Consider the following 84,573-nt stretch of genomic DNA (forward strand, 5'->3'; position numbering starts at 1 on the left):
GGTAGTACCAGGCCTTTTGGTGATTTTGATATGGCTTATGGTGGTTGGGAATTAGAAGGTGAACCCTATACCCAAAATAATAACACCGAATTTTCATGGTTTCGCTCCAGGATGCTAGGGGGAAGAACCAACCATTGGGGACGTATTTCCTTGCGTTTTGGTCCTTTAGACTTTAAAAGAAAGGATTTTGATGGCAAAGGCGATAATTGGCCCATAGGTTATGAAGATGTGAAACCTTATTATGATAAAGTTGATAAGTTAATAGGAGTATTTGGTACTAAAGAAAACCTTCCAAACGAACCAGACGGGTTCTTTTTACCTCCTCCAAAACCAAGACTTCACGAGTTGTATATTAAAAAAGGTGCTACAAAAGCCGGTATCCCTATGATTCCCTCACGTTTGTCTATACTTACCAAGCCTGTTAATAAGGAAAGAGGAGCCTGTTTTTTTTGTAACCAATGCTCAAGATCCTGTATGGCATACGCCGATTTTTCATCATCATCAGTGCTTGTAAAACCGGCTACAGAGACAGGAAATGTAGATTTGTATGTTAATGCTATGGTTCGAGAAGTATTGACCAACGGTGAGGGGGAAGCTACCGGGGTTTCTTATATAAATAAAGAAAATTTAAAAGATTACGAAATTAAAGCTAAAGTGGTAATATTAGCTGCCAGTGCTTGTAGCTCTGCCCGAATTCTACTTAATTCCAAATCTTCTCAACATCCTAATGGTCTTGCTAACTCCAGTGAAGTAGTAGGGAAATATTTGCATGATTCTACAGGTTCTTCACGAGGAGGTTTTATTCCTAAATTAATGGACCGGGAGCGCTATAACGAAGATGGAGTGGGGGGTATGCACCTTTATACTCCCTGGTGGCTTAATGACAGTAAACATCTTGGTTTTACTCGTGGATATCATATAGAATACTGGGGAGGAATGAGTATGCCGGCATATGGTTTCGGTTTTAATACACAAGCTTTAAAAGAAGCAATTGGAGATACTTCACGTAATGCTTATGGTACGGGTCTTAAAAAGGATGTGAAAAAGTTTTACGGTGCTACGTTCGGGATGGCTGGCCGGGGAGAAAGTATCCCTAGAAAAGATAATTATTGTGAAATAGATGTGAATACGGTAGATAAATTTGGAATTCCTGTTTTAAAATTCAACTACAACTGGTCTGATGAAGAAGTGAAACAGGCAGCACATATGCAGGATACTTTTGAAGAAGTGATGCATAATATGGGCGCAATTCCGTTAGGAGATAAACCAGGGAAAGAATCTAATTATGGCCTTGAGAAGCCCGGAAAAATCATCCACGAAGTAGGGACTACAAGAATGGGGACAGATCCTGGAAGTTCAGTTGTAAATCAATATAATCAGGCTCATGATGTCCCTAACCTATTTGTGATGGATGGTGGCCCTTTTGTATCCCAGGCAGATAAAAATCCTACCTGGACTATTTTAGCACTGGCCTGGCGCGCTACAGATTATTTAATTGAAGAACTTAAAAAAGGAAATGTTTAAAGACGTGAATTATGGATAGAAGAGAATCGTTAAGAACATTGGTAATGGGAGGAATGGCTTCCAGTTTTTTTCTTAGTAGTTGTGTAAACGATAAAGAATCGCCTATTGAGGAAGGTGATATCATTGAAGAAAAGCAAGGTTATGGAAGAACTCCGGCAGAAATAGAAAGGGATGAAGACTTGATGTCTGAAACCTTTTTTACCGAAGAAGAAATGGCAATGATTACAAGCCTTTCAGATATTATTATTCCGGAGGATGAAGAATCTGTTTCTGCCACTGAAGCTGGAGTGCCAGAATTTATAGAATTTATTGTAAAAGACATACCCGAACATCAGCTCCCAATGCGAGGAGGTCTAATGTGGCTTAACCGGGAAAGCAGTAAACAATTTAATACGCTTTTTGTTGAGGCTTCAAAAGAGAACCAGTTAATAATCATCGATCAAATTGCATACCCGCAGGATTTCGAGAAAACATCACCGGGGCCAACTTTTTTTAGAAGAATTAAAAACTTGGTAGTTACAGGGTATTTTACCAGTGAGCCAGGTATTGAATATCTTGATTATCGCGGAAACATTCCAAATGTTTGGGATGGTGTTCCGCAGCAGGTTCTAGAAAAACACGGGATGGAATATGACAAAAACAAAGTCTCTTTATATATGAAGCCCGAAGAGCGTGGTAAAATTATGAAGTGGGACAAATAGAAAAGTAATTTACATTTTTTTAAAATCAGACAACTAAAGCGGTTTAGTTAAAGCTTAAAATAGAATTATATTAATTTTAAAAACTATATATGAATTCAAAAAGATTCAAAATGTTTTTGTTTTTAGCAGTGTTTTTTTGCGCTGCAAATGCAAATTCACAAGCAACAGTTTCGGGCACTGTCTCAGATGAAAATGGTCCTATTCCCGGAGTAAACGTAATGGTAAAAGGAACTAGTCAAGGGACTCAAACTGATTTTGACGGAAACTATAGCCTTGAAAATCTTAAAGAAGATGCAGTTCTTATCTTCAGTTTTATTGGTTATAGTAAACAAGAGGTAACCGTGAATGGAAAAACTATCATTAATATGAGTCTGCAGGAAGACACTGAATCCCTGGAGACAGTAGTTGTGGTTGGGTACGGTACCCAAAAGAAATCAGATCTTACAGGCTCGGTATCTACTATAGATAGCAAGTCTATACAGGAATCGCCGGTAACTAACCCTGAACAGGCCCTGGCAGGTAAGGCAACAGGGGTTAATGTTTCCAGTAATTCTGGTCGACCAGGAGGGAATACCAATGTTCGAATTAGGGGGAGTAGCTCCATTAATGCGAGTAATGGTCCTCTTTATGTAGTGGACGGGGTCATAGGTGCAGGACCTATCAATTATTTAAATCCTAACGATATCGATTCTATAGAGGTGCTTAAAGATGCTTCAGCCACAGCTATTTATGGAGCCCGTGGCGCTAACGGGGTTATTATTGTATCCACAAAAAGAGGTGGTAAGAGTGAGGGTACAATATCCTATAGCGGTTATACGAGTATAGGAACCATTGCAAGAAAATTAGGTGTGCTCACTTCTTCAGAATTTTTGCAAACCGAGCTTAATTCTTATAACAATGCCCAAAAATATGATCCTACCGGGTGGGAGCAAGGGAAGTATAATGACCCCATGAGCTTTCGTGACGATAGGAGGTTGTTTGATGAAAGCGGTAATCCACTATATGATACCGACTGGCAGGAAGAAGCCACCAGAATTGCAATTACCCAAAATCATAATCTTTCTTTTACCGGAGGAGATAATAAACAATCCTATGGACTTTTTTTAAATTATGCCAATCAGGAAGGGATTATGTTAGAGTCATATTTAAAACGATATTCTGCAAGGTTTGTGATGGACAATCAAATAAAAGATTGGTTGAAAGTGGGAGGGGGTATGACCTTTAATCACGTTGAAGAAAACAGGGTTGATGGTGGTACAGGAGCACTTACCCCTTTGCGGATGATGATTGAAACCTTGCCCATTATTCCGGTCAAATACCCAGATGGTACTTACGGTACTAATGCCGATTATCCCAATATGGAAGGAGGTGAAAACCCGGTAAACCTCTTGAAAAATAGATCTAGCCTTTATAAAACACAAACTGTGCTTGGCAATGTGTATGCTAATTTCATTTTGGCCGATGGTTTAGAACTGCGAAGTAGTATTGGAGCAAACATAGTGAATGAACAGAATAATTTTTATTCCGGGAGGTCCTTAAGGCAACTAAGTGCTGATTACGACGGGGAGGCTTCTGTTAATAATACCCGCACAAATTATTGGCAATTTGAAAATTATCTAACCTATAAAAAGGAATTTAATGAAGACCATTCAATTGAGGCTTTGGCTGGGATTGGGTGGCAACAGTTTGATTATTTCAACAGTTTTGCCGGTGCAAGGGGCTTTTCAGATGATTTTTACCAATATAATAATTTGGGAGTTGGTTCAAGCCCATTAACACCGCGATCTGATACCTACAAATGGTCCATGAATTCCTATTTTGGTAGGCTGAACTATAACATGATGGGGAAATATCTATTCACCATTACAGGTCGTTTAGACGGTTCTTCTAGATTTGGAAGCGATAAGAAAAACTCATTTTTTCCTTCTGGGGCCTTTGCTTGGCGGGTGTCTGAAGAAGACTTTCTTAAAGATAGTAATGTGATTAACAACCTTAAGTTCCGTACCAGTTATGGTGAAACGGGGAATACAGAAATAGGCGTATATCAATCTCTAGCCAGTTTAAGTACAAGTACGGCAATTCTATCTGGGCGGCGCGCTACAGGAGTTGGAATAGGTACTTTGGCCAATCCAGATCTAAAATGGGAAAAGACCGCTCAGTTTGATGCTGGGCTGGAATTAGGAATATTTAAAAACAGGATAAGCTTAGATGCCGATGTGTATTACAAAAAAACGACGGACATGTTACTTAGTGCACCTGTACCTACTTCTAGCGGCTATTCTAGTATTTACAAAAATGTGGGAAGTATGGAAAATAAAGGGCTTGAAATTGCTTTGGAAACCCGCAATATAAGTAGCGATAATTTTAGTTGGAGTACTACTTTCAATATTTCTTTTAACAAGAATGAGGTTGTCGAACTTGGCCAAGCCAATGACGATATTTTTCCCGGTCCTTATTTTGTATCAAACACCAATATTTTAAGAGTAGGCGAACCAGTTGGTTCCTTCTATGGTTTAATTAGAGAAGGTACTTGGGGAAGCGAGGAAGCCAGTGAAGCGTCAACTTATGGCTTATTACCTGGTGATATAAAACATAAAGACATAAATGGGGATGGTGAAATAAATGCTGCTGACCGGGTGATTATGGGCAACGGATTTCCTAAAGGTTTCGGTGCACTTTTTAATACCTTTAGCTATAAAAATTTCGATCTAACGTTAGACTTACAGTTTAGTTATGGTAATGATATTCTAAATATGTCCCGAAGTACTGCTGAAGACCGGATCGGGCAAGCAAGTAGTTTCTCATCAATACTTGACGGATGGACTCCTGGCAATCAAGCCACCAATATTGCTCAAAATAGACCGGCAAAATCATATTATACCTTAAATGTTGATAGTAGATGGGTTGAAGACGGTTCTTTTATTAGAGGGAGAAATCTTATCTTAGGGTATAATTTTGATCAGGATATCCTTGATAAAATAGGGTTTAATCAATTACGGATTTATGCTTCTTTGCAAAATTTCTTTTTGTTGACAGATTATTCTGGGTACGATCCCGAAGTAGCTACTTATGGTGATGCTTTTGCGCAGGGAATCACCTTTTTTGATTATCCAAAACCACGAACTCTTACCTTGGGACTAAACCTTAATTTTTAAAATATAACGTTATGAAATTAGTAAACAGAACATATATTTTTGCCTTCGGTTTCTCTATTTTGATGTTGGGAAGCAGTTGCTCTGATTTTTTAGAAGAAAAGAATGAATCAAACTATACACAAGATAATTATTTTCAAACTGCTGCACAAGCAGAAACAGTTATCAATGAGCTATATGCTGAACTAAGATTTGTTCTTGATAATGTTGGGACGTATGGGGAAGGACCATTTATGATGCTTGAATTCCCAACCGGTCTATTAAATACCGAAGTTGGTCAAGCCGAATTTAACCGTAACCTTCGTACATTAAACGCCAATGCCGAAAACAACTATTTCAATGTCTGGTGGGAACAATCTTTCGAGGCAATAGCTAATGCAAACTTGGCGATTTCTAATATTCCAGGAATAGATATGAATGATGCCAACAAAAAGAAACTTATTGCTCAGGCTAAATTCATGAGGGCTTTTCATTATTTTAATTTGGTCCGCATATTTGGGGATGTGCCGCTAATATTAGAGCCGGTAGATGCCACCTCAGAATTGCTTTATCCTGAACGTACCCCAAAGGCAGAGGTCTATAATGCTATTGTGAGTGATCTTATCGATGCTGAAGCAGCTGGTTTGTCTTTTAAGGATACAACCGGAAAGGTTAGCACAGGCGCAATAAAATCCTTATTGTCTAGTGTTTATCTCACTATGGCTGGTTACCCCTTGCAGGCCGGAGATGAATACTATAAAATGTCTGCAGACAAAGCTAAAGAAGTAATTGAAAATAGTAGCTATAACTTATTTAACGATTACGATGAACTTCATGATCCGGAAACTCAAAACTCAGGTGAGTTTATTTTTCAAAATAACTATTTGGCAGGGGCCAACCTAACAAATTATTTAACGCAATGGTTATTACCACGGGCATTAAATATTTCAAAATTCTCTGATGAATTTGGGGTAATGTACCCAACAGAAGCTTTTATATCATCGCATGAACCAGGTGATAAACGTATAGAGGAAAAAGAATTTTACTTTACGGAATATCCTTCTATAGACGATCAAGATCAAATAGTAAATTTCAATGCGCATTACATCTATAAATATTTTGATGAAAATGCTGTGTTAGAAACTGCACAAAGTGATTTGAATTGGACATTTTTCCGCTACGCCGAGGTTTTATTAACCTATGCTGAAGCTGGATATGAAGCCTATGGCCCTACTACTGACGTGCTAGAAGCAATAAATAAAGTGAGAAGAAGAGCTCAACTTCCGGAATTCGATTCGAATATAACTAAGGAAGATATCTGGAGAGAACGTTTCCATGAATTAGCTTTCGAGAACAAATATTGGTTTGATATGGTGAGGAGAAGAAAAGTATTGAATGTTGAATCTGGAAACTGGGATGACTTTATAGGACATCAATTTACTTATGGTCCATCTCTAACTGAGAAATACCTGCTATTTGGAATACCTCAAAGAGAAATTGATAATAACAAAAAATTGACCCAAAATCCAGGATGGTAATTTAATAAAAAGGCAGGCTACCTATTGATATGGCCCTGCCTATTAAAACTAAATTTATTAGTAATTTTCATATCTTTTTATAATGAAAAAATTCATTTTTAGAATTGCACTTATAAGTCTTTTTACGATACTTATTCCCAAAAATTTGATTGGACAACAAATAGTTGATGAAGAAGCCTACAATTTATTAAAGGACTTATCTAAGTCAAAACTCGCGGAAGGAGAAATACTATTATTTACCACAACCCATGAAGACATAGGATGGCTAAATGAACCGGAAATTATGAAGATAGAGCGTGACAGATTATGGTTGACCCCATATATAGAACGTTTGAAAACGGAGCCTGATTTTAAGATGGATATTGAGCAATCGTCTATTGTAATGGAGTATCTGCATAGACATCCAGAGGAAAAAGAAATTTTTATAAATTTTGTAAAGGAAGGAAGGGTTTCTATCGGTGGTGCATATGTGCAAACGTATGAGGGAATGTATTCTGGAGAATCCTTAGCCAGACAATTTTACTTCGGTAAAAAGTGGATGAAGGATAATTTAGATGGATATGAAACTAATGTCTATTTTAATAATGATGTTCCAGCCAGAACTATGCAAATGCCACAATTGGCGAGTAAAGCAGGAGTTAACAATTTCGTATTTGCCAGACATATAAAAGGTCTGTTTCATTGGGAGTCCCCTGATGGTTCTAAGGTACAGTGTTATAGTCCGGGAAATCACTATATGGAATTTTACAATCTACTGGGGCAAAAAGATAAGGCTGCAATAAAAACAATGGCACAGGATGCGGTAGACTGGTATACCAATTATAACAACAAATCCTCAAAGAATACAGTAATGCCAGCGATGTTGAATTATGAATTTATTTGGCCCCAAGAACCGGTGGAGAATACCGTTCCCTTTATGAAAAAATGGAATACTATATCTACTATAAAAACAGAAGATAAAAGACGGATTAGGGTAGACCTACCAAAATTCAGATATGCAACGGCTGAGGAATTTTTTGAGAAAGCAGCCGAGACTACAACGATAGAGAAAACCATTAAAGGAGAGCGCCCGAACACTTGGGTGTATATTCATGGAGCTGGGCATCAAAAAGCATTAAACGCAAGTAGAGAAGGAGATATATTAATGACTCAGGCTGAAAAGTTTGCGACGGCAAATGCTTTAATTGATGATTCTTTTAAGAAGTATCCAGAAAGGCAACTTTACAAAGCTTGGGAATCTAAAATTTATCCAGATCATGGTTGGGGAGGAAAAGGCGGTGATGTTACTGACAATTTATTTCTTCAAAAATTTCTTTTTGCCAAATCAGAAGCTGAAAAGGTACTTGATGAATCGTTAAAAGCTATTGCAAGTAAAATTGCTTTTAACCCAGAAAAAGGTATTCCAATTGTTGTTTTTAACAGCTTGAGTTGGGACCGGTCTGATCCTGTAAGTTTTAGTATTAATTTTGGGGAGAATAAAACCAAGAATATAAAGTTGGTTACCGAGATAGGTAAAAATGTACCTGCACAGTTATCCAATATGGAATATTATTCAAATGGATACTTAAAATCGATTGAGGTGAATTTTGTTGCTGAAAAACTTCCTTCCATTGGATACAGAACATTCTATTTAAAATCTACTAAGGAAGAAAAGTCAAATATAATTGCAAGTAATACGAAAAATGTATTTGAAAACTCTTTTTACAAAGTCAAATTTGGCAACGGCGGTTTAGAAAGTATATATGATAAAGCCCTGAATAAAGAGCTGATTAAATCAAATCAGTTTAAAGCCGGAGAAATTTTTGCCCTGAATTCCGAAGGTAATGGTGCCGGAGAATTTTCTGAGGTACAACAGCCTGATACAAGTTTCTTTGATAAATTGGGGACTGGAACTACTAACTGGAAAATTATTGAGGAAGGTGATGTCTACACATCCTATAGTATGCGTCAAAAAATGAAAGAAGCCGTAGTTGAGATGAGAATCAAATTTTACAACACTACAAAAAAAATAGATTTTGATGTAGATTTGCTCAATTGGGACGGCGTGATGTATAGGGAATTCCGAATGGCACTTCCATTAAATATGAACAATGGTGAGGTAACCTATGAAGTTCCCTTCGGCGCGGTTACAGTAGGTAAAGATGAATTGAGGGGTACAGGTGGAGAATTTTATAACACCCCAGTACGCGAAATTCATCCTAGAGCCATAGAAAATTGGGTTTCTGCCAGTAATGAAGATTTTGGGGTGACCCTAAGTTCAAGTGTCGTTACCGCAGATTGGATGAACCCTACCGATTCCTTGGATACCCAAACCATTTTACAGCCCATTCTTTTAGCCTCAAGAAAAAGTTGTCATTGGGAAGGCAATGATTATCATCAAACCGGTGATCATCATTTTTCATTTAGTTTAACATCACACTCAAGTGGCTGGAAAAACGGTCAACGTTTTGGTAAACAGGCTAATGAAAAATTAAAAGTTGTGGTAGCACCGGCTTCATATAAATCAACGACTTTACCCGAACAGCTTAGTTTCTTTAGTACCGATAAAGATAATGTAGTAATTTCGACGGTAAAGAAAGCGGAAGATGATCAAAGCACTATTATTCGACTTTATGAAACCGATGGTAGGGATGTTAATGCAGAAATTTCAATTTTTAAACCTATTGGGAAGGCGCAATTAACCAACTTAATAGAAGAACCTATTGAGAATATATCATTAAATGAACAAAAAATTGAACTCAAAGTAGGACATAATGCTATTGAGACTATAAAAATAGAGTAATTTAATTTATTATGATACAATTATGAAAAGGCGAAATTTTATTAGAATTGTTGGAAGTACTGGATTATTAATAGGTGCCACCGGTACGATGTTTGCCTACAACCCTTTAACCAGAGCAGATAGTGAAGAGAAGTTAAAACAACTTTGTTTTAAGGCTTTTGAACGTTTTGAAAGTGTCTGGGATTTTAATGATTTTTGGAAACGTGGTAACACCTTTGATGCCTGCCTTATTTTTGTGGATGCCTTAAAAGATCAATGGCCAGATGATCCAGAAGTTGAGATTATTCAAAAAAAGGTAGGCAAAATGCTGGAAAAAAATCTTGTTTTTTTTAATAGCTTTGATCCAGGCGATCTTTGGGCAGACGACTTTGGGTGGTGGGGTATTATGGCGCTAAATGCTCGTAAACATCTTTTACAATTAGACAATAAAGAACTCGGTGAGCAATACTTAAAATTGTCAACAGACCTCTGTTGGGAATATAAAAAGAAGACAGCCTATGATCATACAGAAACCGGAGTCCCAGTTTTACACGGATGTAGGAATGGCGATGCAAATGGAGATAGCTTAGGGGTTAAGAACACAGTAACAAATGTACTACTCTTTTTACTTTCTTCACGAATTTATCGGTTATCCTTAACTGAAGCGATCCCCGATAATGATAAATATCTTGATATGGCCTACCGTCAATGGCTATGGTTCAATGAGTGGTTTGAATTAGATAGATATCAATATTTAAAGAAAATACCTGATACTGGTGCTTTGGTTCAAGAACGCCCAATGGCATTTTTTGAAGGATCTACATATCAGGAAAAAATACATCCACCATGGGCAGAAGGCTGGGTTTGGTCAGGGGATCAAGGTATGATAATAGCTGCCTTAACCGATATGTTAGCAATCAAAGATGAGTTAGCTCAATATCTTATTTCAAATGAAATTGATGCTGACTTCGATGTAAATAATTACGAATTAAGATTAAGAAACTTAATAAAACAAATTGGACTTGGAGTGAAGAAAGCTATGATTTCTGATGTAGATGGAATTATTCGGGAAGCACCTTGTTTTTCTAGTTTTGGTCCAGAACATGGCAGGGACTATGTAGCTGGTCGTGGAATTTTAATGCGTTATTTAAGTAGTGATGAAGAAAGAAACCTTTTAGGCGTAGATCTAACCGAGAATATTAGGAATACAGTGAAAGCCATTTGGAATACGCGCAATAAAGTCACTAATCAGATGCAACCTGAATTTACCAGCGTTGAAAATGATAAGTTATATGTTGAGCAGTTTAGAAAACTTTGGGGCTTAGCAGACGATGTACATAAATGGGATATTGAGACCATGAAAGAGAAAAACAAAAATGGGGTTTGTCAAGCAGTAGGTCTAGATATCCTTGGAGCAGCTATAAAGACACTTTGATATGAGTTGAGTTATAATGATCCGTTACGAGAAGAATGATTAGAAGTATAGCATCCTGAGCACTTTGAAAAAACATTTATTATAGAACTTGGTCTTACAAATAGAAGGTGTGATCAATTTAAAAAGCTCCACTAAAATAAACTTTTAGATTAAATAGATGGCGAATTAAGTAGGAGATAATTTGAGATAGAATATCACGTCCGTAGAATACATTATCTTTGAAATAGATTAGAAGAATTAAAGGTTATATAATTAGGTGGGAGGAACTGCACTATACCGTAGTTATAATTTTCAACACGTTTAAAACTATTTTTCTCTTAGAAGGTAGTTTGTGATTATATGTAATAATTATGAAAAAAATTTATTTAAAGGATATAGCAAAACATCTAAATGTGTCTAAAACTGCCGTTTCACTAGTATTAAATAATAAGGGCGATGAGAATAAAATTAGTTTGGCAACTCAAAAACGTATTAAAGAATATGCAAAAAAACATAATTATGAGCCAAATCAATTGGCTCGCAGTTTAAGTACGGGTAAAAGTAAAAACATCGGCCTTATTATACCTGATATTTCTGATACATTTTATGCTAAAATAGCAAGCAGAGTAGAGAATATGTCCGAGAAGTTGGGTTATACTGTTCTTTTTAGTAGTTCGAACGAGAACCCCAATAAAGAAACAAAACTTATTCAATCATTGTTAAATCGTCAGGTGGAAGGTTTAATCATTGCTTCGACCCAGCAAAACCAAAAGGATATACAAATATTAAAAACTAAAAATATGCCCTTCGTATTAATTGATAGGTATTATCCTAATTACGATACGAACTATGTGATTGTTGACAATTATGGTGGAGTGAATGACGCAGTTAAACATCTTTGGGATTTGGGAAGGCGTAAAATCGGTTTCATATCATTAAAGCCGGGATTAGAGGCAATGAGACAGCGATTAATGGGGTATCGCGATGCAATGAAAGATTTTGGTGTGGATACCGATGATGTTATTAAAGAGCTTTCATATAATAATTATGAAAATGAAATAAAAAACGCAATCGAAGAACTGGTGAGACACCCTAATAACGTAGATTCCATAATGTTTTCAACTCATTATCTGGCAGCTTTGGGTTTAAGGGAGCTGCGTAGTTTAAATATTAAAGTGCCCGATGATGTTGCTATAATCAGTTTTGATGAAATGGGTGCTTTTGATCTAGTAGATCCCCCTATTACATCAGTATTACAGCCTGTATCAGATATAGGTGGTTTTGCGGTTAAAATTTTAATGCAGGAAATTGAAGGTAAAAGTGTAGAGATAGAAAAAAGAATGGTTTTGGATACCGAGCTTATTGTGCGAAGATCCTGTGGAGCAAGTTAAATTTTTTAAAACAGTATACCTAAACCGGTTAAGTTTTAATAGTTTCATTGACTTCTAAGCTTGTAATTGTGCCTAATTTTAATAAGAAATGTAAACAATATAAATATAGTGTAGTAAAAATCTAAATGAAATTCAAAATGAAAAAAAAGAAAATTCTTCTTGTACTTATCTTAATGTTTAATCTAGGTTTTTCTCAACAAGTCGAAATTAATTCAGAAATATTAATAGATTACGTAAAACCTTATGAATACAAAAGGACAGACAATAACTTCCTTACCAAAGCCACTTTATCCGTTGAGAACCCCATGATTTTCAAAAAAATCAAATTGGAAAATGGATATGTAACTAAAATAGAACATAAGGATGGAAAAGCTTGGGTTTGGTTGCCTGTAATTGGCCAGCCAGAAATGATGAAAATTGTTGGCTCTAAAAAAGGAAGTAGTCAAAAACAATTATTTACTCCTTTAGTGACTTCGGACTGGGATCATTTTAAAAATGGAACTTTTCATATTATCTCCTCCACTCATCAGGACATCGGCTGGGAAGATACGCCCGAAGTAATGCGAAATGAAAGGATCGAGGACATTATCGGTCCCGCCCTAGATATCATGAAGACCGATGAAGATTTTTATTTCGGGATGGAGCAGGCCTTGAATCTAAAAGAATTTATAGAAGCCCATCCCGAAAGAAAGAAAGAGATAATGAAGCGGAGTAAAGAAGGTAGATTTACTTGGGGGGCAACCTATAATCAACCTTATGAAGGAATGCAAACAAGTGAACAACTAGTAAGAGAAATGTATTTTGGAAGGCGTTGGATCAAAAAGAACTTTGAAGGTCTTGATGTTGAAACAGCATTCAATACAGACGTGCCCGGTAGAACCCTACAATTTCCCCAAATATTGGCTAAATCTGGAGTCAAAAACTTATATGTCTCCAGAATGAAGGAAGGTTTTTATGATTGGTATTCGCCTGATGGATCTTCTGTTTTTACCTACACTCCAGGGAACTACGGCTGGGCACTAATGTTTTATAAATTATTCGAAGAAGACGCCATAGAGGCCATGCACAAAATACAGAATAGGGTAAAGATGTGGAGTGATTATTATCGTGAGAATGATTTGCCACCCCATTTTGCTATTGTTATTAGCAACGATGCCTCTGGTCCCATGAATTATGGAAATCTGGTAACGGAATGGAATAAAATAGTCTCAAAAACTGGGGCCGAAATACCGAAGTTAAGACATTCCTCTATGAGAGGGTTTATGAATGAAATAAACAACCCTGGTGCCAATTTTAAAAAAATTAAAGGTGATCGTCCCAATCTTTGGGCCTATATTCATGGTCCAGGCCATCATAAGGCGATAACAGCTTCGAGGCATGCCGGCAGAATGTTGCCTACAGCAGAAATTTTCTCTACTATAAATGCAATGATCCATAACTCTTTCGCAAATTATCCTACAGAAGATCTTTCGTATGCCTTTGAGGAGTCTATTTACCCTGATCATGGTTGGGGTGGTAAAAATGGAGCGATAACGGACAGTGTTTTTAGGTCTAAACTAGAATTTGCTGCTGGTGAATCAGATAGGATTATTAAAAACGCGCTTCAATCTATATCTAAGGAAATCAAGACCGAAGAACCAAATGCATTAATCGTTTACAATGATCTTTCGTGGAATAGAAGCGGATTGGCCTCGGTTAAAATTGAGGATTCTCGGGACTATTATGTTGTCGATCGAAATGGAATCATTGTGCCCTCTCAAGAGGTAAAGGTTGATGATAAAAAGATGATACAATTTTTCGCCAAGAACATTCCTTCTTTAGGGTACAGTACGTATTATTTGAGAAAAGGTAAAAAGAAGGTTAAGGTCAACAAAACGGTTGTACCAAACGCACTGAATAATAAATTTTATTCCCTGCGGCTTGGTGATGGTGGAATCACCTATTTATATGACAAAGAGTTAGAGAGAGAGGTTATCAAAAGCACTCGTTTTGCAGGAGGAGATGTACTTACGCTTGGTTATGATGGTAACGGTGCAGGTGAGTTTACTCAAATGACAGAACCTAATATGCATGGTTATGATAAAACGAGTTTTCATCGAGCACAGTGGTCATTAAAAGAGGATGGGCCACTTTTTACCGAGTATGAGAACAAAGCTAAGTTTAAGCATGCTAATATAGTTCAAAAAATACGTGTTTATCATCAGGAGAAAAAAATAGATTTTTTTGTCGATATGTTAAACTGGGATGGAACACATAACCGTGAGTTTCGTTTTGCCATTCCATTGAATATGGAGGATGCGAAAATTAAGTATGAAGTTCCAATGGCAATTGCTGAAGTAGGTGAAACAGAAATGAAACAAGCTCCGGGTGGTTGGGCTTGGGGAGGCACTTATGACCAAGAACTGGTTGAGACGCATCCTCGAGAGGTGATGAATTATATATCGGCAGAAACGGATGAGTTTGGGATTACCATGGCCGTTGATGTCGCTTTGGCCGATTGGATTGACCCAACTAGAGAGGCTGTAGACTATCCTGTTTTGCAGGGATTAATGTTGGCCTCCAATAAAAGCGTCCATCACGAAGGGAATTGGTACGAGCAGAAAGGAGATCATCATTTTCGATTTTCTTTGGCATCTCATAAACCAAGTGATAAAATTGCCTATCAGTTTGGTGTTTCTAGTAATCATTCGCTCAGAACGGTCTTAAAAAAGAAAAAAGAACCGAATGGCAACCTTCCATATAAGAAAAGCTTTTTTACTGTATCAAACCCTATGGTACGGATTAGCACTATAAAAAAAGCTGAAGATGATAACGAGGTTATTTTAAGGTTAGTAGAGATGGCAGGAGTAGCTAAGAATGTTGGTATTGAAGTATCAAAGCCAGTTAAAAGACTAATAAAAACAAATTTGATAGAAGAAGAAAAAAAGAATATGGATCAGTCTGGCAATAGCTTTAATATTAATATAGGCAAAAATTCTATTGATACTTATAAACTAGAATTTTAAAAATAGAAAAGTGTCAATGCAATTACTAAATTGAGATAAACAACAAAATATAGAATTATGGAATTATGGAAAAATGACGACGAACTTTTTAAAATAGCAAAACAAGAACTTTTTGTAGCCTTAGTCGGTGACATATTAGATGAAATGGGATTTCAACATCAATTTCTACCACCTACATTAAAACCATTAGAGAATCAGTTTCAACTTATTGGACGAGCAATGCCTGTTTTAGAAGCGGATGTGTTTTCGGAAAGCCCTGAAGCGACTAAAAATCCAATGATGAAAAAACCATTTGGAATTATGTTCGAGGCATTGGATAGCCTAAAAAAGAACGAGGTATATATCTGTTCAGGATCATCACCTAGGTATGCTCTATGGGGTGGACTTATGAGTACTCGCGCAATCAAACTTGGTGCTGCAGGAGCGGTTTTAAATGGATGGTCTCGGGATACTGATGAAATTATAAATCTAGGATTTCCCACGTTTTCTCTTGGTGGATATGCTCAAGATCAGGGGCCACGCGGAAAAGTAATTGATTATAGAGTGCCTATTGAAATAGAGGGTGTTCGAATCAATCCAGGAGATATAATATATGGGGATCGAGATGGAGTGCTAGTTGTGCCTAAAGATGTTGTAAAGGAAGCTTTTGCCGGTGCGATTGAAAAAGCCAGAGGAGAGCAAACGGTTAAAAAAGCTTTAGAAAATGGAATGAGTACAGTCGATGCCTTCGAGAAATTTGGAATAATGTAAAAACTGCTAGTAAAGTGAAATAATTAAATATAAAATGTACATGAAGCAAAAAACTTCTTTTTATCTCATTGGAATAAGTCTAGTTTCGACCATAGGAGGATTCCTTTTTGGTTATGATACCGCGGTAATTTCGGGCAGTAATTCTTTTCTCGAAAAGCAATTTGATTTAACGCCTAGTATGTTAGGTTGGGTTGTATCATCTGCGCTATTAGGCACCCTATTAGGTTGTATAATTTCCGGAAGTATTACGGATAGGTATGGAAGGAAAAAAACCTTGATTGTTGCAGCTTTGTGTTTAACGATTTCCGCTTTGGGTTCCATGTTTCCGCCACAATTTCTGGGAGATATGGAAACTCATCATTGGTTTTCAGCTGATAGTGGTTTTGCGTTTAAGTTTCTTATTGTAGCCCGTATTATTGGCGGAATAGGTGTAGGAGTAACTTCTGTAGTAGCCCCAATTTATATTTCAGAACTGACGTTGCCTGAAAAAAGAGGGAAAATGGTTTCGCTTTACCAACTATCCATAACCTTAGGTATTTTGTTGGCATTTTTAGTCGATTGGTTAATTTTGAATAATGCAGGGGATGCTGCAGGTGTGGTTAGTGGTGAAAAAATTAGTTTATGGAATTGGCTTTTTGTAGAAGAACTTTGGCGAGGAATGTTTGGAACAGAAATTCCTATAGCCCTTCTTTTCTTAGTTTTACTCTTTTTCGTACCGGAAAGTCCCCGATGGGCCTTTAATAAAGGAGAAAAAGATAAAGCCATGAGAACCATGATAATGATTGGCGGAAAAATCCAAGCGGAAGCTCAGATGAATGAAATGTTGAAAGTAGAAAATACCGAGACCGGTGGAATAAGGAACTTATTTCGACCCTCCTTAAGAAGACCCCTTCTAATTGGTATTTTTCTTCCAATGTTTTCACATTTAAGTGGTATTGCGGCTATTATGTATTTTGCTCCAAATATTATTAATGAATCAATTGCTAGTGTACAAAGTTCTTTTTTAGGGGCTGTTCTTGTCGGTTTAGTAAACTCAATATTCACTTTTGTAGCTATTGTGAATATTGAAAAATATGGAAGAAGAAAATTACTTTTAATTGGTGTTACAGGAGCATTTATCTCTTTGGCCACGGTAGGAGTTCTTTTTGCTGTAGGATCAAATTTAGTGATTATTGCACTTTTATTTTATGTAGCTTGTTTTGCATTTTCTTATGGTCCAATTGTTTGGGTTATTATAAGTGAAATTTTTCCTACAAATGTTCGAGGCTTTGCAGTGTCCATAGGGAGCTTTTCATTAATGCTAACCGGTTTTGTGGTTACCCTGACCAACCCTATTCTTATAGAGAAAATTGAAGCATCCGGCACATTCTTTCTCTATGCCGCTCTAACCTTACCAGCCATATTATTTATTTGGAAATTCGTGCCTGAAACTAAGGGAAAAACCTTGGAAGAAATAGAAAGGTTTTGGAACGAAAATGAAAAGTAATATAGTTGGTTTCGAAAATATTAAGCCAGTTGGAGCTAAAGCTAAAATAAAAAATTTAAAAAGGGAGTGTTATCCTATTATAAGAACAAATTAAAATGAAGAATATAGAAAAATATAATATTGGAAAGAATGGAGGGTTTAAACCTTTTTTCATTAGTGAAGGTTGGCAAATCGCTCAATTGGACTACACCCCTGAACAAAATATTGAAAAATTGAATAAATTAGATCGCCACCAACATACTGATGAAGCTTTCTTCTTACTTAAAGGAAAGGTTGTTCTTATTAGTGCCCATTATATTGATGAAATTTTTGAGTTTGAAGTAGAATTAATTGAAAATGGAAATGTTTACAATATACCACAAAATACGTGGCATAACATTGCAATGGAAGAAGGTAGTGAAGTATTGATTGTGGAGAAAGCAAATACTCACATTTCAGACGTTCAATTTTTATTCTTGAAAGAAAATAAAATAAAAGAAATGAAGAGTCTTGTAAAACAAGCTTTTTGTAAAAAAAAATAATAAAAGTCTTAAAATCAAATTCCAACGAGAAAATGACAATAAGGAACAAAGAACAAAAAATAGAAAACATATGTTAGGAATAGACTTAGTGGGAAAAAAAGTTTTGGTTACAGGTGGAAGTCAAGGAATAGGATCTGGAATCTGTAGAGTATTAGCATCCTGTGGAGCCGATGTTTTTATTAATTATTTCAAAAACAAGGATAAAGCTGAAACATTGGCCAAGGAAATTCGGAATGAATATAAAGTTGATGCGGTTGCAGGGAAAGCCGATGTCTCAAAAGCTAAACAAGTGGAAGCAATGTTTTTACAAATGGATAAAAGTTTTGGAAGCTTGGATATTTTGGTCAATAATGCAGGAACCGAAAGTATAGCTCATTTTTTAGATATAGAAGAAGAAGAATGGGATCGGGTGCTCAATACTAATTTGAAAGGCTCATTTCTGTGCGCCCAGGAAGCTGGTAAGAGAATGGCTCAAAAGAAGTATGGAACAATTATCAACATATCTTCTATTCACGATACTGTACCGCGGAAAGGTTTGGTTCATTATTGTGCGGCTAAAGCCGGATTAAAAATGCTTTCCAAATGCTTATCTTTAGAGTTGGCCGATAGTAATATTCGGGTGGTTACCATTTCACCTGGAGCCATCGAGACAGAGATGAATCGTAAGGAAATCGCCGAGTTTGGAGAAGATAAATTTACAGAATGGATCCCACAAGGGAGGATTGGTAATATCCCTGATGTAGCTCATGCCGTTGCTTTTTTGGTTAGCGATTTGGCTAATTATATTAATGGCACCGAACTCTATATTGATGGCTCGTATATGAATCATACTATTAAGTATGATCCTCGCCCTCCAAGAACAAGTGAAACATAGATTAAGTTATAATTTTTTAAATAGATATTTAAGGGAAGAATGTAGTGAAAACCATCTGTTTCTAAACTTGTCTCTAACCCCCCCCGAGAAAGAGAATTATAGATTTTAAATGTTCAATTGGTGTTTTAAATGTAATTTCTAAGTAATTCATGAGAGACTCCATATTATCACTATATAGGAAACACGAACTTTAGATGTTTAGCCATTAAAGTTATATGATTTATCGTTATGGGAAGCGAAATGGATCTTTCAAAAGGTTATTTAAAAATAAAATGGAATTGTTAACTTTTTTTATTGGAAGCTATACAGAATATTTAATTCCTGAATTTGGGGGAATTGGTAAGGGCATTTATACAGTTCAACTTAACAATACAACTGGGGAACTGAAACTATTACATACTAAGAAAACTCGTAATCCTAGTTACTTATCTCTAAGCCAAAATAAGAGATATTTGTACTCCTGTACGGAATTGGATGAAAAGAAGAGTCCGAGGATAGAAGCGTATAAGATTGAGCAAAATTTTTCGTTACAAATTTTAAATACGCAGTCTATACAGGGGGGGTACCCCTGTCATATAAATGTAAATAACAGTAATATTCTAATTGCATGCTATGCAAGTGGAAATATTCAACAATTCCCATTGGATCAATCAGGTAAAATTTTTTCTTGTAGAAAAAACCTTTGGCATACTGGATCAAGTACTAATAAAAAAAGACAAGAAGGACCTCATCCTCATCAAGTATCTATACATCCAAATGGACGAGATATATATGTCTGTGATTTAGGTATTGATAAAGTCAAAGCCTATTACTTAAAAAAAGGTGTTTTATTTTCTAATGAAGAGAAGGATTGCTCTATATCCCGGGGAGGCGGACCACGTCATCTAGTTTTTAATCAGTTAGGTAATATTGCATATGTAAACAATGAGTTAACTAGTGATATTTCAGTATTAAAATATAATGGAAATAAATTTGAAGAGGTAAGTGCGTATAGTTCTTTACCAAAGCAATATAATAGAGAGCCTAGTGGATCTGCAATAAGAATTCATCCTAATGGAAAATTTATCTATGCAGCCAATAGAAAACTTGATGCTATTACTATTTTTAGTATTAATGAAACCAAATTAAATTTAATAGGATATCAATATACCAATGGTGAAGAGTTGAGAGAATTCAATATAACCCCAAATGGTAAGTGGTTAATAGCTTGTCATCAGAATTCGCATGATATTGTAGTTTTTTATATACGAAATGACGGGAAGTTAAATGAGAAATTTCGAACAAAAAAGATATTCTCACCTGTTTGTATCACATTTTTTTAAAACTTTTATAACCTTAATCTGATACTTAAGAACTATATCACCAACGGTTATTTAACCCTATAGTTTCTATCAATTTATGATTTGAAGATAGGATTGAGGAGTAAGATATAAAGGAGCTAATTTTTAAATTTTAAAGGCAAGGAATCAAATTCGTTTTGAATTTGAAGATTTTCGATCAAAAGTCAGTAGTATCAGGATGGAAATCATATTAAAAGATGAGAATTGGAGGTTCCAATTGTAAGAAGAAAGACATAATAATTAAATAAAATATTTTAATGAAATTAGGATTTGGATTATATAAGCATATGCTAAACGCCAAGCATTACAAATTTGCTAAACAATGTGGAGCTACCCATTTAGTGATACATCTAGTTGATTATTTTGGTCATAATGATAAGATTGCGGATCAACCAATAGGCGGTATAAATGGCTGGGGGAAAGCAGGGATTTCTAGTGAAATATGGAGTTTAGAAGAATTGTTGACTATAAAAAAAGAAATTAATGATCACGGACTCGAATTGGAAGCCATAGAAAACTTCGACCCGGCTCATTGGTACGACGTGCTATTAGATGGCCCTAAAAAGGAGGAGCAAATGCAGAACTTAAAACAGATCGTCCGTAATGTTGGGGAAGCCGGTATCCCGGTTATTGGTTATAATTTTTCTTTAGCAGGAGTAGCTGCAAGAACAAAAGGTGCCTATGCACGAGGAGGTGCAATTTCAGTTGGTATGGAAGGAGATGTGGATAATACTCCTATCCCTAACGGGATGGTATGGAATATGGTTTATGATGAAAATGCTCCTCAAGGGAATTTGCCGAATATTGAGCACACGGAGTTGTGGGATCGGTTAAAGTATTTTTTGGATGAAATTCTTCCTGTAGCTGAGGAGGCTGGGGTGAAAATGGCAGCCCATCCTGACGATCCGCCAATGCCTTACGTTAGAAGTACTCCTAGATTGGTGTATCAGCCAGATATGTATCAAAAACTGATTGATATGCGAGCTAGTCCTTCTAACAATCTTGAATTTTGTTTGGGTTCTATTGCAGAAATGTCCGAAGGCAATGTATATGAGGCAACAGATAATTACAGTATCCAAAAGAAGATCTCCTACATTCACTTTAGAAACATTGTTGGCAAAGTACCCAATTATAAAGAGGTATTCGTCGATGAAGGAGATATCGATATGTTTAAAATATTGCAAATTTTAAAAAAGAACGAATTTAATGGAGTATTGATACCGGACCATACCCCTCAAATGACTTGCGAGGCTCCATGGTTTGCGGGGATGGCATATGCAATGGGATACATGAAAGCTGCTTTAAAAATATTAAACGAGAGTGAAGATTAGACGAAAACTATATTATTTATTTCAAGTTGCTTTTATAACAATAAGGTTTAAGTAAAATAATTTCTTATTAAGGTATTAAACTTGATACTAGGTTTTCTGAAATATTTCTAGCTTTAAATGAAAAATTATGAGTAAAGTAGTAACTTTCGGAGAGGTTATGATGCGTTTATCTCCTCCCGAGAATAGGAGGGTAAGACAATCACATCAGTTAGAAATCTTCTTTGGTGGGACAGAGTTAAATGTAGCCAGTTCTTTGGCCAATTTTGAAATGCAAGTAGAACAAGTAAGTGTGGTTTCAAATGATTTTATTGGGGAATCTGCCATCGCGGCTATGAGACACCTCGGGGTAGGGGTAGCTGCGGTTACAAAAGTAGATTACCCATTAGGACTTTATTTTTTGGAAAACGGGGCGGGAATGCGCCCCAGCCAGATTTCATATAACCGACTTAATGCGGCTTTTGCCAATATTGATCCAGAGTCCATTAATTGGGTAGAAATATTGGATGGTTGTACCTATCTCCATTGGACAGGTATAACTCCTGGGATTTCAGAGTCAGCATACAAAACCTTAAAAGATGGTTTAGAAATTGCCCAAAATAAAGAAATAACAGTTACTACAGATCCTTCCTATCGTAGTAATTTATGGAAATATGGGAAAAATGGTCAAGAAGTATTGGCTGAACTAACGGGATTTTCCAATATTTTTATTGGCGGTGCTAATGAGATTAACGAAATCTTAAAAACTGATTTTGAAAATAATCCAGATGGATTTATTGAAGCCAGCAAAGAACTTATTGTAACCTTCCCTAGTATAAAAAAGGTTTTCAATAAAGTAAGGACGAGTTTTAGTGCCTCCTGGCAAAAAATTTATGGACAAGCCTGGACTGGAACCGAGTATATCACGACTGATGAGTTGGAAATATCCAATGTGATAGATAGAATTGGAACGGGAGATGCGTTTGCGGCAGGAATTATCTATGGACTTGAACATTATGATAGTCAAAAAACTTTAGAATTCGCGAATGCGTCTTGCGCTTTAAAACATACTATTTTGGGGGATAATAGTCTGGTATGTTTGGAGGAAATTTTGGACGTTATGCAAGGAAGTAGAAATGGAAGAATTAAACGATAAAAAGAAATGGCAAAATTTACAAGAATAGCAGTAGTAGAGAATATGAAAAAGACTGGAATTGTTCCAGTTTTTTATCATAATGAATTGGAGGTCTGTAAGAAAATATTAAAAGCCAGTTACGAGGGAGGAGCTCGAGTTTTTGAATTTACGAATCGAGGCGATTTTGCCCATGAAGTATTTGGAGCTTTAAATAAATATGCCACTTTAAATTTTAAAGATATTATTTTGGGAGTAGGTTCTGTAATAGACCCAGGCACTACTTCATTATACCTGCAGTTGGGTGCAAATTTTGTTGTATCTCCGCTAATAAATACTGAGATGGCTAAAGTCTGTAATCGCAGAAAAGTGGCCTGGATACCTGGTTGTGGTTCGGTTTCAGAAATTTCTTATGCTGAAGAATTAGGCGCCGAAGTAGTAAAAATTTTTCCAGGAAGTCAGGTAGGAGGTCCTTCTTTTGTAAAGGCGGTAAAAGGCCCAATGCCGTGGTCAAGTATAATGCCGACAGGGGGCGTTAGTATAACTACAGAAAACCTCAAAGATTGGTTTGAAGCGGGAGTATGCTGCGTGGGTATAGGATCTAAACTTTTTGTTAAAAAGGACGATGGCTCTTTTGATTATGATGATGTTGTTAAAAAGATTTCTTCAACTTTACAAATTATAAAAAGTATCAAAAGATGAATCGTATAGAAATAATAAATATTTCAATAGACTCTGGTATTCCGTTAATAATATTTCGATATTGAGCTGCTAGTTTGTTATCTCTCTTAAGTATAGTTTTAATTTAAAATTGCTTAACAAAGCTTTTTCTGAGAAAAACACAAAAAAGCAATAACAATTTCTAATATAAATTTATTCACTAATTTTTCGGAAGAAGTATGAAAATTTTCAGTAACTCAATTTGGGTCGTTAAATTTCTGGATTTATTGAAAAGTTGAAAACTTTATATTAGAAGCTTGAGGAATTTTGTTTTACCATTTCGCAAACAACCTTAATCGTCCTAAATAGCGATTGAAATTTTTAAAAAGCTATACGTTTCTCAGACTAATCCAATGCTGGGAAAAATTAAAAATGGCGATTTTTTGGAAAAGTTAACTATATTTAAATTGAATGATACTTCAAGAGCGGTATTTTTAGTTTTACTCTTAATTTGTTTTCATAATTTTCAGGTAAATATCAAGCTAGTAGTCAAAAAGAATATATTTCGAAACAAAATTTGAAAAAGTTTAGATTGCCTCCCATTTCTAATGGGAGTTAATTAGGAGCTTTAATTAAATTCTTTATCTACAGAATACTTGAATTAGCGAAAATTTTTAATCTAATAAAAAAGGCCTAATTTAATAGGTGAGCCTTGTAAAACTTTTTTTAACTTATTTGAAATTTTTGTATTTTTATTTAAAAGAAGTCAAAATATCACAAATTAGTTCAAATTTAAAGATACCTAAAAGGTTACCTTGAAGTTATAATTCATTGTAATGCTTTATAGTTCTAAGATGCGCAAGTTAGGTTTGAATCCTGGCAAGGTCACAGAATAAAATCCTAACAGCCTCATTTATAGGTTGTTAGGATTTTTTTATTTTCAATTGTGACAGTTTTCGTGTCACTTTACCTTTTTTACGAGAAATTTTCCGTGTTTCTTTAGTCGTGTTTGAGCACCACACAATATAAATTTAAGATTTTTATGGAAAAACCTGCAAATATTGTCTTCTCACCCCTTATGCTCACCTGTCACTAATCGACACTAAGAACCCTTAAAGCGAAGCTATCAAAAAATTTTTGAAATTTTTTTGTGGTATGATGTAGAAAAAAAAAGGTTTTTATTTATTACCTAATATAAGAACGGTTACGGAAGTTCAAAATTTGAATTAGGTAAATGAATTTTTTAGAAGGTAGGGGGGAGGATAGGGGGTACTTACGACAATTAATCCAACGGTAGTGGCATAAAATTTCTATATTTAGCTTCTATAATACAATAAAATAAAATTTAATTTATTGACAATTGTGTGATGTTTTGTGAAAATCACACCTTAACTAATGGGAAAGGTCATTAATGAATCTTTATAACAATAAAATGTATACACAACTAAAAATGGACCAAATTGAAGCAAAATACCGAAGAATATTATTTGATTTTTAAATTTTGGAGTTTGGACTCAAACCAGTGGTCAATTCTAATTGGTGGTGTGGGTGTACTACTAACTTTTATTGGATTTTTAATAGCATTCGCGTTATATAAAAAACAACGAAAAGACAATTCGAGAGATGCGTTTATTTTTTTTCAGTCTTCGTTACCTGAATTAAAAAAATCAATAGAAAAAACTATAGAGAATCTTAAAAAATTTACTGAAAATATCGAATCGGACAATTTCTCAACTCCGATATTATCTGCGGCCTTAAATGATAAGTTTTTAAGCAAAGTTAATTTAGTCGACTTGAATAGATATTACTCTGAAAACAGAAAAAATAAAATACAAATTTTCCAAAATTTTTTAATAGATTCTAACTTTTTTGGAGATTACCACTCATATTTCACAAACGAAATAAATTATCTCAGAAATACCTACTTGGAAAAAGAGAATATTTATTCTCAATGGCAACTTTTACGTTCTAATAAATTCTTTTCTTCCATGGCTGATACCGATGAAAATGAAGATTATAAATTGTTCTATGCTAATTGGGTGAAAGAATTAAACGAGAATCGAAAAATTTTTGAGTTTAATCAACAAGGACAACCTACAAAAGTTAAAAATAGAAAGGAGCTTGTGGAGAATCAAATTGAAACATTAGCGCGAGATATTTTTCCTTACATCCAGTTTAGCGAAAAGGCCAATGACATAAATTTAATTGCCAATAAAGTTGTAGCAGCTTATGCTGATATTTCAGAAATAAAAACCAAAATAAAATATACATTTGAAAAGGATATTGAAAAGTTCGAAAATGTACTGATTAATCTGAATAAACTAACTGAATAAATATACGTAAGCCTATCATAGGAATAAGGAATTGTGTTTTAACCGTAAATAAAATTCTAAATTAAAGGTCAGTGATAAACCGAAAAGTTAGGCGGGAAACCCCTAGCTGTTTTTAGCTAAAAACGTTAGGTGTAATTAAATCACCAATTTTCAATGGAAAGTAACAAGGAAACGAATAGAAAATTAGATAAAATAATAGAGCTGTTAGCAAAGAGTGAAGTTAGAAACCAATCCAACGAGATGATTTCTGATAGCGAGCGCTTAATTAAAAAGGCAGAAAAAGAAGGTGATGAAGCATCGATAAAAATCCAGACTAGTTTTGATAGAATTCACGATAAATTATTTGCAATCAATAGTATTCTTATAGTGCTATTCGTTGGATTAAGTAAATTTCCAATTAATAATCCTATTTTTCAATTATGGATATTCATACTTCCCATTTTGAATATATTCTATTTAGTGTTTTTAGAAAAATCCCAGATGGAAATTTTTCGACACGCATCTCAAAGAATGAACTGGAATTTCTCGACCGATGTAGAGAAATATGGGAGAATGATAAATAGCCAAAATCTTAAATCCTTGCTTAGCATTTTAACAACGATTGGATTAACTGTTTTTGCGGCTTTTAAAATTATTTTATACTAAATAGCAAAAATTTAAATTAGGTGCCAATGCGTAAAAACAAACTAGTCTCAACGCGAAATTTTGTATTCGCATGCTTACCGGCTTGTCCTACGGACAATCCCGTTCGCTCTTTCGTATTGTTTTTATACGAAAACGTTTCCTTGTAATTAAATGAAAAATAAATGGGAATATTTGATATTTTTAAAGCCAAGCCAGAACCTAATGAGAAAAACGACCCAGAACGTTTAAAAAATTTAGTTCTACTAACAGAATTAAATATAAATCCTTATGATTATAACCACGATGATTTGGAAAGGTTTGAAATTGGTTTATCCGAAGAGTTAGATGGTGATATTAAAACATCTGAAAAAACATACTTTGAGGGCGAAAACGAGTTCGACTACATTAGTTTGACCGATAGAACTTTGGACCGTAAATCCCTCTTTAAGTCTAAGCTAAATCCAGATGAAAGGAAAATTCAGGAAATAGTAGATAATTATTATGAGGTATTAGGAAAGGATTTTGTTAAGGAAAAACAATTTTCATCCACGGACTTATATAATTATCAAGAACAAGAAAGTGGACATTTGAGGACTTGGTATCCTTTCAATTTTGAAGTGATTCTTGGATTTAACTCCAACAAAATGGGTAAATCTTTGTTCGTTTTAGTGCAAGAAAGATAACCTTTTTTCATCTTAGTGCTCATAGCAACTCTTTTATATCAACCGTTGAGGTTTGGGGCATTCTATCGGTTACCTACTGAAGCTGAATGGGAATATGCGGCACGTGCCGGTACCAATACAGCATATTATTTTGGAGATAATAATAAAGAGCTGGATAAATATGCCTGGTACTATGCCAATAGTAACGGTACTTACCATAAGGTTGGTCAAAAAGAGCCAAACCCCTGGGGGCTTTATGATATGTACGGTAATGTGGCAGAATGGACTTTAGATCAATATTTGCCGAAAGCTTATCAAAATAGAAATTCTATCACTAAAAATCCAATCGAATTCCCCATAGAGGAATATCCTAGATCGGTGAGGGGTGGTTCTTATTTAGACGACAATCAGGATTTGAGAAGTGCATCTCGTATGGCCTCTACTGAAAACTGGAAAATGAGAGATCCACAGTTTCCTAAAAGCAAGTGGTGGAATACCGATGCTCCCTTTGTAGGTTTTAGGATAGTGAGAATAGAGGACATTCCTTCAAAAAATGAATTAGATAAATATTGGGGAGAAGAAAGACCTTAAACATTAAAAAATTATAAAATGAAAAATTCTAAAAAGAACCAGAAATCAATTTTAAAATCTTCCAGAAGAGACTTTGTGAGAAACTCAAGTATTGTTGCAGCCGGGATGATGCTGCCCGGAATGGAAATGAGTGCCATGACAAATGTTTTTAACGAAAAGACCTTAAAACTTGCAGTGGTAGGTTGTGGTGGTAGAGGAACAGGTGCCGCAAATCAGGCTTTAAAAGCCGACGAAAATGTTCAATTAGTAGCTATGGCTGATGCTTTTGAAGACCGTTTAAGCGGTAGTCTTCAAAGCCTTGAAAAAGAATTTGAAGGTAGCAAGAAAGTCAATGTTCAGAAAAAACATCAATATGTAGGTTTTGATGCTTATAAAAAAGCTATTGATGAGGCAGATGTTGTAATTCTTACCACTCCCCCTGGTTTTCGTCCATATCACTTCGAATATGCCATTAATGCCGGAAAACACGTATTTATGGAAAAACCGGTTGCAACCGATGTACCGGGAATACGCAAAGTATTAGAAATGGCGAAAATTGCAAAGGCAAAGAAATTGAACGTAGTAGTTGGACTTCAACGGAGATATCAAAATAATTACCTGGCAATTGCCGAACAAATAAAGCAAAATAAGGCCGGTAAAATTATGTCTGGTCAGGTTTATTGGAATAGTGCTGGGGTTTGGGTAAACCCAAGAAAAGCTGGGCAGAGTGAAATGGAGTATCAAATGCGAAACTGGTATTATTTTAATTGGCTATGTGGAGACCATATTCTTGAGCAGCATATTCATAATATTGATGTTGCTAACTGGTTTATTGGAGAATATCCTATTTCTGCTCAAGGAATGGGAGGTCGTTTGGTAAGAACAGGGCCTGAACACGGAGAGATTTTCGACCATCATTTTGTAGAGTTTAAGTACCCTGGTGGTGCAGTAATTTCCAGCCAGTGTAGACACCAGCCAGGTACCTGGTCTAAGGTAGGTGAGAAGTTTCAGGCTAGCAAAGGAACTGTAGATATGAATGATGCGGGTGCAGCAAGTATAACCGATCTTGATGGAAATGATTTGTTTAGATACCGGGGGCAAAGAGACCCTAATCCTTATCAGGTAGAGCACGATAAACTATTTGCTTCAATAAGAAATAATGAGGTTATTAGTGATGCCGAGAATGGTGCTAAAAGTACAATGACGGCTATAATGGGAAGAATGGCTACTTATTCGGGGCAGGTAATTAACTGGGAAGAAGCATTGAAATCTCAGGAGGTTTTAATGCCTAAGGATGTGACCTGGAACTCAACCCCACCTACATTGCCGGGAGAAGATGGTTTATATCCTGTACCCAAACCAGGTAAAACAAAAGTTCTGTAAATTAAAATATACTCTTATTTGAAAAATCACCATTAAAGGTTTTATACCATCATTATAATTAATTTTTATTCAACTTATATTATGAAGCGCATAAACGTAATTTTACTGGCTTTTTTAGTTCCCATTCTATTTTCATGTAAACACCAAAATAAACAAAAGGACGACGCTAGTAATTTAATAGCCGAAACCGTTAATAATGCTGAACCTTTTTTTAAAATTTCACTGGCCCAATGGTCACTTAACAAACCTATTTTTGCCGGCGATTTAGACCCGATGGACTTTGCTGAAAAAGCAAAGGAGATGGGTTTTGATGGGATTGAGTATGTGAGTGGCTTTTATTCAGCAAGAATAAAGAATTCTGAAAACCCTGAAATAGCATTTCAGCAAACCCTGGATACTCTAAAAGCGAAAAGTGAAGAATTTGGAGTGGAAAATGTATTAATTATGATAGATGGCGAAGGAGATTTGGCGTCTTCTAACAAAGACAAGCGTGAAAGTGCTGTAGATAATCATAAAAAATGGGTAGATGCAGCCCAATATCTGGGAGCGCACTCTATTCGGGTAAACTTATTTGGTTCCCGGGAGCCTGATGAGTGGAAAAAATCGGCTATAAAGGGCTTGCAGGCTCTTAGTAAATATGCTGCAGAAAAAGGCGTTAATATTTTAGTTGAAAATCATGGACACCTATCTTCTAATGCCGAACTTTTGGTAGCAGTAATAGAGGCAGTTAATATGGATAACTGTGGCACTTTACCAGATTTTGGGAATTTCTGTATAAAAAGGTCAGAAGGCAATTGTGCAGAGGAATACCCAAAATATCAGGGGATCAAAGAAATGATGCCATATGCCAAGGCTGTGAGCGCAAAATCTTACGACTTTAATGAGAAAGGAGAAGAAACCACCTTGGATTATAAACGAATAATGAAAATAGTTAAAGATGCTGGTTATAATGGTTATGTAGGAGTGGAGTATGAAGGTTCAAGGCTTTCGCCAGAAGAAGGCATAATAGCGACAAAAAATATTCTTCAGAAAGTTGGGAAAGAATTAAATCAATAAAATATAACTTATAAAAGATAAAGCCGTAAGCCAATCATTAACTAATATGTTCCTAAAGGTCGTATTTCAGGTTTATGGTTGGTTTCGGTATATTTTAAATTGAAAATTAAGCTTAGCTCTTGCACAAACCATTACATAATCTGGGATAAATTTGTTGTTTGTGTTACAGGATTACTATTGATAGATTTTGAAATACAAATACATTCTCAGTATGCTTTAGGTGTTGGGAACAATTTTCTTATCTAATAGTTGAATTGCAGAATGAAAATTAAGCTTGCCACTTTTTTCGTAAACAAAATATAGAAGCGATATAATGATTAACTAAATTAATGATATGAGAAAAATTAGTTTAATAATAACAATGCTTGCCGTAGTGGCAATTGCCTGTAAACACGATAACAAAGGGGATAAGCAGAAGAATTTTGTTGAAGAGAAAGACGCTATAGGAACAAATAAAGCTGAAGAGCTTTGGAGTCAACTTTTTAATGGTGAAAATTTGGATGGTTGGAAAGCCTTTAATGCTGATTCAATTTCAAGCCAGTGGCAGGTGAAAGACGGCGTTATTGTTTTTACTCCTGCCCCGGGAAAACGAACGAGTACAGAAAACCTTATCACTAAAAACACTTATACCAATTTTGAGCTTTCGCTAGAATGGAAAATTTCAAAAGGAGGAAATAGTGGGATTATGTGGGGAGTACAGGAAGGTGAAGCTTTTTCTGAACCTTATTTAACAGGACCGGAAATTCAAATTTTGGATAATGAATTACATCCAGATGCCACGAATGGCCCAATTAGGCAGGCAGGAGCGCTTTATGATATGATGCCACCAAAAAGCGATAAAACCAAAAATGCGGGAAAATGGAATAAAACCGTGATTAAAATTGATCATAACACTAATAAAGGGTCTGTTAGGTTAAACGGTTTTACCATAAACGAATTTCCTGTACACGGTAAAGAATGGAAGGATATGATTAAATCTTCTAAATTTAAAAACTGGGAAAACTTTGGGAAAACCCGCAAAGGCCATATAGCCCTTCAAGATCACAGCGATAAAGTGTGGTTTAGAAATATTAAAATTAAAGAATTATAAAAGGGAATTAACCTTATTTTGCAGTACTGTGAATAGAATAAAAAAGTAGGAGTACTTTATAGGTTTACTTGAAATCCTTATTAAACCTCTAAAAATCAAATCTAAAACTTTAAATTATCATGATAAAACAAATACCATTTTCTACCATTTTCATGCTCTTTATTTCCATTAATTTTGGAGGTTGTTCCTCGCAAATTTCAGATGAGTGGGAACCACTATTTAATGGTAAAGACCTTAATGATTGGGACATAAAATTTAAAGGTCATCAACTTGGGGAAAATTTCGGGAATACTTTTAGGGTTAATGATGGTCTTTTACAAGTAAGATATGATGAGTACGAAAATGGGTTTGATGATAAATATGGACATATATTTTATAAAGAAGCTTTTTCAACTTATTTATTGGGTGTTGAATACCGTTTTATAGGAGATCAAGTAAAGAATGGTCCGGGATGGGCCTACCGCAATAATGGTATTATGATTCACGGTCAGAAACCTGAAACCATGGACAAACACCAGGACTTTCCCAATTCTATTGAAGTGCAATTATTGGGTGGGAATGGGAAAGATGAAAGAACAAATGCCAACATATGTACTCCCGGCACCCAATTTGTTATGGACGGGAAGCTTATTACTAATCACTGCACCAATTCAAATTCCAAAACTTTTGCCGGAGATCAATGGGTGCGTGTTGATGTGTTAGTTGTACGCGATTCTTTAATTGTACATTATGCAAATGGAGAAGAAGTACTTAGATATGAGAAACCACAAAACGATGAAGGTACATTATTAACAGGAGGAACTATTTCGCTGCAAAGCGAAAGCCACCCTACAGATTTTAGAAAGGTGGAAATTGTAAATCTTGAAGATTATGCAAGCGATTCTCAAACACTTAAAACCAAAGTAGATAAATTATTAAAAGATAGAAATAATAGATCATAGAAAAAATAGCTATAAGTATTAATTTATTAGCATCGCCACAGGGTATCATAGCCCCCAGGTAGTTTAATAAAGTTTATTAATATTACTTTTAATTGAAAACACTATAATAATGAAGGTCTTAAACGGTAGGTCTTCTATCTGGGTGATACTTGATTTTTTTTAAGAGAGTGTTTGGAAGATTTAATTTTATAAGGGGATTAAGGTTGTCTCACCTCAATTCCCTTATATCGGCACCGCCAAAGGCTGTAATCCTGGGCTTACCTCAAAATTAAAAATATGTATCTAACGAATATCTAGTGGTTTGCCCGGGGTAGTTTACTAATAATTTTAAAAAATTATATTTCCATTTAGAAGAAAATTTAGTCCTCCATTTTTTGAAGTTTGTTCTCAAATGTACTTATGCTCTTTGCAATTCTTTCACAATGAATAATTAATAACCAAAATTATTAAGAAAGCTTTGCTAAGCTTTTGGATCTTCACCATAACTTTCTATAAAGTCTTATAAATCTTATTTCGCTAGCTTTTGATAAGAATTAGGTATCAAGCCTATACCATATCAAGGGAATCCTGTATTTCAGCTTTAGGCGCTAGACATATCCGGATTTGCGATAAGTAACTGCTTCTAAATAAAGAAAAGAATCCAGCTATGTATTGCCAGTCGCTTCACGCCATCTGCGATAAATGGTTTAATTTCATATTCCTTTAATAGACTTTATTAAGTCAGTGCTTCCGCTATTAATATTTAATGATTTTAGCAATTTTGATATTTACTACATAAAATTTGTTGGTAGGCTTCTGTAAATGCTAAACTTCTAAAAATTGAATAGCCCTTATTGACCATAATTGGTTCTATGTAAAAAAAAAGTTAATTTATTTTATTACAATCGATTGTTATTAGGGAATAATTTTATTAATATTGTCTTGAATTGTTAAATTATAGAAAATGAAATCAACTTGTAGATTACTTTTATTAATGGTATATATTGTTTCGGCTAGCTGTGTTAGTAAGAAATCAAATTTGGAAGCAGCTGATGTGGGGCAGTTGGAAGAGCAATATGAATATTTGTATAAAAGCATTAAGGATGTAAAAGAAAGTCCTAAACCAATGCCTCGTACTACGAAAAATGACAAATTGGTCAATGTGGGTCCTTATGATTGGACAAGTGGTTTTTATCCCGGGTCTTTATGGCAGCTTTATGGTCTAACCGGAAACGATGTGTGGAAGGAACGTGCGACGGCGTATACTGAAAAACTAGATACCATACAATATTGGGAAGGAAATCACGATGTAGGCTTTATAATAGAATGTAGTTATGGTAATGGTTTAAAATACCAGGATTCAAATGCTTATGAAGAGGTTATAGTACAAACTGCGAAATCTCTTTCAACTCGTTTTAAACCTAATGCGGGCGTTCTCCAGTCATGGGAATGGAATAAAAAATGGGATTGCCCTGTAATTATTGATAATATGATGAATTTAGAGTTGTTATTTCACGCAACTAAAATTTCTGGAGATTCTACATTTTATGATATAGCGGTTAGTCATGCGGATACCACTATTAAAAACCATTTTAGGGATGATGGAAGCTCTTTTCATGTGGTGGATTATAACCCTGCAACGGGAGAGGTTATTCAGAAAAACACTCATCAGGGTTATAGTGATGATTCTGCCTGGGCCAGAGGTCAGGCCTGGGGCTTGTATGGATATGTAATGGTATATCGCGAAACAAAAGACCCTAAGTATTTGAGGCACGCCGAAAAAATTGCAAATTTTATTAAAACCCATCCAAATTTACCGAATGACCAGGTTCCTTATTGGGATTACGATGTGTCTCCAGGAGAGAATACGCTTCGCGATGCTTCTGCGGCAGCAATTACAGCTTCGGCTCTTTTAGAACTAAGTACGTACGATACAGACACTAGTAGTAAGGATTATTTAAAGTGGGGAAATGATATTATCGATAGCTTAAGCTCTAAAACCTATTTAGCTAAGGTAGGAACTAATGGAGGATTTCTGTTAAAACATTCTGTTGGTAGCAAGCCTCATGGTGTTGAGTTAGATGTGCCATTAAATTATGCTGACTATTATTATTTAGAAGCACTGTCAAGGCAAAAGCAAATTAGTAAATAGGTTTACTAATTTTTTGGCCCATTTAAACAATCGATTGTTTAATGTGTATTGAATTAATTAACGAAACCAAAAATCATTATGAAAAAATTATTAATTGAAAAAAATAAACCTCAGAATAGGCTGTGGAATATAGCCCCGTTCTTATTTTTTTTATCTTTTTTATTAAGCTTTACAGCATATTCACAGGGGAAGATTAGTATATCTGGAACAGTTACAGATGAAACTGGAATACCATTACCGGGGGTTACGGTAATGGAGAAAAATACCAATAACGGTGTAGTAACCGATTTTGATGGAAATTATGAGATTGTCTTACCCGATTCTAATACGGTTCTCAGTTTTCGGTATGTCGGATTTCTATCCCAGGATATTGAGCCCGCTGGACGTGATGTAATTAACATAGTTCTTAAAGAAGATATAGCAGCCTTAAATGAAGTAGTGGTGGTTGGTTATGGCAAGCAAGAAAGAGCCAATCTTACTGGGGCCGTTTCTACTGTGAATGCCGAAACTATTGAAGATAGACCTGTAACTAATTTGGGGAATGCTTTACAGGGAACTACTTCTGGTTTAAATATTTCCCGTACAACGGGACAGCCCGGTGATGAGGGCTTGAATATACAAATTCGGGGTGCTACATCAGCAAATGGAAATGTGGATCCTTTGCTAATTGTAGATGGGGTAACAATGTCTTTAAATGATCTAAATACCATTAACCCCACCGATGTGAAAACTGTTACGGTGCTAAAAGATGCTGCTGCGGCAGCTATTTATGGGTCTCGAGCGGCCGGTGGAGTTATATTGGTTACTACAAAAGAAGGGAAATCGGGAAAAACTGTTGTAGACTATTCAAGTCTACTTACCGTTCAATGGCCCTTAAATATTCCGGATAGATTGTCTCTTTTAGAAGAGGCTGAATTTTCAAACTTGGCAAGGAAAAATGCCGGTGTTGGGCCCGAGTATAGTGATTTTGATTTAGATAATATTAGAAATGGAGTAGAGTTTGTTGTTTCACCAACCGATTCTACTAGGTATCTTACTTATAACCAAAAAAGTATTAAAGATCAGGTAGCTAGAGATCTATATTTAATGCAAAGTCATAATGTTAGTGCTAGAGGCGGGAGTGATAAGGTTAACTACTTTTTTTCTGTGGGATATTTGGACCAGGAAGGTATGTTCAAAGTTGGCCCAGATGGGAATAAACGTCTTAATACTCGTCTAAATATGAGTGCCGAGTTGTCAAAACATCTATCATTAGATTCTAGATTGGCGTATAATGTTAACGATAGAGAATCACCTTCAGCAGGAGTAAATGGTTATGGTCTTTTACAGCAAGTTTGGCAGGCAAGACAACGTTTCCCAATCTTTACACCAGAAGGGAAACTCTTTGGTGGTGCTGGAACATCAGGAAATAACACTTATGCCTACCTAACAGAAGGAGGTTATGCTAACGATAAGCGGGCAGAATTAAATGGAACATTTACCCTAACCGCTTCAAACTTTATAGATGGTTTGGAGCTTAAAATGATCTATGGCCGGCAGGAAAATAGACGGGATTATGACAGATTTAATAGAACAGTGGAGTTATGGGATAGATTTTCTCCTGTTTACTATTTAAATAATCCTAACTCCTATACTGTGTTGGGAGCAAATTATGCAAGAGATAACTTTCAGTTCCTAACGAACTATAATATTACCCTTTTTAACAACCATAAAATTCATCTTTTAGGGGGCTATCAATGGGAAGATTATAGAGGACATTCTGTAACAAGCTCTGCCAGTTCCTTAGTTAGTAATGATTTACCATCTTTAAACCTTGGTGATGCCAATAGTAAAAGAAATAGTGAAGGGGTAACAACTTTTGCTAATCAATCATATTTTGGCCGTTTCAATTATAGTTTTAAGGATAAATATTTATTAGAGGCCACGATAAGGGGAGATGAGACTTCCCGCTTAGCGCCTGGATCCAGGCTAAAATGGTTTCCATCAGGTTCTATAGGCTGGAATATGCATAAAGAAAAATGGTTTGAAACTGCTTTACCCTTTTTTAGTGAATTTAAGCCAAGAGCTTCCTGGGGGCAATTAGGGAATGCAAATGCCGATATTATTGGCTATTACGATTATATCCCTGGATTAAACTATGGTAATGCTTTGGTTATGGGAGCTACCGAAGACCGTACTACTTATTTTTACCAGGGAGGACTTCCTTCTCCTAATTTAGCCTGGGAAACCGTAGAAACTGTTAACTATGGAGTAGATGTTTCTTTATTTAAGAATAAGCTACAGGGATCTTTTGATTATTATATTAAGCATAACAGGAATATGTTGATACCTACTAATTTACCAGCTACCATAGGTATAAATACACCCAGGGTTAATCGCGGTGAATTAAAAAGTTGGGGATGGGAGACTAATTTAAATTTTAGGGATAAAATAGGTGATGATTTTAGCTATAATATAGGCTTTAATCTATCAGACAACCAGAATGAGTTAATTAGTTACGGTGGTAATAGAAACACTGTAGGTTCTAGAACCAATAGATTAATTGAAGGTTTTCCATTAAATACAATTTGGGGCTATGAAACTGTGCCCGGCTATATAGAAAGCGAAAGCCAATTAGAAAATGCTCCTTTTTATGATAACCGAACAGGAATCGGAGACATAGAATATGTAGATCAAAATGGTGACGGCTTAATTAATAATGGCGGAGGAACTGTTGAAAATCACGGAGATTTAGTGAAACTAGGTACTGATCAGTCCAGATACCTATTCGGAATAAATGCCGGGGCAAATTATAAAAATATTGATTTTAGTATTTTCTTTCAGGGAGTTGGAAAACGATCCTTTTTAGCACCAACAGCGGTTGTAATGCCTTTTAATCAAACCTGGTTCCAACCTATGGCATTTCATAGAGATTTTTGGACACCAAATAACCCCGATGCCGCTTTTCCCAGGCCTTTTCTTAAAGGAACTCATAATTATGCAACTTCAGATAGATGGGTGCAAGACGGTAGTTATGTTCGTTTAAAGAATATTCAACTTGGTTACTCTCTCTCCCAAAAAGTAATAAGTCAATTACCTATATCAAGGTTCAGGATTTACGTTACGGGAGAAGATTTACTTCTGTTTAACAAATTGGGAGTCTTTGATGGCGTTTTTGATCCTGAGCAACGCAATGAGCAAAGAGCAAATTATCCGTTTACGGGTAAAGTTGCTTTAGGTATCAATTTATCATTTTAAACAATTTTGAAATTTATCAGTATGAAAAAAGAATTTAGAATATTATTTAGTTTAATAATGGTTTTTGGTGTGCTGTCCTGTAATGTAGATCGCTTACCGGAAACCTCTATTAGTGATCCTGCATTTTGGCAAAATGAAAACGACCTTAAGTCTGCCGCCAATTATTTATATACCTTTTTACCAGGTTTGCCAGAAACCGGTGATGTATGGTCTGATGATGCTTTTGGTACCAGTGCTAACTCTATAAGTGATGGTACTAGAATTACTCCATCTTCCGATGGATACTATAGAGCTCAATATAGACTTATTAGAGCAGCCAATAATATAATTGAAAAAGCAGATTTAGTAGCTGATAGAGGTGGAGATATTAACCAAATAAACATATATGTTGCTGAAGCCAAGTTTTTTAGAGCCTGGGGCTACTTTAATTTGTTTCGCCGCTATGGTGGGGTTCCTTTAATTTTAAAGCCCCTAAACATAGAAGATGAAGAGCTCAATATGGGACAGGCTTCAAGAGAAGAGGTTGTAGCCCAAATATATAGTGATTTAGATTCGGCAGTATTAGACCTTAAATCTCCAGGTACAATTAAAGCCGAGGATTATGGAAGGATATCCAAAACTGCTGCTTTAGCTTTTAAATCTAGAGTAGCTTTATTTGAAGGAACACGAAGCAAATTTCACGGTTATGGCGATGCTCAAAAACATTTGATGATTGCGAAGACTGCAGCGAAAGAAGTTATGGATTCTGGAGAACATGATATTTTTCCAAATTATTTCAATCTCTTTCAATATGAGGGAGAAGGTAGGCAGAACAAGGAGAATATATTAGTGAGGCAATATGGTAAAAACTTAGAAGAATCTATTTCTTATCATGTGGCACAAAGAAATTTAGAAACTGGGGCTGCCAATCCTACCAGGGGCTTAGCCACTTCTTATTTAATGACTGATGGACTGCCAATTAGTAAGTCTCCCTTATATGAAAAACCTACCAATACCGTAGAAGTTTTTAATAATAGAGATCCTCGTATGGGGGCTACCTTCTTTAAAGAGGGTGATGAGTATATTGGTACCCAGCCTGTATTTAATATTCCGGCGATAAGTTTTCAGAAAACTGGGTTTGCCAATAGGAGATATGCCAATTTGAACGATTGGCAAGTTTCCCGATCTTATATTGACAGAACGCTTATTCGTTATGCTGAGGTTTTACTGAATTATGCCGAAGCAACCTATGAATTAGATGAGAGCATTAGTGATGAAGATCTCAATATTTCGGTAAATATATTACGCGACCGGGAAAGTGTTTCCATGCCTCACCTCACCAATTCCCTGGTAGATAACAATGGCCTTGAAATGCGTGAAGAAATAAGAAGGGAGCGAAGAGTTGAATTGGCACTTGAAGGCTTTAGATATTGGGACTTGATTAGATGGAAAACCGCAGAAATAGAATTACCAAAAACTATATTGGGAAATTACTTTTTTGATGAATTCGGAACTGAGGTAGTTCCCGAGGTAACTTCAGATAATTTAATTATTCTACAAAAAGCAGAAAATAGGCACTTTGACCCTGCTCGGGATTATCTCTGGCCATTTCCAGTAAATCAAATTGCATTAAACCCTTCTCTGGAGCAAAATCCGGGTTGGTAAGAGATTTAATAATATTGCCAGGCTCTTAAGAAAGATGTTAAGACCTTTAAGTTATATTGGTTCTTAATAGTACCCTTAGAATCTTATTTAGGTTATTTAAGCAATAGGTGATTTTAATTACCTATTGCTTAAAACTAGCAAATACAAATAGCCTCTTGCAATATTTACATAACAACTTCAGTAAATGTAAACTATTATGAAAAGAAAGGAATTTCTGGTATCTGCTTCAGGAGTAATGGCACTTTCTGCCTTAGATCCTTTTAGAATAGCTGCTGCTAACCAGAAACAAGCTGGTTTAGAATCTTTTGGAAGTAATGACCGAGAGGTCTGGGTTAATACGTTATATAAAATGGCTCACCCTATATTTTCTAACCTGGCAAAGTCTACACTTAGAAAAAATATGCCAGTAGAGAAATCGCCATCTTACGATTCCCGAAAGGATGTTACTTACCTGGAAGCGGTAGGTCGGTGTATGGCCGGTGTGGCACCCTGGTTGGCTTTACCCGATGATGATTCGGAAGAAGGCAAATTAAGAAAAGCACTTAGGGAAAATGTTATTAAAGGTATTTCTAATGCTGTAGACCCGGCTAACCCCGATTACCTAAACTTTAGAAAAGAGTACCAACCTATTGTAGATGCGGCTTACCTTGCACATGGTTTCATAAGAGCACGTAATACTTTATGGGATCCTTTGGATGATGTAACAAAACAAAGGCTTATTACTGAATTTAAGGCTTTACGAACACGAAAACCGTTTGAGAGCAATTGGTTACTTTTTACAGCGATAACTGAGGCCTTTCTATTGTCTATTGGTGAAGATTGGAATAAGAAAGCAGTAGATCACGCTTTAGTGAAATTTGATGAATGGTATGTAGGCGACGGTTGGTATAGTGATGGGAAAACATTTGCCTTTGATTATTACAATTCTTATGTAATTCATCCTATGCTCGTGGATACCCTTAAGATTTTAGCCCAACATGATAAAAGGATGCGGGGAAAATATGAATTGGCACTAAAACGAATGGTACGCTATTCCTGGCAATTGGAAAGAGTGATCTCTCCAGAAGGCACTTTTCCGCCTATTGGTCGCTCTATAACCTATCGTACCGGGGCTATGCAAGCATTGGCTCAAGTAGCACTTGAGGAAAAGCTACCGGAAGATATAAACCCGGCACAGGTAAGGTGTGCCCTTACCCAAGTCACTAAAAACTTGTTAAGCGAGAGTGTTTTTGATGACAATAATTGGTTGGTACTCGGCTTTACAGGGCATCACCCCGAGATAGCAGATTATTATACTTCTACCGGCAGCCTATACATGGCCTCTTTAAGTTTTTTACCGTTGGGTCTTCCAAAGGAAAGTGTTTTTTGGAGTGGTGCTAAAGAAGAATGGACTTCCAAAAAAGCCTGGAATAAGGCTGCTTTCAAGAAAGATTATCATGTGAAATATTGAATTAACTGCAAACTAATCTTAAAGTCTATCCTCTTTTTCTGAAGTTATAACCCGAAGGAAATCAGCTTAAATGTAGTCACCCGGAAACTATTACCTTTAATTTTCTTTTATTATTTCCCATTGATAAACTAAAGGAAGGCTTTGAAGAAGCAGTTGGGTTGGCTTAACTGTTACTGGCAAAGATTATAATGAAAAAAGAGCCTTAGTGCTTTATATAGATGATTAATAAATTTTAAATAATTGATTTGTAAGGCGGGCTCTCAAAAGGAAGGGAAGCGCGAGATATAATAAAAACTTTAGTTAGTATGATTTTAAGAAACTTGCATTTAATGCTTTATAGGAAAAGGACTTCTATTATAAATTTGCTTTTTTTCATTCTTGTTTTTTTACCCCTTTTAGCAAATGCACAAGAGCAAAGAAATTTATTGCAGAAAGAACTACAGGAAAATAGCCTTTCAAGCTGGCAAAATATAGAATTAACAGGTTTTACTGCAGCATCTATAAGTGAAAAGTTACAAGAATTGCCTGAGAGCTCTAAACAAGAAATAAGGAGGAAAGGAGAAGCTGCTTTAGCTTATAATTGGCCTATTATTCCTGTAACTGCTTATTTAGAATTCGTGCGGTCTGGAGATAGGGAAATTATGCAAAGGTATTACCGCCAGCGAAATAAGACATTAAAAAATCTGGTGCTTGCCGAATTGTTGGAAGGTGAAAAAAAATATATTGACGCCATTGTTAATGCAAGTTGGGCTCTTTGTGAGCAATCTTCCTGGGTTCTTTCTGCACATTTGCCTTCACAAAAAGCTGGAGCCGGTGTCCCTGATATACAGGAACCTATATTAGACTTGGGCGCAGGCGAAACTTCAGTGAACCTGGGGTGGGTATATCACCTTTTTGGTACTGAGCTTGATAAAATCTCACCATTACTTAAAAAACGAATATTTTTAGAAATAGATGAAAAAATTATTCAGCCGTATGTTCAGCGAAATGACTTTTGGTGGATGGCATTTAAAGAAAATGAGTTTGTAAACAATTGGAATCCATGGGTGAATTATAATGTAGTATTAAGTACAATTTTACTGGGAGATGCAGTAAATAATGATTTAAGGAAAAAAGTTGTAAAAAAAAGTATGAGGTCTGTAGACAACTTTATAAACTATTATAAACAAGACGGGGCTGCCGATGAGGGGCCTAATTATTGGAGTCATGCTGGAGGTAAATTATTGGAATATTTAGAGTTGCTAAAAAATGTTTCAAAAGGTCATATAGACCTTGGTCAGGAACAAATCATTCAAAATATTGGTACTTATATCATGGATGTGCATATTGTAAATAAGTTCTATGTGAATTTTGCAGACTCTTCGGTACGAGTTAAACCTAACCCTGCTTTAATATATAGATACGGTTTGTACATCAATAAGCCAGAATTAATGCAGTTTGGGGCTTTTGTATCGCAAAACACTAATTTTTTGGACCACCCCATTATTGGTTCTTTAGATTATTCCCTAAACAATCTTTATATATATAAACAACTTAAGAATACTGCTCCCCTTAAGGAGAATAAATTGGTTTCACGATTTGACGAGACCGGTGTAGTAATAGGAAGAACAAGTAGCAATGGAAAGAAAGGTTTTTTCTTTGCAGCTAAAGGAGGGCATAATAACGAAAGTCACAATCATAACGATGTGGGTTCTTTTGTTCTGTATCATCAGGGAGAACCACTTATAGTAGACGTAGGAGTAGAAACCTATACAGCAAAAACCTTTAGTAAAGATCGTTATGAAATCTGGACTATGCAATCAGACTATCATAACTTACCAAAAATCAATAATAATTCTCAGGCTTTCGGTAAAGAGTTTTCTGCTAAGGATGAATCTGTAAAAGAGACTAGTTTAGGTTTGAAGTTTAGGTTAGATATTAGCGAAGCTTACCCAAAAGAAGCATATAGTAAAAAATGGGTAAGAAACTTCGAACTAAAAAGGGAGCTGCCTGAATTGATAATAGAAGATAGTGTTGAGTATAATAAAATTGAAACTCCTGCTATTCATAATTTTATGCTGGCAGCCCCTCCCAAATTGGTGAAAAAGGGGAAAATACTTTTAAGACAGACAGATGATAAAAAAGTCCATTTTTATTATCCTCCGGCTAAATTCAAGTTCGATGTAGAGGAGATTGTTTTGAATGATGAAAAATTATTGAAAGACTGGCAGCAGGAAAAGCTATATCGTTTAGTTTTAACCTCCAGAAACATAGATGAATTAAAAGAGGTATCCAGTTTTCGGATTCTTGAGGAGTAATAAAACAGAAGATTCAGTATGAAAAAAAATATTATTTTATCCTATCTATTTATTTGCTCTGTGTTAGCTACTCAGGCACAAGAAGATTCCTTTCTATTAAATAACTTTAATCTAAGTTATCCGGGGATGGATCAGGTGAAAGAAGTAATTGTAGAAGATAAAAATAAAGCCAAAAAAGCACTCCTGGATTATTTTAAACAAAAAGATAATTTATACTTAAAGTTATCATCAAATGATGCCGATAGGATTAGGCAAGAATTCCCAAAGGAGGTAGAACGCTCAATTGCTACGGCAAAAGAGGTTCGGGAAAAATATTTTCTGTTTCGTTATCCGTGGGATATGGAGAAAACCAATATTCCTTATCAGTTTGAGAACGAAATAGACTGGCAGGCCAATCCATTTGGTGATCCCGAGTGGACTTTTATGCTTAATCGTGGAAGATATTGGCAGGATTTAGGTAAAGCATACCTGCTAACGGGAAAAGAGAAATACGCTAAAACCTTTGTGCAGCAGGTAAGCGATTGGATAGACTCTAATCCTCTTTCTAAGGAAACCAAAGCTACATCCTGGCGGCGTATAGATACGGGAATAAGGGCAGAAAACTGGATAAAAAGTTTTGAATATTTTAAAGGATCAAAAAGTATTACTCCAGCCTTTTTTTGGAAATTTATGAATTCCCTGGTTCAACACGCCGAGTATTTAAATGAGGGTTTTAGCAAATTTTCTCAAACCAGTAACTGGGGGGTGCTGGAATTTCAAGGGCTTTATCATATAGCCTTATTTATGCCCGAATTTAGCAAAGCAGATAAATGGAAGGAGGATGCTGTCCAAAATCTTCTGGTAACCGCAAGAAATCAAATCTTAAGAGATGGTACACAATGGGAGCAATCGCCAATGTATCATAATGAGGTTTTTCATAGTTTTATGAACGTAGTTTTGTTATCACAGCGCACAAATACAAGTCTGCCTAAAACTATTGTTAAGAAAACAAAGGATATGGCTTATGCTAACCTGGAGTGGCAAAAGCCTAATTATCACCAACCTTTACTAGGAGATAGTGACGACACCGATTTACGAGACCTTCTTACTACTGCCGGAATTACTTTTATGGATCCGGTTATAAAGAGCCGTGCTTTTCCTATTGCAGATTATGAAAATGAGTTTTTATTTGATATAGAAAGCAAAAAGGCTTATAAAGAATTAAATAAACAAGTACCTGAATTCCTTTCAATTTTTCAGGAAAGTTCGGGCGATTTGTATTCCAGGTCTTCCTGGCAGGAAGATGCTTTTTATAGCAGTTTTCATTTAAAAAGGTTGGGGGGAGGACATTCCCACGATAATTTGTTGCATTTTAGTCTTTTTGCTTTTGGGCGCGATTATCTGGTAGATCCAGGGCGATTTACGTATGTAAATAACAAATGGCGAGAGTATTTTAAAGACAGTCGTTCTCACAATACTTTAGCGGTAGATGGAAAGCCAAATAGTGTTTATGGAACTTCCTGGGGGAATAAATTTGATGCCAAACAGGAAGGTGTTTTAGCTATAACTGAAAAAGAATTTGAATATGCCGAAGCTATTAATACAGCATATCAACGTCTTGATGATCCGGTAAACGTAAAAAGAAGAATGTTGTATTTAAAACCCGATGTTTGGCTGTTAATAGATAGCTTTAAAGGGAAAGAAACACATACTTATTCGCAGTTTTTTAATTTTCCCAATAAAAGAATAAGCCTAAATGGAAACTCGGTTTCTACAACTTACCCCGATAATAATTTAATGATTCAACCTATAAATCCGGTTGATATTAGTCTGGAAGAGGCCTGGATATCTCCTGAATATAATTTAAAAGAGGAGAGTCTAAAGGCTGAATTCTCTATAGAAAAGACAGGCTTCAATTCTTTTATTACGTTACTCTATTTCCCTGAAAATACTAAAGTGAAATTTGAGAAGGTACCGGTTTATGATGTAATGAATACGTTGCGCCCTGACGAAGAAGTGGAGGCAGTGAAATTAAGATTTAACTCTAAAGAATATATTCTAGTAGTCGCTCATAAAAAAGCTCCTGTACTTACCACATTTTTTTATGTAGAAGGCCAGGCAATAATGGGGGAAGTCGCGCTTATAGAAATAAAAAATAACGAAAAAGAGATTCACATCTTAAAATAATTAGGTTATTTATACCTTTAATTTTAATGTAAGAAATGATAAATCAAAAATATAGAATTCAATTAGTTCTTTTAACATGCATTTTTTTAATGTCCTTTTCAACATTTGCTCAGGATAAAGCAAAAATAGAGTCACGGGAATATTTTGTAAAAACCTTAGTGAAAATATCAGACCCTGTTCTATCTGCTTTGGCAAATAACAAGCTTAAAGAGACGATGCCCGTTGAAGTTGTTCATAATGCAAAGAGATCTAATTATACTTATCTCGAGGCTTTTGGAAGAACTCTGTCTGGAATTGCTCCCTGGTTGGAACTGGGGCCAGATGAAACAGAAGAAGGCAGGTTAAGGGAAAAGTACATACAACTTAGCCTAAAAGGTTTGGAGAATGCTACAAATCCCAGGGCTAAAGACTATATGAATTTTAGCGAGGGAAGTCAGCCTCTGGTGGATGCTGCTTTTCTCGCTCAGGGCTTATTGCGAGCACCAAAAGAGCTATGGGGGAGATTAGATGAAGAGGCCAGGGAAAATATTCTTATTTCTCTGAAGAAAACCCGAAAAATTGAACCTGTTTATAACAACTGGTTGTTGTTTACAGCCATGGTAGAAGCCGCTATCCTTAAATTTGAAGGAGAAGCAGATATGGTTCGTATTCAGTATGCCATAAAGAAACATGATGAATGGTACCTGGGAGATGGTACGTATGGAGATGGCCCTAATTTTCACTGGGACTACTATAACGGTTATGTAATTCAGCCTATGTTATTGGATATTTACAAAGTACTGGTGGATAGAAAGAATGATTTAGGCTGGAGATATAAGGATATTGATGAGGAGTATAATGAAATAGTGAAGAGGGCGCAAAAATACGCTCTTATTCAGGAGCGTTTAATTTCTCCATCCGGCACTTATCCTCCTTTGGGGAGGTCTTCAACCTACAGGTTTGGCGCCTTCCAGGCATTGTCACAAATAGCGCTTTTTCAAAAACTACCTAAAGCCATTACACCTGCCCAGGTACGTTCAGGACTGCAAGCGGTGATTGAAAAACAAATGACCGCTAAAGATATGTTTGACGAGAATGGCTGGTTAACCCTTGGTTTTTATGGGCATCAGCCAGAAATGGCTGAAGCTTACATCTCTACAGGTAGCCTTTATCTTTGTACTGAAGTCTTTCTAATCTTAGGACTTGAGCCGGAAACCCCCTTTTGGTCAGACCCGGCCGAGGACTGGAGCCAAAAGCAAATTTGGTCTACCAGGTAAATAGGTAGTGTAAAGAAAAATAGATGTCTGGCATTAATATTTTATAGATATTAGATCTTTAGTTTATTTTTTCCTAAGAGAAGAGCCTCTGGCTAGTAGGGTAGATTTAAGCGTAATGGTTTTATGTAAAACCTCTTTTTCCCCTCTCTTAATATTATCTATGAGAAGATCGTATGCATTTTTACCAATTTCAAAAGCAGATTGATCAATAGTAGAGAGTGGAGGCTCTATAACTTTTGAAGAAGGTTCATTACTAAAGCCTATAACAGCTATATCTTCAGGAATTCTCTTTCCTTTCTCTTTTAGGTGCTTTAAGGCACCAATAGCAGCAATATCGTTGGCAGAAAATATTCCATCAAAATCTATTTTGGCATCTAAAAGTTTTTGAGTTTCTTCATAACCATTCGCTTCCATTAAAGGTGAATTAATCACAAGCTCTTCTTTAAAAGGTAGATTGTTTTCCAGTAAAGCCAATTTATAACCTCTTAATCGGTTTTTGTAAATTTCCAGTGTTTGAGGGCCGGAGAAATGCACAATTTTAGAACAGCCTTGCGAAATAAGGTGATTTACAGCGTCGTATGCAGCTTGTTGATCGTCTATAAGAACCTGGCTGCTTTCCTGTACCTCGGGGCAAAACCGGTCAAAAAATACCAATGGAATTCCGTTGTTTTTAAGTTGTTTTAGATGTTCTCCATTTTGTGTTTCCATGGCAATAGAGATAATTACGCCATCTACACGATTTGAAATAAGGTTTTTTATAATGGCCTGTTCCTTCTCCAGGCTTTCCTGAGATTGACAAATTACCACGTTAAACCCTGTTTTAAAAGCACTTTCTTCAATCCCCGCAATTACCGTAGAAAAGAAATATCTTGATATCCGCGGAACTACAACACCTATAGTATTACTTTTGCTTTGTCTTAAATTAGAAGCTAAAAGATTGCGTTGGTAGCCTAACTCTTTTGCTTTGGCAATCACTTTTGCTTTGGTTTTTGCAGTAACTTTACTATTATTGTTCAAAGCTCGTGAAACCGTAGAGCTATCTATTTTTAGCTCTCGGGCAATATCGTGTATGGTTGTGCGGTGATTTTTCATATGTTAATTGCACTTAAATTGATAATTGAGCAAAAAAATACTGAGTATTTCATCTAAATATGGTTACTAAAACTTTTATTTAGGAGATATTAATGCTAATAATCAGTAAGCTAAAAATTTTATTCCTTTTAGCATAGGTTTTTTGCCTTAAACGTTTCTTTTTTGGGAAAGATTACAAATATACAAATATTATCACAATCGATTGTAATGATTTCTAATCAATTGAGCTACTATTCCTTTAAAATTGATTCTATTAAGGAGTATTAAAAAAACTATAGACCAAATACATTTGGGGTTTGCCCGGTTTCTATGGAGTGATTTTTATCACAGTTAGCTGCCTGGCCTTTTAAACTCTTATTATCAAGAATAGTTTTGTGACAAAAGTGAACCAACTGGTTTCTGAATGCAATTGTACTTATTTATTAAAAAAATAATTCATTATACAATCGATTGTTTTTATGGATTAAAATTTGTAACATTGTTCATTAATCAGGTGATCCTGGTGTGTATTAAAGAATAGTAAGGGAAGAATGCTGTGGACTTATACGTGCTTGTTGGGTTGCTAAAGAGTTGCATATCAAAAAATAATAAGCTTAAACTAGTATAGATGAAAAAATCAAAAATCGGCTTTTTAGTTTGTATTTTGGCAGTTCTTTTTTCCTGTAAAGAGAACGGTGAAAAGAAAGAAACAAAAGTAGCTACACCTAAAGTTGCCGCAGAAAACTTTCCTGATAAGGAATTGGCGTTGGCGGCTAAGCAATATGATTTATTGTTGAAAGATGCCCGGGAAGCAGATAGGGTTCCGCGTACTGTAAATGAGCAAGGGGGGATACATTGGGCAAACCAGGGGTTTGATTGGACCATAGGTTTTTTTCCTGGAACTTGCTGGTACCTTTTTGAAGATACTAATGATGAAAAATGGAAAGATGCCGCTGATTATTTTCAATCAAAATTTGAAAATTTCAAAAATATTAAGAGTAATCATGATCTGGGTTTTGTCTTTCAATGTTCTTATGGAAATGGTTACAAAAACACCAAAAATGAAAGCTATAAAGATGTTCTTATTACCGCGGCCAATTCACTAATTGAGCGTTTTAACCCTAAGGTAGGGTCTATTAAGAGTTGGAATGTAGATGGAGGCTGGCAATCTGAAAGAGGTTGGAAATTTCCGGTAATAATAGACAATATGATGAACCTGGAGTTGCTTTTTGAGGTTAGTAAAATGACTGGGGATGAAAAATATAAGCAAATAGCAATTACACATGCCAATACCACATTGAAAAATCATTTTAGGGATAACAACAGCTCTTACCACGTGGTAGATTATGACCCTAAGACCGGCAAAGTAAGAAGTAAACAAACTGCACAGGGGTTTAATCACGAGAGTTCCTGGGCCAGGGGGCAGGCCTGGGGTCTATACGGTTTCACCCTTAGCTATAGGTATACCAAAGATGAAGCCTATTTGGAACAGGCAACAAAAATAGCCGATTTTATACTGAGCAATGAAAGCACACCAGAGGATATGATTCCATATTGGGATTATGATGCGCCAAATATTCCTAATGAACCTAGAGATGTCTCGGCTGCAGCTATCACGGCTTCAGCGCTTATTGAACTTGCAGGCTATGATGATGAAAAGTATATGGAGGCAGCCAACAAGATCCTAAAGTCACTTGCTTCAAGCGAATACACCGCCAATATAGGAGAAAACAATCATTTTATTTTAAAGCATAGTGTTGGGAGTATTCCCCACAAAAATGAAATTAATGTACCATTAAATTATGCCGATTATTATTACGTAGAAGCCTTATTGCGCTACCGCGAGGCTTCTGGGAAATAAGATAATCGATGATAGATAATTGTTTCTTCTGTTTTGTTCAACGAACAATTTTAGGGATACAATTCAATATTTGTGAAAGATAACTGGGATGAACATGTCAAAACCTTGTTTTGGATTTTTATATATAGCAGTACTAAGTTTATTGGGGTGTAACTCTGTAAATAAAACTGTAGAAATTCGGGATAGTAAGGAAAGGCCGAATGTATTGATTATTTATCCCGATCAACTTAGGCGATATAGTGCAGGCTTTTGGTCTGAACCTGGATATCGGGATGCGGTAGTAGGGAAGCCAGACCCGGTAATTACGCCCACAATAGATAATTTGGCCAAAAACGCTGTGGTTTTTACCCAGGCCTTTGCTAATTATCCACTTTGTAGTCCTTCCCGCGGTATGCTTTTATCGGGTATGTATCCTGAGCAGAATGGGATTTGGAACAATGCCAGGGTTGGAAGAGAGGAGTCGTTAAAAGAAAACATTATCACTATTACCAATTTATTTCACGAGGAAGGCTATGATATTTCCTATTTCGGAAAAGCACATTATATAAAGCCGGTGCCAAAATTTAATAATGCGGGAGATTATGTAGGAACCGAAGATGCCTGGGGAGGTAATTATATTAATGAATTTGACACTTATATCCCGCCTGGAGTAGATAGACACGATATAGATTATTATTATCAGGTATTGAAAGATGAGCATGCAAATCCGTTTGTGTTTTCTAACGATCCTGCAGTAGTAGGTGGGAATAAAGATGGGGAGTTATATCAACCTCGTGAATTTTCCACTAAAATAGAATCTGAAACCATTATTGAATATCTTAAGAATAAAAGAAATCAAAGAAATGCAGATAAGCCATTTTTTATGATCTGGTCTATTAATCCGCCGCACAATCCCTGGGATAATGCCAATACAGATATGGTAGAGTATCGTAAACATTATGATACCGATAAATACCCTAACATTGATAGTGCCCTGGTGGTAAGGCCTAATGCAGATTTTAAAGTAGCCAGTTATGCGCGTAACTATTTTGCCAATGTAACAAGTATAGATAAGTATATAGGTAGGGTTTTAGAGCAACTAAAAAAAATGAAGGTTTTGGATAACACCATAGTGGTTTTTACTGCAGACCATGGTGAAATGATGGGAAGTCATGGGCTTACCGCTAAGAATGTTTTTTATACTGAATCTACGGCGGTTCCTTTTATTGTACACTGGCCAAAGAAGGTAAAGCCTGGTAAAACAGATGCCTTATTGGGAAGTCCAGACATTTATCCTACCATTGCAAGCTTGGTAGGTTTAAAAGAAGAAACGCCAGAAGCCGTTGAAGGTAAAGACCTTTCTGCCTTTATAAAAAATCCGGGGAAAGTCGATGCTAAACCTGGAAGTATATTGCTAATGTTGAAAAATTCCCGTGGCCTGCAAACCAATAGGTATACATTGGTTTTAACAGAAGTTAAAGAACAACAGGGCAATTTGGAAGGAGCTAAAATAGGGGAGGCCTATATTTTTGATAATACAAAAGATCCTTATCAATATTATAAAATTCCATTGGAGGAAAAACCAGGTTTATCTGGAAAGCTTTTGAAAGCTTTAGCCCAAAAGCTTAAGAAGGCAAACGACCCCTGGTTTCAGGATAAAAAATACAAAAACTTAATTCCTTACCAGGATTAGAGAGATTAATATAATAGGTAATTGACTAATTAAAGAGTTTTAAAATTTATACCAGAAATATGAAAATAAAGACCAAAGGATTAGGGTACGTTTTAACTTTTCTAGGCGTACTTTTATTATTTGCTAGTTGTAAATCTAATACTAAAGAGAAAGCAGAGGAGTCGCTAACTGTTGAGGTTCAAAACGAACTGGATTTTAACAGAAATGAAGTGGTTGGAATTAAAAAGCAGGATTTACAAAGTTTTTTGGGAGATAAATCTGAAGAGAATCTTCGAATTAAAAAGGAGGGAAAAGAAGAGTACCTGCGAACCCAATGGATAGATTATAACCAGGATGGCATCAACGATGAAATTCTTTTTCAGGCGAAAGTAGGTGCAAATTCTTCTGTGAAATACATCATAGTAGAAGATAGTAGTAAAACTGCTCCTAAAAGCAATGTCGTAGCATATTCTCGTTTTGTTCCCGAGCGTATTGACGATTATACATGGGAAAACGACAAAGTTGCTTTTAGAACTTATGGTCCTGCAGCCAAACAAGCGGCTTTAGATGGTGTTCCCGGAGGTGTGGTTTCCAGCGGAATTGACTTGTGGTTAAAAAGTACCAATAGATCTATTATAGACGAATGGTATAAAAGAAATACCGAAGAAGAAGGCTATTACCATACCGATAGGGGAGATGGCTATGATCCTTATCACGTAGGTAGTAGTCGCGGCACCGGTGGAATTGGTATTTATGAAAATGATAGCTTATATGTTTCAGAAAATTTTGTGGATTTTAATATTATAGCACAGGGACCCTTGCGAACAGTATTCGAATTAAGCTATGCACCCTGGAGTCCATACAATGTCAAGGAAACTAAACGTATAAGCCTTGATTTGGGTACTAACTTTTCAAAATTTGAAAGTACGTTTTCTTCAGATAAAGAAGTGCCCAATTATGCTGCGGGGATTACGCTTCATAAAAATGAAGGAGATTTTGAAATGGATGAAGAGAATGCCTGGCTTTTACATTGGGAAACTATAGACGGTTCCCATGTAGGGGAAGGTATAATTGTAGACCCCAAACAAGTAGATTCAATCTTTGCCCGTGTCTCAAAGACTCCCGACCAAAGCAATCTTTTAATAACAATGCAGCCAAAAGAAAAATTGGTTTATTATGCTGGTTTTGCCTGGGAACGAAGTGGCCAGGTTTCTTCTATGGAAGAATGGAAAAGAATGTTGCTAAAACAGGAAAAGATTATAGATAAACCTTTAGAGGTTAGTTTAAAATAAAGTGAAATAAATGCTTTTTAGTGTTTAATATAAGTTAAGTAGTAAGTAAAAAACAAAAAATTATGACAAATTCAGATTTTAGGTACGCACATCATCCAGAAGATGCCAAGAGATATACAACCCAGGATTTAAGGGATCATTTTTTGCTTCCGGAACTTTTTAAGAAAAATGAAATTAACCTAACCTACACCATGTACGATAGGTACATTGCGGGAGGGGCATTTCCGGTAGATCAAAAAGTAATGCTTGAGCCTATAGATGAATTAAAAGCCGACTTTTTTCTGGAAAGAAGAGAATTGGGAATTATTAATGTAGGTGGAAGCGGTAAGGTTACTGTAGATGGCAAAGAGTATGAGCTTGGCCATAAAGAAGCCCTATATGTAGGTCGCGGAAATAAAGAAGTAAGCTTTGAGGCAGTTGATGGAGAGCAGCCTTATTTTTACTTAAATTCTGCCCCGGCACATAAAGCTTACCCAACAAAAAAAGTAACTAAGAATGAAGCTGAAATTGTGCATCTTGGAGATGATAAATATTCAAATAAAAGAACAATCAATAAACTCCTTGTAAATTCGGTAATAGATACCTGTCAATTACAAATGGGAATGACCGAATTGGCGGAAGGAAATATTTGGAACACCATGCCACCACATACCCATTCACGCAGAATGGAAGTGTATTTTTATTTTGATTTGGAAGAAGGGCAAACCATAAGTCATTTTATGGGGCAACCCCATGAAACCCGTCATATTTTTATGAAAAACCACCAGGCAATAATTTCCCCGGAATGGTCTATACACGCTGGCGCAGGAACATCTAGCTATACTTTTATTTGGGGGATGGCCGGAGAAAACCTGGATTATAGTGATATGGATAAGGTTGCTGTAAACGAATTAAAATAAAACATTAATTATAAAAGTAGAAAGACAATGAAGTTATTTGATTTAAGTGGAAAAGTAGCATTGGTAACTGGTGGTACTCACGGCCTGGGAATGGCTATAGCTAAGGGGCTTGCCGAATCTGGAGCAGAATTGGTTATTACTGATATTTTTCAAGACAAATTAGAACAATCGATTGAAAAATATAAAAATGAAGGCTACAAAGCCACTCCTTATCTTTTTGATGTAACCGATGAAAATGAGGCCGAAGAATATGTAAATAAGATTTTGGAAGCCCATGGCAAGATAGACATCCTTGTAAATAATGCAGGGATTATAAAGCGTGAGATGGCTGTAGATATGAAGGTGGCAGACTTTAGAAAAGTGATAGATGTAGATCTTGTAGGTCCATTTATCATGTCTAAATTGGTTGCAACCGATATGATTAAGAGAAAGTCGGGGAAAATCATCAATATGTGTAGTATGATGAGTGAATTGGGCAGGGATAATGTTAGTGCCTATGCAGCAGCCAAAGGAGGATTAAAAATGCTTACCAGAAACTTAGCTACCGAGTGGGCAAGACATAACATTCAGGTTAATGGTATTGGCCCCGGCTATTTTGCCACTAGCCAAACCGAACCTATTCGTAAAGATGGACACCCTTTTAATGAATTTATAATTAGTAGAACACCAACTGCAAGATGGGGAGACCCGGAAGATTTACAGGGAGCAGCAATATTTCTAGCGTCTGAAGCCAGTAAATTTGTAAATGGTCAGGTGGTTTATGTTGACGGTGGAATTTTAGCTACTATAGGAAAACCGGCCAATGAGTAAGGTAGTTACTTTTGGAGAAGTCTTAATGCGTTTATCTCCATCTAATCACCGAAAGATGCGGCAGTCCCATCAATTGGAGTTCTTTTTTGGGGGCACCGAATTGAATGTGGCCGCATCTTTGGCTAATTTTGGAATGCGTGTAGAGCAGGTTAGTGCGGTATCTAAAGATTTTGTAGGAGAAGCTGCAATTGCTTCTATGCGCCATTTGGGTATTGAAGTGCCTGCTGTAACCAGGGTAGATCATCCGTTAGGACTGTATTTCCTGGAAATAGGTGCAGGAATGAGACCTAGCCAGATTTCCTACAATCGGCTTCATGGTGCTTTTGCCAATATTATCCCAGATACAATTAATTGGGAGGAAATATTGGAAGATTGTAGCTACTTTCATTGGACCGGTATTACGCCGGGAATTTCAGAAGCAGCATATAAAACTTTAAAAAATGGGTTGGAAGTCGCCCAAAAAAAAGGAATAACAGTTACTGCGGACCCCTCTTATCGTAATAATTTATGGAAATACGGAAAAGAAGGGGGCGAAGTATTGGCCGAGCTTACAGGACTTTCTAATATCTTTATTGGCGGAGTAAATGAAATTAACGAAATCCTCAAAACCGATTTTGAACTTAGTAGGGAAGGATTTATTGAAGCCAGCAAAGAGCTTATTTTTACTATTCCCAGTATCGAAAAGGTTTTCGATAAAGTAAGGACAGGTGTTAGTGCTTCCTGGCAAAAAATTTACGGACAGGCCTGGACTGGTACAGAATACATCAACACGGTAGAATTAGAAATATCTAGTGTGATAGATCGTATTGGTACCGGCGATGCATTTGCTGCAGGAATTATCTATGGGCTTGAAAATTATGATGATCAATATACCTTAGAATTCGCAACCGCATCTTGTGTTTTAAAACATACTATCTTGGGTGATAATAGCCTGGTGAGTTTGGAGGAAGTATTGGATGTCATGAATGGAAATACAGGGGGGAGAATAAAACGATAATACATTCTGTGAGATTTATAAGGTATTATATGATTAAGTAAAACATAGCAATAAAAAGAAGTATATGGCGAATTATACGAGAATAACGGTAGTAGAAACTATGAAAAAGACGGGTATCGTTCCGGTTTTTTATAGCAATAACCTGGAAGTATGTAAAGAAGTTTTAAAAACTTGCTATGAGGCGGGAGCCCGGGTGTTTGAATTCACTAACCGCGGGGATTATGCGCACGAGATTTTTGGCGAGCTGAATAAATATGCTTTAAAAAACCTGGACGGAATGATAATGGGAGTAGGCTCGGTTATAGACGCCGGTACTGCTTCGTTATACCTTCAGTTAGGTGCAAACTTTATTGTTTCTCCTATTGTTAATCCAGAAATGGGCAAAACCTGCAATCGTCGCAAAGTAGCCTGGATGCCGGGTTGCGGTTCGGTGACCGAGATATCGTATGCCGAGGAATTAGGGGCAGAGGTAGTTAAAATATTTCCGGGTGGCACGGTAGGAGGTCCATCCTTTATAAAAGCAGTAAAAGGGCCTATGCCCTGGAGCAGTATTATGCCTACCGGTGGGGTAGATACCACTGAAGAAAGTCTAAAGCAATGGTTTGATGCAGGAGTACATTGTGTAGGTGTGGGGTCTAAAGTTTTTATTAAAAATAAAGATGGCTCTTATAACCTCGATACTTTAAAAGAAAAATTAGAAGGAGCCCTGAAATACGTACAACGAGCTAAAACAAAAGACCAGTGAAATTTCAAAAAAGAATAGGCAAAAAGCTTCTATTGATTTTGCTAATTGGTATTTTCATTTCCTGTGAGGAACATAGTGATGTAAAGATTATAAAACTTGGTCACCATTTAGATGTTAGCCATCCGGTTCATAAGGCAATGGTTTTTATGAACAAAAGACTTCAGGAAAAATCTAATGGTAGGATGAAGCTTGCAATTTACCCGAACGCACAACTAGGTTCAGAACGCGAATCTTTGGAGTTATTGCAAATTGGTAGTTTGGGCATGACTAAAATTTCTTCAGGAGTAATGGCAAATTTTGCCCCTGAATTAGAAGTATTTGGTTTGCCATTCCTCTTTAGAGATCGGGAACATCGTTTTAAGGTGCTAGAAGGTGAAATAGGAAAAGAGCTACTTAATGCAAGTACTGGACAACGGTTAAAAGGGCTTACTTTTTACGATGCCGGGAGTAGAAGTTTTTACAGTAAAAAGCCAATTCGAAAACCTGCAGATCTTGAAGGTCTAAAAATACGGGTAATGCAAAACCAGGCAGCCATACGCATGGTTAAGCTATTGGGAGGGTCCCCAACCCCAATTTCTCCCAGTGAGTTATATACAGCCTTACAACAGGGAATCGTAGATGGCGCAGAGAATAATCCGCCAACATTCCATTTAACACGAGATTATGAAATATGCAAGTATTATACACTAGATGAACATACTTCCCTCCCCGATGAATTAGTAATTGGTACGCCGGTTTGGAATAAGTTAAGTAATAAGGAACAAAAATGGCTTAAAGAAGCCGCTGTAGAATCTACCAAATATCAGAAGGAGATTTGGAGAGAGGCCGAATTGGAAGCACTGGAAGAAGTTAAAAAAGCCGGCGTGGAGATCTTTAGGGTAGATAAAGATAAGTTTAGGGCTAAGGTAAAACCTATGTACGAGGAATTTGCCAAAAATCCTCAGCTTAAAACCCTGATAGATAAAATCCAGAAAACAGGGTAGTATTATTTAAACCGGTAAAATCCCAGATGAGAAAATTAACCATGCAGAGATACGGTTATTTCTATGTAGTATAATCTCTGCATATGCTATAAAACTATATACAGATGAAAGAAAATATAGATAAAGTTTTAAGTCATTTTTTAGTACTACTTATGGCTATTATGGTTATGGCAGTAACCTGGCAGGTCTTTTCAAGATATGTAATGCAAGCCCCAAGTTCTATAACCGAAGAGTTGTCCCGTTTTCTACTCATTTGGATTGGGCTTTTAGGAGCGGCTTATGCATCAGGACAGCAAAATCATTTAGCAATAGATTTGTTGGAAAGCAAATTAAACCCACTCCACAAAAAAAGACTGAAAATCAGCATTAATGTCTTAATAATATTTTTCTGTATAACGGTTTTAATTATTGGTGGGGGCAACCTTGTTTATGTGAATTTTGACCTGGGGCAAAACTCGGCTGCCTTAGGGGTTCCCTTATACATTATTTATACTGTACTTCCTTTAAGTGGTGTATTGGTAATAGCTTATAAAGTAAATGAAATTTTAAATTCCGAAAAGTACCTAACATGATTTCAGAAATATTAATCCTTGTAATTTCATTTGTAGTATTACTGGCCATTGGGGTGCCGGTAGCCTGGTCTATTGGGTTGTCTTGTTTATTTACTATGCTGGCTTCACTCGATTCACTGGTAGCTTTTACCACTATAGCGCAAAGAATGGGAACAGGATTGGACAGCTTTTCCTTGCTTGCAATTCCATTTTTTATTTTAGCGGGACAAATAATGAACCAGGGAGGAATTGCCCGACGACTTATTGATTTTGCGAAGGCCTTAATTGGCTCTATGCCCGGCGGATTGGTGTATGTAAATGTAATAGCAGCAATATTATTTGGTGCTATTTCCGGTTCTGCTGTAGCGGCTGCTTCAGCCATTGGAGGTATTCTGGGGCCACCTATGGAGAAGGAAAATTACTCTAAAGAGTTTGGGGCGGCAATTAATATTACTTCTTCTACCACAGGAATGGTAATTCCACCTTCTAACGTGCTTATTGTATATTCTTTGGCCAGTGGAGGGGTTTCTATTGCGTCTTTATTTTTAGCCGGTTATATCCCCGGAATTTTAATGGGGTTGGCCCTTATGCTTGCAGCCAGTGTATGGATTAAAAAGAAAAAATATCCAGCTGGGAATTCAACAAGCTTTAAAAAAATACTCTCTACCTTTTTTAACGCATTTCCCAGCCTTTTGCTATTAGTAGTAGTAATTGGTGGAATTGTGTCTGGGGTATTCACCGCCACCGAAGCTTCTGGAATTGCAGTTATATATTGCCTGGTCTTAGCTATTATATACCGGGAACTGGATAGAAAAATTCTTTTTAAAGTATTTCTGGATTCGGTAGGTACCACCGCTATTGTTATGTTGTTAATTGCTGCATCTATGAGTATGTCTTGGGTAATGTCTTATGAAAATATACCTCAGGCCGTTAGTGATACCTTACTTTCTCTTAGCGATAACAAATTTGTGATTTTATTGATTATTAACTTATTGTTGCTTTTTGTAGGAATTTTTATGGACGTCACCCCGGCTGTACTAATCTTTACACCTATATTTTTACCGGTTATGGAAAACCTGGGAGTAGATCCAATCCATTTTGGAATTGTAATGGTAATGAACCTATGCGTAGGATTATGTACACCACCGGTGGGTTCTGTTCTTTTTGTAGGAGTTGGTGTGGCAAAAACCAGTATTCAAAAGGTAATAAAACCCTTACTACCACTTTATGTAGTAATGTTTCTAGTGTTACTCCTAATTACTTTTATACCTGCTATTAGCCTGTGGCTACCGGGTTTGTTTGAATAGAATTAAGCGATTTGTTTTTATTTATTTTTTGGTTAGCAGGTTCTAAATACTATTACCAGGTATTTTGAATATTAAAATTTTAGGACTTAAAACTATAATACTGAAGCTATTTTGTGAAAATATAAGTTATGTACTCACAAGGCAATGTGTTTCAAAGAAAATATATAAGCCCAGGAACATCTAATTATGAATCAAAAGTTTTAAATTTCGCTTGGAAAGAATACAGTTTCAAATCAAAATATTTTAAAAAGTAGACGAGGCTTAAGTTGGAGTGATATTATCTGGTCGTAGCTAATTATCTAAAATCAATAAGATGGAGTGCTTAATAAAGAAAGTAGCGTTCAATCCTTGCTTAGGTTTCTTAATTAAGGAGGTAGTTTTAACTTGTTTTAATTAAAACGTTTACATACCTATAAACAGGAGATTAATAATAAAAGATGGCATTTGGTTGTAAAATAATTACTTAACTGCCTTTTAATGTGATAAAACAATTAAAGAATGATTTTTTTCAAAATGGGAACAAAAAAAATAAAGCTGAAAAAATTTAGATGCAACTTTACCTATCTGATATTGGCCCTTATTCCTTTTGCGGTTTTAGGATGCAAAACTGATACAGCTAATGATAGCAAAGCTTCTAAACCCAATGTAGTTTTAATCTTTTTAGACGATGGGGCCTTCGATGATTTTGCACCTTTTGGAAACCCACAATATCCAACTCCCAATGTTGAAACTTTGGCAGAAGAAGGGCGTAGTTTTTATAATTTTTATGTTCCGCAAGCGGTTTGTTCGGCTTCCCGCGCTGCGTTGCTAACCGGAAGTTACCCGGGTCGTACAAAGGTTTTTGGGGCTCACGGGCCTGGTGAACCAGGTCTTGATCCGCAATTTGCAACTATGGGAGAAGTGCTACAAAAAAATGGTTATAAAACCGGGATTTTTGGTAAATGGCACCTGGGCGATAAACCGGGCCATAGGTCGCACGATAGGGGATTTGAGGAATCTTCCGGCTTAATGTATTCTAACGATATGTGGTCTGGTCATCCCGAAAATCCTGAATATTGGGGTAAATGGCCACTTCAGTATTGGAAGAATGGCGAGGTTGTAATTGATAGTGTTACCGCCCAGCACCAAACAGAGCTTACCAAATGGTATACCCAGGATGCTGTGAGTTTTATAGAAAAGAATAAAGATGAACCATTTTTCCTCTATCTCCCGCATTCTATGCCGCATGTACCTGTTTTTGCCGGTGAAAAATTTCAGGGCAAATCGGGAACCGGGGTTTATGGCGATGTGATGATGGAGTTAGATTGGTCTGTAGGGCAGGTTAACGATGCCATCAAAAAAAATGGATTAGAAGCTAATACCCTTTTTGTTTTTATCGCTTCAGATAATGGCCCCTGGCTGGCCTATGGGGATCACGCTGGAATAACGCGTTTTCGTGAAGGTAAAGGAACTATTTTTGAAGGTGGAGTTCGCAATCCCCTTATTATCAAATATCCCGAAGAAATAAAAGCTGGAACTATTACCAGAAAAACCTTTAGCTCTATCGATATTTTACCTACCATCTGTAAACTTACTAACACGCCACTTCCCGAAAATGAAATAGACGGGAAGGATGTATGGGATTTAATAGTAGATAAGCCCGGAGCCCAAAACCCTCATCAATATTATCCTTTTTCCAATGATGCAAACTTACAAGGTGTAATGAGTAGTGATGGAAGGTGGAAATTACATTTAAGGCACCCTTATCGCACTTTGTCTAAAGCCGGGGTTGGTGGCGCGCCGGGATCTTATTATCAGGAAGATTTAGATACAACTTTATACGACCTGCTTCATGATCCTTATGAGAAAGGCAATGTGATTGATAGTTATCCCGAAAAAGCAAAAGAGCTACTAAAATTAGCTACCCAACATCAAGAAAAGTTTTATACAGAGTAAAATAAGAAATAAAGTTTAGCAACTGCCCGGTTGTATCTTTTAGCTAAAAAATGGACTTAAAGCGGGTAACTACATGGTTACATCCCACGTGTTGTAAGGTGGGAAGCTAATTTCGAATTATAATAATGAAATGAAAAAAAGTATTTTAAAAATAAGCCTGGTTGTTTTTTTTAGCCTTCTTGTTTTTGGTTGTAAGTCCGATAAAAAGGAAAATGAAGTTCAGCAAAAAGCTCCAAATATTATTTATGTGCTAGCCGATGATTTAGGATATGGAGATATTCAGGCATTTAATCCCCAGTCTAAGATAAAGACTCCCCATATAGATAAGTTGGCAGCTGAGGGTATAAAGTTTACCGATGCACATACCTCTTCCTCAGTTTGTACTCCCACTCGTTATGGTATCCTAACCGGGAGGTATAACTGGAGAAGTCCTTTAAAAAGCGGGGTCCTCACGGGCGCTTCCGGGCCACTAATTCCTAACGATAGAACAACAATCGCATCCTTGCTTACAAAACAGGGCTATAATACTGCTTTTATAGGTAAATGGCATTTGGGTTGGAATTGGGCCTTAAAAACTGGAGATTCTCTGGGTGCAGGTTGGGATTTGCGGGATTTTGATAATATTGACTTCTCAAAACCAATAAAAAATTCACCAAAAGATTTGGGGTTTAACTATTACTATGCACATGCCGCTTCTCTGGATATGGCGCCTTATGTATATGTTGAAAACGATATCATTACGGCATTGCCCAATACCATTACCGAAAACAAAGACTCTTATGAGTTTTGGAGGTCGGGCCCTACTGGAGCCGATTTTGAACACGAAGATGTTACGCCCAATTTCTTTGAAAGAGCAATTAAATATGTAAAACAAAGTTCTAAAAAGAAAAGTCCTTTCTATTTGTATTTGGCACTGCCTTCGCCACATACGCCAATTCTGCCCACCGGTGAGTGGAGAGGGAAGAGTGGTTTAAATCCATACGGTGATTTTGTTATGGAGATTGATTTCTATATGGGGCAACTCTCTCAAGCAGTGAAAGAGGCCGGAATAGAAGATAATACCCTAATAGTTTTTACCAGTGACAATGGTCCGGCTCCAAGTGCAAATTTAGAAGTACTTAAGGAGAAAAAGCACCAATCCAGTTATCTGTACCGGGGGCATAAAGCAGATATTTTTGATGGAGGACATCGTGTTCCGTTTATTGTAAAATGGCCGGCTCATATAGAACAAAAGTCTACTTCAGATATCACTATAAGTTCAACAGATTTTTTAGCCACAGCAGCAGATATCCTGGAGGTTGATTTAAAGGATAATGAAGGGGAAGATAGCTTTTCAATGCTACCGCTGTTCTCTAAGGAAACCACATCTAATTATAAAAGGAAAGCTACGGTTCACCACTCGGTAAACGGAACTTTTGCGATTAGAAAAGGAAACTGGAAAATGATTTTTGCCCCTGGTTCGGGAGGCTGGAGCGATCCTGTACCTGGATCTAAAGAGGTAAAAGACCTACCCGTATTTCAATTGTATAATATAGAATCAGACCCTGGGGAGGAGCATAATTTATATGAAAAGAAACCGGAAAAAAGCAAAGAATTGAAAGCGCTCATGACTTCAATAATTGAGAATGGTAGAAGTACTCCAGGAACTAGGCAACAAAATGATGCACCATTGAATGCTCAGGAATGGGAGCAAATAAAGATTTTTGAGAAGGAATAAGAGAGCACAATCATTTCAAAATAGATTTTAACAAAAGCAAAAAACAGTTCAATGATAAAGCCTTTATTTTCTACATTGATATTTCTGATATTTTCGGTGTGTTTTAACCAATCTCAAGCTCAGGTTAATACTGATTCTTTAGAAAGGTATTGGAAACCTGATGTAAAGAAGATTCGAATTATATCTTATAATATTTTTAATGGTTTTAATTGGGGGAAAGATGTAGAACGTCAAAATCGTTTCATAGCCTGGGTTAAGAGTCAGGATCCCGAGGTATTGGCAATGCAGGAACTTAATAATTTTACTCAGGAAAGTTTAATTGCATTGGCTAAGAAATGGGGGCATTCCTATGCAGCAATTGTTAAAGAAGATGGTTATCCTGTGGGAATAACTTCAAAAAAACCAATAAATATAAAGAACAAAATCGTTGAAAATGTTGGTCACGGTCTTTTGCACGTTGAAACCCATGGCTTCGATTTTTTAGTGACACACTTAAATCCATCTAACACAAAAGAAAGGTTTCAGGAAGCCAATTTTATCGTAAACTATATCCGGGATAAAGGTTTGGAGAACTTTTTATTAATGGGCGATATGAATGCGCATTCACCTATGGATGCCGATTATATGGAGGGAAATGCAACTAAATTACTACAGAATTACGGGGGAAATAATAGTGAAAACTTAATAGAAGGAAGATTTGATTATTCAACAATTTCTATGTTTTTATCATACCCATTAGTTGATATATGTCGTGAGTATATAGCGGCAAATAAGCGTGCTACATTCCCTAGCCCAATTTTAATGAATGTTTCAAAACATAAGAGTGTGCGCTCAAAAATTGAAGAACGAATTGACTACATTTTTTTGCCATCCGGGATGCTGGATAAAGTAGTGGATGCATTTATATTTAATGAAGGGGAAACCGAATATTTATCAGACCACTACCCGGTAGGTGCTGATCTTTTAGTGAAAGAATAAGGGAGGGAAGAATCAATTCTTCGCTTTTGTGATTTTATAGGAAACCTTGTTAGGAGGTATAACTATATTATGATATTTTTACGAGTTAAAATATCAAACTAAATACAAACGCATGATTTCTCTCCTAAAATCTAACAAAACGAAAGTTTTATTAAGTGGGCTTTTGCTAAGTTTAGTTATTCTAAGCTGTAAAAATTATAATGACAAAGCTTCAGATGATTCTAACAAAGAAAATAATAAAAATCCCAACATAGTCTTTATTCTTGTAGATGATATGGGGCTTCACGATCTTAGTGTTACCGGAAGTGATTTTTATGAAACACCTAATATAGATCGTATAGCTCATGAAGGTACTATCTTTACTCAGGGGTATTCTGCCAGTAGGGTTTGTAGTCCTGCCCGTGCCAGTATTATGACCGGTAAATTTACAGCCCGTCATGGGGTTACAAATTGGATTGGTGAGGCTACAGGTAAAGATTGGCGTAGACTTGGTAGGAATAGTAAACTGCTGCCCGCAGATTATGTTCATCAATTGCCCAAAAAAGATACAAGTTTGGCAGAAGCTATGCGTGATGCCGGTTATAAAACATTTTTTGCCGGGAAGTGGCATTTAGGAGACGAAGGCTCTTATCCTGAAGATCACGGATTTGAAATTAATAAAGGAGGCTGGGATGTTGGGACACCAATAGGTGGTTATTTTTCTCCTTGGAAAAATCCTAAACTTCCAAACCGGGAAAAAGCCGAAAATCTTTCTATGCGTCTGGCCAGGGAAACTTCAGATTTTATGACAGCAAATAAAGACGAGCCTTTTTTCGCTTTTCTTTCGTTTTATGCTGTTCACGGCCCCATTCAGACTACCGAAAAAAAATGGGAAAAATACCGTGAGAAAGCAGAAAAATTAGGAATCAAAGAAAGTGGGTACGAAATGGAGCGCGTACTTCCTATTCGTACTGTTCAGGATAATCCTATCTATGCGGGGCTTGTAGAGCAAATGGACGATGCTGTAGGCCTGGTTTTAGATAAGTTACAGGAACTGGGAATAGCCGATAATACAATTGTTGTTTTTACTTCAGATAATGGTGGTGTGGCTTCTGGCGATTCCTTTTCTACTTCAAATTTGCCATTACGCGGGGGGAAAGGTTACCAATGGGAAGGAGGCATAAGAGAACCTTTCTTTATTAAAGTTCCCTGGATGAAAGATGCTCCCAAAAAGATAGAGGAGCCTGTAACAGGCACCGACTTTTACCCAACACTGCTTGATTTTGCGAATACCGATCTTTTACCAAATCAGCATAAAGATGGGAAAAGCCTAAAACCATTATTGGAAGGTAAAAAGATTGCCGATAGGAACCTTTATTGGCATTATCCGCATTACGGAAATCAGGGGGGCGAGCCTTCTTCCATTATTCGGAAAAAAGATTGGAAATTAATCCATTATTACGAAGATGATAGAGATGAGTTATATAACTTAAATATCGATCCCGGAGAACAAAATGATGTTGCATCAGAAAACCCGGAGATTACTTCAAAAATGCGGAAGGAGTTAGAAGAATTTCTAAACGAAGTTGCCGCAAAGAAACCAGAAAAAGATCCAATGCACGACCCTGAATTAGCCGAAGAGTTGTACGAAAAGAAAGTAAATAATCTGTTGCCAAATCTGGAAGCAGAACGAAAAAAAGTGCTTTCTAAAGACTTTAGCCCTAATAAAAATTGGTGGGATAGTAAAGTAACCGAAGATTAATAGCTAACGCAGAATAAAATTAGTAAAACCCTAAGATATGATTAAATCCCTCAGATTCCTGGGCTACTCCCTGTTGTTTATGTTACCATTTGTATCGATAGCACAAGATGATGCTTTTCAGGTAATTCCGCAGCCCAATAAAATGATTAAAACTGAAGGAAACTTTGCGCACAAAAATAAATTGAGCTTAAGGATAAATAAAGAAACCCTGAACCCATTATTGGAATATGCTTCAGAAGCATTACAGGATAATTTTGAAGGAAATATTACACTCGCCAAAAGTAAGTCTGCAGCCAACCTACATTTTATTTTAGATAATAAAATAGAGACCAAATCTAAAGGAGGCTACAATTTACTCATAGACAAAAAAGGGGTGAAAATTTCCGCAGCAAGCGAACAGGGCCTTTTTTATGGGCTACAAACGCTACTTCAAATGCTAAAAACCAATAAAGATCATGTTTTGAGCTATGTTGAAATTACCGACGCCCCACGTTTTGAATGGAGGGCATTTATGCTGGATGAAGCCAGGTATTTTAAAGGTATAACACAGGTGAAGAAGTTGCTAGACGAGATGGCAAGGTTAAAAATGAACGTTTTTCACTGGCATTTGGTAGATGACCAGGGCTGGCGTATTGAAATTAAAAAATATCCTTTACTTACCGAAATTGGATCTAAGAGGGCAAGTACACAGGTTGGTCCCCGAAAATGGAATAGCCCCATACAATCTGGAGAACCTCACGAAGGTTTTTATACCCAGGATGAAATTAAAGAGATTATAAAATATGCCGAAGATCGGTATATCACGGTGGTTCCTGAAATTGAAATGCCCGGGCACGCTTCTGCAGCAATCGCTGCATATCCCTGGTTGGGCTCTTCGGGAGAGGAAATAGAGGTGCCGATTAATTTTGGGGTTAGCGAAGATATTTTTAATGTAGCCGATCCAAAGGTTTACGAGTTTCTTACCGATGTACTGGATGAGGTAATGGCGCTGTTCCCTTCAAAAGTAATCCATATTGGTGGCGATGAAGCCAAGTATGAGCATTGGGAACAATCGGCGATGATTAAAAATTATATGAAGGAAAATAACCTAAATACTTTTGCCGATTTACAAGTAGCTTTTACCAATAGAATTTCCCAATATTTAGAAAGTAAAGGGCGTAAGATGATGGGCTGGAACGAGATTTTAGGGCAGAACATTCACGAATATCAGGCCAAAAAGGATAAAGCAGCAGAAGAGGAATTGTCTAAAAGTTCTGTAGTACACTTTTGGCGTGGTGATATCAAGTTAATGACAGAGGCAGCTGCTGAAGGATATGAAATTGTTAATTCATTGCATACCGAAACCTACCTCGATTATTCTTATAGCAATATTTCTTTGGAAAGAGCTTATAATTTTGACCCGATTCCTGAAAGTTTAGAAACACAGTATCACAATAATGTTATAGGTACAGGTGCCCAAATGTGGGGAGAATGGATCCCTACCAATGGTTATATGGATTATATGGTTTATCCTCGTATTGCGGCCTATGCAGAAGTAGGTTGGACCCAACCTAAGCAGAAAGATTTTAATAGGTTTATGAGCCGGCTTCCTGCGCTTTTGGAAACATGGACAGATAAAGGAATCTATTTTGCACCTATTAAAGAAGCATTACCCAATAAGGATAATTAAATGGAAGCATACTTTAGCAAATAAAATATAAGCAAAAATTCTAAAATTTAAATTAAAGACCCAGTCAAACAAATTATTAAGAGAAATAAGTATGAATCAAAAACAATCTCAAAAGCTTTATAGAACAACTATTCTATGTCTTGTTTTACTCAGCTTTTTTAGTTTTTCAGCCCAGGCTCAAAATAGTAAAGAAGTAAAAATCCTTAAAAATGAATCCTGGTGGGGTGGGGCGGTTAGCGACGGACATCGCATGCCTTTTTCTTCCGGTTATTCTTTTAATATGTATGGAATAAACAAATACAACCAGGTACAACCTTTATTGGTTTCCAGTAAGGGTCGGGTAATATGGTCTGAAGAGCCTTTTAAATTTAGTGTTTCTGAAGACATCATAGAACTGGATGCGAGAAGAGATATTAAGGTTATTAATGCTGGCAAGAACTTAAAAGAGGCTTATAAGTATGCTTCTGAAAATTTCTTCCCTTCTACCGGGGAATTACCTGACGAATTGCTTTTTAAAGCTCCGCAGTATAACACCTGGATAGAGCTCATGTATAATCAAAATCAAGAAGATATTTTAGAATACGCCCGCGCAATCATAGATAATGGGTTGCCTCCGGGAGTGCTAATGATAGACGATAACTGGCAGGAAGATTATGGGAAGTGGAATTTTCACGAAGGTAGATTTCCAAACCCTAAAGCTATGATAGATGAACTGCATGATCTTGGTTTTAAAGTAATGTTATGGGTATGTCCTTTTGTAAGTCCCGATAGTGACGTTTACAGAGATTTAGCAAAAAAAGAATTGTTTTTAACAAATCCCGGGAAAGAAAAAAACACAGAAACAAGGCTGCTTCCACCAAACGAACCTGCTATGATCTATTGGTGGAACGGTGTGAGTGCTTTATTAGACTTTTCTAACCCTGCCGCCAAAAAATGGTTTAAGGGGGAGTTAGAATACCTCCAGGAAAATTATGGCGTAGACGGTTTTAAACTTGATGCTGGCGATTTTAATTTTTATCCCGATGTACTTGTTTCCCACAAGCCAAATACCAGCCCGAATGAGCATGCTAAACTTTTTGGGGAAATAGGTCTCGATTTTCCTTTAAATGAATATCGTGCGATGTGGAAAATGGGAGGACAACCTCTGGCACAACGCCTTAGTGATAAAGGACATAGGTGGGGAGATCTTTCTACTTTAATTCCCAATATTACCGTACAGGGGTTAATGGGATATGCCTACAGTGCACCCGATATGATAGGAGGTGGTGAGTTTTCTTCATTTCTTAATGCCGAAACTATAGACCAGGAGCTTATTGTGCGTTCGGCACAGGTACATGCCTTAATGCCTATGATGCAGTTTTCAGTGGCTCCCTGGCGTATTTTAGATAAGGAACACTTACAGGCCGTACAAGAGAGTGTAGCTTTACGAAAAGAGTTTACACCTTATATTATGCAACTAGCCAAAGAATCTTCTAAAACGGGGGAGCCAATTGTTCGTACCATGGAATATAGCTTTCCAAACAAGGGGTTTGAACTGGTAAAAGATCAGTTTATGTTAGGTGATGAGGTTTTGGTAGCGCCGGTTTTAGAAAAGGAGAAAAGAGAACGAATAGTCCATTTCCCAAAGGGAAAATGGGAAGATTCTTCGGGTAAAATAATTAAAGGGCCTACAAAAAAAGTGGTCCAGGCTGATTTAGATGAACTGCCTTATTTTGAAAGACTAACTAAATAGATTTATAATTTTTAAGGAAATCTTCTTAATCAAAAGGAATAGAAATTTGCCTGTTAATTTTTAATTTTAGGCTGCGATATTTCAAAATAAATAAGAAGGGTTTAGGGTTTGAGAGAATTCTGAACCCTTTTTTTGATTAAGGAATGTCTGAAAATACAAATGCAACAGAATTTGTGAAATATGTGGATAAGAGTAATATTTCCATAAAATTTTAGTAGATTTAATAAAGATGCTTTAGTAGCATTGCCAAAGGCTATAATACCCTGAAGCTTGCTTCGAAATTAAAAAGTTGTTTCCAACGAATGCCTCGTGGACTTGTTCCGAGGTAATTTTCTGATAGTTTTTTGTTTTTAAATAAACCTATTGAGAAAAAAATGTTCAACCCTAAAGCTTAAAATTTTAAATCTCTAATCTGTATGCTAAAGTCTTTTCTGATAACTGTGCTATTATTAACTCCCTTTTTGGGGTTTTCACAGGTAAAAGATAGTTTGAAAGAACCTCTTATCTCTTTGGAAAAGAAAAGCCTTTTAGAAAATTTGAATATAACTTTTGATATGCGTACCGAGTTTCAGGCGTATACTTTTAGGGGCGGCGACCGCTATTATAATGGGATACAGTTTGAGAATGGATTCACAGCAATGGGATTTTCAGCAAAATTACACGATAGGATTGATTTTAGCTTTAGGAATCGTTTTAATAAAGGTAGTGATGTACAAAGCCTGGACCAGTTGGGAAGTAATATAGAGTTGGCTTATCTGGATATTAAGCTTAGTCCTACTGTAGATATTATATTGGGAAAAACCTATGCTTTTTACGGAGGTTATGAATATGAATTTAAAGCTCTTGAGGTGTTGGAGTATAACGATATTCAAAGCAATGCTTTAGCCTTTGTAACCGGTGCCGGTATTACCTATAAGCCTTTAGGAGGGCATAAGTTTGGTTTTCAGATGCTAAATTCCCGTACAATGCACTACGAAGATATTTATGGCGATGTTGTTGCTGAAAATATCCAGGAACCCGATTGGCCGGTAGCGGTGGTTGGAAACTGGCGCGGAAGTTTTTTTGATGGTAAATTTCAAACTATTTACAGCCTTAGCTATTCTAACCAGGTAAAAAACAGAGGAACCTACTTTTTTACTTTAGGGAATAAATATCAAAACCGAAACTTCAGCTTAATGTATGATTTTAATTACAGTTTCGAAGAAGTAGATACCAAAGGTATTGTAACCGAAATTTTTGCAGATGAATCTATTGCAGAAGACGTGCTGTATATTGAAAACTGGTTTAGGGCCGAATATCAATTTAATTCAAAATTTAAAGGCTTATTAAGTTTAATGACCAGTAGCGCCTATTCTAATGTTACAAGCGATCGTAAACACATGAGAAGAAGCTACGGGATGGTTCCTACCTTATACTATAGTCCGTTTAAGAAAATTGATATCAGGTTTTTTCTGGCTTATATTGGTAGGTATTATGATTATTCAAACTATGCTGTAAAAGAACTGGGAGCCGCAAACTATAATAGAAATGAAGTGAGGGTGGGCATTATAGCTCCCTTGTTGCTTTTGTAAGCTTAAAAAATCTATCTTTCTCCGAGAGCTTATATAAATAATGAACATAAGCTCCAAAACCTTTTATTTAATGAAATTAATGACTGTAGATATTCTTTATACTGGTCATTTTTAAATTTTCCTACTTCAATTTTCTACTTAATTTATCGGTTTACGCAAGCCAAAAAATATAATACCAAAAGCTAATTTACTTACTTCTGTCTTATTCATTTTTACTAATCTTCATCGCCTTCTTTAAGGCTAAAGTATTAAAATTTAAAACAGTCTTTTTATGCCTGTACTAATGTAAGTGATTTGTTTTGAATTGTTTAAAATGACAAAGCCCATATTTGATTTAATTTCTCTTATGATTGGAGTCATAAAAAAGGATGAATATAGCTGGTAATTTTACTTCAGAAATTCAAAACAATCATTATGAAATTTACTTTAAAAATAGGATTGGCAATTGCCTTGATATTTTCTTTCGCAGCCTGCGGAAATTCTGAAAAGGATAAAGATGAAGATATTCGTTTAGAGGGCTACAGTTCAAAAGCTAAAAAAGAAAACGTTGAAACTGGTAAGGCTTCCGGGGGCAACGACCTGTCAAATAAAGGCATTGGCCCAATTAAATCTATGGCTTTACCCGAAAGCATAGATGCAGAAATGGCTAACAGGGGAGCAGATATATTCAAAAAAATGTGCTCTGCCTGTCATAAAATGGATAAGAAGTTTGTAGGTCCTGAAATTGCCGGTGTAACCGAAAGACGCTCGCCAGAATGGATCATGAATATGATTCTTAACCCTGAAGAAATGATTAAAAAAGATCCTATCGCCAAGAAGCTGCTTATAGAATCGAATATGGCCGTTATGGCCAATCAGGGGCTTGAAGAAGATGAAGCCAGGGCTATTGTAGAGTATTTTAGACAATATGATAAGGAAAACTAGGTGTTTAAGTGAATTATAAACTCCATTGAAATAAAACTCAACACTTAATTAAACCAACCAATCATGAAAAAAAATGTCCTTTTCTTAAGCTGTATTCTACTCTTAAGTGTCACTATTCTTATTGGCTGTAAGAATAATAAAGGCGATAAAGTAGAGGCTGCTACCACAGAAGAAACTACAAGTGCCAATAAAGGCCAGGCCTTTATTGATGACGATAGTGAAACACCAAATGCCTTACGCCTGGCAATGCAATCTAAAGATCATACCACTTTAGTAGCTGCAGTTGAAGCTGCCGGTGTTGAAAATGCGCTGGTAAATGTAGGGCCGCTTACTGTTTTTGCCCCCACAAATACTGCTTTCGATAAATTGCCCGATGGGACGGTTGAAAATCTATTAACAACTGAAAATAAGTCTAAACTGGCTTATATACTTACAAACCACGTGGCACCCAGTAACTATCCCATAGATATGCTTGAAAAGAATATAAAGAAAGGCCGTTCCCTATACATGGCATCGGGGGAGAATGTAGAGCTTAGTAAAGAAGGAGAAGATATTATGGTAGGCGGAGCTAAGATAGTAAGTACTGTTAAGGTGAGCAATGGCTGGGTACACGTTGTAGAAGACCTTATTTTACCAAAAGAATAATCAATTCAATTTCCAAGTAACTAGTAATAAATTAAAACCTAATCTAATGAAAAATATAATTAAAATTACCGTCCTCGGAATCCTGGGCCTTTTTTTACAGTCTTGTGGTAATGATGGATCTTCGGGCAGTAAATCGGGAGCCATTACTTCCAACGCAGCCGAGCGCGTATATGTAGCACCGGGGGAGCACGACGAGTATTATGCATTTCTCTCAGGTGGTTATAGCGGTAACCTAACCGTATATGGTTTACCATCGGGAAGGTTGCTAAAAGAGATTCCTGTTTTTTCCCAATTCCCAACCAATGGTTATGGGTATTCTGAAGAAACAGTGCCTATGTTAAATACTTCATTCGGTTTTGTGCCTTGGGGAGATGCCCACCATCCCGATATTTCTCAAACAGAAGGGGAACTTGACGGACGTTGGATTTTTATCAATGAAAATAATACGCCAAGGATAGCGCGTATTAGTCTTGAAACTTTTGAAACCGAAGAAATTATTGAGATCCCCCACAGTGCCGGGAACCACTCTTCTTCTTTCATTACCGAAAATACCGAATATGTAGTGGCAGGTACCCGTTTTTCTGTGCCTTATCCACAAGAGGATATGGCTATAGACCAAATGAAAGGAAACTTTAAAGGCCCTCTTACCTTTATTGCTATTGATGATAACGGTAGAATGAATATCGATTTTCAGCTAAAAATGCCAGGCTTTAACTACGACCTTTCGCATCCCGGGCGCGGAGATTCCCACGGATGGTTCTTCTTTACTACTTATAATACCGAAGAAGCCCATACTATGCAGGAAGTAAACGCTTCACAAAATGATAAAGATTTTATCGCCGCCGTAAACTGGAAGAAAATTCAGGAATATGTAAAAAATGGAGGAGGGGAAGAAATAGATGCCGAATATGCGCATAATGTTTTTGATCATAGCACACAAACGGCTACCACTACTATGGAAAAGAAAGTTTTAACCGTAGACCCGAGAGAAGTGGAAGGAGCGGTTTACTTTATGCCAACCCCAAAATCTCCTCATGGTTGCGATGTAGACCCATCGGGAGAGTATATTGTAGGTAACGGAAAACTTTCAACAGATCTAACCGTTCATTCTTTTTCAAAAATGCTGAAGGCTATCGAGAATGAAGATTTTGATGGAGATGCGTATGGTATCCCGGTGCTAAATTTCGACTCTACCTTGGCAGGTACAGTTAAAGAAGGAGGTTTAGGCCCACTACATACCGAGTTTGATGGTAAGGGAAATGCCTATACTACTTTCTTTATCTCTTCTGAAGTTGTAAAATGGAAATTAGGAACCTGGGAAGTTTTAGACAGGCAGCCAAGTTACTATTCTGTTGGTCACCTTATGATTCCCGGAGGAAATTCTAGAGAGCCATACGGTAAGTATATGATCTCTATGAACAAAATTACCAAAGATCGTTACTTGCCCACCGGCCCCGAGTTAGAGCACTCTGCGCAACTGTATGATATTTCAGGAGAAAAAATGGAACTTCTTTTAGATTTTCCAACGCATGGAGAACCCCACTATGCTGCAGGTATTCCTGCCGAGAAGATCAAATCGAAATCTAAGAAAATTTATCGTTTGGATGAAAACAAGCATGAATATGCCGCTATTAGCGAATCTGAAACTAAAATGGTTCGTGAGGGGAATGAAGTTCATGTGTATATGACTACCGTGAGAAGTCACTTCTCACCAGATAACCTGGAAGGTATTAAAGTAGGAGATAAAGTATTCTTCCATGTTACCAACCTTGAGCAGGATTTTGATGTACCCCACGGCTTTGCTATGATTGGTGCAAATACTTCAGAGCTTTTAATAATGCCGGGACAAACAAAGACAATTACCTGGGAACCTAAAAAAGAAGGCGTATGGCCATTCTATTGCACAGATTTCTGTTCGGCCTTACACCAGGAAATGCAGGGATATGTAAGAGTTTCGGGTAAAAATTCAAATGTGCCATTAAAATGGACTTTGGATGACGAAGAGATTAATTAGTTTATTTAGTTGAAAACTGGTTGTTTTTAGATTGAGAAAGGCGGGTGGATGGAATGTTTGCCCGCTTTCTTTTAAAAATCCCAATTACAAATGAAAAAATCAGGAACTTTAATGATAATTGGTTCAGCTTTACTGCTAGGCCTGTTTATCTTCCCACTTTGGAATATTCAGTTGGAAGCTCCACAATATCCTGACCCTCTGGGGATGAATATTTATATAAGTGGAATTGAGGGCGAAGAAGAATTTGATATTCAAAATATAGATGGGATTAACCATTATATTGGAATGAAAAAGATTCCTACCCCGGCAGAAATGTGGGAATTCAATACTTTTCCACTTGTAATTGGAGGAATGGCCGCACTTGGTGCCTTGCTGGGAATTCTAGGGTTCTTTAAAGTTATAGGGCCAAAATGGTTTTTAGGATGGCTTATCTTGATGACGGTTTTGGGAGTTTTAGGGATGATAGATTTTAATAATTGGTTAACCGATTATGGAACAGACCTGGATCCCAGGGCAATTATGAAGCTAACCGATTCTGAAGGCAATCCTTTGAGCTACAAACCACCCCTCTTTGGATCTCAGAAAATTTTAAATTTCACTGCACATTCCTACCCTAGGGCCGGTGCCTATTTAATGTTTATAGGAATGTTGTTGACTTTAGTTGCATGGCTTCTTGGGAGGAAGTCAAAAAAAATGGAACTAAATAAAAATTAAAGCTATGAAAAAGATAATCTACCTTTTTATGCTTGGGATATTAATGGCTTGCAGCAATGAACCCCAACCCATAAATTACGGAAATGACAATTGTGATTTTTGTGAAATGACAATTGTGAGCAAGGCTTTTGCTGCCCAGGCTGTAAGCCAAAAAGGAAAGCAGTATAAATATGATGCGATAGAATGTATGGTGAACCACCAGCTTCAGCAAGACTATAATATGGCGGTTTATCTTGTGGCCAATTTTGAACAGCCCGGAGTGATGATAGATGTAAAAGCTGCCGGTTTTGTGATAAACGATAGTATTAAATCTCCCATGGGCGGCAATTTGGCTGCTTTTAAAAAAGAGAGTGATGTAGTTAACAAAGGAGGCGAAGGGATTTTAAGTTGGGAAGAATTACAAAGTAATTTTCTAAATAATGAACCGGTAATAACCAGTTACTAATATTATGTGCAGGTTTTTTCTTTTTATAATTTTTGTTTTTGCTTCAGTGGTTTCACGGGCGCAGGAGATAGAAGTCTGTAAAACCTGTGAGGTGAAGACTATTCAGGCAGCCGTAGATATGGCAAGGGATGGAGATATCCTCAAAATAAAAAGCGGAACTTATAAAGAGCATGATATAAGTATTATCGATAAATCCATTAGCATTATTGGAGAAGGCTTTCCGGTAATAGACGCCCAAATGAAAGGTACTGCCTTAAGCATAAGAGCCGAAAACTTTTCTGTTGAAGGATTAAAGATTATTAATGTTGGAAGAAGCCATACCAGTGATTTTGCGGGTATTTTGGTCTCCAACTCCAAAAATTTTGAGCTAAAGAACAATCGGCTTGATAAGGTGTTTTTCGGGATTCTCTTAGAAAGAGCTTCCGAAGGGATTATTTTGGGAAACAAAATTACCAGTAATGCCAAAAGTCAATCAACTTCCGGAAACGGCGTGCATATCTGGAAATCAGAGAAAATAACCGTAAAAAACAATCAGGTAATTGGGCTTAGGGACGGTATTTATTTAGAGTTTGTAAATAACTCAGAGGTTATTGATAATTTATGTAAAGATAACTTGCGCTATGGTTTGCATTTTATGTTTTCAGACCACGATTTGTATAAGGGCAATGTTTTTGAAAATAATGGAGCCGGAGTGGCGGTTATGTATTCTAAATTTATTGATATGCACAATAATAAATTTAGAAAGAACTGGGGCAGTGCTTCGTATGGACTCCTTTTAAAGGAAATAAACGATTCAGAATTAAGAAATAATATTTTTGAAGATAACACCATCGCTATTAGTGCCGATAATACCAACCGTATAAATTATATTGAAAACAATTTTAGGAACAATGGATATGCAGTAAGAATACGGGGAGCGGTATATGATAACAATTTTCAGCGAAATAATTTTTTATATAATTCTTTTGATATTGCCTATACCGGAAAACTTAATAACAATAAGTTTAGTAATAATTATTGGAGTGGATATTCTGGTTATGACCTGGATAAAAATGGAATTGGGGATGTGCCTTTTAGGCCTGTGAGCCTCTTTTCTTACCTGGTGAACAAAACCCCTGAGGCTATCGTGCTGCTAAGAAGTACATTTATAGATTTACTGGATTTTTCAGAGAAAGTGTCTCCTATTTTTACCCCGGCCAACCTCATTGATGATCAACCCTTAATGAAAAGAATTCAATGGTAAACATAACAAACCTCCATAAAAAATTTGGTTCCCTGGTGGTGCTAAACGGACTTGAACTTAAAACTCCCGAAAGCGGAATTATAGCTGTATTGGGGCCAAATGGTTCGGGGAAAACTACACTTATAAAAAGTATCCTGGGGATGGTAGTACCCCAAAAGGGAGAAATTGAAGTAAATGGGCAAAGGGTGAAAAAACACTGGAATTACCGGGAAAACATAGATTATTTACCACAAATAGCCAATTTTCCGGGAAATTTAAAAGTGCAGGAGCTTATTGATATGATTAAAGATTTACGCGGAAAGGAAGCTCGTGACCGGGAGCTAATAGAACTTTTTAAGTTGGAACCATTCCTGCAAAAGAAACTTAACAATCTATCTGGAGGAAGCAAGCAAAAAGTAAACCTTGTTTTATGCTTTATGTTTAATAGCCCTCTAATTATTCTCGATGAGCCCACCTCGGGGCTGGATCCCGTTTCACTTATTCGTTTGCGAAAGCTTATTCAGCAGGAAAAAGAAAATGGCAAGACCATTCTTATTACTTCGCATATTATGAATTTTGTAGAAGAAATATCAGATAGAATTGTATTTCTACTGGAAGGTAAAATTTATTTTAACGGAACGGTAGAAGAGCTTAAAACATCTACAGGAGAGAAAGATTTTGAACACGCTATTGCCAACATCTTAACCGGGAACCATGCTTAAAATATTAAAATATAGTTTTTACGACCTTTCGCGTAGCCTCTGGAGTTACGTATACTTTTTCTTTTACCTTCTTTTAGGAGTGGTTTTGTTGTTTTTAAATAACGACCTTTCCAATGCTGTAATTACCCTAATGAATGTAATTATTGTTTTGGTACCGCTTATTGGGACCATTTTTGGAGTGATGTATTTTTATAATTCCCGGGAGTTTACAGAGCTGCTTCTGGCACAGCCGGTAAGAAGAAGTTCTATTTTTCTCGGGCAATATCTTGGGGTAGCCATCTCATTGTCGGCCAGCCTTATTCTGGGCCTGGGTTTGCCATTTATTATTTACGGCTTATTCCAGTCGGGGGCAATTTGGGATTTTGTTTCCCTATTGGTTTCGGGGGTATTCCTAAGTTTTATTTTTACTGCCCTGGCGTTTAATATCGCCTTATCTTACGAGAACAAGATAAAAGGCTTTGGCCTGGCCATCTTACTTTGGCTTTTCCTGGCCGTGGTTTACGACGGACTCTTTTTGCTTTCCCTGGTATATTTTCAGGATTATCCCTTAGATAAGTTCTCTTTGGTGGCCAGTATGCTTAACCCTATAGATCTTTCGAGGATACTTATTTTGTTGAAACTTGATATTTCTGCCTTGCTTGGGTATACGGGAGCGGTATTTAAACAATTTTTTGGAACCGGTTTAGGAGCATTTACCTCAATTGGAGTATTAATTTTATGGGTTTTACTTCCGGTTTGGAGAATTAAATATATTTCAGCAAAAAAAGATTTTTAAATAATCAAAACCCTGGGGCAAGCCAGGAATAATTAAATGCCCTCATTGAGGGCTTAACGATATACTTTTCCGCTTTTAATTTTTATTTCGCCTTTCTTTTCCAGTCCTTTCATGGCCCTTATCACCGTTTCTACCCTTAGCCCCGTTAGATCGGCTATTTGCTGGCGGGTTAGGTTTACTTTAAATTTAAAAGGCCCTTCAATATGGTGTACATATTTTTTAAGGTAATCCAGTATTCTTATAATTCTATGTTCGGGATCCTGGCTCGAGATTTCAGAAACCATAATTGCCTTATAGAATAATCTTTTTGCCAGGGTTCGGGTTAGCTTTAAATGGGTTTCAGGATGTTTTGTGAGTAATTCTAAAAAGTTACGTTTAGGTAATTTTAAGACTTCTGAAGTTTTAATAGCTTCGGCATTTGCAGGGTATTTTACATCTGCCAGTAAAGGCGGCTCCCCAAAACTTTCGCCATCTACAAACAGCCCCTGAATAAATTCTTTTCCATCGGCATTGTAGTTATTCATCTTAATTTCACCTTTTATAATCTGAAAAAAATTAAGCGCAATTTCTCCCTCTCCAAAGAGCTGGTCTCCTTTATGGTAAGTCTCTTTTGAAGCACCAAAATCCAACAAAATACTTTCTTTAATCATCTTAAACTTTTAAAGTGAAACAAACCTGCTAAAAATTACTGTAATTAAAAATGAGAAAGGTCATATCTTCTGATAATGAGTGGTTTATTTGGATTTTAAGTTGAGACCTAAAATCCATCCGGTAGCCACAGGAATCAGCGCACTTATCAAAACCAATATTAGAAAGTAATCGCTAAAAAAAGGCAGGCCCAGCCAAAGTACCAATCCTTTGTAAAAAATAAGCATTTCAGAAATTAAAAAGCCACTCAAATACAAATAGAAAGCTTTTTTGGGAAGCTTAATTAATTTCAACCAGTTTAAAAATCCGAATAAGGCGATAGAAACAAAACCAAGAAAAACCCAGTGCAAATAGCCAATAACAAAGTCCAGGTTCTTAAAAGCTAAATCGGCAAAAAAGGGAATGGCCGTAAGGCTTTGCATCACTATTTTTCCAATCAATAATACACTGGCAAGTTGTAAAATTCTATAGATAAAAGGACTAAGGCCTTGCTTTAATTTCATTTTATTCCGCAGTATAAGTGCAAAAAGCTTGTAGAAGGCAAGTACCAGGAAAAGGCTACCAAGACCACCTGCTAAATAAAAAATTAGAGGCGGATTTGTCCAATAGGTAGAAAGAAAGAAGCTTAAGATAACTCCCGAATTTAGTAAGTAGAAAAATCGCTTAAACTCGCTGGGATTAAATGTAAATTTTAATTGATAAAATAGGTAAAAGGCAATTCCCAGAATGCCTAGTAAAAACCAGGCATTGTATTGAAAATGTAGGTAGAAATAAACAGAAAGTTTATACCAAATAGAGGTTTTTCCAAGGCTACTCATAATGGCGCCCAAAACCCAGGGGCCAATACTGGAGAAAACCATATACCATAAGGCGGCTTTTATTAGCTTATAATAGTGAGTATTGCGATGTTTTTTAGGTGTGTTTTTTAGAGTATAAGCGGTAAAAAAATAAGAGCAAAATAAAAACAGCGTAGAGAAAATAATAGAAACTACCGCATAACCTTGAAAAGGAAAGCTAAACAGCATTCCCAGCAAACTAATATTAGTGGCCAGGAAAATATACCGGTATTTTTTTGAAAGCTTTGCGTCATGAAAAAACAATCGATAAATAATTGCGGTTAGTGCAAGATATACCCAGCCTAATAAAGCTATATGGGAATGAGTATGTATAATATATTTATAATTGGCCGCAATGGGGGTTATATAAAAAAGGCGGAGCAATATCCCCAGGGCGGCTGCCATAAAGAAATAGGCAAGAGCAATATAAGTATGGTTCTTTATATTTAAGCGAAACATTTTTGAATATAATAAATTACCTCGTGGTAGGCGAACAATGCATTAAATGAAAAGATTTTTTTATTGGCACCGCCAAAGGGTGTAATGCCCCGAGTCTTGCCTCTAAACTAAAAATTTGTTTCCAACAAATGCCTCGTGGGCTTGTTGCGAGGTAGTTTACTGCCAAACAACTCTGGGAGCCCAAATTATCGGGTAAAAGCAAATACCCCAAGAAATTTCTAACTCGGGGTAGCTTCAACACAATTATAAACAAATCTCTAAAATAAAACTAAATTTCTCTTAGGCTTCTGGGAAAAGCCGAAAATTGAAATCATACTAATTGTTTAAACTGCGCTCAAGTTCAATTGCTTTAGGAAATAGAATGTTGTTTTCTAAATGAACGTGTTGATGTAGGTCGTTTTCAAACTCTTCCAGTTTGGAGTAAAATGCCCTATAAGTATTACAAGCCCAGTCGGGGCAGGTGTAATTATCACTTAAATGGGAAATTTCTTTAAAAATTGCCCCGGCCTCATCATGTTCTGCTTCCATCATTTCAATGGGGTTGTCAATCTTTCCAAAGTTTGGTTCTGGTGCCGGCGTACCTTCCTTTTCTGCTTTTACCAGTTTCTTTATAAACGGAAACAGTATTAATTCTTCTTTCTTTAAATGTGCACTTAATTCCTGGGCAACCTCGGTAAATAATTGCTGAATCTTTAAGAGTTCTTTTCTTTCGCCCCCATGTACTTTCGCCAGTTTTGCAGCATATTGAATTAACAATGGAATATTTTCTTCAACATATTGATGATGTACATTTATAATATGATCGATTAAAAAATCCAGTTTCCAGTTCCTATAATCATAAGCTGCGCTAATATTTGCGTCTGTTTGCTGTAGCTCTTTTTCCAATAACTCCAGATTTACTTGCGCTTTTGTGGCGGCCTCGGCTAAGCTGATATTGCCCCCACAACAAAAATCTATGCCGTGTTTTTTAAATAAATGGGCGTTTTTAATATTTTCGGTAACATAGTCTGCTACGGTTTTAGCGGTTCCGGTATTCATAATAATAGCATTAAGTTGAACAATATTTCAATACAAATATCCGTCTTGTTCACCTGCTAATTTATGAGTCAGGTCATAAGGCTAAAATTTGTAGTTTCAGGAATGTTTTTTCAACTTTCAAAAAAATTAGGAAGCCATAGCCTCAAAACAAACCTCGGTTTCCAATTCCTCTACTTCTTCCTCCCGGTCCAGGTTTAAGCGGTTTAGTTGCTTTTTAGTATTTAAATACCTGTTTATAATCCTATCGGAATAACTGGAATTCTCCTGCGGAATTAAGTAATCTTCAAATTGCTCGGGCCTAAAATCTTCCGAATTCTCTACATACCCATAGCCGGCATAGCGGCCTTTTTTAAGGTAGATAAATGATTTTTCTTCTTTAGACCTTCCTTTTTCCACCAGCAGGCAGGAATTTTCGTATTCCTGAATATATTCTATCGCCCTGGCAACTCTTTGGTTATACCCGGTGGCATCTATTTCTCCTTTGCACATCCCGCTGCAGCTTTTAATTTTATAATGACTGCAATGCTCAACCCCGGTTTGCAGGCCGCAATAGCGCGGACATAGTTCAAATTCAGTGCAAATAAATTCCAGGAAATTTATGGCTTCTTCCCGGGTGTAAAACTTCATCCAACTTACCGGCGAAACTTTGTTTTTATGTATTACAAACTGTTCAATTCCCTTTTGGTTGTGATAGGAGGTAAGGGTATAAGGCCTATTAACTTTCTTTTGTGCCTTATTGAATTTTGGAAAATACTTTAAAATTAAGGTCGATTCCCTTAATAAGGCAAGCAATTCGCTACCCGTAAGCTCATAATCTATACTATAGGTGGCTTGCATGAGTTTGTATTTTTGGTTAGATTTTTCCTGAAAATGCGATTTTATCCTGCTCTTAATATTTTTTGCCTTGCCAATATAAATAGGAATACCGTCTTTGTCTTTAAAGAAATATACCCCGGTTGAGGTTGGTAGTTTTTCAAAATCTGAATTTTTAAAATTAGGGGGCAGGTAGGAAGCGGCGGTACGTTGATTTAGCAGGCTATTAAGAACTTCATATTCGGGATCTAGCGCTAAACAACGTTGAAATAACGTTACCGTAGCTTCACAATCGCCTTTTGCCCGGTGCCTGTCGTAATGCGAAATATTAATAGAGGTACAAATATTTCCCAGGCTATATGAAAAAAGCCCCGGAATCAACTTTTTGGTAAGTCTTACCGTACACAGGCGTTTACGCTGAAACGTTTTATCTAGATTCTCAAACTCGGCTTTAATAATGTTATAATCAAAATTCACATTATGGGCCACAAATACACAATCTTTGGTAATTTCTTCAATTTCGTGGGCTATCTCAGTAAATTTTGGAGCATCGCTAAGCATGGCATCGTTAATATTGGTAAGTGTCTCAATATATAACGGGATCTCGGTTCCAGGGTTTACCAGGGAATGATACTCGTCTATCACTTCCCCATTTTGTACTACCAACACACAAATTTCGGTGATTTTATTGCCTTTTATTCCACCGCCGGTAGTTTCAATATCGGTTATCGCAAATTTGACATCTTTCATACCGCCAAATTAACAACAATTAGGAATTATTACAAGGAAAAAATACTAAATATTGGATTTATTCCTATGTAGCCTACGTCAAGCTGTCCCGAAGCTTCTGGATGTTTCAGTTTTTTAAGTGGTCATCCTGAATTTATTTCAGGATCTAAGTTCTTCTATAAACTTTTTTGCAGTCGAAAAAAAATATCAGTAATTCCTACAAAAATTTAATCTTCTTCTTATATTGTTGAAAATTTAACAGCGGTAGTTGTTTTTTGATAGTAGCTACCAGAACAGCCATCCCTACAGGCTGTTTGTTTATCAAAAACTCATATTTCTGAATTTTTTGGGGTAAAATTATTTATTCCGGAAGCTTTTAAAACGCAAATTTTTGGGAGGTATCCTATAATGATTACCTGGTAAGAATTGCTTTTAGGGAAATGGGGGATTGGTTTTATAACGAGTTGGCGGTAATTAAAATCTGAACCAAATCAAACTTATGTCTATATCATACAAGTTTACAAATACAGAGATAAACAATAAGAAAGCACACGATTATGAAACTAAATCTTTACTTTATTTAATAGGAAGACGTAAGGATAGTAAAGAAATAGAATACGTCACTTTTGATTGCTTTAATGATGTTAGTGGAGTAAATAAAAACTCTGATAAAATTTGGGATATTCAATCCAAAAATGAAAAGAGTCTTAATCCAAAAAAAATAGGAAAATATTTATTTACACTTTTTGACAACTTCATTTCTTCATTAGAATTTAAAGAGTTCATTTTTTTCTCTCCACCTCTAAATACAAATTATAAAAAGGACGAAAAGTTAAATATTTACAGTGTATCCAATATTGAGAGTAAAACTCTAGAGCGAATCAGAAATGGCTTAAAGGAAGAAGTAAAACGAGTTAAAGGTTCAAAGGATATTTATTCAGTTGAGCAAACTGAATTTTTAAAGAAAGTTATTTTTGTAGAAGATATAGGGCTTGAGAATGAATATGTTAAGACGATAACGAAATTTAAAAACGTTGACCTTAAAACTGATGCATTTTATAAAAGTGTCTTCCAAGATTTAAGAGATATACAGTCTGCTAAGAAAAACACCTATATTGAAAACTCAGAAATTGTAGAAATTAGAGAGGTTCTAAACTTTCACAGACATCTTTACGCAAAAGACATCGAATTACTAATTATAAGTAGAATAATTGGATGTGAAATCTTCAACTATCAATCTATACCAATTTATTTTAGTCCACTACTAGATGGTTATGATTTAGAAGATAGACGAGATATAATACAAGATTGCAATTCTAATTTGTCAAGAGCTTTTTATAACAAAAATTGCAATCGACTCTTTTGGAATTTATGTGAAGAAATAATAAAATGTTTAGAAAAACATGAATCTAGAGATATTGAAGAACTCTTTGAATCAATATTTCCAGACTACAAAATGAAAATATCCTATTTAACACTGTAGCCTTCCCTAAAAATAAGACAGTTTAAAATTCGAAATTGTTAATTTTAAAAACGATAAACTGTCCGATGAAAAAAAGTAGATTTACAGAAAGTCAGATCATCAAGATCTTGAAAGAAAACGAACAAGGCCGAGCTGTTGGTGATATCGCTCGAGAACTGGGTATTGATAAAAGCACTATCTATTATTGGCGTAAGAAATATGGTGGAATGGAAACTAGTGAGCTAAAACGGCTTAAGGAGTTGGAAGAAGAAAATCGCAAGCTCAAGCAGATGTATGCCGATGCCAGTCTAGATAACCAAATGCTGAAAGATATACTGTCAAAAAAGTTCTAAGGCCTTCCGACAAGAAGCATAGAGCGGTTTATTTGATCAAGGAGTACCAGGTCTCCATAAAACGAGCCTGTAATGTAGTAGGTTTAACCCGTTCGATGTGGTATTATCAGACTAAGCGAGACGATTATGAGGTAATCGATAAACTTTCTGAATTGGCCACTGAGTTGCCCACCAGAGGTTTTGATGAATACTATAAACGAATACGTCGCGAAGGCCATAAGTGGAACCGGAAACGGGTATTACGAGTATACCGGCAGATGAAGCTTAAGCTAAGGCGCAAACATAAAAAGCGCATTACAGGTAGGGTAAAACATCCTTTAGAGACCCCTGAACAATTGAATCAGGTTTGGAGTATGGATTTTATGTCAGATGTCCTTTCTGATGGCAGAAAGGTACGTGTCTTAAATATAATTGATGATTGCAACCGAGAAGTACTGGCTGTAGATCCAGGGTTGAACTATCCTGCTAGAAAGCTAGTGGAGACTTTAGAACAATTAGAAGAAGAAATTGGATTACCACAAACTATCCGTTGTGATAATGGCCCTGAGTTTATCTCTAAAACATTCAGTCAATGGTGCAATAGAAAACGTGTGGAAATACGGTATACCCAGCCAGGTAAGCCAATGCAAAACGGGTATATAGAACGTTTAAATAGATTTTATAGAGAAGATATATTAGATGCTTACTGGTTTAATGATTTACATCAATTGCGTTCTTTAAGCAATAAATGGATGGAAGATTACAATAATAACCATCCGCATCAATCCCTGGGCAATAAATCACCAAGGGAATACAAACCTCGATTCGGGGAAGAATTCTTCCCCGAATCGAATGATATTAATGAAAATTTATTGAATTTAGCCCTGTCTTAAATTGGGGAAGGCTACAA

62 protein-coding genes and 1 pseudogene are annotated in these 84,573 nt (G+C 36.4%); 58 read left to right on the plus strand and 5 right to left on the minus strand.

What is annotated here, in order from left to right; translation table 11 throughout:
- The 31 genes from I6U50_RS14475 to I6U50_RS14625 form a co-directional block, all read left to right on the plus strand.
- A partial coding sequence (locus I6U50_RS14475; protein WP_198639365.1) for a GMC family oxidoreductase occupies positions 1 to 1,524 on the plus strand: 1,524 nt, incomplete at its 5' end.
- Positions 1,525 to 1,535: 11 nt separating this feature from the next.
- Positions 1,536 to 2,225, plus strand: a complete 690-nt coding sequence (locus I6U50_RS14480) for a gluconate 2-dehydrogenase subunit 3 family protein (protein ID WP_198639366.1) — start codon at positions 1,536 to 1,538, stop codon at positions 2,223 to 2,225.
- A gap of 89 nt (positions 2,226 to 2,314) precedes the next feature.
- On the plus strand, positions 2,315 to 5,380 hold the full coding sequence (locus I6U50_RS14485) for a SusC/RagA family TonB-linked outer membrane protein (RefSeq protein ID WP_198639367.1): 3,066 nt from the start codon (positions 2,315 to 2,317) through the stop codon (positions 5,378 to 5,380).
- Positions 5,381 to 5,391: 11 nt separating this feature from the next.
- Positions 5,392 to 6,894 (plus strand): RagB/SusD family nutrient uptake outer membrane protein, encoded by a 1,503-nt coding sequence (locus I6U50_RS14490; RefSeq protein ID WP_198639368.1) that lies wholly within the window; start codon positions 5,392 to 5,394, stop codon positions 6,892 to 6,894.
- Between the two features lie 82 nt (positions 6,895 to 6,976).
- Positions 6,977 to 9,676, plus strand: coding sequence for a glycoside hydrolase family 38 N-terminal domain-containing protein (locus I6U50_RS14495; protein ID WP_198639369.1), 2,700 nt, complete (start codon positions 6,977 to 6,979; stop codon positions 9,674 to 9,676).
- A 22-nt stretch (positions 9,677 to 9,698) separates the two neighbouring features.
- Positions 9,699 to 11,090: a glycoside hydrolase family 76 protein gene (locus I6U50_RS14500; RefSeq protein ID WP_198639370.1), complete on the plus strand. Its 1,392-nt coding sequence runs from the start codon at positions 9,699 to 9,701 to the stop codon at positions 11,088 to 11,090.
- Between the two features lie 350 nt (positions 11,091 to 11,440).
- Positions 11,441 to 12,460 (plus strand): LacI family DNA-binding transcriptional regulator, encoded by a 1,020-nt coding sequence (locus tag I6U50_RS14505; protein WP_198639371.1) that lies wholly within the window; start codon positions 11,441 to 11,443, stop codon positions 12,458 to 12,460.
- 137 nt (positions 12,461 to 12,597) lie between these two features.
- Positions 12,598 to 15,465 (plus strand): glycoside hydrolase family 38 N-terminal domain-containing protein, encoded by a 2,868-nt coding sequence (locus tag I6U50_RS14510; protein ID WP_198639372.1) that lies wholly within the window; start codon positions 12,598 to 12,600, stop codon positions 15,463 to 15,465.
- A gap of 57 nt (positions 15,466 to 15,522) precedes the next feature.
- Positions 15,523 to 16,215, plus strand: coding sequence for an RraA family protein (locus I6U50_RS14515; protein ID WP_232805953.1), 693 nt, complete (start codon positions 15,523 to 15,525; stop codon positions 16,213 to 16,215).
- A gap of 40 nt (positions 16,216 to 16,255) precedes the next feature.
- Positions 16,256 to 17,701, plus strand: a complete 1,446-nt coding sequence (locus I6U50_RS14520) for a sugar porter family MFS transporter (protein WP_198639373.1) — start codon at positions 16,256 to 16,258, stop codon at positions 17,699 to 17,701.
- Between the two features lie 95 nt (positions 17,702 to 17,796).
- A complete protein-coding gene (locus tag I6U50_RS14525; RefSeq protein ID WP_198639374.1) occupies positions 17,797 to 18,222 on the plus strand; it encodes a cupin domain-containing protein in 426 nt (141 codons plus the stop codon).
- A 70-nt stretch (positions 18,223 to 18,292) separates the two neighbouring features.
- The gene (locus I6U50_RS14530; protein ID WP_198639375.1) at positions 18,293 to 19,096 is read left to right on the plus strand and encodes an SDR family NAD(P)-dependent oxidoreductase; all 804 of its coding nucleotides are present in this window, start codon (positions 18,293 to 18,295) and stop codon (positions 19,094 to 19,096) included.
- A gap of 272 nt (positions 19,097 to 19,368) precedes the next feature.
- Entirely contained in the window at positions 19,369 to 20,418 is a 1,050-nt protein-coding gene (locus I6U50_RS14535) for a lactonase family protein (protein ID WP_198639376.1), read from the plus strand.
- Between the two features lie 275 nt (positions 20,419 to 20,693).
- Positions 20,694 to 21,767: a mannonate dehydratase gene (locus I6U50_RS14540; protein ID WP_198639377.1), complete on the plus strand. Its 1,074-nt coding sequence runs from the start codon at positions 20,694 to 20,696 to the stop codon at positions 21,765 to 21,767.
- A gap of 127 nt (positions 21,768 to 21,894) precedes the next feature.
- The gene (locus I6U50_RS14545) at positions 21,895 to 22,899 is read left to right on the plus strand and encodes a sugar kinase (RefSeq protein ID WP_198639378.1); all 1,005 of its coding nucleotides are present in this window, start codon (positions 21,895 to 21,897) and stop codon (positions 22,897 to 22,899) included.
- 6 nt (positions 22,900 to 22,905) lie between these two features.
- Positions 22,906 to 23,577: a bifunctional 4-hydroxy-2-oxoglutarate aldolase/2-dehydro-3-deoxy-phosphogluconate aldolase gene (locus I6U50_RS14550; protein ID WP_198639379.1), complete on the plus strand. Its 672-nt coding sequence runs from the start codon at positions 22,906 to 22,908 to the stop codon at positions 23,575 to 23,577.
- 1,418 nt (positions 23,578 to 24,995) lie between these two features.
- On the plus strand, positions 24,996 to 25,868 hold the full coding sequence (locus I6U50_RS14555) for a hypothetical protein (protein WP_198639380.1): 873 nt from the start codon (positions 24,996 to 24,998) through the stop codon (positions 25,866 to 25,868).
- Positions 25,869 to 26,021: 153 nt separating this feature from the next.
- On the plus strand, positions 26,022 to 26,513 hold the full coding sequence (locus tag I6U50_RS14560) for a hypothetical protein (protein ID WP_198639381.1): 492 nt from the start codon (positions 26,022 to 26,024) through the stop codon (positions 26,511 to 26,513).
- A gap of 161 nt (positions 26,514 to 26,674) precedes the next feature.
- Complete coding sequence (locus I6U50_RS14565) at positions 26,675 to 27,175, plus strand: hypothetical protein (RefSeq protein WP_198639382.1); 501 nt, start codon at positions 26,675 to 26,677, stop codon at positions 27,173 to 27,175.
- 45 nt (positions 27,176 to 27,220) lie between these two features.
- Positions 27,221 to 27,745, plus strand: a complete 525-nt coding sequence (locus I6U50_RS14570; protein WP_232805954.1) for a formylglycine-generating enzyme family protein — start codon at positions 27,221 to 27,223, stop codon at positions 27,743 to 27,745.
- Between the two features lie 18 nt (positions 27,746 to 27,763).
- On the plus strand, positions 27,764 to 29,107 hold the full coding sequence (locus tag I6U50_RS14575) for a Gfo/Idh/MocA family protein (RefSeq protein ID WP_198639383.1): 1,344 nt from the start codon (positions 27,764 to 27,766) through the stop codon (positions 29,105 to 29,107).
- A gap of 81 nt (positions 29,108 to 29,188) precedes the next feature.
- A complete protein-coding gene (locus tag I6U50_RS14580) occupies positions 29,189 to 30,163 on the plus strand; it encodes a sugar phosphate isomerase/epimerase family protein (protein WP_198639384.1) in 975 nt (324 codons plus the stop codon).
- 334 nt (positions 30,164 to 30,497) lie between these two features.
- Positions 30,498 to 31,253: a 3-keto-disaccharide hydrolase gene (locus tag I6U50_RS14585; RefSeq protein ID WP_198639385.1), complete on the plus strand. Its 756-nt coding sequence runs from the start codon at positions 30,498 to 30,500 to the stop codon at positions 31,251 to 31,253.
- Between the two features lie 119 nt (positions 31,254 to 31,372).
- Positions 31,373 to 32,194, plus strand: coding sequence for a 3-keto-disaccharide hydrolase (locus I6U50_RS14590; RefSeq protein WP_232805955.1), 822 nt, complete (start codon positions 31,373 to 31,375; stop codon positions 32,192 to 32,194).
- A 943-nt stretch (positions 32,195 to 33,137) separates the two neighbouring features.
- Positions 33,138 to 34,325: a glycoside hydrolase family 88 protein gene (locus I6U50_RS14595; protein WP_198639386.1), complete on the plus strand. Its 1,188-nt coding sequence runs from the start codon at positions 33,138 to 33,140 to the stop codon at positions 34,323 to 34,325.
- A 78-nt stretch (positions 34,326 to 34,403) separates the two neighbouring features.
- Entirely contained in the window at positions 34,404 to 37,562 is a 3,159-nt protein-coding gene (locus tag I6U50_RS14600) for a SusC/RagA family TonB-linked outer membrane protein (protein ID WP_193711207.1), read from the plus strand.
- A gap of 21 nt (positions 37,563 to 37,583) precedes the next feature.
- On the plus strand, positions 37,584 to 39,206 hold the full coding sequence (locus I6U50_RS14605) for a RagB/SusD family nutrient uptake outer membrane protein (protein WP_198627684.1): 1,623 nt from the start codon (positions 37,584 to 37,586) through the stop codon (positions 39,204 to 39,206).
- A gap of 196 nt (positions 39,207 to 39,402) precedes the next feature.
- Positions 39,403 to 40,656 (plus strand): DUF2264 domain-containing protein, encoded by a 1,254-nt coding sequence (locus I6U50_RS14610; RefSeq protein ID WP_232805956.1) that lies wholly within the window; start codon positions 39,403 to 39,405, stop codon positions 40,654 to 40,656.
- Positions 40,657 to 41,081: 425 nt separating this feature from the next.
- A complete protein-coding gene (locus tag I6U50_RS14615; protein WP_198639387.1) occupies positions 41,082 to 42,953 on the plus strand; it encodes a heparinase II/III domain-containing protein in 1,872 nt (623 codons plus the stop codon).
- A gap of 18 nt (positions 42,954 to 42,971) precedes the next feature.
- Positions 42,972 to 45,119 (plus strand): alginate lyase family protein, encoded by a 2,148-nt coding sequence (locus tag I6U50_RS14620; RefSeq protein ID WP_198639388.1) that lies wholly within the window; start codon positions 42,972 to 42,974, stop codon positions 45,117 to 45,119.
- 89 nt (positions 45,120 to 45,208) lie between these two features.
- Positions 45,209 to 46,375: a DUF2264 domain-containing protein gene (locus tag I6U50_RS14625; RefSeq protein ID WP_232805957.1), complete on the plus strand. Its 1,167-nt coding sequence runs from the start codon at positions 45,209 to 45,211 to the stop codon at positions 46,373 to 46,375.
- A gap of 63 nt (positions 46,376 to 46,438) precedes the next feature.
- On the opposite strand, the gene I6U50_RS14630 is transcribed toward I6U50_RS14625, so the two are convergent.
- Complete coding sequence (locus I6U50_RS14630; RefSeq protein WP_193711201.1) at positions 46,439 to 47,467, minus strand: LacI family DNA-binding transcriptional regulator; 1,029 nt, start codon at positions 47,465 to 47,467, stop codon at positions 46,439 to 46,441.
- A 607-nt stretch (positions 47,468 to 48,074) separates the two neighbouring features.
- On the opposite strand from I6U50_RS14630, the gene I6U50_RS14635 reads away from it, so the two are divergent.
- From I6U50_RS14635 to I6U50_RS14755, 25 genes are all read left to right on the plus strand, one after another.
- Positions 48,075 to 49,307, plus strand: a complete 1,233-nt coding sequence (locus tag I6U50_RS14635; protein WP_193711200.1) for a glycoside hydrolase family 88 protein — start codon at positions 48,075 to 48,077, stop codon at positions 49,305 to 49,307.
- A gap of 88 nt (positions 49,308 to 49,395) precedes the next feature.
- The gene (locus I6U50_RS14640) at positions 49,396 to 50,979 is read left to right on the plus strand and encodes a sulfatase-like hydrolase/transferase (RefSeq protein WP_198639390.1); all 1,584 of its coding nucleotides are present in this window, start codon (positions 49,396 to 49,398) and stop codon (positions 50,977 to 50,979) included.
- 59 nt (positions 50,980 to 51,038) lie between these two features.
- Positions 51,039 to 52,250: a DUF4861 family protein gene (locus I6U50_RS14645; RefSeq protein ID WP_198639391.1), complete on the plus strand. Its 1,212-nt coding sequence runs from the start codon at positions 51,039 to 51,041 to the stop codon at positions 52,248 to 52,250.
- 62 nt (positions 52,251 to 52,312) lie between these two features.
- A complete protein-coding gene (kduI, locus tag I6U50_RS14650) occupies positions 52,313 to 53,149 on the plus strand; it encodes a 5-dehydro-4-deoxy-D-glucuronate isomerase (RefSeq protein ID WP_193711197.1) in 837 nt (278 codons plus the stop codon).
- A 27-nt stretch (positions 53,150 to 53,176) separates the two neighbouring features.
- Positions 53,177 to 53,959 carry a gluconate 5-dehydrogenase gene (locus tag I6U50_RS14655; RefSeq protein WP_198639392.1) on the plus strand — a complete coding sequence of 261 codons (783 nt, stop codon included), beginning with the start codon at positions 53,177 to 53,179 and terminating at the stop codon, positions 53,957 to 53,959.
- Entirely contained in the window at positions 53,952 to 54,956 is a 1,005-nt protein-coding gene (locus tag I6U50_RS14660) for a sugar kinase (protein ID WP_193711195.1), read from the plus strand. Before I6U50_RS14655 ends, I6U50_RS14660 begins: the two co-directional genes overlap by 8 nt.
- 64 nt (positions 54,957 to 55,020) lie before the next feature.
- Positions 55,021 to 55,701 (plus strand): bifunctional 4-hydroxy-2-oxoglutarate aldolase/2-dehydro-3-deoxy-phosphogluconate aldolase, encoded by a 681-nt coding sequence (locus I6U50_RS14665; protein WP_198639393.1) that lies wholly within the window; start codon positions 55,021 to 55,023, stop codon positions 55,699 to 55,701.
- A complete protein-coding gene (locus tag I6U50_RS14670; protein ID WP_289024136.1) occupies positions 55,698 to 56,684 on the plus strand; it encodes a TRAP transporter substrate-binding protein in 987 nt (328 codons plus the stop codon). The genes I6U50_RS14665 and I6U50_RS14670 overlap by 4 nt, the downstream gene beginning before the upstream one ends.
- Positions 56,685 to 56,788: 104 nt before the next feature.
- Positions 56,789 to 57,256 carry a TRAP transporter small permease gene (locus I6U50_RS14675; RefSeq protein WP_193711193.1) on the plus strand — a complete coding sequence of 156 codons (468 nt, stop codon included), beginning with the start codon at positions 56,789 to 56,791 and terminating at the stop codon, positions 57,254 to 57,256.
- Positions 57,253 to 58,542, plus strand: coding sequence for a TRAP transporter large permease (locus tag I6U50_RS14680; protein ID WP_198627674.1), 1,290 nt, complete (start codon positions 57,253 to 57,255; stop codon positions 58,540 to 58,542). Before I6U50_RS14675 ends, I6U50_RS14680 begins: the two co-directional genes overlap by 4 nt.
- Before the next feature lie 498 nt (positions 58,543 to 59,040).
- Entirely contained in the window at positions 59,041 to 60,477 is a 1,437-nt protein-coding gene (locus I6U50_RS14685; RefSeq protein WP_198627673.1) for a sulfatase family protein, read from the plus strand.
- Positions 60,478 to 60,607: 130 nt separating this feature from the next.
- Entirely contained in the window at positions 60,608 to 62,194 is a 1,587-nt protein-coding gene (locus tag I6U50_RS14690) for a sulfatase family protein (protein WP_198639394.1), read from the plus strand.
- A 51-nt stretch (positions 62,195 to 62,245) separates the two neighbouring features.
- Positions 62,246 to 63,172, plus strand: a complete 927-nt coding sequence (locus tag I6U50_RS14695) for an endonuclease/exonuclease/phosphatase family protein (protein ID WP_198639395.1) — start codon at positions 62,246 to 62,248, stop codon at positions 63,170 to 63,172.
- A gap of 112 nt (positions 63,173 to 63,284) precedes the next feature.
- Positions 63,285 to 64,913, plus strand: a complete 1,629-nt coding sequence (locus tag I6U50_RS14700; protein ID WP_198639396.1) for a sulfatase — start codon at positions 63,285 to 63,287, stop codon at positions 64,911 to 64,913.
- 37 nt (positions 64,914 to 64,950) lie between these two features.
- Positions 64,951 to 66,582, plus strand: a complete 1,632-nt coding sequence (locus I6U50_RS14705; protein WP_198639397.1) for a beta-N-acetylhexosaminidase — start codon at positions 64,951 to 64,953, stop codon at positions 66,580 to 66,582.
- A 91-nt stretch (positions 66,583 to 66,673) separates the two neighbouring features.
- Positions 66,674 to 68,314 (plus strand): glycoside hydrolase family 31 protein, encoded by a 1,641-nt coding sequence (locus I6U50_RS14710; RefSeq protein ID WP_198639398.1) that lies wholly within the window; start codon positions 66,674 to 66,676, stop codon positions 68,312 to 68,314.
- 461 nt (positions 68,315 to 68,775) lie between these two features.
- Entirely contained in the window at positions 68,776 to 69,885 is a 1,110-nt protein-coding gene (locus I6U50_RS14715; RefSeq protein ID WP_232805958.1) for a porin, read from the plus strand.
- Between the two features lie 414 nt (positions 69,886 to 70,299).
- Complete coding sequence (locus tag I6U50_RS14720) at positions 70,300 to 70,809, plus strand: c-type cytochrome (protein WP_198639400.1); 510 nt, start codon at positions 70,300 to 70,302, stop codon at positions 70,807 to 70,809.
- 63 nt (positions 70,810 to 70,872) lie between these two features.
- On the plus strand, positions 70,873 to 71,454 hold the full coding sequence (locus I6U50_RS14725; protein WP_198639401.1) for a fasciclin domain-containing protein: 582 nt from the start codon (positions 70,873 to 70,875) through the stop codon (positions 71,452 to 71,454).
- Between the two features lie 46 nt (positions 71,455 to 71,500).
- Positions 71,501 to 73,468 (plus strand): Sec-dependent nitrous-oxide reductase, encoded by a 1,968-nt coding sequence (gene nosZ / locus I6U50_RS14730; protein ID WP_193711182.1) that lies wholly within the window; start codon positions 71,501 to 71,503, stop codon positions 73,466 to 73,468.
- 90 nt (positions 73,469 to 73,558) lie between these two features.
- The gene (locus tag I6U50_RS14735; RefSeq protein WP_198639402.1) at positions 73,559 to 74,182 is read left to right on the plus strand and encodes a hypothetical protein; all 624 of its coding nucleotides are present in this window, start codon (positions 73,559 to 73,561) and stop codon (positions 74,180 to 74,182) included.
- Positions 74,183 to 74,186: 4 nt separating this feature from the next.
- A complete protein-coding gene (locus I6U50_RS14740; RefSeq protein ID WP_198639403.1) occupies positions 74,187 to 74,627 on the plus strand; it encodes a nitrous oxide reductase accessory protein NosL in 441 nt (146 codons plus the stop codon).
- 91 nt (positions 74,628 to 74,718) lie between these two features.
- The gene (gene nosD, locus I6U50_RS14745) at positions 74,719 to 75,870 is read left to right on the plus strand and encodes a nitrous oxide reductase family maturation protein NosD (RefSeq protein WP_317192037.1); all 1,152 of its coding nucleotides are present in this window, start codon (positions 74,719 to 74,721) and stop codon (positions 75,868 to 75,870) included.
- Positions 75,864 to 76,571: an ABC transporter ATP-binding protein gene (locus I6U50_RS14750; protein ID WP_193711178.1), complete on the plus strand. Its 708-nt coding sequence runs from the start codon at positions 75,864 to 75,866 to the stop codon at positions 76,569 to 76,571. The genes nosD and I6U50_RS14750 overlap by 7 nt, the downstream gene beginning before the upstream one ends.
- Entirely contained in the window at positions 76,564 to 77,346 is a 783-nt protein-coding gene (locus tag I6U50_RS14755; RefSeq protein WP_198627660.1) for an ABC transporter permease, read from the plus strand. Before I6U50_RS14750 ends, I6U50_RS14755 begins: the two co-directional genes overlap by 8 nt.
- 53 nt (positions 77,347 to 77,399) lie before the next feature.
- Here the strand turns inward: I6U50_RS14755 and I6U50_RS14760 are convergent, their stop codons facing one another.
- The 4 genes from I6U50_RS14760 to I6U50_RS14775 form a co-directional block, all read right to left on the minus strand.
- Positions 77,400 to 77,996, minus strand: a complete 597-nt coding sequence (locus tag I6U50_RS14760; RefSeq protein WP_193711176.1) for a Crp/Fnr family transcriptional regulator — start codon at positions 77,994 to 77,996, stop codon at positions 77,400 to 77,402.
- Between the two features lie 84 nt (positions 77,997 to 78,080).
- Positions 78,081 to 79,289, minus strand: a complete 1,209-nt coding sequence (locus tag I6U50_RS14765; protein WP_198639405.1) for a hypothetical protein — start codon at positions 79,287 to 79,289, stop codon at positions 78,081 to 78,083.
- A 315-nt stretch (positions 79,290 to 79,604) separates the two neighbouring features.
- The gene (ric, locus tag I6U50_RS14770; protein WP_198639406.1) at positions 79,605 to 80,327 is read right to left on the minus strand and encodes an iron-sulfur cluster repair di-iron protein; all 723 of its coding nucleotides are present in this window, start codon (positions 80,325 to 80,327) and stop codon (positions 79,605 to 79,607) included.
- A 126-nt stretch (positions 80,328 to 80,453) separates the two neighbouring features.
- Positions 80,454 to 81,890: an exonuclease domain-containing protein gene (locus I6U50_RS14775; RefSeq protein ID WP_198639407.1), complete on the minus strand. Its 1,437-nt coding sequence runs from the start codon at positions 81,888 to 81,890 to the stop codon at positions 80,454 to 80,456.
- Positions 81,891 to 82,368: 478 nt separating this feature from the next.
- Between I6U50_RS14775 and I6U50_RS14780 the strand changes: the two genes are divergently transcribed.
- Both I6U50_RS14780 and I6U50_RS14785 read left to right on the plus strand, forming a co-directional pair.
- Entirely contained in the window at positions 82,369 to 83,352 is a 984-nt protein-coding gene (locus I6U50_RS14780; RefSeq protein WP_198639408.1) for a hypothetical protein, read from the plus strand.
- A gap of 65 nt (positions 83,353 to 83,417) precedes the next feature.
- A pseudogene (locus tag I6U50_RS14785) lies at positions 83,418 to 84,556 on the plus strand (IS3 family transposase).
- The last annotated feature ends 17 nt before the right edge of the window (positions 84,557 to 84,573 follow it).

Origin of the sequence: Salegentibacter maritimus, from assembly GCF_016236975.1 — a bacterium.
GTDB lineage: Bacteria > Bacteroidota > Bacteroidia > Flavobacteriales > Flavobacteriaceae > Salegentibacter > Salegentibacter maritimus.

Bases quoted from the DNA above. Each gene is read 5' to 3' on its own strand.
- I6U50_RS14590 (WP_232805955.1), top strand. From the start codon at position 31,373: ATGATAAAACAAATACCATTTTCTACCATTTTCATGCTCTTTATTTCC.
- I6U50_RS14700 (WP_198639396.1), top strand. From the start codon at position 63,285: ATGATTTCTCTCCTAAAATCTAACAAAACGAAAGTTTTATTAAGTGGG.
- I6U50_RS14525 (WP_198639374.1), top strand. From the start codon at position 17,797: ATGAAGAATATAGAAAAATATAATATTGGAAAGAATGGAGGGTTTAAA.
- I6U50_RS14560 (WP_198639381.1), top strand. From the start codon at position 26,022: ATGGAAAGTAACAAGGAAACGAATAGAAAATTAGATAAAATAATAGAG.
- I6U50_RS14780 (WP_198639408.1), top strand. From the start codon at position 82,369: ATGTCTATATCATACAAGTTTACAAATACAGAGATAAACAATAAGAAA.
- I6U50_RS14505 (WP_198639371.1), top strand. From the start codon at position 11,441: ATGAAAAAAATTTATTTAAAGGATATAGCAAAACATCTAAATGTGTCT.
- I6U50_RS14610 (WP_232805956.1), top strand. From the start codon at position 39,403: ATGAAAAGAAAGGAATTTCTGGTATCTGCTTCAGGAGTAATGGCACTT.
- I6U50_RS14580 (WP_198639384.1), top strand. From the start codon at position 29,189: ATGAAGCGCATAAACGTAATTTTACTGGCTTTTTTAGTTCCCATTCTA.
- I6U50_RS14720 (WP_198639400.1), top strand. From the start codon at position 70,300: ATGAAATTTACTTTAAAAATAGGATTGGCAATTGCCTTGATATTTTCT.
- I6U50_RS14710 (WP_198639398.1), top strand. From the start codon at position 66,674: ATGAATCAAAAACAATCTCAAAAGCTTTATAGAACAACTATTCTATGT.
- I6U50_RS14585 (WP_198639385.1), top strand. From the start codon at position 30,498: ATGAGAAAAATTAGTTTAATAATAACAATGCTTGCCGTAGTGGCAATT.
- I6U50_RS14685 (WP_198627673.1), top strand. From the start codon at position 59,041: ATGATTTTTTTCAAAATGGGAACAAAAAAAATAAAGCTGAAAAAATTT.
- I6U50_RS14595 (WP_198639386.1), top strand. From the start codon at position 33,138: ATGAAATCAACTTGTAGATTACTTTTATTAATGGTATATATTGTTTCG.
- I6U50_RS14665 (WP_198639393.1), top strand. From the start codon at position 55,021: ATGGCGAATTATACGAGAATAACGGTAGTAGAAACTATGAAAAAGACG.
- I6U50_RS14530 (WP_198639375.1), top strand. From the start codon at position 18,293: ATGTTAGGAATAGACTTAGTGGGAAAAAAAGTTTTGGTTACAGGTGGA.
- I6U50_RS14655 (WP_198639392.1), top strand. From the start codon at position 53,177: ATGAAGTTATTTGATTTAAGTGGAAAAGTAGCATTGGTAACTGGTGGT.
- ric (WP_198639406.1), bottom strand. From the start codon at position 80,327: ATGAATACCGGAACCGCTAAAACCGTAGCAGACTATGTTACCGAAAAT.
- I6U50_RS14575 (WP_198639383.1), top strand. From the start codon at position 27,764: ATGAAAAATTCTAAAAAGAACCAGAAATCAATTTTAAAATCTTCCAGA.
- I6U50_RS14490 (WP_198639368.1), top strand. From the start codon at position 5,392: ATGAAATTAGTAAACAGAACATATATTTTTGCCTTCGGTTTCTCTATT.
- I6U50_RS14675 (WP_193711193.1), top strand. From the start codon at position 56,789: ATGAAAGAAAATATAGATAAAGTTTTAAGTCATTTTTTAGTACTACTT.
- I6U50_RS14540 (WP_198639377.1), top strand. From the start codon at position 20,694: ATGAAATTAGGATTTGGATTATATAAGCATATGCTAAACGCCAAGCAT.
- I6U50_RS14605 (WP_198627684.1), top strand. From the start codon at position 37,584: ATGAAAAAAGAATTTAGAATATTATTTAGTTTAATAATGGTTTTTGGT.
- I6U50_RS14500 (WP_198639370.1), top strand. From the start codon at position 9,699: ATGAAAAGGCGAAATTTTATTAGAATTGTTGGAAGTACTGGATTATTA.
- I6U50_RS14520 (WP_198639373.1), top strand. From the start codon at position 16,256: ATGAAGCAAAAAACTTCTTTTTATCTCATTGGAATAAGTCTAGTTTCG.
- I6U50_RS14680 (WP_198627674.1), top strand. From the start codon at position 57,253: ATGATTTCAGAAATATTAATCCTTGTAATTTCATTTGTAGTATTACTG.
- I6U50_RS14485 (WP_198639367.1), top strand. From the start codon at position 2,315: ATGAATTCAAAAAGATTCAAAATGTTTTTGTTTTTAGCAGTGTTTTTT.
- I6U50_RS14690 (WP_198639394.1), top strand. From the start codon at position 60,608: ATGAAAAAAAGTATTTTAAAAATAAGCCTGGTTGTTTTTTTTAGCCTT.
- I6U50_RS14550 (WP_198639379.1), top strand. From the start codon at position 22,906: ATGGCAAAATTTACAAGAATAGCAGTAGTAGAGAATATGAAAAAGACT.
- I6U50_RS14630 (WP_193711201.1), bottom strand. From the start codon at position 47,467: ATGAAAAATCACCGCACAACCATACACGATATTGCCCGAGAGCTAAAA.
- I6U50_RS14510 (WP_198639372.1), top strand. From the start codon at position 12,598: ATGAAAAAAAAGAAAATTCTTCTTGTACTTATCTTAATGTTTAATCTA.
- I6U50_RS14755 (WP_198627660.1), top strand. From the start codon at position 76,564: ATGCTTAAAATATTAAAATATAGTTTTTACGACCTTTCGCGTAGCCTC.
- nosZ (WP_193711182.1), top strand. From the start codon at position 71,501: ATGAAAAATATAATTAAAATTACCGTCCTCGGAATCCTGGGCCTTTTT.
- I6U50_RS14515 (WP_232805953.1), top strand. From the start codon at position 15,523: ATGGAATTATGGAAAAATGACGACGAACTTTTTAAAATAGCAAAACAA.
- I6U50_RS14705 (WP_198639397.1), top strand. From the start codon at position 64,951: ATGATTAAATCCCTCAGATTCCTGGGCTACTCCCTGTTGTTTATGTTA.
- I6U50_RS14695 (WP_198639395.1), top strand. From the start codon at position 62,246: ATGATAAAGCCTTTATTTTCTACATTGATATTTCTGATATTTTCGGTG.
- I6U50_RS14740 (WP_198639403.1), top strand. From the start codon at position 74,187: ATGAAAAAGATAATCTACCTTTTTATGCTTGGGATATTAATGGCTTGC.
- I6U50_RS14620 (WP_198639388.1), top strand. From the start codon at position 42,972: ATGAAAAAAAATATTATTTTATCCTATCTATTTATTTGCTCTGTGTTA.
- I6U50_RS14765 (WP_198639405.1), bottom strand. From the start codon at position 79,289: ATGTTTCGCTTAAATATAAAGAACCATACTTATATTGCTCTTGCCTAT.
- I6U50_RS14660 (WP_193711195.1), top strand. From the start codon at position 53,952: ATGAGTAAGGTAGTTACTTTTGGAGAAGTCTTAATGCGTTTATCTCCA.
- I6U50_RS14635 (WP_193711200.1), top strand. From the start codon at position 48,075: ATGAAAAAATCAAAAATCGGCTTTTTAGTTTGTATTTTGGCAGTTCTT.
- I6U50_RS14775 (WP_198639407.1), bottom strand. From the start codon at position 81,890: ATGAAAGATGTCAAATTTGCGATAACCGATATTGAAACTACCGGCGGT.
- I6U50_RS14565 (WP_198639382.1), top strand. From the start codon at position 26,675: ATGGGAATATTTGATATTTTTAAAGCCAAGCCAGAACCTAATGAGAAA.
- I6U50_RS14725 (WP_198639401.1), top strand. From the start codon at position 70,873: ATGAAAAAAAATGTCCTTTTCTTAAGCTGTATTCTACTCTTAAGTGTC.
- kduI (WP_193711197.1), top strand. From the start codon at position 52,313: ATGACAAATTCAGATTTTAGGTACGCACATCATCCAGAAGATGCCAAG.
- I6U50_RS14760 (WP_193711176.1), bottom strand. From the start codon at position 77,996: ATGATTAAAGAAAGTATTTTGTTGGATTTTGGTGCTTCAAAAGAGACT.
- I6U50_RS14600 (WP_193711207.1), top strand. From the start codon at position 34,404: ATGAAAAAATTATTAATTGAAAAAAATAAACCTCAGAATAGGCTGTGG.
- I6U50_RS14535 (WP_198639376.1), top strand. From the start codon at position 19,369: ATGGAATTGTTAACTTTTTTTATTGGAAGCTATACAGAATATTTAATT.
- I6U50_RS14735 (WP_198639402.1), top strand. From the start codon at position 73,559: ATGAAAAAATCAGGAACTTTAATGATAATTGGTTCAGCTTTACTGCTA.
- I6U50_RS14645 (WP_198639391.1), top strand. From the start codon at position 51,039: ATGAAAATAAAGACCAAAGGATTAGGGTACGTTTTAACTTTTCTAGGC.
- I6U50_RS14625 (WP_232805957.1), top strand. From the start codon at position 45,209: ATGTCCTTTTCAACATTTGCTCAGGATAAAGCAAAAATAGAGTCACGG.
- I6U50_RS14495 (WP_198639369.1), top strand. From the start codon at position 6,977: ATGAAAAAATTCATTTTTAGAATTGCACTTATAAGTCTTTTTACGATA.
- I6U50_RS14545 (WP_198639378.1), top strand. From the start codon at position 21,895: ATGAGTAAAGTAGTAACTTTCGGAGAGGTTATGATGCGTTTATCTCCT.
- I6U50_RS14640 (WP_198639390.1), top strand. From the start codon at position 49,396: ATGAACATGTCAAAACCTTGTTTTGGATTTTTATATATAGCAGTACTA.
- I6U50_RS14480 (WP_198639366.1), top strand. From the start codon at position 1,536: ATGGATAGAAGAGAATCGTTAAGAACATTGGTAATGGGAGGAATGGCT.
- I6U50_RS14750 (WP_193711178.1), top strand. From the start codon at position 75,864: ATGGTAAACATAACAAACCTCCATAAAAAATTTGGTTCCCTGGTGGTG.